The 115,343-nt window shown below is 42.0% G+C and carries 117 protein-coding genes, 1 tRNA gene and 1 rRNA gene (1 of these 119 running past the window's edge); 73 read left to right on the forward strand and 46 right to left on the reverse strand.

Annotation, left to right across the window (positions count from 1 at the left end; genetic code table 11):
• The first annotated feature begins 71 nt into the window (after positions 1 to 71).
• The 6 genes from rrf (at position 72) to F957_RS17660 (ending at position 3,439) form a co-directional block, all read left to right on the forward strand.
• Positions 72 to 186, forward strand: a 5S ribosomal RNA gene (rrf, locus tag F957_RS17685).
• A 91-nt stretch (positions 187 to 277) separates the two neighbouring features.
• Positions 278 to 673, forward strand: a complete 396-nt coding sequence (locus F957_RS17680; RefSeq protein ID WP_016540755.1) for a putative signal transducing protein — start codon at positions 278 to 280, stop codon at positions 671 to 673.
• Between the two features lie 74 nt (positions 674 to 747).
• Positions 748 to 1,143: a hypothetical protein gene (locus F957_RS17675; protein ID WP_016540754.1), complete on the forward strand. Its 396-nt coding sequence runs from the start codon at positions 748 to 750 to the stop codon at positions 1,141 to 1,143.
• 65 nt (positions 1,144 to 1,208) lie between these two features.
• On the forward strand, positions 1,209 to 1,556 hold the full coding sequence (locus tag F957_RS17670; RefSeq protein ID WP_016540753.1) for a GFA family protein: 348 nt from the start codon (positions 1,209 to 1,211) through the stop codon (positions 1,554 to 1,556).
• A gap of 22 nt (positions 1,557 to 1,578) precedes the next feature.
• Positions 1,579 to 2,142, forward strand: a complete 564-nt coding sequence (locus F957_RS17665; protein WP_016540752.1) for a DUF4256 domain-containing protein — start codon at positions 1,579 to 1,581, stop codon at positions 2,140 to 2,142.
• A 133-nt stretch (positions 2,143 to 2,275) separates the two neighbouring features.
• Positions 2,276 to 3,439 carry an acyl-CoA dehydrogenase family protein gene (locus F957_RS17660; protein WP_016540751.1) on the forward strand — a complete coding sequence of 388 codons (1,164 nt, stop codon included), beginning with the start codon at positions 2,276 to 2,278 and terminating at the stop codon, positions 3,437 to 3,439.
• 60 nt (positions 3,440 to 3,499) lie between these two features.
• On the opposite strand, the gene F957_RS17655 is transcribed toward F957_RS17660, so the two are convergent.
• From F957_RS17655 to F957_RS17640, 4 genes are all read right to left on the reverse strand, one after another.
• Complete coding sequence (locus F957_RS17655) at positions 3,500 to 4,237, reverse strand: hypothetical protein (protein WP_016540750.1); 738 nt, start codon at positions 4,235 to 4,237, stop codon at positions 3,500 to 3,502.
• 17 nt (positions 4,238 to 4,254) lie between these two features.
• Positions 4,255 to 4,872 (reverse strand): DUF6915 family protein, encoded by a 618-nt coding sequence (locus F957_RS17650; RefSeq protein WP_016540749.1) that lies wholly within the window; start codon positions 4,870 to 4,872, stop codon positions 4,255 to 4,257.
• Positions 4,873 to 4,991: 119 nt separating this feature from the next.
• Positions 4,992 to 5,501, reverse strand: a complete 510-nt coding sequence (locus tag F957_RS17645; protein WP_016540748.1) for a GNAT family N-acetyltransferase — start codon at positions 5,499 to 5,501, stop codon at positions 4,992 to 4,994.
• Positions 5,498 to 6,097: a TetR/AcrR family transcriptional regulator gene (locus F957_RS17640; RefSeq protein WP_016540747.1), complete on the reverse strand. Its 600-nt coding sequence runs from the start codon at positions 6,095 to 6,097 to the stop codon at positions 5,498 to 5,500. Before F957_RS17640 ends, F957_RS17645 begins: the two co-directional genes overlap by 4 nt.
• 195 nt (positions 6,098 to 6,292) lie before the next feature.
• On the opposite strand from F957_RS17640, the gene F957_RS17635 reads away from it, so the two are divergent.
• The 6 genes from F957_RS17635 (at position 6,293) to F957_RS17610 (ending at position 14,740) form a co-directional block, all read left to right on the forward strand.
• Entirely contained in the window at positions 6,293 to 8,101 is a 1,809-nt protein-coding gene (locus F957_RS17635; RefSeq protein WP_016540746.1) for an acyclic terpene utilization AtuA family protein, read from the forward strand.
• A 10-nt stretch (positions 8,102 to 8,111) separates the two neighbouring features.
• Complete coding sequence (locus F957_RS17630) at positions 8,112 to 8,987, forward strand: SDR family oxidoreductase (protein WP_016540745.1); 876 nt, start codon at positions 8,112 to 8,114, stop codon at positions 8,985 to 8,987.
• 2 nt (positions 8,988 to 8,989) lie between these two features.
• Positions 8,990 to 10,603: an acyl-CoA carboxylase subunit beta gene (locus F957_RS17625; RefSeq protein WP_016540744.1), complete on the forward strand. Its 1,614-nt coding sequence runs from the start codon at positions 8,990 to 8,992 to the stop codon at positions 10,601 to 10,603.
• Between the two features lie 90 nt (positions 10,604 to 10,693).
• Positions 10,694 to 11,854 (forward strand): acyl-CoA dehydrogenase family protein, encoded by a 1,161-nt coding sequence (locus tag F957_RS17620; RefSeq protein WP_016540743.1) that lies wholly within the window; start codon positions 10,694 to 10,696, stop codon positions 11,852 to 11,854.
• A 10-nt stretch (positions 11,855 to 11,864) separates the two neighbouring features.
• Entirely contained in the window at positions 11,865 to 12,695 is an 831-nt protein-coding gene (locus F957_RS17615) for an enoyl-CoA hydratase/isomerase family protein (RefSeq protein ID WP_016540742.1), read from the forward strand.
• An 86-nt stretch (positions 12,696 to 12,781) separates the two neighbouring features.
• Entirely contained in the window at positions 12,782 to 14,740 is a 1,959-nt protein-coding gene (locus F957_RS17610; protein WP_016540741.1) for an acetyl/propionyl/methylcrotonyl-CoA carboxylase subunit alpha, read from the forward strand.
• Positions 14,741 to 14,774: 34 nt separating this feature from the next.
• Here the strand turns inward: F957_RS17610 and F957_RS17605 are convergent, their stop codons facing one another.
• The 12 genes from F957_RS17605 to F957_RS17550 form a co-directional block, all read right to left on the reverse strand.
• The gene (locus F957_RS17605; RefSeq protein ID WP_016540740.1) at positions 14,775 to 15,248 is read right to left on the reverse strand and encodes a hypothetical protein; all 474 of its coding nucleotides are present in this window, start codon (positions 15,246 to 15,248) and stop codon (positions 14,775 to 14,777) included.
• 26 nt (positions 15,249 to 15,274) lie between these two features.
• Positions 15,275 to 16,123, reverse strand: coding sequence for a sterol desaturase family protein (locus F957_RS17600; protein WP_016540739.1), 849 nt, complete (start codon positions 16,121 to 16,123; stop codon positions 15,275 to 15,277).
• A gap of 74 nt (positions 16,124 to 16,197) precedes the next feature.
• The gene (locus tag F957_RS17595) at positions 16,198 to 16,977 is read right to left on the reverse strand and encodes an AraC family transcriptional regulator (protein ID WP_016540738.1); all 780 of its coding nucleotides are present in this window, start codon (positions 16,975 to 16,977) and stop codon (positions 16,198 to 16,200) included.
• A 194-nt stretch (positions 16,978 to 17,171) separates the two neighbouring features.
• On the reverse strand, positions 17,172 to 18,101 hold the full coding sequence (locus F957_RS17590) for a lipase secretion chaperone (protein WP_016660146.1): 930 nt from the start codon (positions 18,099 to 18,101) through the stop codon (positions 17,172 to 17,174).
• 12 nt (positions 18,102 to 18,113) lie between these two features.
• Complete coding sequence (locus tag F957_RS17585; protein WP_016540736.1) at positions 18,114 to 19,457, reverse strand: sphingomyelin phosphodiesterase; 1,344 nt, start codon at positions 19,455 to 19,457, stop codon at positions 18,114 to 18,116.
• A 360-nt stretch (positions 19,458 to 19,817) separates the two neighbouring features.
• Positions 19,818 to 20,237, reverse strand: a complete 420-nt coding sequence (locus tag F957_RS17580) for a roadblock/LC7 domain-containing protein (RefSeq protein WP_004652554.1) — start codon at positions 20,235 to 20,237, stop codon at positions 19,818 to 19,820.
• A 22-nt stretch (positions 20,238 to 20,259) separates the two neighbouring features.
• Positions 20,260 to 20,802, reverse strand: a complete 543-nt coding sequence (locus tag F957_RS17575) for a GTP-binding protein (RefSeq protein WP_016540735.1) — start codon at positions 20,800 to 20,802, stop codon at positions 20,260 to 20,262.
• An 8-nt stretch (positions 20,803 to 20,810) separates the two neighbouring features.
• Complete coding sequence (locus tag F957_RS17570; protein WP_016540734.1) at positions 20,811 to 21,779, reverse strand: hypothetical protein; 969 nt, start codon at positions 21,777 to 21,779, stop codon at positions 20,811 to 20,813.
• Positions 21,780 to 21,942: 163 nt separating this feature from the next.
• Positions 21,943 to 22,302: a roadblock/LC7 domain-containing protein gene (locus F957_RS17565; RefSeq protein ID WP_004802620.1), complete on the reverse strand. Its 360-nt coding sequence runs from the start codon at positions 22,300 to 22,302 to the stop codon at positions 21,943 to 21,945.
• Between the two features lie 387 nt (positions 22,303 to 22,689).
• On the reverse strand, positions 22,690 to 23,352 hold the full coding sequence (locus F957_RS17560; RefSeq protein WP_016540733.1) for a hypothetical protein: 663 nt from the start codon (positions 23,350 to 23,352) through the stop codon (positions 22,690 to 22,692).
• A 15-nt stretch (positions 23,353 to 23,367) separates the two neighbouring features.
• Entirely contained in the window at positions 23,368 to 23,793 is a 426-nt protein-coding gene (locus tag F957_RS17555) for a ClpXP protease specificity-enhancing factor (RefSeq protein WP_016540732.1), read from the reverse strand.
• A gap of 14 nt (positions 23,794 to 23,807) precedes the next feature.
• Positions 23,808 to 24,467 (reverse strand): glutathione S-transferase N-terminal domain-containing protein, encoded by a 660-nt coding sequence (locus F957_RS17550; RefSeq protein WP_016540731.1) that lies wholly within the window; start codon positions 24,465 to 24,467, stop codon positions 23,808 to 23,810.
• Between the two features lie 127 nt (positions 24,468 to 24,594).
• Between F957_RS17550 and F957_RS17545 the strand changes: the two genes are divergently transcribed.
• On the forward strand, positions 24,595 to 24,987 hold the full coding sequence (locus F957_RS17545; RefSeq protein ID WP_016540730.1) for a hypothetical protein: 393 nt from the start codon (positions 24,595 to 24,597) through the stop codon (positions 24,985 to 24,987).
• Positions 24,988 to 25,051: 64 nt separating this feature from the next.
• On the opposite strand, the gene rpsI is transcribed toward F957_RS17545, so the two are convergent.
• Both rpsI and rplM read right to left on the reverse strand, forming a co-directional pair.
• A complete protein-coding gene (gene rpsI / locus F957_RS17540; protein ID WP_004652544.1) occupies positions 25,052 to 25,438 on the reverse strand; it encodes a 30S ribosomal protein S9 in 387 nt (128 codons plus the stop codon).
• A 12-nt stretch (positions 25,439 to 25,450) separates the two neighbouring features.
• Positions 25,451 to 25,879, reverse strand: a complete 429-nt coding sequence (gene rplM / locus F957_RS17535; RefSeq protein ID WP_004802631.1) for a 50S ribosomal protein L13 — start codon at positions 25,877 to 25,879, stop codon at positions 25,451 to 25,453.
• A 267-nt stretch (positions 25,880 to 26,146) separates the two neighbouring features.
• Here rplM and F957_RS17530 point away from each other — a divergent pair, with 267 nt between their 5' ends.
• The 38 genes from F957_RS17530 to F957_RS17345 all read left to right on the forward strand — a co-directional run bounded on the left by F957_RS17530 (position 26,147) and on the right by F957_RS17345 (position 60,312).
• Positions 26,147 to 26,779: a hypothetical protein gene (locus F957_RS17530; protein WP_016660147.1), complete on the forward strand. Its 633-nt coding sequence runs from the start codon at positions 26,147 to 26,149 to the stop codon at positions 26,777 to 26,779.
• Positions 26,780 to 26,844: 65 nt separating this feature from the next.
• Complete coding sequence (locus F957_RS17525) at positions 26,845 to 27,198, forward strand: hypothetical protein (RefSeq protein ID WP_016660148.1); 354 nt, start codon at positions 26,845 to 26,847, stop codon at positions 27,196 to 27,198.
• Between the two features lie 219 nt (positions 27,199 to 27,417).
• Positions 27,418 to 28,392 (forward strand): 4-hydroxythreonine-4-phosphate dehydrogenase PdxA, encoded by a 975-nt coding sequence (gene pdxA / locus F957_RS17520; protein WP_016540727.1) that lies wholly within the window; start codon positions 27,418 to 27,420, stop codon positions 28,390 to 28,392.
• Between the two features lie 36 nt (positions 28,393 to 28,428).
• Positions 28,429 to 29,298 (forward strand): type IV pilus biogenesis protein PilJ, encoded by an 870-nt coding sequence (locus F957_RS17515; RefSeq protein ID WP_016540726.1) that lies wholly within the window; start codon positions 28,429 to 28,431, stop codon positions 29,296 to 29,298.
• An 18-nt stretch (positions 29,299 to 29,316) separates the two neighbouring features.
• Complete coding sequence (rsmA, locus tag F957_RS17510) at positions 29,317 to 30,129, forward strand: 16S rRNA (adenine(1518)-N(6)/adenine(1519)-N(6))-dimethyltransferase RsmA (RefSeq protein WP_016540725.1); 813 nt, start codon at positions 29,317 to 29,319, stop codon at positions 30,127 to 30,129.
• Complete coding sequence (locus F957_RS17505; RefSeq protein WP_016540724.1) at positions 30,129 to 30,968, forward strand: symmetrical bis(5'-nucleosyl)-tetraphosphatase; 840 nt, start codon at positions 30,129 to 30,131, stop codon at positions 30,966 to 30,968. Before rsmA ends, F957_RS17505 begins: the two co-directional genes overlap by 1 nt.
• 156 nt (positions 30,969 to 31,124) lie before the next feature.
• Complete coding sequence (locus F957_RS17500) at positions 31,125 to 32,396, forward strand: glycosyltransferase family 4 protein (RefSeq protein WP_016660149.1); 1,272 nt, start codon at positions 31,125 to 31,127, stop codon at positions 32,394 to 32,396.
• A 38-nt stretch (positions 32,397 to 32,434) separates the two neighbouring features.
• Positions 32,435 to 32,986 carry a phosphatase PAP2 family protein gene (locus tag F957_RS17495; RefSeq protein WP_016540722.1) on the forward strand — a complete coding sequence of 184 codons (552 nt, stop codon included), beginning with the start codon at positions 32,435 to 32,437 and terminating at the stop codon, positions 32,984 to 32,986.
• Between the two features lie 96 nt (positions 32,987 to 33,082).
• Positions 33,083 to 33,283: a Fe-S cluster assembly protein IscX gene (gene iscX, locus F957_RS17490; RefSeq protein ID WP_004652532.1), complete on the forward strand. Its 201-nt coding sequence runs from the start codon at positions 33,083 to 33,085 to the stop codon at positions 33,281 to 33,283.
• Positions 33,284 to 33,390: 107 nt separating this feature from the next.
• Positions 33,391 to 33,822, forward strand: coding sequence for a nucleoside-diphosphate kinase (gene ndk / locus F957_RS17485; RefSeq protein WP_004652531.1), 432 nt, complete (start codon positions 33,391 to 33,393; stop codon positions 33,820 to 33,822).
• 121 nt (positions 33,823 to 33,943) lie between these two features.
• Positions 33,944 to 35,179: a dual-specificity RNA methyltransferase RlmN gene (gene rlmN, locus F957_RS17480; protein WP_016540721.1), complete on the forward strand. Its 1,236-nt coding sequence runs from the start codon at positions 33,944 to 33,946 to the stop codon at positions 35,177 to 35,179.
• A 16-nt stretch (positions 35,180 to 35,195) separates the two neighbouring features.
• Complete coding sequence (pilW, locus tag F957_RS17475) at positions 35,196 to 36,002, forward strand: type IV pilus biogenesis/stability protein PilW (protein ID WP_016660150.1); 807 nt, start codon at positions 35,196 to 35,198, stop codon at positions 36,000 to 36,002.
• The gene (locus F957_RS17470) at positions 35,993 to 36,787 is read left to right on the forward strand and encodes a helix-turn-helix domain-containing protein (RefSeq protein WP_016540719.1); all 795 of its coding nucleotides are present in this window, start codon (positions 35,993 to 35,995) and stop codon (positions 36,785 to 36,787) included. Before pilW ends, F957_RS17470 begins: the two co-directional genes overlap by 10 nt.
• Positions 36,788 to 36,809: 22 nt before the next feature.
• Positions 36,810 to 37,925 (forward strand): flavodoxin-dependent (E)-4-hydroxy-3-methylbut-2-enyl-diphosphate synthase, encoded by a 1,116-nt coding sequence (ispG, locus tag F957_RS17465; RefSeq protein WP_016540718.1) that lies wholly within the window; start codon positions 36,810 to 36,812, stop codon positions 37,923 to 37,925.
• Positions 37,922 to 39,214 carry a histidine--tRNA ligase gene (gene hisS, locus F957_RS17460; RefSeq protein ID WP_016540717.1) on the forward strand — a complete coding sequence of 431 codons (1,293 nt, stop codon included), beginning with the start codon at positions 37,922 to 37,924 and terminating at the stop codon, positions 39,212 to 39,214. Before ispG ends, hisS begins: the two co-directional genes overlap by 4 nt.
• A 29-nt stretch (positions 39,215 to 39,243) precedes the next feature.
• Positions 39,244 to 39,942, forward strand: a complete 699-nt coding sequence (locus F957_RS17455) for a YfgM family protein (protein ID WP_016540716.1) — start codon at positions 39,244 to 39,246, stop codon at positions 39,940 to 39,942.
• Positions 39,942 to 41,084, forward strand: coding sequence for an outer membrane protein assembly factor BamB (bamB, locus tag F957_RS17450; protein WP_016540715.1), 1,143 nt, complete (start codon positions 39,942 to 39,944; stop codon positions 41,082 to 41,084). Before F957_RS17455 ends, bamB begins: the two co-directional genes overlap by 1 nt.
• 176 nt (positions 41,085 to 41,260) lie before the next feature.
• Positions 41,261 to 42,670, forward strand: a complete 1,410-nt coding sequence (gene der, locus F957_RS17445) for a ribosome biogenesis GTPase Der (protein WP_016540714.1) — start codon at positions 41,261 to 41,263, stop codon at positions 42,668 to 42,670.
• Between the two features lie 250 nt (positions 42,671 to 42,920).
• Positions 42,921 to 43,535 (forward strand): beta-ketoacyl synthase chain length factor, encoded by a 615-nt coding sequence (locus F957_RS17440; RefSeq protein WP_016540713.1) that lies wholly within the window; start codon positions 42,921 to 42,923, stop codon positions 43,533 to 43,535.
• Complete coding sequence (locus tag F957_RS17435) at positions 43,520 to 44,341, forward strand: lysophospholipid acyltransferase family protein (RefSeq protein WP_141669910.1); 822 nt, start codon at positions 43,520 to 43,522, stop codon at positions 44,339 to 44,341. Before F957_RS17440 ends, F957_RS17435 begins: the two co-directional genes overlap by 16 nt.
• The gene (locus F957_RS17430; RefSeq protein WP_005206340.1) at positions 44,325 to 44,585 is read left to right on the forward strand and encodes a phosphopantetheine-binding protein; all 261 of its coding nucleotides are present in this window, start codon (positions 44,325 to 44,327) and stop codon (positions 44,583 to 44,585) included. The genes F957_RS17435 and F957_RS17430 overlap by 17 nt, the downstream gene beginning before the upstream one ends.
• 11 nt (positions 44,586 to 44,596) lie before the next feature.
• On the forward strand, positions 44,597 to 44,845 hold the full coding sequence (locus F957_RS17425; RefSeq protein WP_005193178.1) for an acyl carrier protein: 249 nt from the start codon (positions 44,597 to 44,599) through the stop codon (positions 44,843 to 44,845).
• Positions 44,842 to 45,393 (forward strand): COG4648 family protein, encoded by a 552-nt coding sequence (locus F957_RS17420; protein WP_016540711.1) that lies wholly within the window; start codon positions 44,842 to 44,844, stop codon positions 45,391 to 45,393. The genes F957_RS17425 and F957_RS17420 overlap by 4 nt, the downstream gene beginning before the upstream one ends.
• A gap of 6 nt (positions 45,394 to 45,399) precedes the next feature.
• Entirely contained in the window at positions 45,400 to 47,073 is a 1,674-nt protein-coding gene (locus F957_RS17415) for an AMP-binding protein (protein ID WP_016540710.1), read from the forward strand.
• Between the two features lie 10 nt (positions 47,074 to 47,083).
• The gene (locus tag F957_RS17410) at positions 47,084 to 47,824 is read left to right on the forward strand and encodes a glycosyltransferase family 2 protein (RefSeq protein ID WP_016540709.1); all 741 of its coding nucleotides are present in this window, start codon (positions 47,084 to 47,086) and stop codon (positions 47,822 to 47,824) included.
• Positions 47,824 to 48,756, forward strand: a complete 933-nt coding sequence (locus tag F957_RS17405) for an LpxL/LpxP family acyltransferase (protein WP_016540708.1) — start codon at positions 47,824 to 47,826, stop codon at positions 48,754 to 48,756. The genes F957_RS17410 and F957_RS17405 overlap by 1 nt, the downstream gene beginning before the upstream one ends.
• Positions 48,757 to 48,781: 25 nt before the next feature.
• A complete protein-coding gene (locus F957_RS17400) occupies positions 48,782 to 50,323 on the forward strand; it encodes an HAL/PAL/TAL family ammonia-lyase (RefSeq protein WP_032860573.1) in 1,542 nt (513 codons plus the stop codon).
• Positions 50,324 to 50,332: 9 nt separating this feature from the next.
• Positions 50,333 to 50,761 carry an acyl-CoA thioesterase gene (locus tag F957_RS17395; RefSeq protein WP_016540706.1) on the forward strand — a complete coding sequence of 143 codons (429 nt, stop codon included), beginning with the start codon at positions 50,333 to 50,335 and terminating at the stop codon, positions 50,759 to 50,761.
• Positions 50,754 to 51,434, forward strand: coding sequence for a LolA family protein (locus F957_RS17390; protein WP_016540705.1), 681 nt, complete (start codon positions 50,754 to 50,756; stop codon positions 51,432 to 51,434). Before F957_RS17395 ends, F957_RS17390 begins: the two co-directional genes overlap by 8 nt.
• Positions 51,409 to 53,721, forward strand: a complete 2,313-nt coding sequence (locus tag F957_RS17385; protein ID WP_016540704.1) for an MMPL family transporter — start codon at positions 51,409 to 51,411, stop codon at positions 53,719 to 53,721. Before F957_RS17390 ends, F957_RS17385 begins: the two co-directional genes overlap by 26 nt.
• 25 nt (positions 53,722 to 53,746) lie before the next feature.
• The gene (locus tag F957_RS17380) at positions 53,747 to 55,042 is read left to right on the forward strand and encodes an NAD(P)/FAD-dependent oxidoreductase (RefSeq protein ID WP_016660151.1); all 1,296 of its coding nucleotides are present in this window, start codon (positions 53,747 to 53,749) and stop codon (positions 55,040 to 55,042) included.
• A gap of 1 nt (position 55,043) precedes the next feature.
• The gene (locus F957_RS17375) at positions 55,044 to 55,598 is read left to right on the forward strand and encodes a DUF3261 domain-containing protein (protein WP_016540702.1); all 555 of its coding nucleotides are present in this window, start codon (positions 55,044 to 55,046) and stop codon (positions 55,596 to 55,598) included.
• Positions 55,595 to 56,788 carry a beta-ketoacyl-[acyl-carrier-protein] synthase family protein gene (locus F957_RS17370; RefSeq protein WP_016540701.1) on the forward strand — a complete coding sequence of 398 codons (1,194 nt, stop codon included), beginning with the start codon at positions 55,595 to 55,597 and terminating at the stop codon, positions 56,786 to 56,788. The genes F957_RS17375 and F957_RS17370 overlap by 4 nt, the downstream gene beginning before the upstream one ends.
• On the forward strand, positions 56,789 to 57,220 hold the full coding sequence (locus tag F957_RS17365; protein ID WP_016540700.1) for an ApeP family dehydratase: 432 nt from the start codon (positions 56,789 to 56,791) through the stop codon (positions 57,218 to 57,220). It begins immediately after the preceding gene.
• Between the two features lie 14 nt (positions 57,221 to 57,234).
• On the forward strand, positions 57,235 to 57,960 hold the full coding sequence (locus F957_RS17360) for a 3-ketoacyl-ACP reductase FabG2 (protein ID WP_016540699.1): 726 nt from the start codon (positions 57,235 to 57,237) through the stop codon (positions 57,958 to 57,960).
• Positions 57,960 to 59,183 (forward strand): beta-ketoacyl-ACP synthase, encoded by a 1,224-nt coding sequence (locus F957_RS17355; protein ID WP_016540698.1) that lies wholly within the window; start codon positions 57,960 to 57,962, stop codon positions 59,181 to 59,183. The genes F957_RS17360 and F957_RS17355 overlap by 1 nt, the downstream gene beginning before the upstream one ends.
• Positions 59,184 to 59,201: 18 nt before the next feature.
• The gene (locus F957_RS17350) at positions 59,202 to 59,636 is read left to right on the forward strand and encodes a hypothetical protein (protein ID WP_004652495.1); all 435 of its coding nucleotides are present in this window, start codon (positions 59,202 to 59,204) and stop codon (positions 59,634 to 59,636) included.
• A 22-nt stretch (positions 59,637 to 59,658) separates the two neighbouring features.
• On the forward strand, positions 59,659 to 60,312 hold the full coding sequence (locus F957_RS17345; RefSeq protein ID WP_016540697.1) for a 4'-phosphopantetheinyl transferase family protein: 654 nt from the start codon (positions 59,659 to 59,661) through the stop codon (positions 60,310 to 60,312).
• Positions 60,313 to 60,334: 22 nt separating this feature from the next.
• Here the strand turns inward: F957_RS17345 and F957_RS17340 are convergent, their stop codons facing one another.
• Positions 60,335 to 61,801: an NCS1 family nucleobase:cation symporter-1 gene (locus F957_RS17340; protein WP_016540696.1), complete on the reverse strand. Its 1,467-nt coding sequence runs from the start codon at positions 61,799 to 61,801 to the stop codon at positions 60,335 to 60,337.
• 192 nt (positions 61,802 to 61,993) lie between these two features.
• Here F957_RS17340 and F957_RS17335 point away from each other — a divergent pair, with 192 nt between their 5' ends.
• Positions 61,994 to 62,707, forward strand: coding sequence for an aspartate/glutamate racemase family protein (locus F957_RS17335; protein ID WP_016660152.1), 714 nt, complete (start codon positions 61,994 to 61,996; stop codon positions 62,705 to 62,707).
• Between the two features lie 122 nt (positions 62,708 to 62,829).
• Here the strand turns inward: F957_RS17335 and secF are convergent, their stop codons facing one another.
• The 7 genes from secF to queA form a co-directional block, all read right to left on the reverse strand.
• Positions 62,830 to 63,798 carry a protein translocase subunit SecF gene (secF, locus tag F957_RS17330; protein WP_016540694.1) on the reverse strand — a complete coding sequence of 323 codons (969 nt, stop codon included), beginning with the start codon at positions 63,796 to 63,798 and terminating at the stop codon, positions 62,830 to 62,832.
• Positions 63,799 to 63,808: 10 nt separating this feature from the next.
• A complete protein-coding gene (secD, locus tag F957_RS17325; protein ID WP_016540693.1) occupies positions 63,809 to 65,710 on the reverse strand; it encodes a protein translocase subunit SecD in 1,902 nt (633 codons plus the stop codon).
• Between the two features lie 51 nt (positions 65,711 to 65,761).
• Positions 65,762 to 66,091 carry a preprotein translocase subunit YajC gene (yajC, locus tag F957_RS17320; RefSeq protein ID WP_005206306.1) on the reverse strand — a complete coding sequence of 110 codons (330 nt, stop codon included), beginning with the start codon at positions 66,089 to 66,091 and terminating at the stop codon, positions 65,762 to 65,764.
• A 108-nt stretch (positions 66,092 to 66,199) separates the two neighbouring features.
• Positions 66,200 to 67,330: a tRNA guanosine(34) transglycosylase Tgt gene (gene tgt, locus F957_RS17315; RefSeq protein ID WP_005206304.1), complete on the reverse strand. Its 1,131-nt coding sequence runs from the start codon at positions 67,328 to 67,330 to the stop codon at positions 66,200 to 66,202.
• 441 nt (positions 67,331 to 67,771) lie between these two features.
• Positions 67,772 to 68,341 (reverse strand): LemA family protein, encoded by a 570-nt coding sequence (locus tag F957_RS17310; RefSeq protein WP_016540692.1) that lies wholly within the window; start codon positions 68,339 to 68,341, stop codon positions 67,772 to 67,774.
• A gap of 31 nt (positions 68,342 to 68,372) precedes the next feature.
• Positions 68,373 to 69,401, reverse strand: coding sequence for a hypothetical protein (locus F957_RS17305; protein ID WP_016540691.1), 1,029 nt, complete (start codon positions 69,399 to 69,401; stop codon positions 68,373 to 68,375).
• A 178-nt stretch (positions 69,402 to 69,579) separates the two neighbouring features.
• Positions 69,580 to 70,617 carry a tRNA preQ1(34) S-adenosylmethionine ribosyltransferase-isomerase QueA gene (gene queA, locus F957_RS17300; RefSeq protein ID WP_016540690.1) on the reverse strand — a complete coding sequence of 346 codons (1,038 nt, stop codon included), beginning with the start codon at positions 70,615 to 70,617 and terminating at the stop codon, positions 69,580 to 69,582.
• A gap of 180 nt (positions 70,618 to 70,797) precedes the next feature.
• Between queA and F957_RS17295 the strand changes: the two genes are divergently transcribed.
• Positions 70,798 to 70,884 (forward strand) — tRNA-Leu (locus tag F957_RS17295).
• 139 nt (positions 70,885 to 71,023) lie between these two features.
• On the opposite strand, the gene F957_RS17290 is transcribed toward F957_RS17295, so the two are convergent.
• Both F957_RS17290 and F957_RS17285 read right to left on the reverse strand, forming a co-directional pair.
• On the reverse strand, positions 71,024 to 71,509 hold the full coding sequence (locus tag F957_RS17290) for an NF045616 family extracytoplasmic (lipo)protein (protein ID WP_016660153.1): 486 nt from the start codon (positions 71,507 to 71,509) through the stop codon (positions 71,024 to 71,026).
• Positions 71,510 to 71,666: 157 nt separating this feature from the next.
• Positions 71,667 to 72,110 (reverse strand): hypothetical protein, encoded by a 444-nt coding sequence (locus F957_RS17285; protein WP_032860571.1) that lies wholly within the window; start codon positions 72,108 to 72,110, stop codon positions 71,667 to 71,669.
• Positions 72,111 to 72,410: 300 nt separating this feature from the next.
• On the opposite strand from F957_RS17285, the gene F957_RS17280 reads away from it, so the two are divergent.
• From F957_RS17280 to F957_RS17265, 4 genes are all read left to right on the forward strand, one after another.
• Positions 72,411 to 73,682, forward strand: a complete 1,272-nt coding sequence (locus F957_RS17280; RefSeq protein WP_016540688.1) for a sensor histidine kinase — start codon at positions 72,411 to 72,413, stop codon at positions 73,680 to 73,682.
• Between the two features lie 72 nt (positions 73,683 to 73,754).
• A complete protein-coding gene (gene glnE / locus F957_RS17275; protein WP_016660155.1) occupies positions 73,755 to 76,502 on the forward strand; it encodes a bifunctional [glutamate--ammonia ligase]-adenylyl-L-tyrosine phosphorylase/[glutamate--ammonia-ligase] adenylyltransferase in 2,748 nt (915 codons plus the stop codon).
• A 30-nt stretch (positions 76,503 to 76,532) separates the two neighbouring features.
• Entirely contained in the window at positions 76,533 to 77,459 is a 927-nt protein-coding gene (locus F957_RS17270) for a branched-chain amino acid transaminase (protein ID WP_004652473.1), read from the forward strand.
• A 175-nt stretch (positions 77,460 to 77,634) separates the two neighbouring features.
• Complete coding sequence (locus F957_RS17265; protein WP_016162601.1) at positions 77,635 to 78,390, forward strand: hypothetical protein; 756 nt, start codon at positions 77,635 to 77,637, stop codon at positions 78,388 to 78,390.
• Positions 78,391 to 78,476: 86 nt separating this feature from the next.
• Here the strand turns inward: F957_RS17265 and F957_RS17260 are convergent, their stop codons facing one another.
• Genes F957_RS17260 through F957_RS17250 form a run of 3 tightly spaced genes read right to left on the reverse strand, consistent with a single transcriptional unit; the run spans position 78,477 to position 81,585 of the window.
• Positions 78,477 to 79,502, reverse strand: a complete 1,026-nt coding sequence (locus F957_RS17260) for an NAD-dependent epimerase (RefSeq protein WP_016540686.1) — start codon at positions 79,500 to 79,502, stop codon at positions 78,477 to 78,479.
• Positions 79,499 to 80,668 (reverse strand): nucleotide sugar dehydrogenase, encoded by a 1,170-nt coding sequence (locus F957_RS17255; RefSeq protein WP_016540685.1) that lies wholly within the window; start codon positions 80,666 to 80,668, stop codon positions 79,499 to 79,501. Before F957_RS17255 ends, F957_RS17260 begins: the two co-directional genes overlap by 4 nt.
• 35 nt (positions 80,669 to 80,703) lie before the next feature.
• On the reverse strand, positions 80,704 to 81,585 hold the full coding sequence (locus F957_RS17250; RefSeq protein ID WP_016660156.1) for an ATP-grasp fold amidoligase family protein: 882 nt from the start codon (positions 81,583 to 81,585) through the stop codon (positions 80,704 to 80,706).
• 373 nt (positions 81,586 to 81,958) lie between these two features.
• Here F957_RS17250 and F957_RS17245 point away from each other — a divergent pair, with 373 nt between their 5' ends.
• The 3 genes from F957_RS17245 to F957_RS17235 all read left to right on the forward strand — a co-directional run bounded on the left by F957_RS17245 (position 81,959) and on the right by F957_RS17235 (position 84,704).
• Positions 81,959 to 82,957 carry a Stealth CR1 domain-containing protein gene (locus F957_RS17245; protein ID WP_016540683.1) on the forward strand — a complete coding sequence of 333 codons (999 nt, stop codon included), beginning with the start codon at positions 81,959 to 81,961 and terminating at the stop codon, positions 82,955 to 82,957.
• 3 nt (positions 82,958 to 82,960) lie between these two features.
• Positions 82,961 to 83,719: a glycosyltransferase family 25 protein gene (locus tag F957_RS17240; RefSeq protein WP_016540682.1), complete on the forward strand. Its 759-nt coding sequence runs from the start codon at positions 82,961 to 82,963 to the stop codon at positions 83,717 to 83,719.
• A 73-nt stretch (positions 83,720 to 83,792) separates the two neighbouring features.
• The gene (locus tag F957_RS17235; protein ID WP_016660157.1) at positions 83,793 to 84,704 is read left to right on the forward strand and encodes a glycosyltransferase family 32 protein; all 912 of its coding nucleotides are present in this window, start codon (positions 83,793 to 83,795) and stop codon (positions 84,702 to 84,704) included.
• A gap of 18 nt (positions 84,705 to 84,722) precedes the next feature.
• On the opposite strand, the gene F957_RS17230 is transcribed toward F957_RS17235, so the two are convergent.
• Both F957_RS17230 and F957_RS17225 read right to left on the reverse strand, forming a co-directional pair.
• On the reverse strand, positions 84,723 to 85,619 hold the full coding sequence (locus F957_RS17230; RefSeq protein WP_016540680.1) for an LPS biosynthesis protein: 897 nt from the start codon (positions 85,617 to 85,619) through the stop codon (positions 84,723 to 84,725).
• Between the two features lie 78 nt (positions 85,620 to 85,697).
• Positions 85,698 to 86,600, reverse strand: coding sequence for a hypothetical protein (locus tag F957_RS17225; protein ID WP_016540679.1), 903 nt, complete (start codon positions 86,598 to 86,600; stop codon positions 85,698 to 85,700).
• Positions 86,601 to 87,280: 680 nt separating this feature from the next.
• Between F957_RS17225 and F957_RS17220 the strand changes: the two genes are divergently transcribed.
• The 4 genes from F957_RS17220 to F957_RS17205 are packed head-to-tail and all read left to right on the forward strand — an operon-like array spanning position 87,281 to position 90,840.
• Positions 87,281 to 88,090: a glycosyltransferase family 25 protein gene (locus tag F957_RS17220; protein ID WP_016540678.1), complete on the forward strand. Its 810-nt coding sequence runs from the start codon at positions 87,281 to 87,283 to the stop codon at positions 88,088 to 88,090.
• Entirely contained in the window at positions 88,087 to 88,851 is a 765-nt protein-coding gene (locus F957_RS17215; RefSeq protein ID WP_016540677.1) for a glycosyltransferase family 25 protein, read from the forward strand. The genes F957_RS17220 and F957_RS17215 overlap by 4 nt, the downstream gene beginning before the upstream one ends.
• A gap of 37 nt (positions 88,852 to 88,888) precedes the next feature.
• Positions 88,889 to 89,668 (forward strand): glycosyltransferase, encoded by a 780-nt coding sequence (locus F957_RS17210; RefSeq protein ID WP_016540676.1) that lies wholly within the window; start codon positions 88,889 to 88,891, stop codon positions 89,666 to 89,668.
• A gap of 20 nt (positions 89,669 to 89,688) precedes the next feature.
• Entirely contained in the window at positions 89,689 to 90,840 is a 1,152-nt protein-coding gene (locus tag F957_RS17205; protein WP_016540675.1) for a glycosyltransferase family 4 protein, read from the forward strand.
• A 22-nt stretch (positions 90,841 to 90,862) separates the two neighbouring features.
• Here F957_RS17205 and F957_RS17200 read toward each other — a convergent pair whose 3' ends face one another.
• The 4 genes from F957_RS17200 to F957_RS17185 all read right to left on the reverse strand — a co-directional run bounded on the left by F957_RS17200 (position 90,863) and on the right by F957_RS17185 (position 94,839).
• A complete protein-coding gene (locus tag F957_RS17200; protein WP_016660158.1) occupies positions 90,863 to 91,726 on the reverse strand; it encodes a lysophospholipid acyltransferase family protein in 864 nt (287 codons plus the stop codon).
• A 4-nt stretch (positions 91,727 to 91,730) separates the two neighbouring features.
• A complete protein-coding gene (locus tag F957_RS17195; RefSeq protein ID WP_005269244.1) occupies positions 91,731 to 91,952 on the reverse strand; it encodes a hypothetical protein in 222 nt (73 codons plus the stop codon).
• Between the two features lie 190 nt (positions 91,953 to 92,142).
• Positions 92,143 to 93,924 (reverse strand): aspartate--tRNA ligase, encoded by a 1,782-nt coding sequence (gene aspS, locus F957_RS17190; RefSeq protein ID WP_004652455.1) that lies wholly within the window; start codon positions 93,922 to 93,924, stop codon positions 92,143 to 92,145.
• A 144-nt stretch (positions 93,925 to 94,068) separates the two neighbouring features.
• A complete protein-coding gene (locus tag F957_RS17185) occupies positions 94,069 to 94,839 on the reverse strand; it encodes a DUF4184 family protein (RefSeq protein ID WP_016540673.1) in 771 nt (256 codons plus the stop codon).
• A 137-nt stretch (positions 94,840 to 94,976) separates the two neighbouring features.
• On the opposite strand from F957_RS17185, the gene znuD reads away from it, so the two are divergent.
• Positions 94,977 to 97,055: a zinc piracy TonB-dependent receptor ZnuD gene (znuD, locus tag F957_RS17180; RefSeq protein WP_016540672.1), complete on the forward strand. Its 2,079-nt coding sequence runs from the start codon at positions 94,977 to 94,979 to the stop codon at positions 97,053 to 97,055.
• A gap of 137 nt (positions 97,056 to 97,192) precedes the next feature.
• On the opposite strand, the gene F957_RS17175 is transcribed toward znuD, so the two are convergent.
• Positions 97,193 to 97,513 carry a winged helix-turn-helix transcriptional regulator gene (locus tag F957_RS17175; RefSeq protein ID WP_016540671.1) on the reverse strand — a complete coding sequence of 107 codons (321 nt, stop codon included), beginning with the start codon at positions 97,511 to 97,513 and terminating at the stop codon, positions 97,193 to 97,195.
• A 108-nt stretch (positions 97,514 to 97,621) separates the two neighbouring features.
• Between F957_RS17175 and F957_RS17170 the strand changes: the two genes are divergently transcribed.
• The 4 genes from F957_RS17170 (at position 97,622) to F957_RS17155 (ending at position 102,066) form a co-directional block, all read left to right on the forward strand.
• The gene (locus F957_RS17170) at positions 97,622 to 98,038 is read left to right on the forward strand and encodes a carboxymuconolactone decarboxylase family protein (protein WP_016660159.1); all 417 of its coding nucleotides are present in this window, start codon (positions 97,622 to 97,624) and stop codon (positions 98,036 to 98,038) included.
• Between the two features lie 182 nt (positions 98,039 to 98,220).
• Positions 98,221 to 99,684, forward strand: a complete 1,464-nt coding sequence (locus F957_RS17165; protein WP_171068254.1) for a phospholipase D family protein — start codon at positions 98,221 to 98,223, stop codon at positions 99,682 to 99,684.
• Positions 99,685 to 99,786: 102 nt separating this feature from the next.
• Complete coding sequence (locus F957_RS17160; RefSeq protein ID WP_016540668.1) at positions 99,787 to 101,151, forward strand: SEL1-like repeat protein; 1,365 nt, start codon at positions 99,787 to 99,789, stop codon at positions 101,149 to 101,151.
• 105 nt (positions 101,152 to 101,256) lie between these two features.
• The gene (locus tag F957_RS17155) at positions 101,257 to 102,066 is read left to right on the forward strand and encodes a hypothetical protein (RefSeq protein ID WP_016540667.1); all 810 of its coding nucleotides are present in this window, start codon (positions 101,257 to 101,259) and stop codon (positions 102,064 to 102,066) included.
• Between the two features lie 84 nt (positions 102,067 to 102,150).
• Here the strand turns inward: F957_RS17155 and F957_RS17150 are convergent, their stop codons facing one another.
• Entirely contained in the window at positions 102,151 to 102,588 is a 438-nt protein-coding gene (locus F957_RS17150) for a hypothetical protein (protein WP_016660160.1), read from the reverse strand.
• Between the two features lie 179 nt (positions 102,589 to 102,767).
• Between F957_RS17150 and F957_RS17145 the strand changes: the two genes are divergently transcribed.
• Together F957_RS17145 and F957_RS17140 are read left to right on the forward strand one after the other, a co-directional pair.
• Positions 102,768 to 103,259, forward strand: coding sequence for an RcnB family protein (locus F957_RS17145; protein ID WP_016540665.1), 492 nt, complete (start codon positions 102,768 to 102,770; stop codon positions 103,257 to 103,259).
• A gap of 153 nt (positions 103,260 to 103,412) precedes the next feature.
• Complete coding sequence (locus F957_RS17140) at positions 103,413 to 103,784, forward strand: RcnB family protein (protein WP_016660161.1); 372 nt, start codon at positions 103,413 to 103,415, stop codon at positions 103,782 to 103,784.
• A gap of 41 nt (positions 103,785 to 103,825) precedes the next feature.
• Here the strand turns inward: F957_RS17140 and F957_RS17135 are convergent, their stop codons facing one another.
• The 4 genes from F957_RS17135 to F957_RS17120 all read right to left on the reverse strand — a co-directional run bounded on the left by F957_RS17135 (position 103,826) and on the right by F957_RS17120 (position 108,878).
• Complete coding sequence (locus tag F957_RS17135; RefSeq protein WP_016540663.1) at positions 103,826 to 104,323, reverse strand: phosphate-starvation-inducible protein PsiE; 498 nt, start codon at positions 104,321 to 104,323, stop codon at positions 103,826 to 103,828.
• Between the two features lie 122 nt (positions 104,324 to 104,445).
• Complete coding sequence (locus F957_RS17130) at positions 104,446 to 106,227, reverse strand: acyl-CoA dehydrogenase C-terminal domain-containing protein (RefSeq protein ID WP_016540662.1); 1,782 nt, start codon at positions 106,225 to 106,227, stop codon at positions 104,446 to 104,448.
• A gap of 162 nt (positions 106,228 to 106,389) precedes the next feature.
• Positions 106,390 to 108,192 (reverse strand): acyl-CoA dehydrogenase C-terminal domain-containing protein, encoded by a 1,803-nt coding sequence (locus F957_RS17125; RefSeq protein ID WP_016540661.1) that lies wholly within the window; start codon positions 108,190 to 108,192, stop codon positions 106,390 to 106,392.
• A gap of 311 nt (positions 108,193 to 108,503) precedes the next feature.
• The gene (locus F957_RS17120) at positions 108,504 to 108,878 is read right to left on the reverse strand and encodes a hypothetical protein (RefSeq protein ID WP_016540659.1); all 375 of its coding nucleotides are present in this window, start codon (positions 108,876 to 108,878) and stop codon (positions 108,504 to 108,506) included.
• 131 nt (positions 108,879 to 109,009) lie between these two features.
• On the opposite strand from F957_RS17120, the gene baeS reads away from it, so the two are divergent.
• Both baeS and F957_RS17110 read left to right on the forward strand, forming a co-directional pair.
• Positions 109,010 to 110,683: a sensor histidine kinase efflux regulator BaeS gene (gene baeS, locus F957_RS17115; protein ID WP_016540658.1), complete on the forward strand. Its 1,674-nt coding sequence runs from the start codon at positions 109,010 to 109,012 to the stop codon at positions 110,681 to 110,683.
• Between the two features lie 46 nt (positions 110,684 to 110,729).
• Positions 110,730 to 111,416 (forward strand): response regulator, encoded by a 687-nt coding sequence (locus F957_RS17110; RefSeq protein ID WP_004652437.1) that lies wholly within the window; start codon positions 110,730 to 110,732, stop codon positions 111,414 to 111,416.
• A 586-nt stretch (positions 111,417 to 112,002) separates the two neighbouring features.
• Here the strand turns inward: F957_RS17110 and F957_RS17105 are convergent.
• From F957_RS17105 to F957_RS17095, 3 genes are all read right to left on the reverse strand, one after another.
• Positions 112,003 to 112,584: a L,D-transpeptidase family protein gene (locus tag F957_RS17105; protein ID WP_016540657.1), complete on the reverse strand. Its 582-nt coding sequence runs from the start codon at positions 112,582 to 112,584 to the stop codon at positions 112,003 to 112,005.
• A gap of 12 nt (positions 112,585 to 112,596) precedes the next feature.
• Positions 112,597 to 114,039: a protein adenylyltransferase SelO gene (locus tag F957_RS17100; protein ID WP_016540656.1), complete on the reverse strand. Its 1,443-nt coding sequence runs from the start codon at positions 114,037 to 114,039 to the stop codon at positions 112,597 to 112,599.
• 138 nt (positions 114,040 to 114,177) lie between these two features.
• Positions 114,178 to 115,343, reverse strand: the 3' portion of a protein-coding gene (locus F957_RS17095; RefSeq protein WP_016540655.1) for an acyl-CoA desaturase. The gene runs 4 nt beyond the window's last position; 1,166 of the gene's 1,170 nt are visible here — the last part of the coding sequence; the start codon falls outside the window, past its right edge; the stop codon is at positions 114,178 to 114,180.

Genomic DNA, 115,343 nt, shown 5'->3' on the forward strand with positions numbered 1-115,343 from the left:
ATCCGTTAATTACTCATTTGGAAAAAGCCTTGGCAATCAATAAGACCAAAGCAAGTATCCATAAACAGTTTGCTGGCGACAATAGCAAGAGTGAACCACCTGATCCCTTCCCGAACTCAGAAGTGAAACCTCTTAGCGCTGATGGTAGTGTGGCACTTGCCATGTGAGAGTAAGTCATCGCCAGCTTTTAAATCTAAACACCCCCTCCGCTTACGCTGAGGGGGTGTTTTTTATTGCATAAAATTTTATATACTGATTGTTTTAAGGGCTTTCTGATATGACTTGGATCGTTGTACAAAGCTTTTCATTTCCTTACGAGGCTCAAATTGCCAAAACGCAATTAGAAGCAGCTGAAATTCCAGCACGTATTGAAAATGAACATACGATTAATATGGATTGGCTTTACTCCAATGCTTTAGGTGGTGTGCGACTATTAGTTCCTGAAAGCTATGCTGAAGAGGCTAAAGCATTACTTGCTCAAGATTTTAGCCAAGAAGTAGAACAACAGTTTGGAGCAGCAAGTGAAAGCTGTCCTCATTGTGGCAGTACCGATATACAACCGTATACAGAAGGTAAACGTCCCGCTTATGTGGTTTTTCTACTGCTAGGCTTTCCACTCTTTTCTTATAAAAATGGAATGAAGTGCCGACAGTGCCAATATTTTTGGAGCTAGTGCTGTATTGCAAAAGCGGCAAGATGTTTTAAATATGATTGACTTAAACTTAAAATAAAAAGAGCATTCAAAAAATGAAGATTGCCAAGCAAATTTTATGGGTAGATTGTACTGCGGCTGCATCCGCAGGCTTGATTGTGTTGTTCGCTGGCGAATGGTTCAGTCAGCTTTATCATTTACCTAAGCATGTCGTTATTTTCATTGGTTGCATTAATCTCTTATATGCATGCTATTCATTTGCACTAGCCAATTATAAAAAACGCTCACTGTTGCTCATCAATATCTTGGCGATCGCAAATAGCATCTGGGTCGTGGTTTGTTTGTTTATGCTTTGGCGATTTTGGCAAGAAATGACAATCTTTGCAGTGATCCATCTTGCTGGAGAGGCGGTCTTTGTTGGTGCTTTAGCTCGATTGGAATATCAATGGCGGCATCAACTGATATGTTCTTATCACCAAAGAAATAACTAAATTATGTGGACATCATTTAAACAGCTTTGTTTAATACAGTAGAACATTATAAAAAGGAAAATAAGATGGAATATAAAGGAAGCTGTCATTGTGGAAAAATTACCTTGGTTGCACAAGGTGATTTGATTGAAGCATTGTCATGTAACTGCTCGATTTGCCAACGAAAAGGTTCGTTGTTATGGTTTTTACCTAAGGATCAGGTTGATATTTCAATTCAAGAAAATGCTTTAGCGAGCTATCAATTTAATAAACATGTGATCGATCATCATTTCTGTAAGATCTGTGGGATTCATCCTTATGCAACAGGTATCGATCCGCAAGGGAATCAGATGTATGCCATTAATGTTCGATGTATTGAAGATTTAAATTTGGAAAGCCTCAAAATCAATCCTTTTGATGGACGCTCAGTGTAATCATAAAATCTAGAGTATAAAAATGACTAAGAATAAGAAGTTAGAGTCTGAACAAGCGACAGAGTTACTGGACATATTGAAAAAACGTTTTGAAAAGAATATGCATCGTCACAAAGGCTTGAATTGGGTTGATATCGAGGAGCGATTACAGCAGCAAGCAGAAAAGTTATGGTCGCTCAGTCAAATGGAAGAGACTGGAGGAGAGCCAGATGTGGTTTCGTTTGATGGGAAAGTATCCGAAATTGTGTTTTATGATTTTGCTGTAGAAACACCAAAAGGGCGTAGAAGCCTTTGTTATGATCGTGCTGCTTTAGATGCACGTAAAGAACATAAGCCCGAAAACAATGCTATTGAGCTTGCTGAGGCAATGGGTATTGAATTGCTCACAGAAGAGCAATATAGGCAGTTACAGTCAGTTGAACATTTTGATTTAAAAACCTCAAGTTGGTTCAAAACCCCAGAAGATGTACGTAAATTGGGTGGTGCAATTTTCTGTGATAGCCGTTATGGTCGAGTCTTTACTTATCATAATGGTGCTCAATCTTATTATGCGACCCGTGGATTCCGTGGTCGATTAAAAATATAGTTTTATGATTAGACCTCCACTTTTGCATATTTTTTAATTTTTAATTGAGCCAAGCGCTTGCTTGGTTTTTCTGGTTTTGTTACTTTAGTGCTCATTCAATAAACAATGATCAATAATTGCTAGGAAGCAGAATATGCACCTTAATCCTTTGTACTACAACGAGCAGCATTTTGAATTTGCCAAGAGTATTCGACGTTTTGTTGAAAAAGAAATTTCGCCTTTTATCAATGAATGGGATGAAAGTGAAACCTTTCCGCGAGAGCTCTATAAGAAAGCTGCAGATATTGGTCTATTGGGATTAGGATTTGAAGAGCAGTATGGTGGGATTGCGGGGACAGATGCATTTTATACCTTGTTATCTTCGATTGAGTTAGCAAAATGTGCTTCAGGTGGCTTAGCAGCCTCTTTACTGTCACATACCATTGGTGCGCCACCCATCCAGCACTTTGCCAATGAAGATGTTAAAGCTGAGGTACTCCCTCAAATTCTATCGGGTGAAAAAATTTCGGCACTGGCGATTACTGAGCCAGGCGGTGGATCAGATGTCGCTTCTCTTAAAACCAAGGCAGTGCGTGAAGGTGATTATTTTCTGGTGAGTGGTGAAAAGACCTTTATCACTTCAGGGATGCGAGCGGATTATTACTCAGTGGCTGTACGTACCGATCCGAATGCGAAAGGCGCAAATGGTATATCTATGCTGTTGATTGATGCACATAGTGCAGGGATCAGTAAAACTAAACTGGATAAGATGGGATGGTGGGCATCCGATACGGCACATTTGCATTTTGACAATGTCAAAGTGCCTGCTAGTCATTTATTGGGCCCTGAAAATATGGGCTTTCTGGTGATTATGAATAACTTCAATATGGAGCGTTTTTTCCTTGCAGCCAGTAGTTATGGCTTTGCCTTGACTTGTTATGAGGAAGCATTGGATTGGGCACAACAACGCCAAACTTTTGGTAAGCGTTTGGTTGATCATCAGGTGATGCGTCATAAGCTGGTGGATATGGCCACTCGTCTGACTGCAACCCGTGCTTTACTTGAGGATACCGCTTATCGTTTAGGTAAGCCAGAATTGCAAGGCAGTGAACTGATTGCCCAGATTTGTATGCTGAAGAATGTTGCGACTCAAACCATGCAATTCTGTGCCGATGCTGCGGTACAAACACTCGGAGGCATGGGCTTTATGCGCGGTACTAAATCTGAACGTATTTATCGTGAAGTGAAGGTGAATATGATTGGTGGAGGTGCAGAAGAAATTATGAAGGATTTAATTAGCAAGCAATTGGGTTATTAAACTTATTCCATTGCTCATTAAAAGTGCGGTTAGAACACCGCACTTTTTTCATTTTGAGATTTATTCGAGTTCAGCCAATTCTTCTAAAGAAATCTGACGGATTTCAAAGATGGGTTGTTTTAGAAATGAATTTAGTGCTTTGATATCAATAAATTTTATGTTGTCGAGTGCAATACCTTCGATGCTATCTTTTTCAGCATCATAGCGAATATCCGCAGTTTGCTCGATAAACTGTTTCAATAACAATGGGCTATCGCTCAGCTCTGCAAGGGGTTTATCCATCAAGGCTTCGAACTCATAGTCCATCGCATAAATATTGGATTCCCACGAAACATCACTAAAGTTCTCATCTTGGCTAGAAATAATACTGCCAGTTTCATAGCCAGAAAAATAGTCTTCTTCTGAGTTGATCCAGAGGACATAGCAAGGCTGTGACGCATCGACTTCTAAAAGTTGATACCAGACAATACCTGAAATTTGGGCAAATTCGAAAGCATCATCTTCATTCAGTTTCGGAATTTCACCATCTTCGATATCAAATTTTTTGCCTGTTTTTTCTAATACCAAAGCTTCAAGTTTTTCGTAGACCTCATCATCTACTTCACCATTGCCGATGTCATAGTTACAAAGCTCATCATAATATAAGCCCTCAACAACTAAGGTTTTATAGGCCTTTTCTGCTTCAACTTTATCTGTATAAATTTGTTTGATTGCCCCAGTTGAAACGCAGTTGGTCAGATGCCATTCGTCATTATAAGCAAAGTCATTTTGACGAATCACGTATTGGATATTGCTCATTTTTATTTCCCCTTAAGTTAAGCAATTTTAGTTTTTAATTCTTGCAGTTTGGCTGCACTCGGTGGCACAGCCATGCCATTGTCCATCCAGAGTTCAAAACGCATTGGATTGAAAAAGAAATCAGGACGAATATCAAAATCAATAAATTTGGCTTCACCTTTTCCCATCATCGGAAGAATGCTATTGATAAACCAACTATTATGGGTAATCAGCAAAGACTTTAATTGTCCCGTCACCGATAATGGCGAGAGCAGGGTTGCTGACAGCTTTGGATCATTAATCACATCAGCATGGAATTTCTCTAGGCGTTTTGCTAACCCATCTGTAGGGATATCCTGCATCGCTGCAACAAAATCACCTAAAGTTGGAATAAAACGGTGATGGAAATCAACCAATAGGTGGTCTTTTTCACACAGGTCTTTCACCTCGATGCTTTTGCCTGCACTATTTTCGAAATGATGCCCAAAGATTGGAATAATCACTTCTTGAACACCCCAAAAGGTATGCAAGATACGATGGCGATTGTCTGTACACAACATTTTGGTGCTGTCGATTAGAGCATGAATATCAATATAATCTTCAAGCTCGCCCCCACGACGTTTCACCGATATATTGGCATGTTGTACTGGATTCATTGTTACTAATTCTTATAATCGTTTGATGTTTAACAACAATAGCAGCTTTCTAATACAACGAATATAGATAAATAGACGTGAGCGATAAGCTGTGTCGTGCTTAAATTGGAATCAATTTTTTAGAATGCCTGATATTTTTTATCGGTCCAATCCGAATTTAAAATTGCCCAACGTTCATGATCTTTCCATTCTTTTCCGCCCACTCGTAGATACTGGCGAGAAAAGCCTTCTTTTATAAAACCTGCCTGTGCCACAAGGCGAATAGAGGGCAGATTGTCTGGTTGGATATTGGCTTCTAGTCGATGCAGGTTCAGTGTTTGAAATACTTCGTGTAAAACCAGTTGCAACCCTTGTCGCATATAGCCATGTCCTGCATAAGGATGAAAGGCTTCATAACCTAAATAGGCAGAATGGAAGTAAGCACGAATAATATTTGAGATATTAAAGGTGCCAACAATGGCGTGATTTTCTGTTAAACAGACAAAATAACGATGTTCTTGCGCTAGATATTGCTGAAAGTCCGTTGGTGGATAGGTCCACGGTTGATGCAGGTGAATACTATTTTGGTAGGCATGTTTAATTTCAGCTAGATCACTGTGTTGAGGCTTACGTAAATAGATAGCACTCATTTCACCGCCATTTCCCAAACCATGTCCGTCAATTCATCAATTTTGACTTTGCCTTCGGGTTTGTACCAAGTCACTGTCCAAGAAATCGAACCACCGAGCAAACGACGCCAAATAAAAGCATCATGTTTGACTTTACCTTGGGCGCGTAGTTTTTCAATCACATCCAGCCAAACTTGCTCGTATTCATTACGCATTTTTAAAAGGTAATCTTGTTTTTCTTTTGATAGCGCAAACCATTCGTGTACTAAAACCGCCATCGCAGCGCCTGTATCACCTGCAATCGAGAGTAACTCCGCTTTAATGAGATGGCGTAATTGCTGTTCCGGGTCGTCTGAACGTTCAGACGCTTCTTTTAAGCGGGCAAAGTTATAAACGATGGTTTGTTCCATCACTGTCGCCAGAATCTCATCCTTGCTTTTAAAATGATGAAACAGGCTGCCCGATTGAATGCCAATAAACTCACCGAGCTGACGAACCGTGGTTTTATCATAACCTTGCTTATAAAATAGATAGGCAGCACCTTGCAGTAAACGTCCACGTGGACTGTCATCAAAACAAACAATCTTGGGTATTTGCTCAATTGAGGTTGCGATCATGCCTATTCGTCTATCCCGTTTAATCTAAAGTCTATTGTAACAAAATTCATTTGATGCATTGTCTTATCTTTTTATAACAAGCATTTGCTTGAGTTTGTCTATTTTTGCCAATACAGCATAGCATTATGCACTTTACAAACCAAGCACTTGCTTGGTAATGTTAAGGCGTTTTTAGCAATAACAATGAGAAAGCGCATGACAACTGTCAAACAGGATGACCAGAGGGTAGTCAAGATTGGGTGTGCATCAGGGTTTTGGGGCGATACCAATACTGCCGCCTTTCAGCTGGTGCATCTGAGTGATATTGATTATTTGGTCTTTGACTATCTGTCAGAAATCACCATGTCGATTATGGCCAAGGCGATGATGATGGATCCAAGTCATGGTTATGCACTGGATTTTGTTAGCCGAGTGATGTCACCACTGATCAATAAAATTGCTGAGAAAAAAATAAAAGTGATCAGCAATGCAGGTGGGGTGAATCCACTGGCTTGCCGTGATGCCTTACAGAAAATCATTGATGAAAAAGGCTTAGATTTAAAAGTCGCAGTGGTACTGGGTGATGATGTATTACCCAAACATGCTGAATTACTCACCCAAAATGTTCAGGAAATGTTTAATGGCGATGCCTTGCCTGCGCATGTTGCTAGTAGCAATGCCTATCTAGGCGCTGTTGCGATTCGCGATGCTTTAGATTTAGGTGCAGATATTGTGATTACAGGCCGTGTGGTCGATTCAGCAGTTGTGCTTGCCCCATTATTACATGAATACAAATGGTCACTGGATGATTATGACAAGCTGGCACAAGGTTCATTGGCAGGGCATGTGATCGAATGCGGTGCTCAATGTACTGGTGGTAATTTTACCGATTGGCGTCTCGTTCAAGGCTTTGACAATATGGGCTTTCCAATCGTAGAGGTCAGTGCTGATGCTTCATTTATCGTGACCAAGCCGAAAGGGACAGATGGCCTCGTTTCAACTGCGACGGTAGCAGAGCAGATTGTCTATGAAATTGGCAATCCGCAAGCCTATCTTTTACCAGATGTAAGCGCTGATTTTAGCCAAGTGCATTTAGAACAGGTGGGAGAGCATCGAGTCAAAGTCACAGGAGCAACAGGTCGTGCGCCAACTCAGCAATATAAAGTGAGTGCCACCTATGCCGATGGTTATCGTGTCTTGGTCAGTTTCTTGATTGCAGGTCGTGAAGCACCAGAAAAAGCACAAGTGATTGCGGATGCCATTATCAACAAATGTGAACGGGTTTTGGCACTGCGTTCAGTTCCTCCGTTTAGTGAAAAATCTGTTGAAATTCTTGGCATTGAAAGCACCTATGGTACACATGCGAAAGTGAAAGACAGTCGTGAAGTGGTGGTTAAGATCGCGGTAAAGCATCAATTTAAAGAAGCTTGTATGTTCTTTGCGTCTGAAATTGCCCAAGCCTCAACAGGCATGGCACCTGCATTGGCGGGAATCGTCGGCGGTCGACCTAAGGCATCCGCTGTGGTGAAGCTGTTCTCGTTTTTAATTGATAAAAATCAATTAAAAGTCGAAGTCGATTTTTCAGGACAACGTTATCCCGTTCAGATCCCTGTTGGACAATCTTCACAGGATTATGCGCAGCATCTCGTTGGTGACGTAGCCGCGTATCAAGGCGATGAGATTGAAGTTCCTTTAATTGAGGTAGCACATGCACGCAGTGGCGATAAGGGCAATCATAGCAATATTGGGGTGATCGCGCGCAAGGCTGAATATTTACCTTGGATTCGCGCGGCACTGACAGAAGCCAATGTCGCCGCGTATATGCAGCATGTTCTTGACCCAGAGAAATCGAAGGTGATTCGTTACGAATTGCCTGCAATGCATGCGCTGAATTTCATGTTGGAAAATGCATTGGGTGGTGGAGGGATTGCCAGTTTGCGGATTGATCCGCAGGGCAAAGCCTTTGCACAGCAATTATTGGATATGCCAGTGAAAGTGCCTGCACAACTGTTAGAAAAATATTAAGGATGTAAACATGGGTTATCAATCAATTTTCAGGACAGATGCATTTGCTGACAAAGTCATTATCGTAACAGGTGGTGGTTCTGGCATTGGCCGTTGTACTGCACATGAGTTGGCTTCTTTGGGGGCGCAAGTTGTCATCACAGGACGTAAAGTTGAAAAACTGGAAAAGGTTAGCCAAGAAATTCTGGAGGATGGGGGCAAAGTCCATTTTATTGTCTGTGACAATCGTGATGAAGAGCAAGTCAAAAACATGATTGCTGAGGTGCTGGAAAAATTTGGCCAGCTCGATGGATTAGTCAATAACGCGGGTGGACAATTTCCTTCTGCATTAGAGAATATTTCTGCCAATGGTTTTGATGCTGTGGTCCGTAATAACTTACATTCAACCTTCTACTTGATGCGTGAGGCTTATAACCAGTGGATGGCAAAACATGGTGGCAGTATTGTCAATATGACTGCAGACATGTGGGGTGGTATGCCTGGTATGGGGCATTCGGGTGCAGCACGTTCAGGGGTTGATAATCTCACTAAAACAGCTTCGGTTGAATGGGGCAAGTCGGGTGTACGTGTCAATGCAGTTGCACCAGGTTGGATTATTTCTTCGGGCATGGACAACTATAGTGGTGATTTTGCCAAAGTGATCATTCCAAGTTTGGCGAGTAATGTTCCGTTAAAACGTATGGGTACTGAGTCAGAAATCTCTTCCGCGATTTGTTATTTACTCTCCGATGCTGCGGCTTTTGTTTCGGGTGTCACCCTTCGCATTGATGGGGCGGCATCACAAGGCACACGGATGTATCCATTAGCTGATGCGACCAATAATGACGCTTTTAATGGTTTCCATCGTGCTTTTATCCCTGACATATTCAAAACGGATGGAGACTAAACATGAGCATTCTCCAATCTGAAATTGCAGCGGGTGGTGAGCAATATGAGCAAAATCGAGAGGCATTATTAGCGCAGTTGGCTGAAGTTCGTGCTGTGCAGCAAAAAAGCATTGATAAGTCTTATGCAGCAAAACCCAAGTTCGACAAGAAAGGCAAAATCTTGCCGCATGAGCGTATTCGTTTACTGTTAGATGCCGATTCACCTTTTGTCGAGTTGTGTGGCTTGGTTGGCTACAACATGCATGACGATAAAGATGGTTCTGAAGCCGGCGGCGGGGTGATTGCTGGCATTGGTTTTGTCAGTGGTGTACGTACCTTGGTCTCTGCCAGTAACAGTGCAATCAAGGGTGGCACCATGTCACCGATGGGGGTACATAAAACCCTGCGCCTGCAAAAGATTGCATTAGAACAAAAGTTGCCAATGGTGACATTGACGGAAAGTGGCGGGGCAAACCTGAACTATGCGGCTGAAGTCTTTACTTATGGCGGTATGACCTTTGCCAATCAGGCACGATTGTCTGCGGCAGGGATTCCCCAAGTCGCTGTGGTGCATGGCAACGCAACTGCGGGTGGTGCTTATCAACCAGGTTTGTCTGACTATGTGATTGCAGTCCGCAAGCAAACAGAAATGTTATTGGCGGGCCCACCATTATTATTGGCAGCAACAGGCGAAGTGGCGACTGCGGAAGAACTGGGTGGTGCAGAAATGCATACCCAAGTTTCAGGCGTGGCGGAATATCTTGCGGAGAATGATGCCGATGGTATTCGTTTAGCGCGTGAAATTTTTGAACATCTAAACTGGAAAGAACAAATCGCACAATCCAATCAGCATTATAAAGAGCCGCGTTATGCGGCTGAAGAGCTGTTAGGGATTGTTCCGCAAGATCCAAAGCAACCTTTTGATATGAAAGAAATCATTGCACGGATTATCGATGATTCGGATTTTCTCGAATTTAAACAGGAATATGATGCTTTAACAGTCTGTGGCTGGGCCAAAATAGGAGGGCTGCATATCGGCATTATTACCAATAATGGCCCGATCACACCACAGGGGGCAGCTAAAGCAGCGCAATTTATTCATCTCTGTGAACAGACCCAACGTCCACTCTTATTCTTGCATAACACTACTGGTTTTATGGTCGGAACCGATGCGGAGCAGAACGGTATTATCAAGCATGGTTCTAAGCTGATTCAGGCTGTAGCCAATGCAACTGTGCCAAAAATCTCGATTGTGGTGGCAGGCTCTTACGGCGCAGGCAACTATGCGATGTGTGGGCGCAGTCTGTCACCGCAATTTATTTTTGCATGGCCCAATTCGCATGTGGCGGTGATGGGCGCAGCACAAGCAGGCAAAGTCTTGCGTATCGTGGCTGAGGGCAAGCAAAAAGCCTCAGGGATGGAACCGAATCCGCAGATGCTGGATTTCTTGGAACAAAGTACGGCAATGAAATTGGAACAACAGTCGACTGCTTTATTCAATACTGCAATGCTGCATGACGATGGCATCATCGACCCAAGAGATACCCGTAAAGTACTGATCTTTTTATTGCAAACCATTTATGAAGCACAACAACGTGAGTTAAACCCAACGCGATTTGGTGTGTCGAGATTTTAATAATCCCTCCCAACCTCCCTTTAAAAAGGGAGGAGTTCCCCTCTTTAATTAAAGAGGGGTTCGGGGAGATTAAATTTAAGGAAAAAAACAATGAAATTTACCGCAGAACATGATGCTTTACGCCGTACCACACGCCAGTTTGTTGAAAATGAGCTAAATCCTTTTATTCCTGAGTGGGAAGAGGCGGGCCGTTTTCCAATTCATGACGTGTTTAAGAAAATGGGGGATTTGGGCTTATTGGGAATTTGTAAGCCTGAGGAGAATGGTGGTTTAGGACTCGATTATTCATACAACCTTGTGGTGGCAGAAGAATTAGGTCGTGCCGCCTGTGGCGGTGTACCCCTAGCGATTGGCGTGCAAACCGATATGGCGACGCCTGCACTGGCTCGTTTTGGTAGCAAAGAACTACGAGATGAGTTTTTAAATCCTGCGATTCGTGGTGAATATGTCGCGTCGATTGCAGTCTCGGAGGTGCATGCAGGTTCTGATGTGGCAGCCATCAAAACCACAGCAAAAAAAGATGGTGATGACTATGTGATTAATGGCAGCAAGATGTGGATCACCAACTCATTGCAAGCCGATTTCTTCTGTCTATTGGCCAATACTTCTGATGACAAACCACACGTCAATAAATCCATGATTATTGTTCCTGCAAAAACGGCAGGGATCAGCTTTTCAGAACCCTTAAATAAACTGGGCATGCGTTCAACCACCACGGCACAAGTTTACTTTGACAATGTTCGTGTACCACAACGTAACCTTGTCGGTGCAGAAGGTATGGGTTTCATGATGCAAATGATGCAGTTCCAAGAGGAACGCATGTGGGCCTGTGCCAATGCGGTGGGAGGTATGGAAAAGGTCATTCAGCAAACCATTGATTATGCCAAAGAACGTACTACCTTTGGTCAGCCTTTGATTCATAACCAATATGTACATTTCCGTTTTGCAGAACTGATGACTGAAGTCGCAGCCCTGAAAGCTCTAACCTATCAAGCCTGTGAACAGCATATTGCTGGTGAGGATGCGACCTTGATGGCATCGATGGCGAAATTGAAAGCAGGACGCTTAAGCCGTGAAGTGGCAGATAGCTGCCTACAATATTGGGGCGGTAATGGCTTTATGTGGGACAACCCCGCATCACAATTGTTCCGTGATGGTCGCTTAGGTTCGATTGGCGGCGGTGCAGATGAAATTATGTTGGGAATCATTTGTAAGCTCACTGATATTTTGCCGAAGAAACAGAAAAAATAGGAGCGGAAGCATGACAGTTGCAACTTCTCTTGCAAGCTTGGCGTTAGATGACAGCATTCAGCTAGAACAACAGGGCAGCATTTTAACGTTATGGCTAAATCGTCCTGAGAGCCGTAATGCCATGAGTTTGAATATGGTCACTGCCATTCAACAGGTGTTTAGCCAGATTGCCGATGATTCATCCATTCGTGCTGTGGTTTTACGTGGTCGAGGTGGGCATTTCTGTGCTGGCGGTGATATCAAAGATATGGCGAGCTTACGTGTTGAAGCTGCGAATACAGGCAGTTTGCAACCTTATGTTGATTTTAACCGTCGTTTTGGGGCCATGATCGAACAGGTTGATCAAGCACCGCAAACCGTTGTTGCTGTGCTGGAAGGGGCAGTGCTTGGTGGAGGCTTTGGCTTGGCCTGTATTTCAGATATTGCCATCAGCCGTGAGAGTGCTCAGTTTGGTCTGCCAGAAACAGGCTTGGGCATTTTACCTGCACAGATTGCGCCTTTTGTGGTGAAGCGAATTGGTTTGACCCAAGCCCGTCGTTTGGCCTTATTGGGTTTACGTTTTGATGGCAAGACGGCTTTGGACTTAGGTGTGGTTCATCAAGTTGCACAAGATGATGTTGAATTAGAGCAACAACTTATGGATACCATTCAGCAGATTAAACGTGCTGCGCCTTTGGCCTCACGTGCCACCAAAGCCTTATTACATCGAACTTTGAATGAACCTTTAGCACAGCTTTTGGATGATGCCGCACAACAGTTTGCTCAAGCAGTGGGTGGTGCAGAAGGTCAAGAAGGAACCATGGCCTTTATTCAAAAACGTAATCCGAGTTGGTTTGACTGAAATCTCCCCTGATCCCTCTTTGTTAAAGGAGGGACTTCACCTTTTAAAAGGTGGATTGAGAGGGATTTAATAATAGAGATGAAACAATGAGTTTTTCAAAAGTCTTAGTGGCAAACCGTGGTGAGATTGCTGTTCGCGTGATGCAAACAGCTAAAGCAATGGGCTATCAAACGGTTGCGGTGTATTCAGATGCAGATGCCAATGCCCGTCATGTACAGCTGGCAGATGAAGCGGTTTATATCGGTGCATCTAAAGTGGCCGAATCTTATTTATCCATTGCTAATATTATAGCAGCCTGTCAGAAAACAGGAGCTAATGCGGTCCATCCTGGTTATGGTTTTTTATCTGAAAATACCGATTTTGCTCAGGCTTGTCTCGATCATGGCATCACCTTTATTGGGCCAACGGCTGCGGCGATTGAGCTGATGGGGAGTAAACGTCTTTCTAAAATTGCCATGATTCAAGCAGGGGTGCCGTGTGTGCCTGGTTATGAAGGTGATCAGCAAGACCTTGATTACCTAGCACAACAAGCTGAGAAGATTGGCTATCCTTTAATGGTCAAAGCTTCTGCGGGCGGTGGTGGGCGTGGCATGCGTCTGGTCCAACACGCTGCTGATATATTAGAGGCATTGAAAACAGCACGTTCCGAAGCAGAGAATGCCTTTGGTTCGGGTGAGTTGATTTTAGAAAAAGCGGTGATTGCCCCACGTCATGTCGAGATTCAGGTCTTCGGCGATACGCATGGCAATTATGTGTATTTATTTGAACGGGACTGTTCGATTCAACGCCGTCATCAAAAGGTGGTTGAAGAGGCGCCTTGTCCAGTGATGACACCTGAACTACGTCAGAAAATGGGTCAGGCTGCTGTTGCTGCAGCTCAAGCGTGTGATTATGTCGGGGCTGGCACGGTCGAGTTTCTGCTGGATCAATCGGGTGAATTCTATTTCTTGGAAATGAATACCCGTTTACAAGTCGAACATCCAGTGACAGAAATGGTCACAGGCTTGGATTTGGTGGAATGGCAATTGCGTGTTGCCAATGGTGAAACCCTGCCTTTACAACAACATCAGTTGGTCTTAAATGGACATGCGATTGAAGTCCGTTTATATGCGGAAGATCCACGTCAGGACTTTCTGCCACAAACAGGTAAAGTGCTGCGTTGGCAAGCAGCAGGTGCGGATGGCAGTTTACCCAATGTTCGTGTTGATCATGGTATGCTGGAACACGGTGAAATTAGTCCCTTCTATGATCCGATGGTGGCCAAAGTGATTGCCTACGGCAAGACCCGTCAGGATGCGATTCGTCTGCTTGCCAAAGCGGTTGATGATTGTGTATTGCTTGGGGTGAATAGCAATAAGCAGTTTCTTGTCAATTTATTGCGCCATCCGATTATTGTGGCTGGGGATACCAACACTGCATTTATTCAGCAACATTTCCAAGAAGATGTCAGCCTGCACCAACAAACGTTGACACTCGAAAGCTTAGCCGTCGCAGCCGCATTGTTTAGCCAGCAAAATCAGCAGCAAGTCGCTTGGCAAACCGGTGTTAGTATGCCGTTTCCACTGAAATTGAAATATGCCGATCAGCAGATATTGCTGCATGTGCAAAATGATCAGCAGCAGGTCAAAGTTGCGTTATGTGATCAACACGCGACAATCAAGATTATAAGCATCAGTGATGAACAGGTTGTTTATAGCTGTGAAGGTGTTCGACGCAAGCTCGCCTATGTCTTCGATCAAAATCAGCTGTATTTAGATAGAGGCAATGGTAATAGCGTGCTTGAAAATATTACTTATGCAGCCCCAGAGGCAGCAGAAGTGGTGGGTGATGGCAAAATCCGTGCGCCAATGGACGGTGCGATTGTGAATCTACTGGTCAATGTCGGAGATTCGGTAACAAAAGGGCAGACCTTATTGGTGCTTGAGGCGATGAAGATTCAGCAACAAATCAAATCCGATGTCGATGGCGTTGTCGAGGAGTTGATTGGTCAAGTCGGGCAACAGGTGAAAAAACGTCAATTGTTGTTAAACCTCAGCACGACTTGAGGGTGGCAATAGAATAGAACAAAAAAGCGAGGTGTTATGCCTCGCTTTTTAATAGGTGCAGCACCGCATCTAAAGAATGCTTTGAATTCCCTTGCAATTCTTGTGTTGCAAATTCAGCTAATGCTCGTTCATGCGCCAATAAATACTGGAGAAAGTCTTGTGTGTTGGCATCGGCGTGTTGCTGCATCCGCTCAAAAGTGACCATAAATGGTTGTGTACCTTGCTTAAGTAAATGCATGGCTAGTTTCCATGGCAGTTTAGCCATCGCAACGCCTGATGCTTTGGCCTGTAACTTAATATGCAAACGAATTGTGGCTGTTTGACCTTGTTGAATTAAGTACTGCTGTAACTTGCGTAGGGTTTGGGTTTCCAGTTTGGCCAAAGTTTGCCATTTTTGTTGTTGCTCAATTGAGCGTGCATATTTGGCGGCATTTAAAAAGATCAGTTCACCCAGTATTTCTGATTCAAGTGCTGTGTTGAGGTCGTGTTGATATTGTGGGTAATACATCGCTGATTTCCTTTAATTTATGTGTCTTATTGGTTTTTTCTAGCGAATGGCCACAGTATTTGTTTGAGATAAGTCTTTGGTAGCGCAGTCTTTAACCCGACTTGTCCAGCTTTTACGGGTTTGCTTTCAAAGTAATATGTCCCAAACAGATGATCCCAGATCATCCAGAATTCACCAAAGTTTTTACGACCAAAACCATGTTTATGATGCCAGCGATGGACTTCGGCAACCCCGAGCAAATGCCTAAAAGCACCTAAAGAATAATCCAGATTGGCATGCTGGAAAGCCAAATGAATGGCAGTTAATCCCATCCATGTACCAATTAGATTGGCTGGCGCTCCCACGAGTGTGACACAGATAATGCTCGGTGCTGCGAGCAGAATAGCGCTTAAGGGATGCCGACGTTCACCATTCAGCCAATATAATCGTTCAGAACTATGATGAAGAGCGTGCAGTTTCCATAGAAATCGTTTTTTATGACTGAAGTAATGCATCAGCCATAAGCCAAAATCGATGATGAGACCGACAATAAGTAATTGTAGCCAGATCGGTAGAGAGGCTGGCCAAAAGCTCGGAATATGGATCAGCTGCCGAAATAAAGTAATGCATTCTGCGGTAATAAAAATCATGATGATACTCAAGCTGGCATGCAGAATATCAACACCTGTATCTTCGTGATCGTTTAACCAGGTTTGCTCATAGGGCTGAATCTGCTCAAGCAGAGCAACCAGCCCAATCGCAACGGCTGCGATTAAGGGTACATAAGGCCAATAAGAAAGCGTGCCAGTTGCAATGGGGAATAAAAAAAACAGACTCAGCCCCATAATCAAGGGATAACTGCTATAGCGAATGAGGTACTGGATTAACTTCGGCATGGTGTATTGTTCCAAAACAATGAACAGTCACTATGCCTGTGCGATTGCAGGACTGAATTGAACAAAACAGCTATTTATTCAATAAAGAAAATTTTCCCCTGCATATCACTCAGTTCCGATGGGCGCACTCCCAATAACTCGATACAAGTTCGTGTGAAATGCGCTTGATCAGCAAAATTAGCTTGGTGAGCTGTATCCGTTAAGGCGAGTCCTTCTTGCATTTGGGCTAATCCACAGATGAGACGTAACCATTTGCGATAACTGCGTAAAGGTAGTCCTGCCTGTTCACGAAACCAGTGCGAAAAGCGACTTTCAGATAAACCTGCAATTTGTGCTAAATATTGACGATCAGGAATGTTGGATTGCAAGACACCTTGATAAAGCAACTCTAGTATGTGTTCAAGCTTCCGTGGATTGCTCTGGGAGGCATGGTTGTTCAGTGGTGTCGTTTTTAAGAAATGGGCTAAGCCATGATTGAGGGGAGTCTTTAGACAAAAGCTTTGTCGTAATTGTTGTTGTAGATCTGTGGATACCTCATATACCTGTGTTGCTCGATGCAGATCTAGATTGAATCGGGTGGTGAGTGCATGATGGGTATCAAGATAGATTGACAGATAGTCGCCTGTTATAAGTTGATGCTTTAGCTTGGCAGGAATGAGTAAAGTCGGTGCTTGATAACGTTGGCCATCAGCAATCACTTGTACAGCTTGATCTGGGTTCAAGGACATGGTGATTTGATGCGCATAGTGGTGGTGAGGGTGATTGTTTCCTGATTGTCCAAGAAAAGCGCCAACTCCCAAAGCAATTGCTGCTTGACCAGTCCAACCAGAATTCACATGTTTAACGCTGCTCATGCCACATCATGATCTTGAAGTGATTGAATGGCTTATTTAGCGGGAATACATGTTGTTTGTCAAATGAGCGAATGGCGGGACTTTTAAAAGTCACATTTTTGTTTAACGCCGACGCATTGTTTATCTAAATGGTCGGCTGATTTTTATCAGAAATGAGAAATAAATTTAAGCTGCTATCCGTTGAGTTCAATGTGTTAAGAGAACATTTTTAGACGCAGACTTTCTAAACGGCTTTGATATTGCTTTTGCCATTCCTCATTTGAGAGTTGTGCTTTTAACGGCTCCATCTCTTGTTGTAGCTGTTGTACAGCCTGCTGATATTGGTCGACTTGTTGCTGTTGTTGAGCTTCACGTTGTTCTCTTTGCTGTACCTCTTGGCGTTGCTGCTCAGTCAGATAACGTTGTTGCAACATCTGCTTTAAGCGTTGCGTTTCAGCAGGGCTATGTTGCCCTTGATTGATTAAACCGAGCGCTTGTTCATAAAGTCCGATTTTATTTTCTTGTTGAGTTGCATCAGGGTACTGTTTTTGTAGCTGCTCAAATGCTTTTAAACGTTGTTCAGCACTCAGTTTTTGATTCTGTGCCAAATCATTGTAGGTAAACCGATAATCTGCATAGCCTCGTTCTTGCCCAAAACCCAGCATCGCTTCGGCTTGTCCCAAGGTTTGTTCTCTGAGCTTCCATAAGGCATCAAAGCGTTCTTTTGGTGATAACGACGTTGATAACACGGTACTTTGCATGCGTTGTTCATATTGCGGCAGACGTTTTATTAGATTTTCCACCAAATGTGCAAAGTTTTGATCGGGATAATTAGCTAAAGCTTTTGCTAAAGCTGCATTACAGTCGGATACAGGGCAGTTGGCTTTAAAATCATTGAGAAACTCGGTGATATTGCCAGGTTGCTGTTGTAGTATTTTTAATTGTTTTAAAAGTGACTCTTGAAAAACTTCGTCCTTGGTTTTGTTTGGCATGCCTTCATTACTCACCTGTGTTGATGAATCTTGAGATGATGCGGTGGATTTGGTTTGCTGAATTGCAGCGGAAGAGGCAGTGCTCTTCCAAACTACAATCCCAACCAAGACCACGACAACAATAAGCATTGTCAGCAATAGTCTTTTATTCATACCGAATTCCGTTTATGGGCCGTAATTAAATTGCCCCATCACAGGGAAGTGATCTGAAAGATCCCATGTCATATACAGTGGGTCCGCTGTGGTACGTAAGATACGCACATCATTACGCGACTGAGTCGGTTGACGGTGGTTATTTGATGCTACCACATAGTCTAGATATTCGACTGTTGCACCCCCTGAACCCGCTGCTCCAGCCAACTTATTCACGCGTGGGTCAAAAGTCGATGCAGTATAACCTGTGCTTGGTGCTGCGGTGGCATTCAGATTGGTCAACATGTCTTGATAATCTTGCGGCCATAACAGTTTATTCACATTGAAATCACCGCCCATGAGTACTGCATCAAAACTTGGAATATTTTGTTGATTGACCAATTGGCGAATTTGTTTGAACTGAACCTGACGCAATGCGCGTGCTGCATCGGTATCAAAAGAAGCGGTATGCGTAGAGGTCACATGATAGGCCTTACCATTCTTAATGATTTCTGCATACAACACACCTTTATCTGCAAAACAATCAGTTCCGGTACAGTCTGGATAAATCAATTGTGCCGTTTTGACGATTGGATAACGGCTCACAATCACCAAGCCACTATCAAACAAGTTATAGCCAGAACCGACTGGAATATGAGTTTGATATGGGTACTGTTGCGCCAGTTGATTCAGCATGCCAGTACGCGATGAAGCAAAGGCTTCTTGCATCATAATCACATCGTAACCGTTTAAATGATTTGGTAATTCAGCCAAGCGTTCGCTGATTTTACTCGCCACCATCGGGAGGGCATAAATATTATAAGTCAGTACTTTGAGCTCATCGGCACTGGCCGAAACAGGCTCTTGAAGTGTGTTTTGATGAATAGTGTAGTGGAAATCATCATAGCCCCCCGTGTACTCAGCTTTTACCGCTGCTTGTGCAGATAAACCAGCATAAGTTGTGCTAATACGATGTACATCACGATCTGAATACCAAGGTGATGTTGTGGTCGCCGTTTGAATCCCATGTTTAATATTGCTGCCCGACCAAGTCCCCGTCATGGTTTGTTTTAAAGTGACTTGTGAATTGCCACTGCTGAGAACGGTATCAAAGTTATAGGTTTTACCAGATTTGATCCCAGTATAACGGTTGATACGTAACACCCGTTTGGTCTCGTAGGGTGCAAGTTGAGTCGCTTCCTGCGCCCATTGATTGCCTTGTTCTAAGCTTGCCCCAGTTTGATTGACTTGTATTGATACGGTTTGTGGCGTGGTATTGGTCACAAACACGTAGGAATCAGCCAAGGTCTGTTGGGTAGAAAAACCACTGATTAAGAGCGCGACCCCTGCGCCTAGTTTTAAGCTCTTCAGCTTCATCTTTATCTCTCCATAGTGCTTAATAATGTTTGAACAAATACATATTTCATTGTTGAAATTATTCATTTGTGAAAATTTTATGATTGTTATTTGTTCGAAAGTCATAATAATGAAAAAATATTGCTAAATCATTTAAATTTCTAACCATTCATCTGATGTTTTTAAAAACAATGTTTTATTTCATAATTCTGACTTTTATTGGGCTTTATTCGTGCATTTTGACAGTTTTTTAGTGAAATTTAGAAAATGATATGATTCAAAAATGAAAATTGAAAAGTAATCTATTTATTATAGGGGCTATAAATGAACAAAATCTGACAAACTCGTTATGCTTGTCAGATTTTTTGAGATAAAACGGTTTTAAGCTTGGTCAGCGTCGACGATTGCGCTACTGGTTTGTTTTAGACTATAGAGCAGTTGTCCCAGCAATACATCTTTATTGCTTAAAGTCACCATCACCATGGGATGATGCGGAGCAGGGATGGAGGTGAGAATCGCTTTACCATTTTCAGCGTCCAAGGTAATACTTTGACATCCAGTCAGCTGAATTTCATTGAGAAACGCCGTCACCATGGCCAAGATTGAACTACTGACAGCGGCAAGTTTGGTGCTGTTATAAGGGTTCTTCTTGTAAATGGAGGCCAGCTCAAATCCATCTGTTGAGCAGAGCATAATATAATCGACCCCTCGGATATTGGTTAAAATATCATTGGCCTGCGCTTTAGCAAACTGAATCAGCTCTTTCGGCGCTGTACGTTGCTGACTGGGAATACTGAACATAATTCTTCTCTTTATAAAGTAATTAATTTGTTGCTTTTAAATTGACTTCTAATGCTGCTATGAGAGATTCAATCATCAGCAAAATATGTTCTTGTTTGCGAGCATCAATGAAAAATAAAGGGTATTGGTAGTCATTTTGAATTAACCATTCACGATAGATCGTTGTTGGCTGTCCTTTATTTTCATCCACATGGGTAATGCCAATTGAAATGTTTTTAGTATAGTCTTTAAAGGTATCTAGATAGCCCTCTAGTTCTTCGATGGGTACTTTACTGTTGTGATCAACCAGTAAAATAACCCCCAAAGCGCCTTGGCAAATCACAGGCCAAATAAAGTCAAAGCGTGATTGTCCAGGGGTACCATATAAGCCCACTTTGACACCGTCATCTAAAGTAATCTCACCATAATCAATACCTACCGTAGTTTGCATTTTATTATGGGCCTGACTGTCTGTATTGAATGCTTCGGTTGCGAGGACAGGAATTTCTGAAAGCGATTTGATCGCTTCGGTTTTACCTGCGCCCATGCTTCCTGCAAAGACAATTTTATATTGTTGGAGAATCATATCAATCCTTAAAGCCCAAAGCGGCGTCTGATTTTGCCGAAAAATTTATTTAAAAAACCTTGTTGTTCAATTGTTTGTTCAGTCGTTTCGATTCGTAGGTAATGACTTTCTGAAGCAGGGATAATACCGCCATTGTCAGAAATAATGCAGGCAGCGATAAATTGTTGAACCGTTTGAATAGGAAGTTTTAATTGTGTTGCAACTTGATAGAGTTGGGCTCCTTGTATAAAGCAAGCAGAAAGCAATAAAGTGGTTTTACGGTCAGTGCCTTGAGCTGGCTGTGGCCAATATTCAATTTTGTAGTATTCATTTTCATTTGGGGCTAAACGCTGAAACTCGAGTGAATGCCAAAACAGGTTCCATAACCAATCTTGCAAGTTATATTCAACTTTGCGAGAAACTTTGGTGAAGTTTGAGGTGGTCGCAAATTCATATTTAAAACTATGGTTGGTTTGTGTGTGGGTACGGGTTGGTTCTAGCCATGCAATTTGACTTCGCGTATCAATAATGGCCAAAGTACCGTGGTCATCAAACAAATGCAGACGGGCATTTTCAGGATTTAACATGTCCGTTAAATATTTTTCATTGATGGCATTATGTGTCGAGGTCGATTCGATCTTGGGTTGTTGCGCTTGTTGATGGGTGATATAGCTTAAAAGGCGAAGATGAATCCAGTTTTTTAATGCATCCGTATGCTGAAAAGGTAAGTAAAGGGTATTGTGTTCTTCAATATGCTGTGAGCCTTCTCCTTTTGCAATTTTTAAGCAGGGAAGTTGTTTTTTTTCTAAAATGCGTTGAATACCTTCGGTTTCAAAGAAATTTTCATTTATTAATAATAAATCGATATTCGGATCGGCAATATTGATCCAGTTAATGCCAAATTCATGAGGTATTGTTTTTCTAAGCTCTATTTTTAACTCATCTGAAACTTTTAAACTTATACCTGAAATTGCGATATTGATGCAATGTCCATTCATAGTATCACTTTAATATTTTATAAAATATTGGACTGCATAAAATTAGTCTAATACTAAAGACTAATAATAGACCGCTTGCATATTTATATTTTCTTATTGTGAATAATAAGAAGATAATAAATATACAAGAAGCCTAATATATTAAGTAATTTGAAACTTAGAATTAAGCAAAATCTAATTCTTTTTCAAATGTTTTTAATTCGTGGCGAGCCATCGCAAGGTTAGATTTACTGCGATCGAGTACGAGATAGAGGAACAGGTTGCCATTGCTTTCTAGAGGGCGGATTAAGTGATATGCCTTACCCAGTGTGATCAGAATATCTTCAATGTCATCGTTAAGTTTCAGCGAGTTAGCTACACGGCGTTTTGCTCGAATAACTTCGGTATTACCCGCAGCCGCCAGTTCTAAGTCGATTGAGCCCCCACCTTGGGTCGCTAGCGCCAAGCCACTTTCTGTATCTACTAATGCTGCTGCAACGAACCCATCAATATTTGTTAAGCTTTCTAATGAAATTTTAGCCATGATTTTATCTCTACTAATACATCTTTGTTTATGAATTTATATTCGCCACTTCTGTTTTTGATTAGTTTTCAAAAGTAGTTAATCTCATTATAGGAAACTCTTTTATTAAATCAATCATACTTTAAAATAATTGAATTGACTGATTTGCTAGTAATTGACAATTTTTGTCAAACAAACAAATAAAAATACTAATTAAGGATTGAATTTTATTTTTAATGTGATTTTATTCACATTAATATTGGGTTTTAATAGTTAGCTTTGATTGTAAATAAATGTAAATTATTTTTTATTAATATAGGTAAATTCATATTTTAAATAAAATTAAGGCAATAATAAGTCTATGATAAAGAAAGTAATCATACCTTCTTTATCATTTAAACAATGAGATTAAACCGAAACTAATTGGCAATATGAACAATACAAAAAGATCAGAATGACCAATGCCACGATTGGTGAAACGATATAGGCCCATGCAGGAGTTTCTGGCGTTTCTACCTCAGCAACAGGTGTATGGTCAGGCGTAATCGGTTGTGCTTGATGGACCATTTGATTGAATTCTTGCATGGTTGCTTCGAGTGATACTTCTTGTTGAATAACTGGCTTTGAACCGAGTAACTCGGGCAACTGATTGGTCGACCAGACCCAGTCTTCCGCCTGTCCAGACAAATGTTCGATTTGGCCCAATAACAGTTCTGTCAGTCCGGTTTGACCAAAACTACCTGTTTGGTCAAGCTGCTTAAGCTCGGTCAGTTGCAAAGTAAGGACATCTGAAAGGTTGTTCTCCAATTCAGCGCTTTTAAGGGCTGACTGATTATGAGCTGAAGTGGTAAGATGGCGAGCAATTTCTTGAATATATAGCGGATCAGCTGTTTGAACTTCTTGATACAGTTTCTGTGGATTCTGCTTCCATAGACTAATCAGTTGCCCAAGGGCCAATACGTTGACTTCATTTATAAACGCTTGTTTTTCTTTAGGAGAATATTGACCAAAAAGTTGTGGTTTTTGAATTTTAATTTGTTCAGCAAAATATTGAACTAAGTCAAATGCCATCGTGCCTATCCTCGCTTAATCTAAAATTCTTAGTGAAGGTTTCTTTTTCGTTGTCTCAGTTTCTTGCTTTGTTTCTTCAACCGATGTTACAGCCGTTTCTTCAATTTCGGCATATTCAGAAGGATCGAAAAATAGGCCTTGACCATTTTCTCTGGCATAAATCCCCAGTACGGCACGAATCGGCACATAAATTTCTTTTGCGACACCACCAAAGCGTGCAGAGAAGGTAATGGCTTCATTACTCATGTGCAGTTGATGAATGGCATGTGGAGCAAGGTTTAAAACAATTTGACCATCTTTCACAAATTGTAGTGGTACATCAGTATGCGGTTGTGTCGCATCCACTAATAAATAAGGGGTGAGCTGGTTATCGCAAATCCATTCATAAATGGCACGAGCAAGATATGGGCGTGTAGGCGTAAAAGTTATTTGCTCAGACATAATTGAAAAACTTATTAAATCGTAGAAATCAAATCATTGTAGCTGTTTTTTTCTTGAGCTGTCATTGATTTAATGAACGATGGTCGGCTAAAGATACGATGACAATACAAGAATATAGGTCGACAGTGCTGTGCAGGGAGTTCAACCCCCATACTTTTGAGCCGTATAAAGAGCGGGGCTAGCATACAATCAAGAATTGAAAATGTTTCCGACATAAAATAAGGGAAATGTTGAAACAGCGGGGTGAGTGAAATCAAAGTATCTCTCAGTTCTTTCTGTGCTTTCTGTTTTTGTTTTGGGTCTAAACTATCGACATGTTTCAGCATATGGTCAGCAAGTTGGAACCAGTCTTGTTCAAAGCGCCAGATATATTGACGTTGTTCTGCACGCGCCATCGGAGCATCAGCATAGAGTTTATTCTGGCGATAGCGGTCATCTAAATATTCAGCAATGACATTGGCAGAAAACAGTTTTAGATTCTGCTCAATTAACATCGGAAGTTGATTATAGGGATTAAGATCAGCCAAATCCTCATCCTCATGATCAGTAATAATCAGTTGGTATTTGATTTGTTTTTCAGCGAGTAAAAAACGAATCCAATGGGAACGGAAATCATCTGCATGGCTATAAAGCGTAATGCCTTGGACGGGGGTTGGGGGATTTTCTAGAGACATAAGTCCAAAAAATTATGGTTGACTGTTTAGAATACTAAAATTAACGTTGGAAATCACTTAAAGCTGAACAATATGCTTGTTACAGAATAGATTTATGATTCAATTAGTTCAAAGAGAGAAGAAGGGAATGGAACGATATTACTTTACTGTGCTGTGTAGCGCGTTATTGCTCGGTGGTTGTGCAAGCTCAGTGCCCAAGCCAGCAAGTGTTGTATCATCAGAAGAAAGTGGAGCAGCTACAGATGTCGCGATTGCTGCGGCTGTTGATCAGGATGACTCACAATATGGTGGAATAAAACAACAGTATGTGGTCAAAGGTTGTAAAGTGACGATTTATAACGATGGACCAATCCAAATGGTGAATGAAAAAACTGACCAACCCTGTAATGCACCGATTCCTAAAGATCATCAGTTTTCGAAAAGCACTAAAACCTATCAGCAGAATGGCTGTACGATCACGGAATTTGCTGCAGCCGATGGGATGGGTGATGCCATGATGGATTGTTCTAAAAAGAAATAACGAAAAGTAGGCTATAAAAAAACCTCGGATAAATCCGAGGTTTTTTGTCCAATTCGTAAAACGATTAACGTTTAGAGAATTGAGGACGTTTACGAGCTTTACGTAAACCAAGTTTCTTACGTTCAACTTCACGAGCATCACGTGTAACGAAACCAGCTTGACGAAGAGCAGGTTTTAAAGTTTCGTCAGAAGCGATCAATGCACGAGTAATACCGTGACGGATAGCGCCTGCTTGACCACCAATACCACCACCTTTAACAGTGATGTAAAGGTCAAATTTTTCAGTAACTTCTAAAAGCTCTAAAGGCTGACGCACAACCATACGAGCAGTTTCACGACCGAAATATTGCTCAAGCGTACGGTTGTTAATTACGAGTTTACCTGTACCAGCTGATAAGAAAACACGTGCAGTTGCGGTCTTACGGCGACCTGTACCATAATTAGTAGCCATGTGCTGTATCCCTTAGATGTCCAAAACTTGTGGCTGTTGAGCAGTATGAGGATGCTCAGTACCAGCGTACACTTTCATTTTTTTGATCATTGCATAACCAAGAGGACCTTTTGGTAACATACCTTTAACAGCTTTTTCTAAAACTGCTTCAGGTTTGTGAGCAATTAACTTCTCGAAGTTAGTCTCACGGATACCACCAGGGAAACCAGTATGGCGATAATATTTCTTATCAAGCGCTTTTTTACCAGTCACTTGAACGTGTTCAGCATTGATCACAACGATGTAGTCACCAGTGTCAACGTGAGGAGTATAAGAAGTCTTGTGCTTACCGCGTAAACGACGAGCGATTTCAGTCGCAAGGCGACCTAAAGTTTTGCCAGAAGCATCAACAACATACCAGTCGTGTTGAACTTCAGCTGGCTTAGCGCTGAGAGTTTTCATTTAAACCACTACCTATTATAGTTGGTTTGGACGGTGAAATCTGTCCAAACAAAAGGAGACCGAATTCTACACGGTTTTATAAAAGCACACAAGAAAAATTAGCCTGAGACGCCAGAATTTGCTGCAATGTGACCGATTTGGGAACTAAGGCGCCCTTTATTGATGGCAACATTATTTGCCTTGTGAGAGCGTTTGATTTGTCCTATTATTTTTCTAGCAAATGTTTGAAATAAATAGAAGTATTAAGCTTTTCTGCTGGGGAATTTGATGCGGTTGTCGTTTTCTACAAAAATTGTTGTCGTCACCTTATTGATCGGCGTTTGTTCAACACAAACTAATGCACGACGACTTTACAAATGGGTAGATCAGACCAGTGTGACCAACTATTCTGAATTTCAACCCAAAGAGGGAACCAGTCGTAAACTTGAGGTGCTGGAAAGTCGAGGCAATGACCATGTAGACCCAGCGATGGCTGTCACTACAGAAATGAAAGCGATTGAAATTCCTGTTGACCAAATGAATCTGCAAGGACAAAGCTCAAATACAGCGGCGCAAGTGGTTCAACCTGCAACCGCACAGACCGTGGTCAAGCAAGGGTCAATCGCAGCGCCATATATACGCCCAGTCAATACAGTGGTTGCGCCAACGACTGTAGAGAAGAAAGAACCTCAACAGTCACAAGCAGCGACCACCGTTGAAAAGAAAGAAGTTGTTAATAATCCATTGGCAGATAAAGCTGCCAGTGCTGTTGTGGTTACTGAGAAAAAAGAAGAAGCAGTGGTGGTACAGGCTGAGAAAAAAGTACAGCCCAAGATCAATCCATGGACACGTAAGGTTGAGTTCGTACCTTCTAATCTTGTTCCGCAAAACCTGTCTAAAGCACCGCCAACTGAGCGCTGAGGTATCTGCTTGATTGAGCGGGTAAAATAATGTTTTATGAGCGTGAATCCAAATAAAGAAGAGTCATGATATTGCGCGTTAAACAGTTTTTTTGGGGCTGTCTATTCGGTTTTGTAGCAACCTATGTGGTGCTGGTGACCTCGTTCTGTAGTTATTACGGTTTCAGTGGTATGGTTGGTGTGGCTTTAGTGAGTATGTTCATGCATTTCACTCCTTTTCCATATCTGCTTTATTTCGCAGGTGGACTGATTTTTTTATTCATCCCGGCACAGCGTTTTCCCCATATTCATCGTCAGCTGTGGAAATGGCTTTTTATTGCCATTGTTGTGGCGGTGCTTTTAATTTTCTTTTCAGAAATTGCCCATCAGCTCGGCTGGTTAAATGCCGAGTTTCATCTGCCACGAAAAGCTGAAGACTAGATTTCTGACCGGAAACATTGCGAAGTTTATATAACCTTAAGTTAGGCACTTTTTCGACAGGATTTTACGAATTTACAATGCGGTGCGATGACATTTTCTTTTGCATTGGTTCGAGAGCATAGACAGGGATGGCGTTTAAACTATATTTATAAAAATGTAGGCTATACTGTATTTCGATTTTGGTTACACTAGAGCGAATCAAAAAGATTGGCGATACCTATGCTCCCTTTATATGTCACTTCAGGTGAACCTGCAGGAATTGGCCCAGACATCTGCCTGAGTTTGGCAGCGCGTATCGATGAACGCCCTGTGGTTGTGCTTGCCGATATGCAGATGTTGCAGCAACGCGCCAATCTTTTAGGTATTGATGTTGAACTGATTGCTTATCAAGGACAGACTGAATCTAGTTTGCAGGGACAACTTTTTGTTGAGCATGTGCCTTTATCCAACACAGTTTTTTTAGGGCAGCTAGATTCAGCCAATGCCGCTTATGTGTTGGAACAATTACGTCGTTCAGCCGATTATGCGATGTCAGGTCAGAGTGTGGGTGTGGCTACAGCGCCTGTACAGAAATCAATTATCAATGACGCAGGTATCGCATTTAGCGGACATACCGAATATTACCAAGAGTCCGCAGGTGTGGATCGTGTGGTAATGATGCTGGCAACGAAAACATTAAGGGTTGCCTTAGCGACGACACACTTACCCTTGCGGGATGTGCCTGATGCCATTACTAAAGATCGTTTGCAGCAAGTGATTGATATCCTCATTCACGACTTGAAAAGCAAATTTAAAATCACTGCCCCTCGTATTTTAGTCTGTGGTCTGAATCCGCATGCAGGTGAGGATGGTTATTTAGGTCGAGAAGAAATCGAAATCATTAATCCTGTGCTGGAAAGTTATCGCGCACAGGGGATTAACATGAGTCTCAGTTTACCTGCGGATACCTTGTTTACCCCAGAAAATCTAAAAGATGCCGATGCTGTTTTAGCGATGTATCACGATCAAGGTCTACCTGTGTTAAAATCACAAGGCTTTGGTGAAGCAGTTAACATTACATTAGGCTTGCCCTTTATTCGAACTTCGGTCGATCATGGTACAGCACTTTCTCTTGCAGGCACTGGACAGGCAAAAGCATCAAGCTTGCATGTCGCAGTGGATTTAGCCTTATCTATGGCCTATACATCGATATAACTGATGAATTAAAAAAGAACATAATTGAGTGTTGATATGAGTTTTGCTTTGGAGCAGATGAAACACATCCGCTTTGCTGGTGTGCAATGGCTTTGCATGAGTCGGATCACTAAATTTGCTATGATGCTGGCGGCATTTATGTTGTCAGCCTGTTCTTCTACTCGGGTTGAACATAGTCTTTACGACTTAAAGATTCTATCATTGCAAATTCCACGACAATCGGCAGATGTTGTCGTCTATGCTAGCCCAACAGGCGTAGAGAGCCTAAAACGGAGTCAGGAGAAATTTAATCTGGCTTTGGATGCTATGAACGCAAAATATCCGAATCATAACGGTATGAATAAAATTCTCAAGGATGCGAGTACAATCAATGCTAATATTGATTTGCTTGTGAAGCATCAAGACCAGATTGAAGCCTTACAAAATTTCGATTTATACCTACAGGAAAATATTCCTGAAATTCAGGCTGAATATAATCTGCTGACCGATCATCTAACGCGATTAAACTATCCGTCATCTCAAGTCATTATCGCAAAAAACCAAGTTTTTGTAGCTGAGCGTATTCTTCGCTCAATGCATAAAGTAACTCTGGGGGATAAGCATCTTGTTGAGAATATAGATGATTTTTTTGCTGATCTGGAAACATTTAATCTTTACCTAGAAGCACAGCTCAAAGGGAATCCTGAATTAGGTGTGACGCGTGTTAAAGATGTGGAAGGGCGTGAGAGTTTGTTGTCAATTCAAGAGAGTACTCAGGAAATCTTGGCATCTAGAGAGCTTAATCTACTGAGTAAACGAGAATTTCTTTCCATGGTCTATAAAGCTGCTAGAGAAAATTTGACCAAGTCAGATGAACTTTTTAATGGTCTGAATGAATTAATGCTTAATACGCAATCAGGGCAATAAATTTATGTGGAGAATTTTATGTATCAAATTAATGCCCTAAACCCTAAAGATGAAGGGCATCAGGCTCGAAAACGTTTTGGTCAAAACTTCTTACATGATCAACGTGTGATTGCTAAAATTGTACGCTCAGTGAATCCGCGTGCGGGCGAAAATATTGTCGAAATCGGACCAGGTTTGGCGGCATTGACTTCACCTTTGATTGGCGAGTGTGATGCGTTGACCGTGGTTGAGCTAGATCGCGATTTGGCTGCTGGTTTACCGGGTCGTGTGCCGCATCCTGAACGTTTGACCATTATTGAAGCTGATGCTTTAAAATACGACTTCACTCAGTTGTTCCAAGAAGGTCGCCCACTTCGTGTGGTGGGGAACTTACCCTATAATATTTCAACGCCTTTGTTATTCCATCTCTTGGAGTTTGGTGACAAAGTGAAAGACATGCACTTCATGTTGCAAAAGGAAGTGGTTGATCGTATTACGGCAACACCAAACACCAAAGAATATGGCCGTTTATCGGTGATGATCCAGTATTACTGTAAGCCTACTTTCTTGTTTGAAGTGCCACCAGGCTCATTTAATCCGCCACCAAAAGTGACGTCAGCGGTTTTCCGTTTAGAACCCTATGACACTAAACCGATTGTGGCAAAAAATGAGAAAGCATTGGCGCGTTTAGTGGGGCATGTGTTTACCCAACGTCGTAAGACCTTACGTAATAGCTTAAAAGGCATGTTGGTTGAAGATGGCTTTGAGAAAGCGGGTGTAGATCCAATGGCACGTCCAGAAACGCTGAGCTTGGCTGATTTTGTTGCGCTTTCTGATCAGATGGTGGCTTGATGTCTAAGCGCTATAACTACGTTATTGGTGATGTACAAGGCTGTTTCGAAGCACTGAAAGCATTGCTCAAAGAAATCCGTTTTGATCCAGACCAAGACTTTTTATGGTTTGCGGGTGATCTGGTTGCACGTGGTGAAAACTCGGTGGGCGCATTACGCTTTATTAAAAAGCTGGCTGATCGTGGCGCTGCAGCAACCGTACTGGGTAATCATGACCTGACCTTGATTGCTTGTGCACGCGGGTTTAAAAAGGCCAAAGACAAAGATCATACCCAAGAAGTAATTGATGCGATTGATGGTGATGAGCTGATTGATTGGTTGCGTAAACAGCCATTGAGCTTATCTCCGAATGCACAGACCTTGATTACTCATGCAGGTGTACCTTGTATCTGGAATACCGAAAAAACGGTGACATTGGCACAAGAAGTCCAGCAGGTAGTGGGTCATGATGATCTCTCGGTTTTGGATGGTTTTCTTGCCGAGATGTATGGTTCACAACCTGATCTATGGTCAGATGAGCTGACGGGTATGGCTCGCTTACGCTGTATTACCAATTATCTGACCCGTATGCGTTTAACTGACGCAGCAGGCCGTTTAGAATTTGATTTTAAAGATGCTTTAGATGCACCGATGCCAGTAGGTTTTCAGCCATGGTTTGAGTTTGAAAGTCAGGCAGCACAAAGTCATCAATTGATTTTCGGACATTGGGCAGCTTTGCAGGGCAAGACCATTAGCGCTCAAATTCAAAATGTTGATGGTGGCTGTGTTTGGGGGCAGCAATTGATGGCATTTCGTTTGGAAGATCAACACATGTTTGCGGTGGATAATCCTTTGGCTTGATCAGCCTGTAATCTCTTTTAAATGCCCATTTTCATATTGAAATCGGGCATTTTTTATTTTCTGACTGTCAAAAAACTGTCATAGACTGATCATTAAAGTGTCAAATAATGTTTTTAAGCTGAAAGCATGAAAATAACGACACAAATGGATGGCGATATGCAAAGTACATACGCGACATCTCTATTCAAGCAAGAGTTTCCTGAAAATTTTAAATTTTACTTTAAAAGGAAACAACTCAAAAATAAACAAGATGAATTGTCTGAGCTTCGTGATCTGGTTCGTCCCCGTCTCCGAATCGCCATTGTAACCGAAACATGGCCACCAGAAATCAATGGCGTGGCGCTGTCGATGATGCAGTTGTGCCAAGGTTTGCAACGACTTGGACATAAGATTCTATTGGTACGACCAACCCAAAAAGCAGTCTGTACCGAATTTCACCCCGAACAAGAATGTTTGGTCATGTCACAGCCGATTCCGAAATACCCAAGTATTCAGTTCGGTTGGCCGCAATATATTAAAGTGTCTAAAGCCTTTGAAAAATTTGCGCCAGATGTGGTGCATATTGTGACTGAAGGGCCTTTGGGTTTAACCGCCTTACAAGCAGCGAAATCAAGGAAAATCGCAGTTTCCAGTGGTTTTCATTCTGCCTTTCATGACTTTAGCCGCTTCTTTGACTTAGCTTTCTTGGTTAAGCCGATTCAGCGCTATTTAACGTGGTTTCATAACAGTACTGATGTGACCTGTGTGCCAAGTCAATATACCGAACAAGCTTTACGTGGCTTCGGTGTGACTTGCCCATTGGTGGTGGTTGGACGCGGTGTAGATACCGAAAAATTTTCACCTAAGCATCGTTCACAACAGCTCCGCCAACAATGGGGTGTCGATGCTGATACCCGAGTGATGCTGTATGTCGGGCGCTTATCACCTGAAAAAGAAGTCGACGTGCTGATCAAGAGCTTTCACGCATTACAGGCCCAACAAGGCAAAAATAGCAAATTTGTGATTGTCGGTGATGGCCCAGATCGTGTCCGTCTGGGCAAGATGGCACAATCAGATGACATTATTTTCATGGGCAGTCTGAGTGGTCGTGAACTCTCAGCCGCGTATGCCAGTGCTGATGTATTTGCCTTTGCCAGCCAAGCCGATACGTTTGGAAATGTGGTCTTAGAAGCAATTGCCAGCGGCTTAGCGGTGGTGGCTTATGATTATGTCTGCGCCCATCAGCATGTACAACCGAATGTCACTGGTTGGTTGAGCCCATTGGGACAAACAGATCATCTCATTCAATCGATTTGCCAATTACCTGCCTTGCCGCAATTACGACAAATGGGCTTATTGGCCAGTGACAGTGTGCAGCAAAGTAGCTGGCAGTTTCCCGTACAACAATTAGAACAAGCATTGTATCAAGTCGTGAGGAGTCTCCCATGACCGCGACTTAAGCTACTCTCAAAAAGAGGAGAAATCGTATGAATTTTCAAAATGCAAAAATAAAAATACTCGATTTAGATTTAAAGGGCTGTGTTTACCTCAATCATCTGTCTCAGTCACAACGAATCGCTTTATTTTTTAAAACGATCAGTCGTTTGGGGGATGGGCCATTTTGGTATGTGATGTTGTTGTCTGTATGGGCAATGCAAGGTCTGGCATACGGGCTGCAAATATTGTATGTGATTGCGGCAGGCTCTGTCGGAACCTTGATCTATAAGTTTTTGAAAAACAAAACCACACGACCGAGACCGTATCAAGTACATCAGGTGATTGTCTTGGGCGAGCGACCGTTGGATCACTTTAGCTTTCCATCAGGTCATACTTTACATGCGGTCATGGTGACGATCACATTGGGCTATATTCAACCCTTATTATTGTTATTGATGCTGCCATTTACGATTTTGGTTGCCTTATCTCGAATGGTACTCGGCTTGCATTATCCAAGTGATGTGATTGTGGGGGCGATGATAGGTGCATCGGTTGCCAGTGGCATTATCTTATTGGCTCCAACGGCCAATATCGCTTTATAAGGTGTTTTATCTTGAATTTAGTGACAGAACACTATCTCTTAATTTGTATGATTTGTTAAAGTACGCTCAATTACACTCATTTATTTAGGTTGTCATATGGGCTTACGTTGGACAGATACGATTGATATTGCGATTGAACTCACCGAAGCGCACCCAGATGTAGATCCACAATGGATTCGTTTTACCGATTTACATGCATGGGTATGTGCTTTGCCTGACTTTAGTGATGACCCAAATAAGTCAACTGAAGGTTTGCTTGAAGCCATTCAAATGGCATGGCTAGATGAAGTTCGTTAAAAATTCGTCAGAAAACGCTTAAGTTTTGCATATTCAAGCTGATTATTAGCGATGACATCGGTATAATGCGGCAAATTTTTTAGTTTAAACCATAATAGGAGTCAATCATGGCGATTGAACGTACTTTATCTATCGTAAAACCAGATGCAGTTTCTAAAAACCACATCGGCGACATCTTTGCTCGTTTCGAAAAATCAGGTTTGAAAATTGTTGCAACTAAAATGAAACACCTTTCTCAAGCTGATGCTGAAGGTTTCTATGCTGAGCACAAAGAACGTGGTTTCTTTGCTGACTTAGTTGCATTCATGACTTCTGGTCCAGTGGTTGTTTCAGTTCTTGAAGGCGAAAATGCAGTTCTTGCTCACCGCGAAATTTTAGGCGCTACAAACCCTAAAGAAGCTGCTCCAGGCACAATCCGCGCTGACTTCGCTGTAAGCATCGACGAAAACGCTGCTCACGGTTCTGACTCAGTTGCTTCTGCTGAGCGTGAAATCGCTTACTTCTTTGCTGATAACGAGATTTGCCCACGCACTCGTTAATCCAAAGTATTCAAGCCAGATAAGTGGTATACTACTTATCTGGTTTTTTATTTTTTATAGATTGAGTTGTGCAAATAATGCACGGCTATTTTTAGCGCTGATATTGTTTAGGTAAATGTACATGAGTTCTGCAGTGGTCGTTTCATCAGAAAATTTAGATGAAAAACAACAGTCTGTTTCTACGCCTGTCGTTCATGCTGCCGAGAAAAAAGTAAATTTACTTGGCATGTCTCGAGCTGAACTAGAAAAATTCTTTGAAGATTTGGGCGAAAAAAAGTTTCGCGCAGGTCAGGTCATGAAATGGGTGCACCAATATTTTGTGACTGATTTTGCTGAGATGAGTAATATCTCTGGCAAATTACGTGAAAAACTTGAAAAGATTTGTGAAATTAAAGCGCCTGAAGTGGTGCATCGTAACTACTCGAAAGATGGTACCCGTAAATGGGTATTCCGCGTAGGAGATGGCGAAGGTTCTCTGGTCGAAACCGTCCTGATTCCTGCCGAAGATAAAACAGGTGCACGTAAAACCTTGTGTATTTCATCACAAGTGGGTTGTGCGCTGGATTGTTCATTCTGTTCGACAGGTAAACAGGGTTTCCAACGTGACCTGACACCTGCAGAAATCATTGGTCAGTTGTGGATGGCGAATTATTCCTATATGGAAGATGTGCCAGTCGCTGAACGCGAACGTACTGTGACCAATGTGGTGATGATGGGGATGGGTGAGCCTTTACTCAACTATGATGCTGTACTCAGTTCCATGCAATTGATGCTGGACGACTTTGCTTATGGCATGTCAAAGCGCCGTGTGACCTTATCGACATCGGGTGTCGTACCGAAAATTGATCAGCTGGCACAGGACATTGATGTCGCTTTGGCGATTTCATTACACGCGCCAAATGATGAACTTCGTAATGAATTGGTGCCGATTAATAAAAAATATCCATTACAGCAATTAATCGCGGCTTGCCAACGTTATCTCGCTAAAGATGGTAATGAAAGCTCACGTCGTCACGTGACCATCGAATATGTGATGCTCGATGGTGTGAATGACAAACCTGAGCATGCACAGCAGTTATTAAAACTGTTAAAAAATCTACCGAGTAAGATCAATCTTATTCCATTTAACCCGTTCCCGCATGCGCCTTATGGTCGTTCGAGCCGTAACCGAATTATTGCCTTCCAAAAAACTTTGTCGGATGCAGGATTTGTGTGTACGATTCGTCAGACACGTGGCGATGATATTGATGCTGCGTGTGGACAATTGGTAGGACAGGTCGCTGACCGTACTCGTCGTGCCGAACAATGGAAAAAGAAAGTGGCGCAACGACAAGAAATTTTGCGCACACAAGGATAATACTTGGGGAAAGGCGTTGAAGATCACTCGAACAAAAACGATTATAAGCACGGCTGTTGGGTTTATTTTATTGAGCTTAACCGCGTGTCAATCGACATCGACAGCATTAAAAAAAGATCCAGAAAAAGCTGTGCAAGTGCGTACTCAACTTGCTGCCGAATATATTCGTAATCGTGATCTGGATTCAGCCAAGCGTTCGCTTGACGAAGCCCTAAAAGTTGATTCTCGTGATGCCAATGCCAATATGATGATGGGCATTTTGCTGCAACAAGAGGGCAGCGCCAGTAATATGGAAAAAGCAGAGACTTATTTTAAGCGGGCAATTTCTGCAGAACCAGACAATGCGCAAGCGCGTAATAATTACGGTACATATTTGTATCAACAGCAACGCTATAATGAAGCGATTGAGCAATTTACCCGTGCGGGTGCAACTTTAGGCTATGAACAACGGTTTCAGTCGTTGGAAAACCTAGGGCGAATCTATTTAAGATTGGGCGATGTTGCGAATGCTGAAAAATCATTCAAACAGGCGCTACAAGCGAATCGAAACGCAACCATTTCAATGTTAGAGTTGGCGGAAATTTTCTATTTGCAACAAAATAATAGAGATGCATCGCAACTATACGAACAATATGTTCGTAATGTAGGACAGAAAAACCAAGGTGCTCGGGCACTTTGGATTGGTTTACGCATTGCTCGAGCGAATGCGGATCAATTAGGAATGCAAGTGTTAGTCAATCAACTGCGCGCACTCTTTCCTGATAGTCCAGAATATCAACGTTATTTGCAATTACAGTACAGTACTGAGGCCGTATGGAAATAAATCCAAATTCACATCAGCCAACTGGCACAACCTCGCCATCGTCAACCTTAGGAAATATTCAACGACCTGGTGAGTATTTGCGTCAAATTCGTATTGCACAAAAGAAAGAAATTGAAGAGATTGCAAACGTATTGAATATGCCTGTCAAAACCTTGACAGCATTGGAGCAAGATGATTATAAATCATTGCCAGAAGCGACCTTTATCAAAGGCTATTATCGTGCTTATGCAAAGCATTTAAATGCAGATGCCAGTGCGATTATTCAGCGTTTTGATGAAATTTATGTTAATGATACTGGACTGAAAGCCAGCCATGCCTTGAATAATTCTCCAATTAAAATTATGGGGAAATTATCAGGCTCGAAAAGCGTGCGTAACCGGATCTGGTTAAAACGCATTGCAATCGTGGCGGCTGTTGCAGTTTTAGCGTGGTTGGCAGTTATGGCGGTGCAGAATTGGACATCAGGCCATAAAGATGAAGATGATGTGCCAAAGATCAAAAACTCGGATGTTCAGATTTTGCCGATGGGGAATACCACTACGGCAACATCTGGTGACCAATTGGTCTTGAATTTTAATCGACCAACTTCTGTGCATATTGTCGATGCAACAGGTAAAGTATTGGCAACAGGTCGTCAAGCATCGACGTTGACTTTAAGTGGCGAATCGCCATTTCAAATTCGTTTAGATGATGCGACCGCAGTAGCATTGACTTTAAATCAGGAGCAAATTTCGTTGTCTCCATATACGGTCAATGGAAAAGCAGAATTCCGTTTGTCTCGTTAATGCCAAAGAGTAGAGCTATACGATGATTGTGAATCCAATTAAACGCCGTCCAACACGAAAAATCCGTGTCGGTTCGGTGTATGTCGGTGGTGATGCCCCGATCAGTGTTCAAAGTATGACCAATACTGAAACCTGTGATGTGGATGCAACTGTGGCGCAAATCCAGCGCTGTGCAGATGCAGGTGCGGATATCATGCGTGTTTCAGTACCGTCAATGGAAGCCGCAGAGGCGTTTGGCGCGATTCGTAAACGCGTTTCTGTGCCATTGGTGGCCGATATTCATTTTGATCATCGTATTGCTTTAGCGGTTGCGGACTACGGCGCAGACTGTTTACGGATAAACCCAGGCAATATCGGTTCGGATCAGAAAGTGCGTGAAGTGGTTGCTGCGGCAAAACATCATGGTATTTCGATTCGTATTGGGGTGAATGCGGGGTCTCTGGAAAAAGACTTGCAAGTGAAATATGGCGAGCCAACAGGGCAGGCCTTACTTGAATCGGCAATGCGTCATATCGACATTCTCGACCGTTTAGACTTCCATGAGTTTAAAGTGAGTGTTAAAGCATCGAATGTGTTTCTGACCATGGATGCTTATCGCTTATTGTCTCAACAAATTGATAATCCACTGCATTTGGGTGTAACTGAGGCAGGGATTTACCGTACGGGTACAGTCAAATCAGCAATTGCTTTGGGTGGACTGTTGATGGAGGGTGTTGGCGATACCATGCGTATTTCGCTAGCGGCTGAACCAGAAGACGAAATTAAAATCGGTTTTGATATTTTAAAATCCTTGGGCTTACGCTCAAACGGGATTAACTTTATTGCTTGTCCAAGCTGTTCACGTCAGGAATTCAATGTAATTCAAGTGATGCAGGCTTTGGAAGAGCGTTTAGAAGATATCCGTACCCCGATGGACTTGTCTGTGATCGGATGTAAAGTGAATGGTCCAGGTGAAGCGAAAGAAGCTGATATCGGGATTGTCGGTGCGTCACCGCGTTCACTGGTCTATCGAAATGGTGAGAAGAGCCATTTAATTGATACAAATCAGCTGGTTGATGAAATTGAAACAATGGTTCGTCAACGTGTTCAAGAGCTTGAAGAAGCAAAATCTAAAGTTATTATTCGTAGTTCATCATGAGTTCAATTGTCGCTATCAAAGGTTTTAATGACACCCTTCCAACGCAAACTGCGGCTTGGAGAAGTCTGGAACAGCAACTTGCATCGTTAATGGATGCATATGGTTATCAACAAATCCGTTTGCCAATCGTTGAGCAAACCGGTCTATTCAAGCGTGCCATTGGCGATGCGACCGATATTGTTGAAAAAGAAATGTATACCTTTTTCGACAAAGGTACACCGCCAGAATCACTGACCTTGCGTCCTGAAGGAACCGCAGGTTGTGTACGTGCGATGTTGGAGCATAACTTGCTGCGTGGTGCGACACCACGAGTCTGGTACCTCGGGCCAATGTTCCGCTATGAAAAACCGCAAAAAGGTCGTTATCGCCAATTCCACCAATTTGGTGTGGAAACTTTTGGTGTTGCAACGCCGGATATCGATGCTGAAATCATTTTAATGACCGCACGTTTATGGAAACGTATGGGTGTGGCAGAACATGTGCGCTTAGAGTTAAATACTTTAGGTGAAATCGATGAACGTGCAGCCTATCGTGCAGCCTTGGTTGAGTTTTTAAGCCAGCACAAAGATGCCTTGGATGAAGATTCACAACGCCGTTTAAGCACCAATCCATTGCGTATTCTGGATTCTAAAGTTGAATCAACGCAAAAGATTTTGGAAAATGCGCCGAAGTTGCATGATTTCTTAAAAGAAGATTCCATCAATCACTTCCAACAACTGCAACAATATCTGACGGATGCAGGAATTGAGTTTGTGATTAACCAGAAACTGGTACGTGGTTTGGACTATTACAACAAGACTGTATTTGAGTGGACCACCACCATGTTGGGTTCACAGGGTACCGTATGTGCTGGTGGTCGCTACGATGGTCTGGTTGGACAGCTTAAAGGTAAAGCGGATCAATCAGTGCCTGCAGTCGGTTTTGCCATGGGGATGGAGCGTTTACTGTTATTGGTTGAACAGGTTACGCAAGTCAAAGATGCCCGTGATTGTGAAATCTTTTTATTGGCTGAACCTGCATATCAAGCCAAAGCCTTGGTCTTGGCTGAACAAATCCGTGATCAGTTAGAAGCTGCAAACAGTTCGCTTCGTTTAAAAACGGGATCTCAAGGCAGTATGAAAAGCCAGATGAAGAAGGCTGATCAATCAGGTGCAACCTATGCGGTAATCTTGGGCGAGCGTGAGTGGGAATCTCAACAGCTATTGGTGAAAGCGCTTGCGACAGCTGAGCAATCACAAGTTGCGCTCACTGAATTGACGCCATTTTTTATCGAAAAATTTAAACAATAAATTGCAAAATTTAGGAAAAGGACAATCACATGAGTTTAAGTGATGATGAACAACTCGACCATTTAAAGTCGTTTGCCAAAAAATATGGTTCTGCAATGATTAGCGGAATTCTCATTGCCTTGATTGCCTTTTTCGGATGGGAATATTGGCACAAGAAAAACCTTGCCGAAGCCCAGAACCAAACGGCGAAGGTACAAAAGTTGATGGATGAGGCGAAAGCGGCATCAGGTCAACCGAATGCCTTTGCCAGCTTATCTGAAACAGCAGATAAAATTGTGAAAGATGATGCAGACTCTGCTCAGGCGATTCAAACACAATTTATCATGGCGAAACTTGCCTATGACAAGCAAGACTATGCTGCTGCTGAAAAAGCTTTGAAGAAAGTTGAAACTTCAAAAGTTAAAGATGCAGGTTTATTGCAAATTGTTAAATTACGTTTGGCTGATGCACAATTAGCGCAAAGCAAATATGACGAAGCGTTAAAAACTTTAACGAGCGTGACTGATCCTGCGTTCAAGGCGAGTGCTGAAGAGCTTCGCGGTGATATTTTCGTTGCGAAAAAAGACAACGCGTCTGCGCGTAAAGCGTATCAAAGTGCATGGGATAACCTGCTCGAGCGTAAACAAGAGCGTCAGCTTTTACAAATTAAACTCGAAAGTGTTGGCGTTTTAGTAGATGATCCTGAGTTTGAGCGCCCGATCTTAGATACCAAAGTGGATGAGTCTTAATGCAGAATAAACTAAAACTACCTTTGGCAATTGCAATTGCTTCAGCTTTACTCGTTGGTTGTTCAAGCAATAAAGTAAAAGAAGCAAAACCGAATCCATTGCCAAAGATCACACAAGAACAAAATTTAAGCCTTGTGTTTTCACAAAGTGTTTCGTCTACCGATGCTGCTGAAGCGTTACGCTTGCAGTTAGATACAGACAATGGTGTGATTTTTGCGATTGACCCAGATGGTCAGGTTTCTGCATACAAAGGTAAACAGCGTCTTTGGAAAAGTAAAATCACCAAACAAGAACTTACCGCAGGTGTTGAGGCGGGTGAAGGGATTGTAGTGAGCGGCAATCGTAAAGGACAGTTATTTGCTTTAGACCAAGCGACAGGTGAGCAAAAATGGACTGCGAAATTGTCGGGTGCCATTCTATCTCCATCGCTGATCCAGTCGGGTCGTGTGATTACCATTGCTAATGATGGTACGGTATTTGCGCATGATGCAGCGACAGGACAACAGGTTTGGGCGTATAAACTACCGAATGTTCAGTTTAGTTTACGTGGTCAACCTGCACCTGTCAGCTTGGATGAGCGTACCGTGCTGATTGGTTCTGCCAATGCCTATGTTTATGCACTGGATATCATCAGTGGTGTGCCGCGTTTCCAACGTCGTGTAGCGATCAGTGAAGGTCGTTCTGATATCCAGCGTTTAGTCGATGTGGTGGGTGATCCTGTGGTATCAGGACAATATCTGGTAACCACCAGTTTCCAAGGTCAAGTCACCGTGACCGATCTTGCGACACAGCGTGTGGTGTGGAGCGAAGATGCCAGCAGTACCAATAGTGCTGAAGTCGCAGATGATAAAGTCTTCGTTGCGACGACAGATGGCAAGTTGAATGCGTATAACTTAGCAACAGGTGAGTTGGTTTGGCAAAATGAAGAATTGCTGAATCGTAAACTCAGTAATCCTGTCATGTTAGGACAAAATCTGGTCGTGGGTGATTTGGATGGCGTGCTTCATCTCATCAATCCTGCTTCAGGTAAGTTGATTGGCCGTGCCAAAACCAGCGGTGAAGTGCGCTCATTGCGTGTGATTGACAATCAGCTCTATGTTGCGACACGAAAAGGTGCATTAACCATTTGGCAGAATCGTTAATTTTGTCTTAGCTTGTGGTAAAATGCACAATTAGCTATGGCTAATAAAACAATGATCGGGGGTTTTGTTTAAACAAATCCCCGAATTTTTATTGTGATTACTTGATCACCAAAATCTTCCATACTGTTTCTGATACGATGTCATCAACGATGGCTCGTCTGAATTAAGGTTAATTTATGAAACCCGTTATTGCGCTTATTGGTCGTCCAAACGTCGGAAAATCAACGCTATTTAACCAAATCACCAAAAGTCGTGATGCTTTGGTTGCTGACTTCGCTGGTTTAACTCGTGACCGCAAATATGGCGATGCGGTTTTTCAAAATAAGTCGTTCATTGTTGTCGATACCGGTGGTATTGGTGAGAATGAAGGCGGCATTGATTCATACATGGCAGAGCAGTCAAAAACCGCCATCCATGAAGCAGACATCATTGTGTTTGTTGTGGATGCACGTGCTGGCTTATTGGCATCAGACGAACAAATTGCCCGTGAACTACGTACTCTCGGTAAGAAAGTATATCTAGTCGCCAATAAAGTTGATGGTGTTCATGCTGAGGCTGCATTGGTTGAGTTCTACAAGCTCGGTATGGGTGAGCCCTTACAAGTTGCTGCGAGCCACGGACGTGGTGTTCAGCAAATGCTTGAAGATGTGTTGGCTGAAGTCCCAGAAGATGAAAATCCAGAAGAACATGATAAAGCAACAGGTTTACGTTTAGCGATTATTGGTCGTCCAAACGTGGGTAAATCAACTTTGGTTAACCGTCTGTTGGGTGAAGAGCGTGTCGTTGCATTTGACCAACCGGGTACAACACGCGATTCAATTTATATTCCATATGAGCGTGATGGCCGTCAATATACTTTGATCGATACAGCGGGTGTACGTCGTAAAGGTAAAGTCGATGAGATGATTGAGAAATTCTCGATCGTGAAGACGCTACAAGCAATTAAAGATGCACATGTGATTGTGGTGGTATTGGATGCCCGTGAAGGTGTGGTTGAACAAGATTTACATTTGATTGGTTATGCACTTGAAGCTGGTCGTGCCATGGTGATTGCGATCAACAAATGGGACAACATGACCGAGTATGATCGTAAGCAATGTAAGTTGGATGTTGACCGCCGTTTTGACTTTATTCCTTGGGCCAAGGTGCATTTAATCTCAGCGTTGCATGGCACTGGCGTAGGCGATATGTACCCAACCATCCATCGTGCTTATGATTCATCACATTTAAAAGTTTCGCCTGCGAAACTCACTCAAATCTTGAATGATGCAACTGAAGCGCACCAACCGCCAATGATTGGTGGTAAACGTATTAAAATGCGTTATGCGCATATGGGTGGACAAAACCCACCAACCATCGTGATCCACGGTAACAAGGTGGATAAGACACCTGCGGACTATCGTCGTTATTTAGAAAACGTATTCCGTAAAGTGTATAAACTGGAAGGGACACCTGTTCGTGTTGATTTCAAAACATCGGATAACCCATTTGAAGGACGTAAATCTCAAGTTGATGAGCGTGTAGCGGCACGTAAACGTCGTTATGTTCAGAAGTTTAAGAAAGCGGAAAAGAAATTCAAACGTTAAGCCAGTATAAATGATGAAAGGCCCAAAGATTGCTTTGGGCTTTTTTGATTGAATTGTTTTATTAATTAATTTAAATAATAATGAAAATTGTTTAGATGTTTTGAATAAAAGTGCATTTAAATTTATTTTATTTAAGTTATTGAAATATAATAAAAATTATTTTTTGTTAAATGTCGTGCTAGTGCTATAATGCCACCGCAAAATTTCCATTATTTGTATATTTTTTAAACTAAACTGGATCGTGCATTGCATGCTAAAACTCCATCTCACGCAGCCACAGCTTACTTCTGTACAGCAAAATTATGCTGCGCTGGAGGCTATTCCCGCAATGCAACGTCGCCGTTTATCATCTTTGGCTAAAATGGCGCTGCATAGTGCATTGACTGCTTTGGATGGGCAACAAGTCGATTATATTGTTTGGGTTTCAAAATATGGCGATGAGCAGAAAACTTTAGATATTCTAAAAGATGTATTACAACAACAAACGCCATCTCCAACACAATTTTCAACTTCAGTTCATAATGCAATTGCAGGCTTGTATTCGATTCTATGTCAGGATGCAACGCCCTCGACAAGTTTAAGCTGTGAATGGACAGAGGCATTGATCGAGGCTTATGCAATTTTAAAATCAACAGCTACCGCACAACGTGTGCTGGTGGTGGCATATGATCAAGCCTTGCCGAATGTTTATGCCGATGCGCTTGAGTTCCCAGCATTTGCGTTGGCGACTATCGTCAGCTTAGAACATCCTAATGTGGAAGTTTTACAGCTCAGTGGCTCGGAATCATTGGAAAGTCTGGCTTTTTACCAGTTCTGGCAGGCTACAGAAGTGGGTCAATCTGGGTTGAGATGGAAAAAATGTTAAAGCTGAATCAGATTAAACAGAAAGCCAATTATGCTTGGCGTGTTGCAGCAACAGGTTTCAGCTTTGCCAGTTTCGGTGCGGGTGGGGTTGGGATTGCAACCATTGTGGCCCCCTTGGTTCATTTAAGCAGCCGCAATCCAGTTGTACGTCAGCAACGTGCACAGCACGTCATTCATTACAGCTTTAAGGGCTTTACTGAAATGATGGTCAAACTTGGGGTCATGACCTACTCAGTAGAGGGACTGGAAAAACTGCAACATAGCCGCCAAGAGTTGGTGATTGCCAATCATCCAACCTTGATTGATGTGGTGGTGATGATTGGATTGATGCAGCAGGCCAATTGTGTGGTGAAGCAATCACTGTGGTCAAATCCGTTTACTCGTGGTCCAGTGCGGAGTGCGGGTTATATTTTAAATGCGGGTTCGCAGCAGTTTATTGAAGACTGTGTACTTCGATTAAAACAGCAAGGTGCAGCTTCATTACTGATCTTTCCAGAAGGCACGCGAACTGAAAAAGGCGAGTGCTTGAATGAATTTCAACGTGGAGCGGCCAATATTGCGATTCGTGCCAATGTACCAGTACGTCCAGTTTTGATTCGATGTACCCCATCGACCTTAACCAAAAATGAAAAATGGTATCATGTGCCCGCACAGCCTTTTCATATCGAGATTAAGGTGTTGGATGCAATAGAAGTCCAAGATATCTTGGCAGATTCAGAAGTTTCACCGAAACAGGTGCGTCAGTTGAATCAGGGTTTTTATCAAATTTTTAATAATGAGTTATCGAAAAATGAGCAATCTTGCTGATGAATTAAAGCAAATGATTATTGATGTTCTCGCGCTTGAGGATATTGGCATCAGTGATATTGAAACTGAAGCACCACTTTTTGGTGAGGGTTTAGGCTTGGACTCAATTGATGCGCTCGAGTTAGGCTTGGCATTGAAAAAACGCTATAACATTCATTTGAATGCAGAATCAGATGAAACCAAACAACATTTTAAATCCGTTCAAAGCTTAGTGGCTTTGGTTGAAGCACAGCAAGCAGGTTAAGGAGTAGATCGATGTTAACTCAAGAGCAGGTGCTGGCAAAGTTAAGAGAATGGATGCAGGATTTATTCGAAATTGAACCTGATGATATCCAACTTGATTCCAATTTATATGAAGATCTCGATGTAGACAGCATTGATGCTGTCGATCTGGTGGTTAAAATTAAAGAACTGACTGGCAAGCAAGTCAAGCCTGAAGATTTTAAAGCGGTCAGAACCGTGCAGGATGTTGTTGTGGTCATTCAGAATATGACTGCTGAATGAGACATCTCATTAGAGGGGCATTGATCACATTTTTTGTGTTATACCCCTTTATTGTTGGATGGAGTCTGTCACATGGACAGTTCATCTGGGTCAGTGTTTTATTGATTATTTTGGGTATTAGTCGCTTGCTGAGCGCCAAAAAAGATTTGCTATTACCGCTGACAGGCTTAGCTATTGTTTGTGGTGGATTGAGTCTGATTTTAAAAGATCATGCTTGGCTCAAGCTTTATCCTGTGGGGATGAGTCTCGGTGCGTTGATCATTTTTGCACTGACACTATATCGACCACCGTCCATGATTGAGCGCTTTGCACGTCTGGTTGAACCTGATCTGCCAGCCTCTGGCGTGGTGTGGACACGGAAAGTCACGGTAGTGTGGTGCTTTTTCTTTGCGATGAATGCCGTAATTGCACTGACAACGGTATTTGCACCTATGAAATATTGGATCATTTATAATGGTTTTGTGTCTTACCTATTGATGGGAATATTATTCCTTGGTGAGTACATTTTACGAAAAAGACATCAACGTTTAAATCAAACGACACCTTAAAATATTATGCCTATTTCTTTTTATCATGATGCTGATTCAACGAATGCGTTGTGTATTACTTCTGAATTAAAAACAATTTCTTATGCCGATTTTTGGCAAGACGTCGCCGAGCAAACGGCTGCAATCAAAGTGCTGAGCCAAGAAACGTGGGCATTGTGGGAACAAGACAGCTATCAGTTTCTACTGTTATTATTTGCAGGCGTATTGGCCAATAAAAAAATCATTTTACCTCCCAATCGTGTTCGAGATTTAGAACAACAATTTGCCCAGCAACAGATTTATTTTCTGAGCCGTCAGCCTGTTCCTGCGACTGTGAAAGTAGAACAAAGCTTTTCGCAACTGATTCGTATACAACAGGATGATTTTTTAAATCAGGCTGAGATCGTGTTCTTTACCTCGGGCTCAACCGGCGAACCGAAAAAGATTGAACGTACTTTGAAGCAATTGCTCAATGAAGTGATCGGCCTAGTTGGCAGCTTTCATTTCAAAGAAAAAAGCGTTGCCATTGCCACAGTCAGCCACCAGCATATTTATGGATTACTGTTCAAACTACTTTTACCGTTGGCAACAGGACGTCATTTTTTTAATCCGCAATTGGCTTTTCCTGAAGATGTTATTCAAGCGCAACAGCGCTTAGCCCAACAAGGGTGGGATAACTACTTGATTTCCAGTCCAGCTTTATTAAAACGCTGGACGCAGGATTTAATCTTGCAGCAGTGCGAAATGGTGTTTAGTTCGGGTGGAAAATTGGATGCGGGTGTTCGACCACATTTGAATGTGCCGATTGTTGAAGTGCTAGGAAGCTCAGAGACAGGCGGGATTGCACATCGTCAATATGATGATGCAGCATGGACGGCATTCAATAATGTTGAGATTCAGATTTCTGCAAACACCCAACTTATGGTGCAAAGCAACCATGCGGGGGAGTCTGGCTGGATCATCACTGGTGATGCTGCTGAGTGGATCAATATCGACAATAAACAATTCAAACTTTTAGGTCGCTTGGACCGCATTATCAAGTTGGAAGAAAAGCGCTTGAGTCTGGATGCGATTGAACACAGTCTGAATAGCTTGCTGGAAGTAGCGCAAAGCCATACACTCCTCCTTGAACATCAGCATCGGCAAATTCTAGCCGCGATTGTGGTACTTAGTGTCGAGGCTCAACAGCAATTAATGACGATAGGTAAAGCCGCTTTTGTCAAACAGTTGAAGCAGCAGTTACAGCATCAGCTGGAAAGTATTGCCATTCCGCGACAGTGGCGCTTTTTAAGTCAGATTCCACAAAATACCCAGTCAAAACGCGATAAAAAATATTTAAAAGCATTATTTAGCCCAATGTTACAGCCTGTCGTGTTATCGCAATGGCAACAACAGGATGAGCAGTATTTCAGCCTCGAGTTTCCTGCCGAACTTGAATGTTTTAAGGGGCATTTTCCAACTCAACCGATTTATCCGGGTGTTGGACAGATTGGCTTTATTCAGCAGTTTGCCAAGAATAGTTGGTCTGATTTACAGTGGTGTCAGGGCTTTGAGCAATTGAAGTTTCAAAACCTGATTCGTCCTTATGCGGTGGTGCAATTAAAATTAAATCGTAAATTACATAAAATCAGCTTTGAAATCACCTCAGAGCAACAGGTCTTGGCTTCAGGGCGTTTATTGTTTGCGCTTGAACAGGTCTAGGAGTCCGCTGATGTTGAAGTATAGCATTGTTATTCCTGTATATAATCATCCGCATTATCTTGCTGATCTTGTTCAGTATCTGGAACAATTTCAATATCCGATCATCCTTGTCAATGATGGTAGTGATGCCGAATGTACAGCGATTCTACATCGACTGGCAGGGCTGCATGCATTGGTTGATTTAGTGGAGCATCAGACCAACCAAGGCAAGGGACAAGCGGTTATGACTGGGCTGCAATATGCTGCTCAATTAGGTATGACACATGCACTGCAATTAGATGCGGATGGTCAGCATTGCTGGCAGGATGTGGCGAAATTTATTGAACAGTCGCAGCAACATCCCCAAGCAATGGTGATTGGACAGCCAATCTTTGATGACTCGGTGCCAAAAAAACGCCTGTACGGACGTTATGTTACGCATTTTTGGGTGTGGTTAAACAGTTTGTCTTTCGATATTAAAGACAGTATGTGCGGTTTCCGAGTCTATCCATTGGCAAAAACCATCGCGATACTGAATGCGGCTCAATTCCAACCTCGAATGGGTTTTGATAGTGAAATCTTGGTTCGGTTAAAATGGGAAAATACGCCTTTTGTGAATGTGCCTACACAGGTCATTTATCCTGAGCATGGCATCTCACATTTTAATGTCTGGCGTGACAATTTAGGGCTAAGTCAGGCACATGCCCGATTATTCGCAGGGATGTTACTGCGCTTTCCAAAGTTGATTTGGCATAAGTTTAAGGCGGACTGATGAAGACAGCACCCACTTCACAGGATACATGGCATCAGATTAAGGAACGAGGCGGACTGTTGCCACTGATGCTGATGCTTGGATTTTATCGCTGTGGTGGGCGTTGGTTATGCCGTGTGGTACTGTATTTTATTATCATGTGGTATTGGCTGTTTGCACTGACAGCTCGACAGGCTTCTTTACAATATTTACAGCGTTTGCATCAATTTGCAGGGTCTCAGTCACCATTTACAACAATGCCGAACTGGATGAATAGCTATACGCATTTCATGCAATTCGGTGAATGCATTTTAGATAAGATTGAGGGATGGTTAGGGCATATTCCCGAGCAAAAACTGCAATTATTTGGACATGAGCACTTTCAGCAACATTACCAAAAAGGTGCGATTATTGTGGTGTCGCACTTTGGCAATATTGAGTTACTGCGGGCGCTAAAGTCAGAGCATCCACAGAAAATTAATGTACTGGTGTATCAAAAACATGCCTCACAATTTAATCAGTTTTTAAAAAAGATTAATGATAAGGCTGATGTCAATTTAATTGCAGTGGATGAACTTGGTATTGAAACTGCCATGCTGCTACAGGAAAAGATGGAGCAGGGAGAGTGGGTGATCGTAGCTGCGGATCGGATTCCTGTGCAGTCAGATCGAGTGCAAAGTATCCAGTTTTTGGGAAAGGAGGCCGCGTTGCCACAAGGGGCATGGATTTTGGCCAATTTATTGAAAGTTCCTGTGTTGGCGGTGTTTTGTTATCGCGCCGAACAGAAGTTTCAGGTGCATATTCATGCAATTGCCACGCAAGTGGATTTACCGCGCAAAACCCGATTAAGCAGCATGCAACAGATTACCCAATCCTATGTCGCCGTATTAGAACAACATTGCTTACGAGCACCGTATCAATGGTTTAATTTTTATCAGTTTTGGACAAAATAACGTGAATGCAAGTCAAAGTGAAGCAATGCTCAAGCCCGTTCTGATTGTCGGTGAGCAGCCACTCAGTATTGAAGATGTGGTGGCGGTTGCTCGACAACAGCGTCAAGTTGCTTTACCGACAGCAACGGCTTGGCGTGAGTTGATTCAGCGCGGCGCAGATTTTTTGGATCAGCTGTTGCTGGATGAAGGTGTGATCTACGGCGTCACCACTGGCTATGGGGACTCTTGTCTGGTTGAGATTCCGATGCATCAAGTCAATGAGCTCCCTTTGCATCTGTCTCGTTTTCATGGCTGCGGTCTAGGTGAAAATCTAGACCTGATCACTGCCCGTGCCGTGGTGGTAACTCGTCTTTGTTCCCTTGCACGTGGTTATTCAGGTGTGTCTTTGGCCTTGCTGGAACGTCTGGTTTGGATGCTGAATGAAAATATCATTCCTGTGATTCCGTCGGAAGGCTCTGTTGGGGCAAGTGGTGATTTGACGCCGCTGTCTTATATTGCAGGTGCTTTGGTGGGGGAGCGTGATGTCTATGCGCAAGGTAAGATTGTGCCGATTGCGCAAGTCTATGCTGAACAAGGCTTGGATGCCTTGGTGTTACGCCCGAAAGAAGGCTTGGCACTGATGAATGGTACTGCGGTGATGACGGCGATTGCCTGCTTAAATTATAAAAAAGCAGAGCAGGTGGCTTTGGCCAGTACCTTGATTACCGCTTTAAATGTCTTGGCCCTAGAAGGCAATCCAAGTCATTTTGATGAAGTTTTATTTGCCCAAAAACCGCATCAAGGTCAGCAACAGATTGCCCAGCAATTACGTGAATGGCTGAACAGTGAAGTGCAGACGGCACACCAAAGTCCACGCTTACAGGATCGTTATTCTTTACGCTGTGCGCCGCATATTATTGGTGTGTTTGAAGATTCAAAAATCTGGTTACGCCAGTTTATTGAAAATGAATTAAATTCTAGCAATGATAATCCGCTGATTGATCCGGTGAATTTACGGGTGTTACATGGCGGTCATTTCTATGGTGGGCATATTGCCCAAGCCATGGACAGTTTGAAGATTATGATTGCCAATATTGCCGACTTGATGGACCGACAAATTGCCCAGTTGGTCGACCATAAAATGAATCATGGTTTAGCGCGTAATTTAACGGGTGCCAGTGCCGAGCGCTTACCACTGAATCATGGTTTTAAAGCGGTTCAAATTGGGGTTTCGGCTTGGACCGCAGAAGCCTTGAAACATACTTTGGCAGCCTCTATTTTCTCACGTTCGACCGAATGCCATAACCAAGACAAAGTCAGTATGGGCACCATTGCTGCCCGAGATGCGACTCGGGTCATTACTTTGACGCAGCAGGTTTTGGCGGCCTTATGCTGTGCCAGTGTGCAGGCTGTACATTTGAAAGGTGTTGAATCTCAATTAAGCCCGCCTTTAAAGGCCTTTGTTGAGTGGACCTTAGAAAGTTTTGCACTACTGCAAGAAGATCGTCCTTTACAAACTGAACTACAACAGATTATTGATCGTTTCGACAACTTTGAATTGTTTAATCAATTCCAGCAACAGGTCTAGGAGCGACAGATGCAGGCAGATGTAATCATTGAAATCCCATTTCATGATGTCGATACCATGAATGTGGTCTGGCATGGACATTATTTAAAGTATTTCGAAATTGCGCGTTGTAAGTTATTGGAACAGTTTAATTATAACTACAATCAGATGAGAGCATCGGGCTACGCATGGCCTGTGATTGAAAGCCATGTACGTTATGTGCAGGGCATTGAGTTTGAACAGAAAATTAAAGTTCGTGCGATTTTAAAAGAATGGGAAAACCGTTTAAAAATTGAATATCTGATTCTTGATGCGGACACTGGACGACGTTTAACCAAAGGCTATACCACGCAAGTGGCTGTGAATATGGAGACCCGAGAAATGTGTTTCCAGTCTCCGCAAATTTTACTGGATTGTTTAAATGCATGGGATGCGTTTAAGGAGCACCCGCATGGTTAATTCTGGTTTTCTGAATCTCAATCGCCTTGTTGCATTGATGCAACAGCGTGCTTGCTGGTTATTATGCAGCCTTGTTGTTAGTGTATTGTTCAGTTTGAGTATTTCAGCATCGGCACATGCGGATCAGGTCTCGACGATTTTTAATCAGCTTGCTAAAAGTGAGCTCATTCGCGCCGATTTTGAACAGCAAAAGAAGTTGGCGAGTTTAAACAAGACTTTTGTTTCCAATGGCACACTGACCTTTGCCAAATCCAATGGCGTGCTTTGGCAAATTAAACGACCTGTGCAAGCAGATTTGATCGTAACCCAAAAGAAACTCATCCAGAAAACACAACGAACCTATAGCCAGATCCAAATTGACCAATCGCCTTATAGTTCGGTTGCGACCTTATTTTTGCAACTGATGTCGGGTGATGACAAAGCCTTGGCGAAGAATTTTAATGTGTTATCCGCTAATTACAGCCCGACAGGATGGAATATTGCGTTAACGCCTAAATCAGCACTATTTAAAAAGTTGTTCCTGAGAATTGATGCGCAAGGACAACAGTATGTGAATAAGATCGTGATTCAAGAACAGGCCAATAACAGCACCACGATTTTATTCCGTAATCAAACCACTCAACCGAATCAACTGACGGCTGCTGAAGATGCGCTTTTCCAATTGGCAAAATAAATTTACTGCCATCTGGTTAGTTCTTTTAACCATTGTTGGACTTGCGCTGGCAGTGGCATGGGTCAAAAAAGAGATCCATATCCAGACCAATATTTTTGCTTTACTGCCTGAAACGCAAAAAAATCCTGAGCTTGCTAAAACACAGCAATATATGAGTGATCAGCTCAATGAAAAAGTCTTTGTTGTTTTAGAAAGTCAGGATCAACACGCCTTAGCGCAAGCCACTCAGTTGTTTCAACAGAAGTTACAACACAGTGACCTGTGGCAACCGCTTCGACCACAGTTGGATTTAGCACAGTTTTCCAAGCAGCTATATCAACATCGGGCAGGCTTGCTGAGTCAACAAGACCGACAGTTTTTGCAACAGCAGGATTATGAGGCACTGACCGAACAAAGCCTGATGCAGTTAATGAGTGTCGGGATGCCGATTACCGCGACCTCACTACAGCAAGACCCTTTATTGCTATTTCCACGCTATATGTTGAGTGTGGCCAATCAGCTTTCAAGCAATGTCGAGCTGGAAGATGGTTTTGCCACCATTCATGATGAGCAAAAGACCTCACGCTTATTGGTTCTGCAATTAAAACAGAGTCCTTATAACATTGATTATCAGGAACAGGTCAGCGCTTGGATTGAACAGCTACAGCCTGAGCTGAGTAGGTTGCAGGTTCAAGCGCATTGGACGGGGACCATTTTATTTTCTAATTATGGAACTCAGTCGGCCAAACAGGAAATCTCAACCATTGGCCTCGGTTCGACCTTGGGCTTAATTTTGTTGGTTTGGTTTGGCTTTCGTTCATTCCGCCCCCTCATCACTGAATTTATCGCTGTATCGACGGGGAGCTTACTGGCATTTGCGGTGACGCATCTGGTGTTCGGTGAAATTCATCTGATGACCTTGGTCTTTGGCGCAAGCCTGATCGGGGTGTGTGTCGATTTCTCTTTCTATTTTATGGCAATGCAATCGCAGCATCGTAAACTAGATGGATTTAGAATTCTTAGACCGCTGTTGCCGAGCTTATTTATGGGCTTAATGACCACGGTTGTGGCCTATATTTTTCTGAGCTTTACGCCGTTTCCAGCCTTTAGGCAAATTGCGGTGTTTTCAATCGTCGGTTTGGTCGCTGCTTGGATTACCAGTGTATTGCTTCTACCGCGCTTAGCTCCGCTGAATGCACAAGCTGCAATTCGACGCTTAGCTTGGATTGGAATGGCCAGACAATGGTTTCAGCAACATCAAAAACTACGCTATGGCTTTATTTGGGGTATCTTGCTGATTGGAGGAGGCAGCCTATTTGCTTTGCAATCCAATGATGATATTCGAAACTTGCAAAGTATGGATGCCAAGCTGAAACAGGAAGATCAATATATTCGTTCCTTGTTTGCCCAGCAGCAAAGCAGTGATTATTTTGTTGTGCGTGCACACTCCAGTGCTGAGCTTGAGCAGCAGGAAGCACAATTGATTGATCAATTGCAGCAATTGCAAACTCAGGGGCAGATTGACGGTTTTCAAGCTTTGGGACAATGGATTCCGCCTTTGGCCCAGCAGCAACAAAATGTGCAACTACTTCAGCAGATTCCTGCAACCGCATTGAAAAAGTATGCGGAAAGCATGGGTTTAAATTTTGCGGATCTACTGCAATGGCAACAACAATTGCAGCAGCAACCTTTACTCACAGAACAGGTGTTTCAACAACATCCCTTGGCATTTTTACAGCTCAGTCCTACCGAGCGTCTGGTCATGGTTCGTGGGGTGAAGCAGGCGCAGCGATTGCAGCAACTTGAATCTGCACAGATTGATTTCCAACAACCCGTCAGCACTCTCTCTGGTGCGTTTGCACAGCATCGTCAGCAAGCGCAGCATTTACTGATCTATGCCTTATTTGGACTGGCACTGGGTTTGGGCTTGGTCTATGGCAAGCGTTCGATTATGCCGCTGGTTCTGCCTGTGACTTTGGCACTCATCAGTACCTTTGCTGTACAGGCTTGGTTGGGTGTGGAAATTAACTTGTTCAGTATTGTGGGAACCTTCTTGATCATTGGGATAGGCGTGGATTACGCGATTTTCTATCGACATGGACACGATCATCCACAGGTGGTTGGCATGGCGTTGTTTTTGTGTATGATGTCGACCTTATTGGGCTTTGGGCTATTATCATTGAGTCATACTTATGCGATTCATTGTTTTGGTCTAACCGTTTTATTGGGTGTGATCTTTTCATTTGTTTATGCAACGTTGCTTACGCCAGCCGATCAACACCATCTTGTGAATTTAGAACAGCATTAAAAAGATTAAATTTTTAGGGGCAATAATGAAGATGATACAAACAGCCGATGTGGTGATTATTGGTGCTGGACCTTCTGGCAGTTCAGCCGCAGCCTTGCTCCGTCAAAAAGGCTATGCGGTCACGGTGATTGAAAAACAATATTTTCCGCGCTTTTCGATTGGTGAGTCTTTATTGCCGCAGTGTATGGTGTTTCTAGAAGAAGCAGGCTTATTAGAAACTGTACGGGAACATGTTCAATCCCGCGCCTTCCAGTTTAAAAATGGTGCGGCATTTTTGTGTGGTGAAAAACGTAGTCATTACGATTTCACTGAAAAATTTAGTGCGGGACCAGGCACTACTTGGCAAGTTCGCCGTGCTGACTTCGATCACTTACTGGCTCAACAAGCACAGCAATATGGTGCAGATATTCGTTTTGGACATGAAGTTGTTGCGATTGATGTTGAGGTGGAACACCCTGTTTTAACCGTGCTAGATGAGGCACAGCAGCAGTATCAGATTCAAGCCAAGTTTTTATTGGATGCCAGTGGTTTTGGTCGCATCTTACCGAAGTTTTTAGATTTAGAAAGCCCATCCAATTTCCCAGTGCGTCGTGCCTTGTTTACCCATATTGAAGATGGGATTGGCGATCGTGCTGATTTTGACCGTGACAAAATTTTAATTACCGTGCATGAAAAAGACCGTCGTGCTTGGTATTGGCTGATTCCTTTTGCCGATGGTCGTGCTTCCTTTGGTGTGGTGGCAGAGCAGGATTTCTTTGATCATTATCAGGTTGAAGATGCTGCTCAGAATGAACCAGATTTGTTATTGAAACGGATTCTAGCCGACGATCCTGCATTATCTGAGGTCTTGGCACAGGCGAAATTTGATACACCAGTTCGGACTCTGGTTGGTTACTCGGCAAACGTCAAGCATTTGGCCGGTCGGAATTATGCCTTGCTCGGTAATGCCGGTGAGTTTCTCGACCCCGTATTTTCATCGGGTGTGACCATTGCATTAAAATCTGCCAGTCTGGCAATTCCTTTGGTTGATCGAGTGTTGCATGGTGAACAGGTGGATTGGATGCAGGAGTATGAATTGCCGCTGCGTAAAGGGATTAAAGTGTTTCGTGCTTATGTCGAGTCTTGGTACGAAGGCGAGTTTCAGGATGTGGTATTCGCAAGCAATCAAAATGACAACATTCGTCGTATGGTTTCATCATTACTGGCAGGCTATGCATGGGATGATCAAAATCCGATTCATAAAAATGCCAAACGCCGGTTAAGCACCTTGGCCGAATACTGCCGTGAAGGCGTCGCGCAAGAGAAAGCCTTAGAGGTTTAAGATGCAACGGATCTGGATAACGTTATTATGTTGTGGCATGTTGCTGTTGAGTGCTTGTCAACTGGCGCCCCATGCACAGGGGCTGAAAAGCAGCCATTGGCCAGCACAGCAATATCAACGGCAAGACCAAGTTGAAGTGCAATGGAAGGATAAAAGCTTTAGCTTTTTGCTGTATCAGCAACAGCAAGGTCAACAGCTCATTCTGGTTGCTTTGGGTTTAACGGGACAGCCTTTGTTTCAATTACAATTTGATGGGCAGCAGGTCAAAGTACAGCAACGCATTGATCAGATGCGCTTACTGCCTTTTGAGTTTGTGGTTCGGGATTTGTTATTCGCGACCTATCCCCAGTTTGCTCAATTAGGACAACAAGCCGTTCGGGTACAACAATCGGCAACGCAACAGCAAGTTTTTATTGCTGAAAAGGCAGTATTAGTGATTCAAACTCAAGCTAATAGCATTGAACTTGATAATCTGCAGGTACCGTACCGCATGACCTTGAGCCCGATAGAAAATACCCTGAATAGTGATCAATCTGGGCAAGTGGTGCAACCATGAGTCAATCTTTACCTCAGTTGCAAGCGGTTGGGATTCCTGTGAGTGTTGGGCTTTCTGCATTAGGTCAGGATATTCAGCAGATTCGTGAAGGTTTAACGACTCCTGACAATACTCTGACACTGGAAGCAGGGTTTTTAGCGGATCGCGCAGTTTGGGTCGGACGCTATGCAGAGCCATTGATTGAGACTGTACCTGAATCACTCGGTCGATTTGATTCGCGTAATCTACGTTTTGCGTTGACTGCGCTGCAAAAAATCGAGACTAAACTTCAACAGCAAATTGCCAGCATTGATCCAAGCCGCCTAAGTATTGTGATCGGTACTTCGACCTCAGGAATATCCGACACTGAGCTGTTACTGAAACAGTATTTTGATGGTAATGATACTATTGAAGTGATGCATCAACCGCAAGAAATGGGTTGCCTAGCCCAGGCTTTACAAGTTTATCTCGGCTGGCAAGGAGCGGCTTATACCATTTCGACCGCCTGTTCTTCCAGTGCCAAAGCCTTTGCCGCAGGACAGCGTTTAATTCAGGCTGACTTGGCTGATGCGGTATTGGTTGGTGGCGTAGATACCTTATGCCAACTGACCTTAAATGGTTTTAACAGTTTGGAAAGTTTATCGGCAGATGTTTGCCAACCCTGCGGTGTCAATCGTGATGGCATTAATATTGGCGAAGCCGCAGCTTTATTTTTACTGACTAAAGCCTCCGCACCGATCATGTTATATGGTGTGGGTGAATCGATGGATGCATGGCATATTTCTGCACCGCATCCTGAGGGTTTGGGGGCAGCGAAAGCGATGCAGTGTGCCTTGGACAGTGCAGCAATAACAGCACAGCAGGTGGGGTATATCAACTTACATGGAACTGCCACACCGCAAAATGATGCGATGGAAATCAAGGCTGTTCGACAAGTTTTTCAAGAGTTGAAGGTGCCCTTAAGCAGTACCAAGCATAAAACGGGACATTGTTTGGGAGCGGCAGGTGCGATAGAAGCTTTTATCTGTACCCAACTCTTACAAGATCAAAGTGGCTTACCTTTACATCAACAGGTTGAGATTGATGCTGAGCTTGCTGATCAAAACTATGTCACAGATGCTCGGCAGACCGAGAACATTTGCTATGTGCTGAGTAATTCTTTTGCCTTTGGTGGCAGCAATATCAGCTTGTTATTTGGGGTACAGCATTAAATGAAATTAGATGCGATTGAATATATTCCACATCAACAGCCTATGGTCTTTATTGATCATTTGCTCGAAGTCAAACAAGGTTATGCGATTGCCGAATTGACCATTCGGCCTGAATTGATGTTCTGTGAAGCAGCGGGTTTACCGACTTGGGCCAGTATTGAAATTATGGCGCAAACCATTAGCGCCTATTCCGGTTGGATGGGACAACAATTACAGCAAGCACCAAAACTGGGTTTTTTGTTGGGGACACGTAAGCTACATTTACCTTTTGCGTATTTTGCGCTTGGACAGACCTTGAGGATTCGGGTCGAGCAGCAATATCTGCATGAAGGTTTGGGGCAGTTTTCTTGCGAGATTGAAGGGGCTGAGCAGGTGATCAGTGCCTTACTCAGTGTTTATGAACCGACTGATCAATCGACATTGGCATTATAGTTTTAGGAACAACAATGAGTAGAAGAATATTGGTCACGGGTTCAAGTCGTGGCATTGGTAAAGCAATCGCATTGCAATTGGCTCAGGCGGGTTTTGACGTGACCATTCATGCTCGTTCACGTGAGACTGAAGCAGCTCAAGTGGTTGAACAGATTCAAAAGCTTGGGCAAAACAGCCATTATTTATTATTTGATGTGAATGAACGTGAGTATGTCAAAAGCTTATTAGAGCAAGATATCGAACAGCATGGCGCTTTCTATGGGGTGGTTTTAAATGCAGGCCTTACTCATGACGGTGCTTTCCCTGCGTTGACTGATCAGGACTGGGATGAGGTCATTTCGACCTCCTTAGACGGTTTTTATAATGTGCTTAAACCCTTGATCATGCCGATGATCCATTTACGCAAAGGTGGGCGAATCGTGACGCTTTCTTCGGTCTCGGGCATTATGGGCAATCGTGGACAGGTGAATTACAGTGCAGCCAAAGCCGGCTTGATTGGTGCAACCAAGGCATTGGCTTTAGAATTGGCCAAGCGCAAAATCACGGTGAACTGTGTGGCACCTGGTCTGATTGAAACGGAAATGGTCACCGATGAAGTTAAAGAACATGCATTAAAAATGATTCCAATGCAGCGTATGGGGCAGGTGGATGAAGTGGCGGCTGTGGTGAAATTTCTCTGTTCAGATGAAGCCTCTTATATTACCCGTCAGGTGATTTCGGTCAATGGAGGACTGATTTGATGAAGCGTGTTGTGGTTACAGGCATGGCCGGGATTACCTCGCTGGGTGAAAATGCGGATGACATCTTTGCTCAATTCCATGCGGGTAAAAGCGGTATTTGCTATATGTCCGAGTGGGAGCAATATCCAGATTTAAGAACCAAGCTTGCAGGTCCAGTGACAGATTTTCAAGTCGCCAAGCATTTTAATCGCAAAGTGACACGAGGCATGGGGCGTGTCGCGTTAATGTCAGTTATCAGTGCTGAGAATGCCTTGCAAGATGCGGGCTTAATCGGTCATGAGATATTAAATAGCGGTGAAGCCGGCGTGGCCTTTGGCTCATCTGCTGGCAGTGTGGATGCGGTGCGCGAGTTTGGCAATATGCTGATTGATCAAGACATGAGTAAGATCAATGCCACCACTTATATCCGCATGATGTCACACACCAGTGCTGTGAATATGACCGTTTATTTCGGCTTGAAAGGGCTCACCTTGCCAACCTCAAGTGCATGTACCTCAGGTTCAATGGCGATTGGTCAGGCCTATGAAGCGATTAAATACGGTAAACAAACCTTGATGCTTGCGGGTGGGGCGGAAGAGCTGAGTGCCGCAGGTGCCGCCGTTTTTGATGTTTTATTGGCAACCAGTGGGATGAATGATCATCCTGAAAAATCACCAAGACCATTTGATACACGACGAGATGGCTTGGTGATTGGTGAGGGTGCTGGTTGTTTGATTCTTGAAGAATATGAACATGCCAAGCAGCGTGGCGCTACCATTTACGCCGAAATCATTGGTTATGCAAGCAATACCGATGGGCAGCATGTGACTAAGCCTGATAGTGAGCGGATGGGGCAATGCATGCAAATGGCATTGAAAGATGCACAGCTGGATGCCAGTCAGATTGACTATGTCAATGCGCATGGCACTTCAACCGATCAAGGTGATATTGCTGAAAGCCAAGCTACGGCAAGGATTTTAGGGCGTAAACCGATTAGCTCATTAAAGAGTTATTTCGGGCATACCTTGGGGGCGTGTGGGGCAATCGAAGCTTGGTTAGGCATTGAAATGATGCAGCGTGGACAATTGATTCCAACCTTGAATCTGGATGAAATTGATCCACAATGTGGTGATTTAGATTATATTACCCAGCAAGTGAGGGCGAGTGCGATCGAGATCATGATGAGCAATAACTTCGCTTTTGGAGGGATTAATACCTCACTGATTTTTAAACGAACAACATAACAAGCAAGGGGCATAATAATGTCAATCAAACAATTATTCTTAGCAACTGTATTAACGACTGGTTTTGCTGCATCTGTGCAAGCTGCGGATACCGTGCATAATCTGGATTTTAAAGCGGCGGTAGACCGTGCAGTTGCCGATGGAACGCTTGATGGAACAGTAAAGTTTTATCTTAAAGGTACCAAATCAGGTGGAAAAGTATTAGAACAAGATATCGTCACCAATCAGAAAACCAATGGTTTTGGTAAGTCAGCTGAAAAGTCATGTGATTGGGTGCTTCGTTCGGCATTAATCCAGTTAGACAAAGCAGCAAAAGCGCGTGGTGCCAATGCAGTGACCAATATCGTGAGTTATTTTAAAAAGAATGAATCACAAAATTCGACCACTTATCAATGCTATAAAGGCATGGCTGTGGCCAGCGTTGCGCTGAAAGGCGATATTGTGAAGTTCTAAGTGATTTGATCAGGTTAAGCCAATGACGCTACGTGAAATTGAAATCCATGTTCAGGCATTGGCGCAACTGCTTGAAAAGCCTAAAACCGATTTTGCTGATTTAAGTAGCTTTAATCATTATAAAAAACAGCAGATCAGGGACTATCGTAATCATCTGTTGGCAGAGCGGCTGCAAAGTGAAGTTGCAGCACTCAGCTTTTCTAAACATGAACATGGTAAGCCGTTTTTAAGTTCGCATGCATTGCATTTTAACCATACCCATAGCCAGCAATATTATGCCTTGGCGATGAGTGCACAGGTCAAAGATATTGGGATTGATGTCGAAGAACTGGATCGGAAAGTGCGCTTTGATGCCTTGGCCCAACATGCATTTCATGCCGAGGAATACCAAACTTGGCTGCAGCAAGATCAAGATCCTGAATATTGGTTACGGGTTTGGACCACTAAAGAGGCGGTATTAAAAGCATCAGGTCTTGGTATTCGTTTGGACCTGAATAGTTTAAATACCCAAGTGCATCCATCCAATCATGGTGGCATGTGTTCGCATCCATTGATTGGCACTTTTGCTTACCAGAACTTTATCCTGAACCAGAAAATCGTGGTCACCATTGCATGGCGGGCAGAGCAGTCTTGCCGAGGTTTTCAGTTTCCAAAAATTCAGATCATTCAGCATTAGAGAACAACTACCATCAATGCAGTCATTGATGGTTTTGAGGAAGATTTAAGCTTTGCTGATGACGGATACGCTTTGCTTTTATAACGACACTTTCCCGAGAGAGGCGATAGTAAAAACTGCTGCCAAGCATAACGCCAATAAACCAGTTGAAGGGCGCCAAGAACTGAAAACTCGGAATAAGAACCAACAGCAGGCCGATACTGACTGCTGCCACTAAGCTCATCACGGCTTTTTTATTGATGCCTTTTTGATAGTAATAGGCTGCTGTGGGTTGATCGCTAAATAAGTCATCGACCCGCACTTTCTGTTTGTTAATCAGATAAAAGTCAGCAAGTAAAATACCAAACAGTGGACCGATAAAAGCCGCTAAAGTATCAAGGGTATAGTGAATCAGTTCTGGGGAATTAAATAAATTCCATGGGGTGATAAAGATGGAACCGATCGCTGCAATCATGCCTGCTCTGCGAAAATTAAGAAAACGAGGCGCGAGATTAGAAAAATCAAAACCTGCTGAAACGAAATTCGCCACAATATTAATGCCAATGGTCGCGGTTAACACCGTCAATAAACCGAGCACCACCACAAATCCGTTATCGATCATGGCAACCGTTTCGAGTGGATCATGCACCATTTTTCCAAAAACACTAAAGGTACCTGAAACAATCATCACCACAATGATGGCAAAGAACATAAAGTTAAACGGTAGTCCCCAAAAGTTCCCCTTTTTGACCTGTTGCATATTTTTGCCATAACGGGAGAAATCCCCAAAGTTGAGTAATGGGCCGGAGAAATAAGACACCACTAATGCAATGGCCACAATGGTTTGCATGATCTGCTGATTGACGCTGAGGTGTTTATCACTGAGATTAAAGGAAATATGATGCCAACCTGATTTCCACACCAGCCATAAGGCCAGTGCTAACATGACCACATAGACCATTGGACCGGCCCAATCGATAAACACCTTGATGGTGTCCATGCCTTTCCAGAAAACCAATGCTTGTATCGCCCAGATAAAACCAAAACAGATCCAGCCAATCGTACTTAGACCTGCAAACTCCGTCAGTGTAAGCGGGTGTAAGGCAGGATAGAACTTAAGAAGAATCATCATCAAGGCATTGGATGCTAGCCAGGTTTGAATGCCATACCATGAAACCGCAATCAGGCCGCGAATTAAGGCTGGAATATAGGCCCCATAAATCCCGAAGGCTTGGCGAGAGATGACCGCATAGGGAACCCCAGAAATTTGACTGGGTTTTGCGACCAAGTTTGCCGCAACTTGAACAATCACGATACCAATGAGTAAGGCAAGCAGAACTTGCCAGCTGGCCAGACCGAGTGAAAATAAGCTCGCTGCGACCACATAGCCGCCCATACTATGTACATCAGACATCCAAAAGGAAAAGATGTTATACCACGTCCAATTTTGTTGCGCAGGGATGAGATCTTCATTGGAGAGTTTAGAACTATAGTTCGGGTTATCGCTCATGACGGGTCTGCAAGATAAACAACTGTTCAGACCAGTTATGCAGAAATTAAGCCAACTTCTTCTTATTGTTTTAAACTTATCATTAATTTATTGATTATATTTATTTAAATATTTAATTTTAGATTTTAACTGTTCAGACCAGTTGGATTGAAATATGATCAAGCTTATTTTTTGAATTAAAAAAGTGCAGAAATGAGAAACGCGACTCGAATTCAAATCATTAATCCAAATACCTGTATCCAAATGACCACATCGATTGCTGAGGCTGCACGTCAGGTAGCCGAAGCGGATACCGAAATTATGGCGCAGTCTCCCGAAAAAGGCGTGTTATCGATTGAGGGGCATTATGATGAGGCAATGTCTGCTATTGGGGTACTTGAGTTAATTCAACAAGGCAAAGCACAGCAGGTCGATGGGCATATTATTGCTTGCTTTGGTGATCCTGCTTTGCATGCGGCGAGGGAATTGGCTCAGGCACCTGTGGTTGGCATTGCCGAAGCTGCATTTCATATGGCCAGTCTGGTGGCAACAAAATTTTCGATTGTGACCACCTTAGCCCGAACCAAAATTATTGCTGAACATTTATTACATCAATATGGCTTTGAGCGAAAATGTGCACAGATTCGATGCATTGATCTTCCAGTATTGGCATTGGAACATGATAAGCAAGCGGCCTATGAAAAATTATTGGCAAGCTGCCAGCAAGCCAAAATGGAGGATGGGATTGGTGCAATTGTATTGGGCTGTGGCGGCATGGCCGAGATGGCGGATCAGGTCAGTCTAGAGTTGGGAATTCCGATTATTGATGGGGTTCGGGCTGCGGTAAAGCTGATTGAAGGTTTACATGGTTTAGGCATTCAAACCAGTAAGTGGGGAGATTATGATTATCCCTTAATAAAAGGATAATGAAGCACGCCTGCTGGTGAAAAAGAGATCATGAGCGTCTGTTTAAGTTCAGCTTTTCCTTAAAGCGCATACAATAATGCCAGCATTTCGCTGGCATTATTGTTCAATCCAAAGAAAGGAGATTAAGGAATCTCTTCTTCTTCAAATTCAGGTTTAACTTGAACAATAAAGTCCTGACGATTCAGACCACGCCATAAGGCGAATGCTGTACCGATATAGATCGATGAGTAGGTTCCCACAAATACACCGACAAACATTGCCACAGAGAACCAATGTAGACCATCGCCACCCAAGAACATCATGGCAAGGACCACGAGTAATAAGGTCATCGAGGTATGAATAGTACGACGAAGAGTCTCTGTTAGCGCAATATCCACGATTTCACGGGGTGTAGCACCGCGAATCTTACGGAAGTTTTCACGGATACGGTCCGATACCACGATGTTATCGTTGAGTGAGAAACCGATCACCGCAAGTACAGCCGCAAGTACGGTTAAGTCGAATGGCCATTGGAACAATGCAAATGCACCGATAATGATGATGATATCGTGGAATAACGACATTACCGCACCCATCGCCAGTTTAAACTCGAAGCGAATGGTGACGTAGATCAACATCAAAATGAGTGCAAGCGCAACTGCACCCGCAGAACGGACATAGAGTTCATTACCGACTGCACCACCGACGGCATCGACCTTATGGACTTCTACGGTGTTATTCGGTAATTGCACTGCTTTGGTGATGCTATTGCTGAGGTCTTCAACATTCAGGTCTTCTTGCACGGGCATACGCACAATCAGGTCTGTATTACTTCCCAAAGTCTGCACTACAGCATCTTTGAATCCCGCACGATCTAAGGCCTGAACCACTTGCGCAGGCTGAACCCCTTGCTTGTAGTTAAGCTCAGCAGAAATACCGCCTGTAAAGTCTAGACCTAGGTTCAGCCCTTTGGTGACGATAAAGAAGATACTGGCAATGGTAATCAGGATCGAGAAGATGGCCGCAGGTTTGGCAATCTTCATGAATGGGATGATTTTTAGATCATCTGGGCGACCGTATTGCTTTGAGTCTGGTTGAGTCAGATCAGTCATGTGAATCTCCTTAAATACTCAACTTTTTCAAATTACGGCGTTTGCCATAAATGAGCTGTACGATGGCACGGGTAACGGTAATTGCAGTAAACATTGAACAAACAATACCAATCATCAAGGTCACCGCAAAGCCTTTGATCGGACCTGTACCAATCGCGAACAAGATGAACGCAACCAGTAATGTGGTTAAGTTCGAGTCGAGAATGGTGTTATAGGCACGATCATAACCAGCGACAATTGCTTGTTTGGGCGAGGCACCCCAGAGCATTTCTTCTCGGATACGTTCACAGATCAGGACGTTGGAGTCGACTGCCATACCAATGGTAATCACGATACCTGCAATACCTGGTAGGGTAAGAGAGGCACCAAGCCAAGACATCACGGTTAAGATCATGGCAAGGTTAAACACCAAGGCAAAGTTGGCGATCAAACCGAATAAACGGAAGAACACCACCATCCAGATCGCAACCAACAAGAAACCGATTTGGGTCGATAATACACCCTTATCAATGTTTTCTTGCCCCAAGCTTGGACCTACAACACGCTCTTCAACGAAGTACATTGGCGCAGCCAAAGCACCCGCACGCAGCATCAAGGCAAGTTCTGCCGCTTCTTGTGGAGAATCTAGACCAGTAATGCGGAATTGTGAGCCCAATACGGCTTGAATGGTTGCAGCGTTGATCACCACAGATTCAGTATATGGAGTACGAACTTCAGTCTGGACACCCGTGTTTGGATCAGCCACGTAAGAGATTTTTTGTTTATTTTCGATAAACAAAACCGCCATACGTTTGCCGACAGCACCACGAGTGGCATCTGCCATCAACTTACCACCTGAAGAATCCAGCGTGATGTTTACTTCAGCACCACCAGAGTCTTGGCTAAAGCCAGAACTTGCGTTTTGAACACGTTCACCAGTCAAAATACGGTTACGTTGTAACAGCAATTGACGACCACTGTCTAAAGACTGATAAGCAAAGACTTCAGTCCCTGGAGGAAGCGGCTGACCATTATATTTCCCTGTATATGGGTCAATATATTGATCATTACTATCTGCGACCAAACGGAACTCTAAGTTTGCCGTACGACCCAAGACACGTTTTGCTTCTGCGGTATCTTGTACACCCGGTAATTCAACCACAATACGGTTGCTACCTTGGGTTTGTACCAATGCTTCAGCCACACCGAGTTCGTTAATACGGTTACGTAAAGTAGTTAAGTTTTGGTTGACTGCATAAGATTGAATTTCCTGACGACGCGCATCGGTATAATTCAGTCTTAAAGTCGCACCAGATGATGTTGCAACCGCTTGTTGGGTAAACTCATTGCCATTACGACGTAAAAAATCAGTCGCTGCATCACGGTCTGCATTGCTGGCAAACTGGACAGTAATGGTATTGTTATTTAAAGCAAGGTTGTTAAATTTGATTTTGTTATCACGGAACTGACGACGCAAATCAGTCGCAGATGTTTCCATACGCTGACTAATCGCTTTATCCATGTCGACTTCGAGCAAGAAGTGTACACCGCCACGTAAGTCCAAACCGAGTTTCATCGGTTTTGCCCCAATCTTTTGCAACCACTCAGGAGTGGTTGGTGCAAGGTTGAGTGCAACTACATAGTCTTCACCTAAATCACGACGTAACACTTCTTTGGCTTTTAACTGTTCTTCAGAAGAGTTTAAGCGTAATAATGCCGCGTTGTTGGTAAAGCTATTGTCGTGACTGCTTATGTTGGCAGTTTTTAAAATCTGCTCAGCTTTTTGCACGATCGTCTGATCAATTTTGGTGCCTGCTTTTGCCCCCGAAATTTGGACAGCAGGTTCATCTGGATACAGACTTGGAAGTGCATATAACGTACTGATCACAAGTACCACAAGGATCAGTAAATATTTCCATGCAGGGTAACGCATTCGCTTTCTTCTTAAATGAAAAAGTCGTGCTGAGGCACGACTATTTTATGATTAAAGGTTATTTAATGTGCCTTCAGGTAATACTGAAATGACACTCGCACGTTGGATTTTTACCTCAACACCACGAGTGAGTTCAACAACTGCAAAGTCACCTTCAAGTTTGGTAATTCTCCCCATTAAACCACCAGCAAACACGATCTCGCTGCCTACACCCAAGCTTTCGATTAAAGAACGATGTTCTTTAGCACGTTTTGCCTGAGGTCTCCAGATCAAGAAATAGAAGATTGCGATGAATACCGCGATCATCAATAAGTTTGCCATAAGGCTTGGACCTTGTGCCGCAGCAGGTGCAGCGTGAGCAGTAGAGATGAAAAAACTCATTTCGATTTCCTAAAATTAAAAGGCAAAAAATTAACAATAAATTCCAATTCGTTTTGCAATGTACCTTGTCTTGCGATCAGGCGCAAATCTTGATGCAAATCGTTCTGCTTAGTCTTCTGGACATGCTGGAACTTCTAATCCACGACGGGCATAAAAGTCCTGAACGTATTCATCAAATGTGCCATTATCCAATGCATCACGCATACCTTGCGTCAGGCGTTGGTAGTAACGCAAGTTGTGGATGGTGCCAAGCATTGATGCCAGCATCTCACCACACTTCTCTAAATGATATAAATAGGCACGAGTAAAGTTTTTACAAGTGTAGCAATCACAATGTGGGTCTAAAGGCCCTTTATCATGGCGATATTTACTATTACGGATTCTGACCAAACCATCAGTAACAAAATAATGACCATTACGAGCATTACGGGTTGGCATCACGCAGTCAAACATATCGACACCACGACGAACCGCTTCTACGATGTCTTCTGGTTTACCCACACCCATTAAATAGCGAGGTTTATCCTGTGGCATTTTGTTGGGTAGATAATCAAGCACCTTGATCATTTCTTCTTTCGGTTCACCGACCGATAAGCCACCAATCGCATAACCATCAAAACCAACTTCTAACAAGCCTTTGAGTGACTCGTCACGTAGGTCTTCGTACATCCCACCTTGAATGATGCCGAATAAGGCATTTTTATTGTTAAGCGCATCATGATGATGCGTTTTACAACGTTTGGCCCAGCGTAAAGAAAGTTGCAATGATTTTTGCGCTTCTTCATGGGTGGCAGGGTAAGGGGTACATTCATCAAAAATCATCACGATATCTGAGTTCAGTACATGTTGGATCTCCATTGAAATTTCTGGAGACAAGAACACCTTTGAACCATCAATCGGAGAGCGGAAGGTGACACCTTCTTCTTTGATTTTACGCATTGCGCCCAAGCTAAACACTTGGAAACCGCCTGAGTCAGTCAAAATTGGTTTATCCCATTGGATAAACTCATGCAGACCGCCATGCTCTTTAATCACTTCCAAACCTGGACGTAAGTAAAGGTGGAAGGTATTTCCTAAGATAATCTGTGCTTGAATTTCTTCAATATCACGTGGGAGCATGCCTTTAACCGTACCGTAAGTACCCACAGGCATAAACACAGGGGTTTCCACCACACCATGTTCTAAAGTAAGTCGACCACGACGGGCGCGCCCCGACTGGCCTAATTTTTCAAATTTCATGTAATAACCTGAGCAAGATCGAAGTGCTACTTTGATTGCAGCGCAAGGAGGCGAAAAAACAGTTCGCTGATCGAAAGCGGCTATTTTCCCCGATTATGGCGTGTAGTTCTACTACTAAATGTAGCGAGAGATAAAATAGATTTAGTTTGATAAGTTTTGAGTGATATTTGCTCGAATGTTGATGAGCAAATACTGATTTAAGTGAATAAGGTTTTTGCATTTTGTAATGCGAAATTTGTGAGGGAATTTGCTATCGAGATGGCGGCATGGATGCCGCCGCGTTAGACTACGGTAGCAGGGATGTACCGTCAGTCTATGAACAGCGATTAAAGCTGTGCAAGGGTTTTGGTTACTTTTGCCAAAACAAAAGTAACTGCAACCGAAGGTTTTTGCTGAAATGAGTGAGATAACGGTAAGATGCTAATATGTATAACTACCGCACTAAAAATTCGGTTTATAGTCAAAATTTTCAGTCGCCAGATTATCCTTAAATGGGCGAATCGCTTTCTTGGATAAAGTCAGGGTATTGATCAAGTTGTTTGGAAACACCTCGATCTGGTTATTAAACAATTCTACATTGCGGTTAAAAATGGTAATTGCAGCACCGATATTTTCGTTTTGCTCCTGAATATCATCCATCATCTTGCTATACAGTGCATCTGCTTTCAGTTCAGGATGATTTTCGACCACCACATTCAGACTACGAATCAGCTCCTTACTCATTTTCTCAATTTGTTGTAACTGAGAAATATCCGTGTCATTCACATTCAGATTGAGAATCTGTTGGCGCAATTCGGTGACTTTTTCTAAAGTCGATTTCTCGAACTGGGTGTATTGATCCAACGTTGCTTCCAAGGCTTCTAAGGTCTTTACTTTTTGACGTTCGAAGTTGGCCACTTCTGACCATGCCCGTTTGGTGGCATTAAAATAACGCACGATATTATTACGGATAGAAATGCCCCACACGATCAGTGCGACAAAAATTCCCAAGAAGATCAGTAAACCTGTCATCGCCATTCCCCTTATTGTTATTGCTCAATGATTAGCGAATTAAATTCAGCATGAGTTGTTGAAACTTATGATATTGCGGCATGGTCATGGTTCTTAAGTGTCCACGTAATGCGGGAATATCCTGAATGTCACTGCGTTTACTGGCGGTTTGGAAAAGATTTTGTTCGCCCACGTAACACATGATTTGCTCTTCATGATGATAAATTAAATCACCTGTAAAATGTTGAAAAAAATCATGTAGTTTTAAGGTGAGGCTCGGGCTGATTGCTTTGGCAAGTTGGTGTTGATCAAGACCACAGATATTCAATTCTTGATTAATCAAAATGTCACTGCTTTGCCATGAGCTGGTGTAGGGCGCAAAGAAACGAGCGCGTTGATTGCTGACGGCAATTCCTAAGGCTGGCATTTGAAAAATAAAGGCACCCCACAAATCTTTATGGATTTTTTTGACAATTTTTTTATCACGACTCTGATCCTGTAGGATCGGCATTTCGCTGACATAGTGATATTGAAACAGTAGAACCTGATGTTCTGTGTTGCCATCATGCCATGTGGTCGATGCGTATTGGGTAATCTCGTTGGCTTCATTACCCCGATTAAATAGGGGGAAATGTTGCTTTAACTTACTGATCACCAAAAGGGGCTGCGCTTGAATCGGTAAATAAGCTGGGAGTTGCTGGAACTGTAAACCATAGCGTAATACGGTCATGCGTTCTTCTAGATAATGAATGACGCGTGTTAATGGTTGTTGTGGTTCATAGAGCAAATAGGCCAGAAAACCAGTAAGGAATGCACCCAGTAGGCTCCAGATATATTGAATATGTGGATGTAGAAAATAACCAAAGATTAATGTGCCTACGCTGATCAATGCGAATAAATAGGGCAGTACATTAAAAAAACGCAGGCTGTGATCGTCACGCCAAGGATGCAGTGCATCTAGTAGGGCTTGATCGCTATGTGCTTTCTGCCCAACCTCCCAAAGCCGAGCAATATTGCGAAAAACCTGCGCATTTTTTTTACGTCTGATATGCAGTGCTTGTTGTACAGTGTCGATTGGCATGGAAATAATCGTTTCATTATAATGGGGTGCTCTTGTCTAAATTATGCGTTAAATTTCAGAAACTAAGAAGTCTATAATCTGAATCTAGCTGTGTTTTATTATTTTGAATGAACGGCTTTTACCAAAGCATTTTTATAGGAAAAATCGACTAAACCGTAATTTAGTCGATTGATCAGTATTAAGCGTCGAGCTTATCCACCAACATCGCATCGCCATAACTAAAGAAGCGATAACGTTGTTCTACTGCATGGGTATAAGCCGCCAAGATATTGTCACGATTGGATAGCGCTGAAACCAACATTAATAAGGTCGATTCTGGTAAATGGAAGTTGGTGATCAAACGATCCACGATGCAGAACTGATAACCTGGATAGATAAAGATTTGCGTATCACCTGTCCAAGCTGCAATTTGACCTTGATTGGCTTGTGCTGCGCTTTCTAGGGCACGGGTCGCCGTAGTGCCTACCGCAATGACTTTATTGCCGCGTGCTTTGGTGGCCAAAATCAGGTCAATGGTCGCTTGTGGTACGTCACACCATTCACTGTGCATAATGTGATTAGTAATGTCAGTGGTACGCACAGGCATAAACGTTCCTGCACCGACATGTAGTGTGACAAAGGTTTTTTGCACGCCTTTCGCGGCTAATTTTTCTAATAAGCCTTGGTCGAAATGCAGACTGGCAGTTGGTGCTGCAACGCTGGCAATTTTTTCAGGGTCGTGGAACACGGTTTGATAACGTTCAGTATCAATCTCTTCCGCTTCACGGTTGAAATAAGGTGGAATCGGCAGTTGGCCGTATTGATCCAGCACCGACAAAATCGGTTGTGAAAACTTCACCACAAACAGATTTTCATGGCGACCTTGTACGGTGACAGGCACCGCATCTTCACCGATATACAGTTCTGCGCCAGCTTTCGGTGAGTTGCTTGATTTGATGTGGCAATGGGCAGTGTGGGGATCCAACATGCGCTCAACCAGAACTTCGATAGCTCCGCCTGTAGCACGTTTGCCTTTTAAGCGTGCTTTCATGACTTTGGTGTCATTCAATACCAGCAAATCACCGTCTTCGAGCAGGTCGAGAATATCGGTAAAGGCGTGGTCGTGATACTGACCTTGCGCATCGATATGCAGTAGGCGAGATGCGCTACGGCTGTCTAATGGATAGCGAGCAATAAGTTCATCGGGGAGATCAAACGAAAAGTCGGAGAGTTGCATACATCTAAAACATTGCAAAAATTGGGCGTAGTATAGTCTTTTTTGCGTTTTCTCGCTGAGTTCGCGTGTTTATTGATAGAAAAATATCTGAATGATTTAAAAGTGAGCAATAAGCGTGAGTTAGTGTTTGACAATAAAATCAAACAGGTTATTATACGCAACACAAAGCATCGCACTCTTCCCGAGGTGGTGAAATTGGTAGACGCGGCGGACTCAAAATCCGCTGTCAGAGATGACGTGTCGGTTCGAGTCCGACCCTCGGGACCAAGATTCAAAGACCCCAAGCTGGTATTAAAGGCTTGGGGTTTTTTAATGTCTATCAAAATGAATTAGATACATATTTCTAACGAAAAGTCTTTGCTTGCTACACTTCGTTGAAGTGTACGTAAGCAACTTTTAAGATAGTTTAATTTAATAAACTGACGAACCAATAATAGATATTTTTTAACATTCTCCAAAGACCATTGCTAGAGTAATCATATTGATTAGTACCACAATATATACCTTTCTCTAGATCTGCTTTAGCTTCTAATAATACAGTTTTTCCTTCAGTAGTCCTATTTACGCAAATTCTTTGCGCATATGATTGGTTTGTTTCCAGGACAACTTCATATGGAAAAGGCTCTTTAAATTCAGAAGATTTAATTTTAATACAGTTTTCTTCGTTTATAGGTATTTTAAGATTCAAATAGGTTTTTGAGTAGGAAGAGTGAAAAGCATTAATTCCATCTACTTTACCTATATAAATTAAGGTCTGATTTTCATATGCTTTGTCATACGCTCTTTTTGTAAATACACAGACATCATTGTCTTTAACTTTGACATATAGGGAGGAATGTGGAGAAGCATTGGCAGTACTACTAATAAGAAGTAATAAATATAATAATTTCATCAGGTTTTATTTGGTTGCTTAGATATATTATTTAGCTTAATGGGATCCACAAGAAATAGTGCTTATCCGTATTTGAAATTTCATGGTAAATACCTTGAATTAAGCTTCAATAGTGCTTGAGCTTAGTTTAAGAATTTGCATAGTTCTATCTGTAGTCTTATAGATTATGGCATTTTTGAATAAATGTGTGAGATTTTTCACTTTGTTGTTTGGTAAGTATTTTGTCTCTATGTAAACAAAAACCAACTGTGGTAAATCCAATACCAGTTCTATTTAATCCTTGCTCACCTAACAATATATAGTAAGCATGATTTTCTAAAATATGATTTGATTTGTAGTTCTTTAAAATAATTTCTTTCATTTCTTTGTTGATTTCTTTAGACACAAATAATTTTTTATAAGTTATACCATCTGATTCAAAGTTTTCATAATCATTAATTTCATAATGATAAACTAAAACTTTTTTATCTGTCGGAAATGAGAAGTGAAGATTGTCTCGGTTGCTAGAAACAACAATATCAGTTTTTACATTGTTCTGACTTGTGCATCCAATAACTAGGAATAGCATAAATGAAATAAGAAATATATTAAATAGTTTCATATCAAAACCCTTGTCATGGAATAACATGTCTAACTTTCTCTCTTCTGGATTGCTATTTCTGAGTGTAGATGCATTGATTGAGATTTATGATGATTTAAAAGTAAAGCATTTACCTGGAGATTAGTTTATCTATTGGGATTTGATCTAAGTTAAAATTTAATGAAATTTCACGTTTTGTTGCGAATTGATTGAATCAACAATTGCCTTTTCTGTTAAAGTTTGTTAATACTAAGTGATAGTTTTCACATTTTTTTTATAAAACGTAAAGAACCGTATAACGAAAATATTCGAGAGGCGGGAATGACGATTCAATTATTAGAACTACAGCAAGCCGAAAAGTTAAGTGCTTGTAAAATCTCTCTTTCTTTGGGGCTAACTTCAGAGCAGAACTTGCTTGAGCAATTTTTACAGTTCAACCGAAAACTGATGCAAGCCAGTACCGCATTGCTGTCATTTCACCAAGAACCTTACCTTTGGCACCGTTGCCCTGAAAAACTCAAAGCGATTGATTCTGCAAAAATTACCAAAAGCTTAAATACGCTATTTGTGAATGGTGATCTAGTCGATAGCGACCATCCGCAATACTCAACTTTACTGGCATTTCTCGCACCCCTAAAAAAGAAAATCCAAACTGCAGTCGCTTTACATCTTAGACACCCAGATCAAACCTCACTCGGTTATATCATCCTGTTTGATGAAGCTGCCCAAGGCTTTAGCGATCTACAAAAACAACTCCTCCAAGAACATTGTGTCAACTTCATGCAACAACTGGAATTGAAGTTTAACCATGACGAGTTGAAAGAACTATACGAACAAGAAGCTGCACTCAATTTTAGTAAAACCAAATTCTTTTCGATTATTTCCCATGACCTACGTGCGCCATTTCATGGGCTACTAGGTTTCTCTGAGATATTAGCGAAAGAACGTGAAACCTTAGACGAATCCAGTATTCAGAATATTGCGGACTATCTTTACGATACTTCTCAATCGACTTATAACTTATTAGAAAGCTTGCTCAATTGGGCGATGGCCGAAGGTGGGCGTTTTGTCTATCACCCCATCAATTTTAAGCTGCGCCAGATCACCAATATCGTGACTGATATTCTCAAAACCTTGGCCATTAAGAAGAATATTCAACTGATTAATGAAGTAGATGAAAATCTAAAAGTCTATGCCGATATGAATATGATCACTTCGGTGATTCAGAACTTAGTCTCCAATGCACTGAAATTTACCGATGTTGATGGAACGGGCAAAGTCTATATCCAAGCACAACACAAAGGCACTTATGTTGAAATCTATGTCAAAGACACTGGCCTCGGCATGACTCAACAACAAATCAACGATCTGTTCCAGCCGCGGATTACTATCAGCTATAAAGGAACCGCAGGAGAGAAAGGCGCAGGTCTGGGCTTAAGCTTGTGTAAGCGCTTTGTAGAAATGAATTTGGGTGAAATCAATGTTAGCTCCAATGAAGGCGAAGGTACTGTGTTTACCGTGTTGCTGCCAATCGAACGTGAACAGGTTGATTTATGTACGGATCAACAAAAAAGCAAAGCGAAATTAGTCTAAAGAGATTTTAAAGATAAGCTTGTAACTGATATAACTAACCTAGATGAGATGACATCAGTCGAGCCTTTTTATATGAATGCGCAACAGCTACAAAAAACCTTAGTTGCAAGCCAATATGCTGAACAAGTTTTAAATTTATACACATTACAATTAGAACAAGACTATTCCGAAGATCAATTTCTGGACTCGCTGTCGACCGAAACCATCCATCAAAAAGTGCAATTGGCTGTGGCTGAAGTCACCGATGAACAATCATGGATGAAAGCTTTACGCGTACTCCGTGCCAAGCTGATGTTTCGCTGGATTTGGCAAGATGCCAATCAACTCACCAATGTGGTGACGTTGACACGTGAGCTATCCGATTTTGCCGATGCCAGTATTTGTGCCGCCAAAGCTTTTGCATTACCGCCTTTATTAGCCAAACACGGTGAACCCATTGGTTATTCAGGTCAGTTACAAGATCTAATTGTGATTGGTATGGGTAAGCTCGGCGCGCAAGAGCTGAATTTATCCAGTGATATTGATCTGATTTTTGCCTTCGATGAACAAGGCGAAACCAATGGGCGTAAATGTATTGATGTACAACAGTTCTGTATTCTATGGGGACAGAAGCTGATTTATTTGCTCGATCATATTACTGCAGATGGTTTTGTATTCCGTGTCGATATGCGTTTGCGTCCGTGGGGTGATGGTTCAGCCTTGGCGATTAGCCATAGTGGATTAGAAAAATATTTAAGCCAGCATGGGCGTGAATGGGAACGTTATGCGTGGATTAAGGCAAGGGTAATTACCGGCGGCAAAGCGGGCGAAGAATTGTTAGACATGTCGCGTCCGTTTGTATTCCGCCGTTATGTCGATTATTCCGCTTTTGCTGCCATGCGTGAAATGAAAGCCATGATCGAACGTGAGGTCATGCGCCGTAATATCGAAGAAGATATTAAGCTCGGTGCAGGTGGGATTCGTGAAATCGAGTTCATCGTGCAGGTCTTTCAGTTGATTTATGGTGGATCGAAGCGCGAACTGCAAGATCGTCAATGTTTAGTCAATTTACATCATTTGGGTGAAGCCGAACTGCTGGATCAGCAAGCAGTGATTGATCTGGAAGATGCTTATCTATTCCTGAGACGAGTCGAACATGCCATTCAAGCCTTGAATGATCAGCAAACCCAATCTTTGCCAACGGAACCTGAGCAGAGACAACGCATGTTGGACACACTTGGCTTTGCCGATTGGCCTACCTTCTTGGAGGTGCTCAATCAGAAACGTGACAAGGTCAAAGTCCAGTTTAAACAATTGATTCAGGAAAAAGAGTTTGCTGAGCCTATCGATGATTTCGTTCAGCTTGAACAAAAACTGAATGCAGTACTAAATGATGATGCCAAGAACTTAATTCAAAACTTCTGGCATGGGCAGGCGTTACGCAAAATCCCTGCCAGTGCTTTAGAGCGTTTAAAGAAATTCTGGCCGCATTTGATCGAAGCGATTTTACAGTCGGATCAACCGCAAACGGCACTGTTACGTTTGATGCCCTTGGTGGAATCGGTGTTACGTCGTACGGTCTATCTGGTGATGTTGATGGAAAGCCGAGGTGCTTTGCAGCGACTGGTCAAGATGGCAACCGTCAGTCCGTGGATTTGTGAAGAACTGGCGCAATATCCTGTGTTGTTGGACGAGTTCTTGTCGATGGATTTTGGTCTGCCACAACGCAAAGATCTGGAAGATTCACTGCGCCAACAATTGTTGCGGATCGAGATTGATCAAGTTGAAGATCAGATGCGGGTATTGCGCTTATTTAAAAAGAGTAATGTGCTGACAGTTGCCGCCAGTGATGTATTGGCAGAAAGTCCGTTGATGAAAGTCTCCGATGCGCTCACGGATATTGCTGAAGTCAGTGTACAGGCGACGCTGAATCTCGCATATGAAGCGGTTGCAGAACGGCACGGCTATCCTATCGGCAATGATGGGCAACGATGCAGTTTGGACAATAAAGGCTTTGCGGTGATTGCTTATGGCAAATTGGGTGGCATTGAGTTGGGCTATGGCTCGGATTTAGATTTAGTGTTTATCCATGCGCTTGAAGAACAAGGTGAAACCGATGGCCGTAAGGGTATTAGTGGGGCCGAGTTTGCGATTCGTGTTGCGCAGAAATTTATGTCCTTGATGACGACGCAAACCTTGGATGGACGTGTCTATGAAATTGATACTCGTCTGCGACCTTCGGGTGAGGCTGGGATGTTGGTCACCAGTTTAAAAGCTTATGAACAATATCAACAGAAAAGTGCTTGGCTCTGGGAGCATCAAGCTCTAGTGCGTGCTCGTTCGATTGCAGGAGATCGTGGATTATGCACGCAATTTGAACAGATTCGCTGTCAAATCCTGACCCAAGTGCGTGATGAAAATGTAGTGCGTGAAGAAGTGCTGAAAATGCGCCAAAAGATGAAAGATCATTTGGGATCATCTTCTGAGCAAAAAAAACATGGGATTTTTCATTTAAAACAGGACTCAGGTGGTATCGTTGATATCGAATTTATGGCACAGTATGTTGTGCTTGCATGGAGTGGGACGAATACAGATCTCGCCCATTTTTCCGACAATGTAAGAATTCTAGAAGATGCTGCTCAAGCAGGCTGCTTATCCAGTGAAGATGCCACAGCATTAATACACGCTTATCTCCGTGAACGAGCTGAGAGCCACCGTCTAGCGCTTGCAAATCAATCTATGCAAGTCAATGCTGCGGATTGGCACGATACCCGCGAGATCGTTTGCAAGTTATGGCAGAGATTAATTGATCCAACTGCGCAAGCATTGGAAAGTGAATAATTGTGTAAAAAAGAAAATGGAGTATGTGCGATGAGTTTGGCTGATCGTGATGGTTTTATTTGGCAAGATGGAAAATTAGTTGATTGGCGTGATGCAAAAATTCACGTCTTAACTCACACACTACACTACAGTATGGGTGTCTTTGAAGGCGTCAGAGCTTATGAAACCCCAAATGGTACAGCAATCTTCCGTTTGCAAGATCACACTAAGCGCTTATTAAATTCAGCAAAAATTTATCAGATGAATGTTCCATTTGATCAAGCGACATTAGAACAAGCACAAATTGATGTGGTTCGTGAAAATAAACTAGCATCTTGCTACCTGCGTCCATTAATTTGGATTGGTTCTGAGAAACTCGGTATTGCTGCAACAGACAACACTATTCATGCTGCAGTCGCTGCATGGGGTTGGGGTGCATACTTGGGTGAAGAAGCAATGGCGCGTGGTATTCGTGTGAAGACTTCTTCATTCACGCATCACCATCCAAACGTGACTATGTGTAAAGCAAAAGCATGTGGTAACTATACGGTGTCGATCTTGGCACATCAGGAAGTGGCACGTTCAGGCTATGACGAAGCAATGTTGCTTGACCCACAAGGCTTTGTTTGCCAAGGTGCAGGTGAGAACGTATTCCTGATTAAAGATGGTGTCTTGCATACCCCTGATTTAGCTGGTGGTGCATTAGAAGGGATTACTCGTCAAACCGTGATTACCATTGCTAAAGACCTTGGTTATGAAGTGGTTGAGCGTCGTATTACTCGTGATGAATTCTACATCGCTGATGAAGCATTCTTTACCGGTACTGCTGCAGAAGTGACGCCAATTCGTGAGTATGATGACCGTGAAATTGGTTGTGGTTCACGTGGTCCGATTACCACTGTAATTCAAAAGACCTTCTTTGATGCAGTACAAGGTCGCAATGATAAATATGCACACTGGTTAACTTATATTAAATAAGCTGTAATCGTGCACAAAGGCGAAGCTTAGGCTTCGCTTTTTTATTGACGAATTAATACTAAAAAAAACAATCCGCTCTATGCTAAGATGAGCGTATATTCAGTGCATATGATTGAACACTTTTGTTTTTTTGGACAAAGTGGAGCCTCGTATCTCAAGCATTTAAGGTTATCAGATGGTAGATATTCAACAAAATTCGGCAACTCATGAAGACAATGTGATCTTGTGCATGAAGTGGGGAACCAAGTATGGTGCTGAGTACGTCAACCGTTTGTATAACATGGTCAAACGTCATTTGACTTTGCCTTTTAAAATGGTGTGCTTGACGGATCGTACCGAAGGTATTGACCCGAATATTCAATGTTTTCCGATTCCATCTCTAGATTTGCCTGCAGGTAGCCCTGAGCGTGGTTGGAATAAACTCTCGACTTTTGAGCCAGATTTGTATGGCTTAAAAGGCAATGCGCTATTTCTCGATCTGGATGTGGTGATCATTGATAATATTGATTGCTTCTTCCAAGCGGAAGGTGAGTTTTTGGTGATTCACGATTGGAAACGTCCTTGGCGAATCACAGGCAATAGTTCGGTTTATCGTTTCAAACTGGGTGCTTTCCCTGACATTTTGCCGTACTTCCGTGCAAACTTTAATGAGATCAGTCAAAAATTCCGTAATGAACAAGAGTATCTATCTTGGTTTGTACATAAAGAAGGCAAACTGAGCTATTGGAATAAAGACTGGTGCAAAAGCTATAAATACCATTGTTTAAGACGAGTGCCATTTGCTTATTTCCAACCGCCTATCAAACCCAAAGGCGCAAAAATTATTATTTTCCATGGTGAAATCAATCCACCTGATGCGATCAGTGGTGGTGGTGGTAAGTGGTATCGTTATGTGTTGCCATCGGATTGGATTAAAGAGTCTTGGCAATAATCCAAGTGTTATTCATCCTGAAATGGAATGGATGAATCGAATAAAAAAATCAGGCAGAATGCCTGATTTTTTTGCTTTAAGGGGTGTTAAATATTGTGGTATTGGCGATACCAATCGACAAAGTTTTTCACGCCATCGACCACCGAAGTGGCTGGTTTATAGTCCACATAGTTTTCTAGCGCAGTGCTATCGGCAAAGGTGTCTGGTACATCGCCTGGTTGGAGAGGAAGCAGATCTAAAATCGCTTCTTTACCCGCTGCTTTTTCAATCGCCTGAATATATTCAATCAGTTTCACCGTACGGTTGTTACCAATATTGAAAATCCTAAATGGGGCATTGCTGGTTGAGGGGTTTGGGTGGTTGCTGTCCCACGTGGCATCAGGCATGGCAATCTTATCGCTGGTTCGGATAATCCCTTCAACAATATCGTCGACATAGGTGAAGTCGCGAGTGTGATTGCCATGATTAAACACAGGAATTGGTTTGCCTTCAAAAATGTTCTTGGTGAACTTAAACAAGGCCATATCTGGGCGTGTCCACGGTCCATAGACGGTAAAGAAACGCAGCCCTGTGGTAGGTAATTTAAATAAATGACTGTAGCTATGTGCCATTAACTCATTGGCGCGTTTGGTTGCGGCATAGAATTGCAGTGGATGATCAACGCCATGCTGTTCACTAAAAGGCATGGTGGTGTTGGCGCCATAGACACTGCTGGTACTGGCATAGGTCAAGTGCGGTGTTGCTGCGTAACGGCAGGCTTCGAGAATATTGGTAAATGCAATCAGGTTGCTCTCCACATAACTATGTGGATTCTCAAGCGAATAACGTACACCTGCCTGTGCTGCCAAATGAATCACGCGATCAAAGTGATGCGCTTGGAAACATTGATCCACCACTGCTTTATTGGCGAGATTGTCACGAATCAGGGTGAAGCTTCCAGTATCGTTGCGTTCAGCCAGTAACTGTAATTGCTGAGCACGCGCCTCTTTTAGGGATGGATCATAATAATCGTTAAAATTATCAAAACCGACTACATCATCACCACGTTCCAGCAGTTTTTTTGCAACACTAAAGCCGATGAATCCAGCAGCACCTGTGACTAGAACTTTCATTCATCGCCTCCAAAAATATCTCGGGTATAAACTTTATCTTGTACATCGAGCAAATCACTGGAGAGGCGATTGGCAATAATCACATCACACGATTGCTTAAACTCATTCAGATCTTGGGTCACTTTGGACTTAAAGAAACTGTCTTCATGGAAGGTGGGTTCATAAATAATGATTTCGATGCCTTTGGCTTTGAGACGTTTCATCACACCTTGAATCGCAGAGGCACGGTAATTGTCTGAGCCACTCTTCATCACCAGACGATAAATACCCACTGTGCTTGGATTTCGTGCAAGCACAGAATCGGCAATAAAATCTTTGCGGGTTCTGTTGGCGTCGACAATCGCTTTAATCAGATTGCTGGGCACATTGTTGTAGTTTGCTAGTAATTGTTTGGTGTCTTTGGGCAGGCAATAGCCGCCGTAACCAAAAGATGGATTGTTATAATGACTACCGATACGTGGGTCAAGACAGACCCCGTCAATCACTTGTTTGGTGTCTAGGCCAAAGCTTTGTGCATAAGTATCCAGCTCATTAAAAAATGCCACACGCATTGCCAAATAGGTATTGGCAAACAGCTTGATCGCTTCGGCTTCAGTTGAATGAGTTAAAAGTACAGGAATATCCTGTTTGATCGCGCCCTCTACCAGTAAATCGGCAAATTGCTGCGCACGTTCAGATTGTTCCCCAACGATGATACGAGACGGATAGAGGTTGTCGTGCAGTGCTTTACCTTCACGTAAAAATTCAGGTGAGAAAATAATGTTTTCAGTCTGGTATTTATTTTTGACTTGTTCGGTGAAACCTACAGGAACGGTAGATTTGACGATCATGGTCGCATTAGGGTTAATTGCGAGAACGTCCTGAATGACACTTTCTACACTTTGTGTATTAAAGTAGTTGCTTTGAGGGTCATAGTCAGTTGGTGTGGCAATAATAATAAAATCAGCATTTTGAAAAGCCAGCTGCTTGTCTGTCGTTGCTGTGAAATTTAACTTTTTTTCTTTTAAAAAAAGTGAAATATCATGATCTTGAATCGGTGATACTTTGTTGTTCAGTAAATCTACTTTAGTTTGTAGGATATCAAGTGCAATGGTTTCATGGTGTTGTGCAAATAGCATTGCATTTGACAACCCGACATATCCTGTTCCAGCAATGGCTATTTTCATAAGTACCTAACAGATTCTAAATACATGATGGACGGCTAATAGGATAGCCACAATGCACCTAATTTTAAATCCCATTCTACAGGGGTAATTACCATTCGTCCTGCATTTGGAGTGAGCGTGATTTCACTAAAATACACATGATCTTGAGAGAGTAAGAAGTCTACCCGACTGTAACCATAGGAAAAACAAAGTTTTTCTGACAGTTGAATGATCTCTTGCAATTGTTTCGGGGCAGCTAGAGCTGAAGGTGAGTTCTCTTTAAGATCGACCCGAAATGGCTGTAACGCCCATTGTGTATCATACATGTTTGAGTAGTCATTGCCTTGAGCATCTTGCACATCAATTTCGAGATATTCGGGACGGCCTTCAAAACAGTGCACACGACATGTGGTAATGGTGGATTGACTGGCAGGATCGACATAGAGCTCGACATATTCTTCCACCAGTACTTTAGGGCAAATATCTTTGTAGTGCCATTCACGCTTTCTAAAATACATGTTCATTTTGAGATGATTTTTGATTTTAGCTGTTGCTGCTTCGACACTAAATTTGCTTTTATCGCGACAGACCATGGCGCTGCCACTGTCATGGGTACATTTTAAAACAAATTGATTGGGTAACTGGTTAAAATCAATCTCATCAATACATTTATAAATGCCAATCAATGGGACAAAATAGGCATCACCCACTTTGGCTGAAACCAGCTGTCTAACAGCGCATTTATCCGCTAATTTTGTGAATAGGGGACTTCGCTCGAAAATCATGCGGGCAGTGACTTTTTCATTGAAGCTTTTTGGTGAGCAAAAATTAGGGGTATAACCTAATTTGCAGATAAACCGTTTAGTCAGATACGCTTTATCTGAAACAAATTTAGTTCTAATTATTTTTGCTTGATACTCAAAGTAATTATAAATCATCAGTCAAAAGATTAAATCCCATCAAAGTAACCTGTAATTATAATAAAAATACCTAAATTCGTCTAATAAAAATGTCGTAAATATTGATGGAAAATGATTCCAAAAGGTTTGATTTTGTTAGGGATTGCAAGGTTTAAGTAAGGATTAATAAAGTTGCTAAATTGGCTGAATTGAATGTTGTAGAAGCCCCTTATAGATATGAAAATTTAAACAATTATAATAGATTGATTTATATGGAATGATTAGATCATCAAGATGCTAGTCATTACGAAAAGAGACTGCCTGTGAACAGATCAGTGGTGTTATCATATTCACCTAGATTAAGCATGTTTGGCCGTATTTTCGGGCTTTCGGATCGTTTAAGAGTGAATTGATGAGTGAAATGATGCAACCGGTTGATGTGGTGATTGCTTGGGTGGATGGCAATGATCCGAAGTTAAAACAGAAGCGCATGCAGTATCAGGGCAAAACACAAGCTTCTGATGCCGTCAGTGATACCCGTTTTGCCAGCAACCATGAAATTTATTATAACGTTGCATCTATTTTAAAATATGTGCCATTTTGTCGACATATCTATATTGTGACAGATGGTCAGCAACCGCAATGGATTGATGACTTTGTGACGGATGGGATTTGTGAAGCAGGCAAGATTCGCATTGTTGATCATCGTGAAATCTTTGCGGGTTATGAGCAATATCTTCCAACTTTCAATACCCGTTCGATTGAAACCATGCTCTGGAATATTCAGGGCGTATCTGACTACTTTTTCTATTTGAATGATGATTTCTTTTTTAACGCGCCAGCGCAATTAGAAGATATTCTTATTGATCAGAAAATGGTGATTTACGGGCATTGGGAATGCAGTTTTGTGCTCAAGGCCAAGCTTTGGTACCGTCAGCTTTTAAATCAATATTTTGCCAAACCCATTCAACCCAAACATATGATTGCACAAATGTTAGGTGCAGATATGCTGGGATTTAAAAAGTTCTTTGAAATTCATCATTATCCACATATGGTCGATCGCAAGATTTTGCGTGATTATTTACTCGCGCACCCAGCATTTCTGCAAAAACAGATTCAGTATAAGTTCCGCAGTGTAGAACAAATCAATCCGATTTCATTGATGAATCATTTAAAAATTCAGCAGAATCAAGCTGTGTTGAAACCTGATCTTGATCTTGCTTATTTGAAAAATGAAAGCAGTTTAAGCAGTTTCTTACAAAACTTGGGCAACGAACAGATTAAATATGGGTGTATGCAAAGTCTGGATCAATTGAGTGACACTGCAGCAAAGCAAATTTATGCAGCTTTAAATCATAAGTTGGCAGGTTATATACCCAAAGTTTTATTGGCTGAAACAGCCAAAGGATAAATGATGAAAGTTGAAACGTATCTGATCAACCTTGATGGGAGTGATCAACGCTTAGCCAGTGCAACAGCGCAATTACAGCAAGAAGGTTGGCCATTTACCCGTTTTTCAGCCTACGATGGTCGTGGTAAAGCGCTATCTGAGTTTAAACAGTACGATGATGCTGAGGCACAGCGAATTTTAGGGCGTAGCCTGATTAATTCAGAGCTGGGATGCTATTTGAGTCATTATGGTTGTGCTGAAAAATTTCTGCAAACCGATGCCGATTATTTGGTGGTTTTAGAAGATGATATTCAGGTTCTACCCAATTTTAAGCAAAATCTTGATTCACTTCTCAAGTATCTAGATCAGCATAAAGAGCTAGATTGGTACGTGGTGAATATGGCGGCTAAAAAGAAAAAGCTCGCTAAAGATATTGTGCAGATGGATGGTTTTAACCTGTGGCATGCCTACTATTTTCCGATTCGTGGGGTGGGGTTGCTGTGGTCTCGTAAAGGGGCTGAAGAATTTGTAAAACTTGGCAAACAAATACATGTGCCTGTTGATCTCTTTTTCCAAGGTTGGCTGAGTAAAAATGGGAAAGGCTTAGGCGTTTGGCAGCCTTTTGTGAAACCTGCAGGCTTGGATAGTGATATTTTAGGTACGGTTGCGACACAGGGCATTCAGCGTAAAGATTTAGAAAAACGCGATTCCTCTCATGGATTAAAGAAGCAGAAAAGGATGTGGCGTGATCGCTATTATGCTTTTAAGCATCTTTTCTTCTAATACGAATAGTTTATGCAAATGCCTGTCGTGAAATGAAATGCACACGTGTTTTGGTTTTTAGCTGAGTTTCCTTATGAAGATATTTAAAAAAATATTCTATCTCTTAAAGTTTTATACGATGTATTCGAATAAACAGAGAGGGTTAAACGACGCGATGGATAACGAGGCGGATTTGATTGTGCTCAATCCGATTGTGCAGGATGCCGTAATTCCTAAAAAAATCTGGATGTATTGGGAAGGTTCACTTTCAGGCTTTGTCGAAAAATGTGTTGAGCAAGTAAAAAAGACCAATCCGGATTATGAGGTTTATTTTCTCACGCCAGATACAGTGAAAAACTTTAGTGATATTGATTTTGATCGTTTCCCAAAAGCAACACCACAACAAAAGGCCGATTTGCTCCGTTTTGAGTTGATTTATCAGCATGGAGGAATTTGGTTGGATGCAAGCATCCTGGTTTATGAAAGCTTAGACTGGATTCAGGAACTGATTGCGAAGAATCATACCAACAGCTTTGCCTATTACCGTGCCAAGAATACAACACTCAAAAAATTTCCCGTCTTAGAGAATTGGTTACTGGCCAGTGTAGAGAAAAATATCTTCTTTAAATATTGGTTTGATGAATTGGCCCAAGCGATTGAAATGACGCCTAAAGCGTATTTACAGCAGCTTAAGGAAACCGAGCCAGACTATCAAGATTTGTTTCAACAGATTGGTCGATTAGAATATTTAGTCGCTTACGTGGCTTGTCAGAAGGTGATGCGTCGTCATTTGCCAAGTATGAGCTTAATTAACTGTGACAAAAATGCCCTGTTTTTCCAAGTGAAACATCAATGGGTGAAAGAAAAAGTGCTAATTGATATGGCAATCAATTACCCGCCTCAGCAAATGCCAAAGCTAATTAAGCTTGCAGGAAAGGAAAGGAAAACCCTGAGTCATTATTATGAAAAAGGCATGTATCTAGAAGGTTCATTACTCGATATCTAAAACAAGAGCTTTCAGGGTTTAAAGCAAGGTGCTCGGGTCAATCTTCTCAAATGCTTGTACAGCACTGCTTGGAGACAGGTTAAAAACTTTAATCTCTTTTTCTTTAAATAGCGTTGCCGCGACATCAAAGGCTTGAAATACGTCATCGACATGATGATTTAAGGTGGTCGGTTGCTGTCCGCCAATACTTTCATAAAAACGTGGTTGAGAAAAATTATTCATGTCTAAACCCGCGATATAAATTTCTTTATACCCCAGTGTATAGAGAATCTGAAGGGCTACATAAGCCACGGTAAAGTAGTCAAAAGTCCCTTTATAGATATCAAGTGAAAAACCCATGCCTTTGTGAATAAAGAAGTCAGTTTCATTTTGATCAAAGTGTCTAGCATGGTCTAAAAAGGTTTCGACTTGACCGTCAGTAATCGTTTCAATAGTTTTGATTTGGCAATGAAGATCTTCAATCCGAACATGTCTTAAAATCAGGTCTAGGCAACGAGGTGTGGTGTAAAACGTGCAATCGCTATTCAAGACTTTTTGAACTAGGTCGAAACGATTATTCACAAAGTTATGGTCAATAATGACATAACTGGAAAATGGAATTGAATCAAATGCGATAGCACCATTTACACCGATATAATCTTGATCGCTTTGATGCAGAATTTCAGGATTTAGTTGTTGAATCGAAGGGCCTGTTGCGACCAGCGTGCATTTTTTATGCGAAACTTGTGGGGGAATGAGATTATTAGAAACCAGTTTTTTCTTAAAATAAATTTTCTCAATACGATTCTGTGAGTCGCGTTCAACACTATAAAGTGGCCAATAGCGACGGTTGTGTTTTGCTACTTTAGGGAAGAAAAGTTTATAAATCAATTTATAAATACTTCTAGAAATACGACCTGAAAAGAAGTGAACCATTTAAAAACTCATTTATAAAATCATCAAGAGTAATGAAACTAGATAGCGGATTAGAGCTGATCTAGTTTCAATTATATTTTAGTCATCTAAAGAAAAACTTTTCTTTTTCAACTTGGTTTTTAGGTTGTGAAGGGAGCGTGCAAACCAATTTTTATCTTCTGGGCGTGTCACTTTATTGCCACGATAATGTATTTGGGATGCTTTAGAGAAATCACCAAATGGCTCAATACGATAGTTCTCTGGATGATAACCGGCGGCAATCGCCTCTTGATAATATTGATCAAATAGTTCCGTCAAATCCTCACGTGGATGCGGCATAATTTTACCATCAAACCAATGTTTCTGACCTGCAGCCTCTAGGCGTGGTAATGAATACTTGTGGCTAAACTGGGTACCCATATCTGAATAATGCAGGATTTTGATTTGATCAACAGCTAAATCTTCACCATCAATATTATTGTAGGAGTCTTGATAAGATTGAACTAATTTGGGTTTGTCTTTTAAAAGCCGCATCAGCTTTTTATGGCTTTCAGGATCAGCTTGAATCTCTTTTAATGGGGGAAGATATGCTTTGGCTTTCTCACAATCCCAAACACAAGTACAGAGTCTGGCTGAGTTCTTTCCGCCTTTGGCAATCACCATTGCATCATCTTTTTTAGGGTGCGCCCACAATTCTGCAATATCGCAGAGTACGACGACATCAGCATCCATATAAATGGCACGACCTTCAAAATTACATGATTCTGGAATTGCCCATCTAAAACCTGAAAAAGGGGTTGCCCAGTGTGCTGTATGCCAACCTTCACCAGTTTGCTGATTGGTATACCATGGACTATTCGGATCGTGACTAAGCTGCATCCATATAATTTCAACTGGATGATTGGTATGCTTGCGGACACTATAGTCCAGAACCATCATTTGTTCTAAGTCACAGTTGTTCGGATCGCAACCAACAAAAATTTTAATTGTGGAGTTAGACATTCCTAGCTTCCATTTTTTAAGGCTTTGCCTTCGATTATAACTAAAAAGCGCGGTTATTTTTGAAATATTTCTCTAATTTTTGATTGTGTTATAAAGTTTTTGTGTGAGCTAATGTAATGATAATAAATATATTTTATATGGGAGTTAAAGTGCTATTTAGATGTTGTCCCTATAGTTTATAGATTTTGATTTATAACGGCCATTTTGTTGTCATTCTATTTTTAAAGAGGAAAAAACTTTAAAATATTAAAAATAATTAATGATTTGAGCTGGATAGATATTTTATTTGAATAAAGGCGATGTTTATCAATGGTTTTTAATCTAACTTGATGGGGTTTTGATAAAAGTTTGAGCCTGTGTTTTTAGTTGCAAGATTATGTTTTGCTGTGTATGAATTGTAAAAGGGATATATTTAAAAAATGCAAATTAATCAATTGCTGTAAAAGCAGAAGTATTTGATTTAAATTAATATTGGTCTTTAGAAAAACACATCTAACTTACCATAACAAACTGATGCAAAGGCACGCTTGTTGCAAGTCATATTGAATGAATATGTCCTCAATTAATGTTCTATTTGAAGCGTAGATCACTCATTTCATTGGCTTATAAAGATCGTAAGCTTAGGTAATCGAAATAATGTACATCATTATGAAAAAACAGTATCCTTATGGCCTGTAGGCATGTCGCCTAATTTTTATGAATTTTCCATCAGTATGAAAAAGTTTGTTATAAGCCTTTCAAGCGCTACAGAGCGCCGTAGTCATATTTCATCTCAATTTGAGGGGCAGGGAATAGCGTTTAATTTTTTTGATGCAGTGACCCCTGATATTGCAGCTCGTGATGCTCAGGTGATGAAATTAAGTATACATGAGAGTTATATTGCAAAAGGCGAGCTCGCATGTTTTATGAGTCATGTTCATCTATGGCAAAAAATCGTAGATGAAAATATTCCTCATATGGCAATTTTTGAAGATGACATTCATCTAGGGGAAAAAGCAGATCTTTTTTTGAATCATTCTGATTGGATTGAAAACGATTGGCATTTGGTCAAATTAGAGGCTTTTACACCCAAAGTGATCTTAGGCTCTAAATGTAAAGACTTTCCTGATGTTGGCAGAGCAATTTATAAATTACCTGGCAAAAACTTGGGTACAGCGGGTTATATTTTGTCTTTACAAGGGGCAAAATTTTTACTAAATGAAATTAAAAAAATTGATTACATTATTCCCTTAGATAATTTCATGTTTGAATATGTTGTTAAAAATCATGGGTTTGAAATGTATCAAATGCAACCTGCATTGTGTATTCAAGATACGATTCTTCATTACCGTTCAAGTAGCGTACAGCTTAGAAGTCAGTTAACGTCTGAACGAAAGAAAAGAATGAGAGCCAATAAAGTTGGTGGTTTGCAAAAAGCATTGGTTGAAATAGCTCGAATTGCAGCACAGTTAAAAATTATCTTTTTTGCGTGTCGAGTAACTTATAAGTGAGAAGTTTTGTTATTAGTCTAAAATCTGCAGTTGATCGTAGATTACATATACAGGAACAATTTGCTTGTAAGGATATCCCTTTTCAATTTTTTGATGCGATTGAACCGCAAGAGATTGATGAGCTTGCTCAAAAGTATTCAATTTCTATTCTTGACAGTGGTCTAAGTAAAGGCGAGTTAGGATGTCTATTTAGTCATGTATTGCTTTGGAAGAAAGCAATTGATGAACAGATGGACTATATTGCAGTGTTTGAAGATGATATCTATTTGGGTGAGCGTGCCAATGACTTTCTAGTGAATAGTCAATGGATTAAGGGTAGATGGGAAATTTTAAAACTCGAAAAAAATTCTAAATTTAATTATCTATCAATTAATAATAAAGTGACAGTAGAGCATGGTCGGGTAATCTCAAAATTATTAAATGCTAATTTTGGTACGGCCGGATATATTCTTTCCAATAAAGCAGCTAAAAGTTTATTTAACTATGTAAAAGCATTAGCGTCAGTTGATCATATTGACCAAATAATGTTTAAAAAATATTTACAGGATGGAGAATATTCTGTTTATCAAATGAACCCCGCTCTCTGTATTCAGGAATACTTGTTATATCCAGAAACTAAAAAGTTCAAATCGAGTTTATCGTGGCGAAATACAGAGAAAGTCAAAGAAAAAAATCTGCTGCAGAAGGTGAAGAGAGAGCTTATACGAGCATTCTTGCAACTTTATCGACTTCCATTCAAAGTTAAAATAAAATTTAAATAGTCTTAAATGTTTTATGCATTTGACTGATGAGGTACCAATGGAACTTCCAACGATTCATGCGCTGTGGATTGGCAAAACCTTAGGCCAGATTTCTAGTTGTTGCCTGAGATCATTTGTGATGCGTGGGCATAAGGTTTTGTTACATGCTTATGACACAATTACTGATGTACCAGAAGGTGTAGAGTGTGTTGATGCAAATCTAATTATTCCAGCAGACAAAATTTTTAAACATAATCAAACAGGAAGTTATGCACTTTTTTCTGATGTGTTTAGATATGAGTTATTAAAAAAAGTTTCTGGAATATATGTTGATTGTGATGTTTATTGTTTAAAGCCTATTGAGATTCCTGAGTCTCAATATTTATTGGGCTTTGAAAGTGATCATAAGATCAATGGTGCAGTATTAGCAATGCCTCAGGATAGTAACTTGTTAGCCGCTTTATTGGATGCTGCTTATAACCCATTTTTTGTACCTCCATGGTATAAAAAATCTCGTCAAAAACGCTTAAAACTCAAAAAAATGTTAGGTATAGGTCAGCATATCGCAGATATGCCATGGGGCGTTATAGGCCCTGATGCGATTACTCATTTTGTAAAGACACAAAACTTAGTTGAATTTATCCAGCCTATAGATGTGTTCTATCCCGTACATTATCAATGTATTGGTCAATTGACTGATTCAGGCTTAAGTATTGAAGATATTACGAGTACGAGAACGCTTGGTATACATTTGTATAATGAGATGCTGAGAAATTTAGATTTGGATAAAATTGCTCCAAACAGTATTTTGGCCAAAATGTTTAGAAATGAAATTTAAATGCAGAGTAAAAATTTAACATGAGTGTCGAAAAGAAAAAAATCAAAATTGGCCTAATTATTGATGAGTTTTTTGGTGCAGTTGGTACTGCTTATGGCGGATATGGTTTTTTAGCTAGACGGCATATTGCAAAATATCTTCCGAATGAGGATTTTCAGGTAGATGTTTTGCTTGGACGAGGAAAGCGCAGGTTTTTTGCTGAGTCGTATCCAGTAGATGATGTGAATGTTTACCGTTTACCTCGCAGCAAGTGGTTTGCAAAACAATGGTTAAAAAAACAAGATTACGATCTCTATTTAAGCATTGAACTCACATATGGTTATGTTTTAAAACATGAACCAAATCCGAACAAGAAGTTAATTCTATGGGTTCAAGACCCAAGACCTCACTATGAGTGGGATGAAATTAATACCGTAAAGCTATTCCCAGAAACCTCATATTATAATCAAAAAATATATGACTTGGTCCATGAATGGTATAAACAAGACCGAGTTAAGTTTATATCTCAAGGATATTTTTTAAATCAAAAAGCGAAAGATTTATATCAATTGAATGATGATGTTGATATCCAGTATCTACCAAATCCAATTGATATCGATGAAAGTTTTCATTTTGATACGCACCAGAAAAAAAATATGATTATTTTTTTAGGTCGAATTGAGTCGGTAAAACGAGGTTGGTTGTTTTGTGAAATTGCTAAAAAAATGCCCGAGTATGAGTTTTTTGTATTAGGTCAAACTTTTAGAGAAGATGAAAAAAACTCTGAAATCATGAAGGATTATTATGCAATTGAGAATTTGCATTTTGCTGGTCATGTTGATGGGGCAGAAAAAGAGCAATATTTGAAAGATGCTAAAATATTGGTGAATACTTCCATTCATGAGGCACTTCCGATCTCATTTCTAGAGGCCTTGTCTTTCGGTACATTGCTTGTAAGTAATCGTAATCCAGAAGCGTTGACTGAGAAGTTTGGTATTCATGTTGGGGATGTTCTTGGAGATGGTTTTGATAAAGTTGACCTTTTTGTCAATGCAATTAGAAGCCTAATGCTTGATGATGAAAAGTGTCAGAAATTAGGCCAACAAGCGATTCAATATATTAAAGATAGACATAGTGTTGAAGACTTTCAGGAAAATATGCGGACCACAGTGCTACGTACCTTAAACAAGTGATTAGAGCGCGTCTGTGCGTGGTTTAGGCGTAGTGGTTGGTTTTGCTACCCCTAAACCGTTTATAGCCCCACATATACTCAGCAGGAAAACGGTTAATCATCTGTTCAACCGCTTGGTTGAGTGCAGTTGTAGCAACCTCAATATCTCGATCATATAACTGCGGATCATTCAAATCATCACAGTACACATCAAAGCCTTCTCCATCTTCACGACGGAAGCAACTTAATCCGACTAGACGACATTGGGTTTTCTGTGCCATTTTACTGGCGAGTGTGCTGGTGAGGCAGGGAATTCCGAAAAAAGGAACCACGACACCGCCAGAGGGATCAGGAACATGATCGGGTAGAATCACGCTGAAACCGCCTTGTTTTAGATTCTTAAACAGGGCCTTTACACCAGATGCATCGGTAGGAACCAAAGTTGCATTGAGGCGTTGGCGGGCATGCAAGGCAAAAGCATTAAATCCTGAATCTTTCATGGGTTTATACATGATAGTTGGAATACCGTATTGGTGTACCCATGCATTCATCATTTCCCATGTACCCAGATGCGGTGTAATAATCAGTGCACCTCTTGGGTCACTGAGCGCATCGGTTAATACATCCAAATGATGCACCGTATGAATCTGTTGAATGCTCCATTCAGGTGGCATTGCCCAGCATTTTCCAGATTCAATATAACTGAGACATTGCTTGGTAACGCTTTCTCTCGCAAGCTGCTCTTTTTGTTCTAGACTCAGTTGTGGGTAAGCTAGCCCTAAATTGACTCTGGTTTTCCACAGCATACTTTTATTGGGGTTTTGATTGATAAAGTAGGCCGCCACTTTTGCGATACTACGCAAAAATGCTAAAGGGAGAATACGGAGTAGGGTAGTGTAAAACGACATGATCTTAGTCTTGCTTATCGACGTTGCCCTTAAGCACCATATAGATTAATGCGACAAAAATCAGTAAAGCACCCGCCAAGCTACTTACACAGAAGTATAAAATGCGCTGGTTGGTATCCATATTGAAGAGTTCATTGGCCAAGATGTAACGCATGAAAAACCATTGAGCAAGTGAAAATACAATAATTACAATTGCATGTCGACGTACATCAGGACGCATTGCCATAAGACGGATCTCTCAATAAAAAAGCAATCTATTATGCCACTAGTGGACATGTTCGCAAAGTATAAATCCTTATTTTACCTTTTCCTTGCGGCGCTATAATTGTTCCTCATCTCTTAAAAGCAAAGGGATGGTATAGATATAAAAAACCCTGCATGGAGCAGGGTCTTTTATTGAATCATAAACGCAGGGTTTATTTTTCTTCAGCTTTTGGTTTTTCGCGTAAACGAATACCTAAGTCACGTAATTGATTTGCTTCAACTGGCGCTGGTGCTTGCGTCAAAGGACATTCAGCTGTCTTGGTTTTCGGGAATGCAATTACATCACGAATCGAAGAAGCACCTGTCATTAACATGATTAAGCGGTCAAGACCAAATGCCAAACCACCGTGCGGAGGCGCACCGTAACGTAATGCATTCAATAAGAAGCTGAATTTCTCTTCTGCTTCTTCTTCACCAATACCTAAAGCTTCAAAAATTGCTTTTTGCATTTCTAAAGTATAGATACGAAGTGAGCCACCACCGATTTCAGTACCGTTCAGTACCATATCGTAGGCAACAGAAAGGGCTTCGCCTGGATTGCTCTTCACTTCTTCAACACTTGATTTTGGCAACGTGAATGGGTGGTGAACAGAAGTCCACTTGCCATCATCAGTTTCTTCAAACATTGGGAAGTCAACCACCCAAAGCGGTGCCCATTCGCAAGTCGTTAGCTTCAAGTCATGACCGATTTTCACACGAAGTGCGCCCATCGCATCATTTACAACTTTAGCTTTATCTGCACCAAAGAACACGATGTCGCCATTTTCAGCGCCAACACGTTTTAATAGATCAAGCACGATTGGCTCGATAAATTTAACGATTGGAGATTGAAGACCTTCGATACCTTTTTCAAGTTCGTTGACTTTGATGTAAGCCAAGCCTTTAGCGCCGTAGATGCCTACGAATTTAGTGTATTCGTCAATCGCACTACGTGGCAATGAACCTGCACCTGGCACACGTAAAGCGACAATACGGCCTTTAGGGTCTTTTGCAGGGCCTGCGAAGACTTTGAACTCAACGTCTTGCATCAAGTCTGCAACGTCAACCAGTTTCAATGGAATACGCATATCTGGTTTGTCAGATGCATAGTCACGCATCGCGTCGGCATACGTCATACGTTCAAATTTATCGAATTTTACATTCAATAATTCATTGAACATTTTAACGGTTAAGCCTTCCATTAGATCCATGATGTCATCGTCACTCATGAACGATGTTTCAACGTCGATTTGGGTAAATTCAGGCTGACGATCCGCACGTAAATCTTCGTCACGGAAACATTTCGCAATTTGGTAATAACGGTCAATACCACCTACCATCAGCAACTGTTTAAACAATTGTGGTGATTGTGGAAGTGCGTAGAAGCTACCATTTGAAACACGGCTTGGCACTAAATAGTCGCGTGCGCCTTCTGGTGTAGCACGTGTCAAAATTGGTGTTTCAACGTCTAAGAAACCATGATCTTCGAAATAGTTACGGATCAAGTTGGTCACTTTAGAGCGGAAACGTAAGCGCTCTAACATTTCAGGACGACGGATGTCCAAGAAACGGTATTTCAAACGAATTTCTTCTGAAATATTGGTGTTTTCGTCATTCAATGGGAATGGCGGAGTATCAGAAGCTGCAAGAACTTCAATCTCTTTACCTAAAACTTCAATTTGACCACTCACCATGTTGGCATTTTCAGTACCTTCATAGCGACGACGAACACGACCTGTAATTTTTAATACAAATTCTGAACGTGCTTTATCTGCTGTTGCGAATGCTTCAGGAGTATCTGGATCGATCACGACTTGTACAAGACCATCACGGTCACGCATATCAAGGAAAATCACACCGCCATGGTCACGGCGACGGTGAACCCATCCGCATAAAGTCACAGTTTGATCGATTTGGGCTTCTGTTAAAGAGCCACAGTAATGAGTGCGCATCATATTGAATTATATATCCAAACTATATTGGCTGTAGAAGGTGAATGCGTAAACAGCGCAGCACCAATGAAGGGGAGATTATGCCTTGTTGAACGTATAGTCTCAAGTCTTAATCTTTTCAAGCGAATTTTAAACAGACGCTTTTTGTTAAAATGATTTTAGACGGTTGGTCCGATCTAAAAACAAGAACACTAGACAAGCCATGGTAAAGACAGTTAATCCCGCTTGTGTAAACTCATTGATCGATTTACCAATAAAAAAATAGCGCTCACTGTTCCAAAGTTCAGCACTGATATGACGGCTATAGTCTAAAACTGAAAACAGTCCATATAAGATGGACAGGATGACGCTGAGTAGAGCAAATCCTTTGAGTTTAGCTGAGACAGGATGCTGATGTTTATGACGCTTATAATAATGCCAGCACATTCTCACTAGGAACGGCAAAGCAATAATGGATGACCCGATCTGTAAGATAAAATGTAATGGATAACGAAAACCCAGCAGTGAGATGTTCTGAGCCAGCAGTTCTTTGAAAGCAAAGCTTCGAAAATCGAGATGGGTGAGTCCATCCCAGATCAAATGCGTGCTGATCCCCAGTATCAGCGCAAGGCAGCTGAGAAAGCTGAAAGAAATAAAATCATCCAGTGAGTGAATATTTAAAGGATCTTTGATTTCAAGACAGCGATAGGTCACAGGGCGATAGATGAAATACCACAATAAGCAAAAGAATAAGCCAATCGGTAGATTCGGAAATAAGATACCTGACCATTGGTGGGTCAAAGTGATATTTTCTTGGGTAAATAATCGATAAAGATCAGGTGTCATACAGCCAATCGCCAAGGCTGCGACAGGCAAATGACCCTGACTTAATTTAGATAAGGGTGGGGCAAGGACTGCATGTGAAAGTGTAAAAGGCATATCGTTGAAAAACGACCATTCATTGAATCATGGAGAAGCAGTGTAGCAAATGTTCTTTGTTGCACTGTTTTTTATTGCAAAATAAATGAAATGTTATAATATAACAAAAATAACGATCGACTGATTCGAGACACGATATGTCATTTCCACAGAATATTTTGACCTTATCTATTTTAGCTGTTGTATCTGTATCTACGTTTGCAGCAGAAAATGAGCAAGTGACAAGCTTAGAGACAATACGAATTAAAGCGCATCCACTAGAGCAAACATCGAAAGATTTTGCTGTCGCCGATACCGTAGTGGATCAAAAACGTTTACAACAGGGGGCTGTCACCATTGGTGAGGCATTGAGCAGTGAACCAGGGATTTATTCCAATCAATTTGGTGCGGGTTCAAGCCGGCCCGTGATTCGTGGGCAAGATGGGCCACGCGTAAAGGTCTTGCAAAACTCTTCTGAAAACATTGATGTATCGACGCTATCTCCTGATCATGCGGTCACTGTAGACCCTGCACTGGCTCAACAGGTTGAAGTGATTCGCGGACCATCGACTTTGTTATTTGGCGCTGGAACCGTGGGTGGTTTGGTGAATGTGACCGATAGTAAGATTCCAACCAAAATGCCTGAAAATGGTTATGAAGGTAATGTGGGTCTACGTTACAACACGGGTAGTGATGAAAAGCTGGCAACTGCTGGGGTCACCGTTGCTCTGGGTGATCAAGTGGCTTTACGTGTGGAAGGTTTAAATCGTGAAGCCAATGACTATATCGCGCCGAACTATGTGCATGAAGGTGAACGTGAACGCCGTGTCGGCAATACTTTTGCCAAAGGCGAAACAGTGAATGTTGGCCTATCTTGGATTTATGACCGTGGCTTTACCGGAATTTCATATAGCAATCGTCAAGATAAATATGGTCTGCCTGGACATAGCCATGAATATGAGAGCTGTAGTGCCCATCTCTCTGGGCGTCCTCATTTACACTGTGGTGACCATGATCACGAAGACGGAGATGATCACGATCATGGGCATGACGATCACGACCATGATCATGCACATGAGGCAGGGCCTTGGATTGATCTGAAATCTGAGCGTTATGATGTACGTACTGAACTGAATGATCCATTTACGGGCTTTAAAAAGTTACGCGCTCAGGCCAGCTATACTGATTATAAACATGATGAAATTGAAGAAGATACCATTGCGACTCGCTTTAAAAACAAAGGTTATGATGGTCGTTTAGAGTTGGTGCATAATCCAATTGGGCCATGGGAAGGGGTGATTGGAACCCAGTATGGTCAACAAAAATTAGAACTCACTGGTGAAGAAGCGTTCTTGGCACCAAATACGACGAAAAAGTGGAGCATTTTTGCTTTAGAGCATGCACAGTTCAATGATGTCCATGTTGAAGTGGCAGCACGTGCAGACCAACAAAAAATTGATATTGAAGATTCGAGCAAAAAAGATTTCGACGGTTCAGCCTTTTCTGTTTCAGGCGCTGCAAATTGGGAGTTTGCGCCCAATTACAAACTCTCTTTAGTGGCTTCACATCAAGAACGTTTACCTTTAGCGCAAGAGCTATATGCCAATGGTGGACATTTTGCGACCAATACCTATGAACTAGGTAATGATCAATTGAAGAAAGAAAAATCCAATAATGTGGAACTCGGTTTCCATTATGACAATAACAAGTTTGATTACCATGTACATGTCTATCACAACTGGTTTGATGACTATATCTATGCCCAAACCTTAGATCGTTATAAAGATTTCCGTTTGGTGCAGTACACTCAAGATCAGGCTCGTTTCTACGGTGCTGAAGCTGAGGCAGGTTATCAGATCACAGACATGTATAAAGTCGGTGTATTTGGTGACTATGTGCGTGGAAAAATCGACAATGAAAATGCACCGCGAGTACCAGCAGGCCGTCTAGGGACTAAAGTGAATGCTGATTTTGGCGATGGCTTTAGTGGCTCAGCAGAATACTATCATGTGTTCCAGCAAGACAAGATTGCGGCTTATGAGACCGATACTCAAAGCTATAACATGTTGAATTTAGGTGTGGCATATACAGGTAAATATAGTAAGGCTACAGATTATCGTGTATTCCTGAATGCCAATAACTTGCTGGATGATCAGGTTTATCAACATGCGTCATTCTTATCGACCATTCCACAAGTCGGGCGTAATTTCACAGTTGGGGTGAATTTTAACTTCTAAGCGAAGTTAAAATCGAATTGTAAAAAAGCCATTCGCCAGCAGCATGAGATGTTGCTTCGGCGAATGGCTTTTTTATTGAGGAGGTGAATTGTATAGCAGCACTTTATGAATGAAGCTAACTCGATCGCAAGCATTTTTTAGGATGTTCGCGATTTTAACCATATCCCCACTTCTTGTAATACATCGACCAGTTTCTTTAGGTGTTGACCTTCAGCCGTGATGGAATATTCAACTTTGACAGGAACCTGTGCATACACTTCTCTTAAAACAAAACCTTCTTCTTCTAAAAATCGTAGCTCTAAGGTCAGCATCCTTTGCGATATATTCGGAATTACTCGGCGTAGTTCATTGAAACGCATTGGTTTCTCTAACAGAAACGAAATAATAAGCATGCGCCAACGACCACCTAATACCGTCATTGCTTCTTCAACTGAACATCCTGAAATATTATCTTTCATGATACATCTAAGTATATAAAAGTTACCTATATAACAAAATAATGCCTAATTTACAATTTATACCACATCCTGAATAATGATTTTTCCTTCGATATGAGTGATGTGATGATGGACTATAAAGACATTGCAAAAAAAACCATTCAGCATTTGTACGCCGCACATGCTTCGATCAGATCCTCAGGGATAGATCCCAGTTTGATTGCTTTAGCTGAGTTATATGTTTCCCAAATCAATGGCTGTGCCTATTGCTGTGCCTATCATGCACAAGAGTTGAGAGACATGGGCGTTGCACCCGCGCTAATTGATAAAATTCCAGGTTATAAACATTCAAATGCCTTTTCAGAGAAACAAAGTTTGGTCTTGGCGTGGGCAGAAGCAATGACCCATTTATCTGATCAGCTTGAGTCGATTAAAAGCCAGTTGCCTATGCATTTTAATGACAGGGAAATTGTTGAGTTGACCAGTAGTATTGCCTTGATGGGTGGCTTAAATCGATTAAGAATCGCCTTGGGGGAGAAAGTTTAGCTCTTTTTAATATGTCACGCTGGAGTGATGTTGCACGATTAGTTGGAGTAATAGCTTTGTTAGAGCCTATCTGGATACACTTAATTGAATTTTAATTCTGTAAACAATCACTAAATTAGCATTGAAAAATCAAAGCATAAGCTCTAGCCTTAAACCATTAGGCTAGGGCTTTTTTTGTTTATATGCGCATCTTCCAACGAATTCATCGGAAATTAAACTGGTCAGGTCGACGTTACATGGCAGTCATATTGTGTATTTTTGCGATTGGATACATTGCTTCGGCAATTTATCACAGCGTAAAACCACTCCCAAAAGGATTGGATTTTACCGGTCAGTTGCGTCATGCCAATGTGAAATTCTTGGCCGATCAGACCTATATCGATGCACAGGGCCAACAACACGTTGACCAGCATATCTTCAAAGAAGTGTTTCAGTTGATTGATCAGGCACAGAGTACCATTGTGCTGGATATGTTCTTGTTTAATCAGGAAGTAGGGAAATCCAAGGTCAAACAATTTCCTTTGATGCAGGAGCTCACTGATGCCTTAATCGTAAAGCGTCGTTTGCATCCAAATGTCGAAGTTGTGGTGATTACCGATCCGATTAATTCGGTCTATGGTGGGCTAACACCAAAGCATTATCTGCAGTTGCGTCAAGCGGGCGTAGATGTGATTGAGACAAATTTAAAGCCTTTACGTGCTTCAAATCCGCTTTGGTCTGGTTTTTGGTATATCTGCTGTCAAAACTTAGGTAATAATCCTGAGGGCGGTTGGTTAAGCAGTCCGTTTGGCAATGATAAAATTACCTTACGGAGTTATTTAGAGCTTTTTAATTTCAAAGCCAATCACCGTAAAACCTTGGTGGTTGATACTGTGGATGGCTGGAAAAGCTTGGTGACTTCTGCCAATCCACATGACGGTAGTTCGCATCATAGCAATGTGGCCTTGGTGGTGGATGGTCCAACAGCGATTGATGTGTTGCAAACTGAACAAGCAGTGGCCAATATGTCTGATGGTTCTAGCCCATTTGTGATTATGGGCGGACTTGCCGAAGATAAAACATTACCGCAAGTGCAAGTCCTAACCGAAAAAGCCATTTATGATGCCGTTGTGAAAATGATTGAAACCGCCAAGAGCAAAGAGCATCTAGATATGGCGATGTTCTATTTATCGGAACGCAATATCATTGATGCACTCAAGCAGGCGCAGCAACGTGGTGTCAACATTCGTATTATGCTTGACCCCAATAAAGATGCGTTTGGTCGTCAAAAGAATGGCATTCCCAATCGTCAAGTGGCTTCGGAGCTGAATGCAGTTGGTATACCAGTTCGCTGGTGTGATACCCGTGGCGAACAATGCCACAGTAAAATGCTACTCAAATATAATGCTCAGCAAGCGGAGATTATCCTCGGCTCTGCCAACTTAACCGCACGCAACTTAAAAAATTATAATCTTGAAACCGATATGCGCGTGATTGGTGCAGCACAAGCGCCAGTTTTTAAAGATGCAGGGCTGTATTTTGATGCAGCATGGACAAATGCCAATGGCCGTCAAATCACCGTGGATTATGCAAAATATGCCGATGAGTCAAAAGCGAAATACTGGCTGTATCGTTTTATGGAATGGTCGGGTTTATCGACCTTCTAGTTGGCTCTCGGACATAAGCGGATAGAAGGCATTCTAAATACATTAATATATTGAATATTAATGTATTTAGAAGCTAGACAATATAAAAATGGACAATAATAAATGGTTGAGACTTTACAACAAGCTTTGGCATTCAGTTATGGCAACAACGATACTTTAATTGATTCCGTCAAGGCGGTTGAACTTTTCAAAATACTGGTAGAGCAAGAAGATCCACAAGCATTATTTGAACTGGCTTTGTTTTATGATCATGAGAGAGGGGACTGTATGTTGCCTCCGAATATGTATTATCGTGATCAATATTGGCTTCGAGCAGCACGTTTGGGTCATACCCAAGCCATCACTATGCTGTTTGATTTATTCAAAAGAAAAAATACGATTTTCGATACAGTTGGCTATGACAACCACCTTAGCGAGCAACTTTATGAAGAATTACATCAGATTACAGATCAATTAAGCACACAGGGCAATACCCAAGCGCTCCTCATTAAAGGTCGACATGGTGTTTCTTATACGGACATTGAGACAATTCCCTATCTCTATCAAGCTTGGAATCAGGGTGAAAAACTGAGTGCCAGTTTGTATCTGTCACACTGTGATGATGAAGAGTTGAAGCAACTTGGCTTATGTGATACCGAGACATGGACGACCCATTTTGAACATGCACAGCAAGAGCTCATGCATGATTTGGAGCATGCTTTTCAACAAGGACAGATCCAGAAAATCATTGAATTCCTTCGCAGTGATGAGTCCAGCTATATTTCAGAACAAAACCGAGAGCAATTGTGGCAGTGGCGGCAAAAATTTTATCAACAACAGGCCGATTTAGGTGCAGCTGAGGCGTGGCTTCAACTACCAAGATTGGCAGAGACCTCACTCAGCCATTTAAAAATGGCGGCAGAGCTGAAGCAGCCAGTCGCACAATATGCTTACGCTTATGAATTAGATCGAAAAGCGGATCTCAGTGACGATGAATGTGATGAAATTGAACACTATTTTACCCTTGCGGCAGAACAGCAACATGCGCAAGCCTTGTATGAAAAAGGGCGTTATTACACTCAGGATGATCCTGAGCGTGCCAAGCAATATTTTCAGCAAGCCGGCGAGTTAGGTTGTCTAGATGCGATTGAATGGATGGTAACGTTAACGGAACAACAGGAACAAGCGCAATGGGCTGAACTGGCACTTAAATATGGCAGCATTGATAACAAAGTAAAAACGGTTTTAGTTGTGGCTTTAAGAGGTGGTTTGGGGATTCAAGAAAACCATCAACTAGCAGACCAACTGAAATTCGACCTTGAGACGACCAGCCATTGGGATCAAATTTTTTCGCTGGCTTTATCTGCTGCAACACAACGCTATGAGGAGCAGGTACAGCCGAAAATTGAGGCTCTTTTTGATGAAAGCGCTGAACCGTCTGGTTTAAGTCACAGGCTGGTCTCACGGATAAAAAGCTGGTTTAAATGAGTCGGCTGCTTTTTAGCTTTTAATAAGGTTAAATAGGGTGTTTATATTTTGGGGAAGGGTCGGGTTTATCGACGTTTTAATTGAGCATAACGAGGGTTTTACACAATGGCGAAAATTAAACTGACTATTAGACGGGATGAGCAGATTGATTTAGATGTACATCAACTCAATCATTATGCCGATATTGTTGAAATTCAGAGTTGGGCAGAACTCTTGGAATGCTATCTTGCTCTAAAACAGGATGTTTATCCTAAAAAAGTGTTTTTGGTTTTGGATGATGCCGCACAGGCAAAATATACCTCGATGCATGCGGTCGAGGATGACCGTTTGTATGTGGACTTTAGTGATGATCTGAACGGGATTGAGGTTGGTGATCCAAGCTGGGAGCAAAGCTATCAAAATGTCTGTGTTCCAAAGCAATTGCAGCATTATCTTCAACAGTTGAATGATCCTGCACAGCAGCAGCGCTTTGAAAGCCTGGCTGAAAAAATGCAGCATTATGATGAAAATGATTTAGAAGCATTGCTTTATTTCAATCAACATTTATTGATTTCTCTGGACAGTGTCATTGAAGTTAAAGTCGCGGATATTGAAACCGAAGCATTGAAACTAGCGATGCTGCCGAATGGTTATTTTTCCTGTGATTTTGATCCCTTTGAGAACTATGCACTGATTCAAAAAATCCAGCACTATGGTTTTGAGTTTATCGGACTCGGAGCCGCGTTATTAGGATGGATTAAAACAGCAGATTTTAATGCCGAAAAGATTGAAGATTTAATGCAGGATATTGCTTTGATTTATCCTTTAGATTCCGCTCATCAAAAGGCAATGAAAGACCTGATTTTAAAAAATAATCATCTGCTTTTACCTTATTCGGAATCGCCACAAGAATATTTGGGTTATGACTTATCCTGATTTAGAAGGTGAGCTCAACAAGCTGAATGTGAACCTTTGTTTGCTATTCAGCTTGTTGAAAGACCTACATCATCAATAAAAAAATTAAGGGCTTGGCGGGATTAATTGATCTAAATCTTTATCGGCCATCTGATCGAGTTCACTTAAATCTGTTTTGATTTTCCACTGAGCTTCATCATCGACTGGGCTTGGCAGTCGTGCCTCCAGCCAGTCACAGACCACATCAGGCGTGAATTCTGGATGGTTACATTGGATCACCCAAGCCAAGAAATCTTTGGCTTCACCGTTCATATAGGGCGGTGGAGACACTGGGAAGAACTGGGTCGGTAAACGTTCATTGGTGGATAAATAATTGAGTACATGCCCAAGTTCTTGAACGGTTTGCCATGCCAACGGATGCTCAACATCAATATTAAATTTAAACCACCATGCATGCTGACCATCTGCACCATGCGCAACAATACGCGCTTCTTGTACACTTGGCACTTTACAGAAGAATTGATAGAGACGATCAAAATTCATTTCAGCCACAGATGTTGCCTTAAAACCAAAAAATTGATTTTAGCATATCTCGGCAGAGCTGGAGCTCGCTGCTGTTTATCTGTGTAATTCAGCAGTTGATCTGAAAAAATATTATTACAACAGTTGTGCTTATTTTTTATTCTAAAATAGACAGATACGCTGCTTTTAGGGAGATCACGATGAAGCAATTTCAACCTTATATTTATGGCTTGGCGGCTGTATTGAGCTATCTCCCAGTGATGAGCTATGCGGACAATGCTTGGAGCGGCTATAGTGGGGTAGAACGTCGTTCTTATCATCAGACTTCACCTTCCTATCAGCAACCTACACAAGATCCATTCGCTTTTTCGAATCAGCGTTATACACCGACAGCGCCACCGAAAGGTTACTACTATCAACCCAATCAAAATAATTACTATCCTCATCCGAATCATCGACCGGGTGTTCGTGTCGAATATTATCCAGACACACAATATGACAGTAGCTATCGCCGTGAGTCTTTTGTGATTGGCAATGAATTACCTGGTGAGTTTCGGAGCGAGCGCTATGTGATTCGAGACTGGGACTATTATTCCTTACGTGAACCACCGCAGGGTCGGCACTGGGTGGTCGTGGATGGACGTTATCTTTTGGTGACCGATGATAATTTTACCATTGAGATTATTCGCTGATTTTTGATGGTTTTTTAAAATTTAATCTCTCGAGGATTCTCCATAATTTCTCGCTATTCATTACAAAGCTTTGCAATGTCGTGGGTTTTATTCATGCTTTCTCCTTGAGTTTTTCTTAATCTGATTTCAGATCGAAAAACAGAGGATCAAACAATGAAAAAGACCGTAGTATTATTGGTATCAACGCTTATGTTGGGTGTTTCTGCTTCAGCTATGGCGGATTCAAACCGTTGGAATCATGATCATAAAGATCGCTACGACAACCGCTATGATCGTTATGACCACCGTTACGATCATCGTGAGCAGCCGCGTTGGTCAAATGGTGATCGTGGTAATCATTATGGTCAGCGCATTAATTTTAAACGTGGCGAGCGCTTACCTTCAGAATTTCGTAGTAACCGTTATGTAGTTTCGAACTATCGTACCCATCGTTTATATGAACCACCTCGCGGTTATAACTGGATGCAGGTACAAGGCAAATATGTGTTGGTGGACTCGAAATATCGTGTCTTCCGAGTTGCATAACAGATGCATGAACACAGCAGGCGATCCGCCTGCTTTTTTATTTATGCCAGTTCGTCATCTTGTGGTCGAGGGGTTTTATTGGAAGGCAATTGTTGTTCTTGATCTTTACCTCGAATCACAGACGGGTAGTTCCACGAAGCAAAACGCACCACCAAAATTGCCACCGCTAAAATTAGGATCGAACCTGTGGTAATCACCAAATCCATAGAGGCTTTATGATTATGCTGAATATCAGCAATCAATAGACGGGTGAGTGCGGTAATTGCGACATAAATCAAAAAGCGTACGGGCATGTGATTGGTCTTGAAATAAATCCCGACCATGGCACCTAATTCTAAATAGATAAATAACAGTAAGATGTCATCAATGGTGGCGTACTGTTTTACCGTTAGGATTTCAATCACGGTATGCACGGCTGACCATGCAATCATACAGCCGATAATAAATAGGGCTAAATAATGAAAGGCTTCAACCGCGTAGTGCCCGAAACGGTCAAATAGGCGGGGTAAGCCTTCAAGTTTCTCTTTAGAGTTCGACATAGAGATTTATATTCTCAACATGATCATTAGAATGTTATGCAAGTTTTATGCTGACTTTATTATAGCGATAAAAAAACTGCCTCAACCAAATGATTGAGGCAGTTTTTAACATCACGCCAAAATTAAGCTTGGTTTGTGAAGTAATCTTCGCTGAAGTTCATGATCAAGTCAGAACCTGCTTTGATTTTCGCTAAACGCGCATCTAATTCAGGCAAAATACGGTCTACAAAGTATTGTGCTAATGCAACTTTGTTTTGGTAGAAATCACCAGACTTGTCTTTTGCAGCAGCCGCGATTTTTGCAAACATATAGGCGAAGCTGAGTAAGCCGACTGCATGCAAGTAATCAACCGCAGCAGCATTTGGGAAATCTACGTTTTCAGCCGCTTGCTCAATAATGAACTGCGTGATGGCTTCGATTTCAGTTGCAGCGTCTAACGTTGCATCTTTAATGAAGTTTAAGTCTGTATCTAGATCATTGGCAAAGTCACGGATTTCAGTGATGTACTCAGCAATGAATGCGCCACCACATTTAATGGTTTTACGACCAATTAAATCTTGAGACTGAACGCCATTGGTTCCTTCGTAAATTTGAGCAATACGAAGGTCACGGATACATTGTTCCATACCCCATTCACGGATATAACCGTGACCACCAAACACCATTTGTGCATCTAAGGTTGCTTGGAAAGCCGTATCAGTGAGATAAGCTTTTGCGATAGGCGTTAACAGCGCAACACGGTCATTGGCTTTCTTCACTGCTTCTGCATCAGTCGAGAACTTGGTGATATCCAGTTGTTGACCTACGTAAACTGCAAATGCACGAGAAGCTTCGTTATTGGCACGTACATTGAGCAACATACGACGTACATCACCATGCACTAAAATACTGTCTGCTGGTTTGTTTGGTGATTGAACACCTGCTGCGCTACGGCCTTGTAAACGGTCAGTCGCGTATTGTGCTGCATTTTGGTACGCAAATTCAGAAGCACCGAGACCTTGGATACCCATTGATAAACGTTCGTAGTTCATCATTACGAACATTGCAGCAAGGCCTTCGTTTTCTTTACCCACGAGGTAACCTTTGGCACCATCAAAGTTCATCACGCAAGTTGCAGAAGCTTTAATCCCCATCTTGTGTTCGATAGAACCTGGGCCAACTGGATTGCGCTCACCTAAAGAACCGTCTTCATTTAACAGGAACTTTGGAACGATGAATAACGAAATACCACGTGAACCCGCAGGCGCATCAGGTGTCTTGGCAAGCACAAGATGAATGATGTTTTCAGCAAGATCATTATCACCACCCGTGATGAAGATTTTAGTACCCGTAATGTTATACGTACCATCTTCATTAGGTTCAGCTTTAGTTTTGATAATGCCTAAATCTGTACCTGCATGGGGTTCAGTTAAGCACATGGTGCCTGACCATTCGCCAGAGTAGATTTTAGGTAAATAAGTTTCTTTTTGCTCTTGTGATGCATAGCTGTTTAAGGCCATACCAGCACCCACAGAAAGCAGTGGGTAGAGCATGAATGATGGATTGGTCGCGAATAACATTTCATCAGACAATACAGTCAGCATTTTTGGCATTGCCTGACCGCCCCATTCTTCATCAGCACCTAAGCCGATCCAACCACCATCAGCGTATTGACGGAATGCTTCTTTAAAACCTGCTGGGGTGAAAACTTCACCATTTTCCCAACGTGCGCCTTCTTCATCACCCGTACGGTTTAACGGATGTGTCACGTTTTGGGCAAACTTCGCCATTTCTTCTAAAATTGCTTCAGCTGTTGCGGCATCTACATGAGCAAGTTTCTCATTAGACTGCCAAAATTGTTCTGCTTTAAATACATCATTTAAGATGAATTTCATGTCTGCTAAAGGCGCATTGTAAATTGGCATAATCGTTCCCTTCTACGCACAGCTTGATGTGCAAAGTGATCAAATAAAACGAACAAATAAATTGAATCGTATAAATTTAGCATTGATTAAACAAAAAAAGGACGGTCAAAACTGACCAGTCCTTTTTCTGTGATGAACGTTGCATCTCATTCTAAACTATGTTTAGAAAGCGAAGTGTTCCGCATCAAGTTCAAACAATGGCGCAACGCCAGTTGAAAGTACGTCTACATGTGAGCGAACACGTGGCAAGATTTTCTTGAAGTAGAAGCGAGCAGTGGTCACTTTTGCATTGTAGAAGTCAACTTCAGTTGAACCTTCAGCCAATTTCTCTTGCGCAACAAGTGCCATACGTGCCCATAAGTAAGCAAGCGTGACATAACCAGAGAAGTATAGGTAGTCAACCGCAGCTGCGCCCACTTCATCCGGGTTTTGCATTGCACGCATACCGATTTGCATGGTGATGTCGCCCCATTCTTTGTTGGCAGCAGCCAATGGCGCAATGAACTCTTGCATAGCAGCATTGTCTTTGTTTGCTTCAACAAATTTATGGATGATCTTGGTGAAGTCTTTCAACATTGCACCTTGAGTTTGCAAGACTTTACGACCTAACAAGTCAAGTGCTTGAATCTCAGTAGTACCTTCGTATAAGCAAGCAATACGTGTATCACGTACGATTTGCTCCATACCGTGTTCAGAAATGAAACCGTGACCGCCAAATACCTGTACACCGTGCTTCGCAGATTCAGAACCCGTCTCAGTTAAGAATGCTTTTGCGATTGGCGTTAACAAAGACAAAATGTTGTCAGCAAACTTACGCTCTTCTTCAGTTTCGCCTTTTTCAACGATATCTGCATATTGAGCCAATAAGTAAACCAACGCACGACCGCCTTCAGCAAATGATTTTTGCGTTAAAAGCATGTTACGGACAGCTGGGTGAACGATGATTGGATCAGCTTCTTTTTCAGGTGCTTTAGGACCAGAAAGAGAGCGCATTGCCAAACGATCTTTCGCATACGCTAGAGCGCCTTGGAAAGAAGATTCAGATGCAGATAAACCTTGAACCGCTGTACCGATACGTGCTGTGTTCATGAAGGTGAACATACAGTTTAAACCACGGTTTTCAGGTCCGATCAAATAACCTTTTGCTTGGTCAAAGTTAATGACACACGTTGCGTTACCATGGATCCCCATTTTGTGTTCGATTGAACCACAACGAACCGCATTACGCTCGCCGATAGAACCGTCAGCATTCACATGGAACTTAGGCACGATGAATAAAGAGATCCCTTTCGTACCTTTTGGCGCACCTGGTAAACGTGCAAGTACGATATGGATGATATTGTCAGCCATGTCGTGTTCACCGGCAGAGATAAAGATTTTCTCGCCAGAGATTGCATAGCTGCCATCAGCATTTGGTTCAGCTTTAGAACGGATAATACCAAGGTCAGAACCAGCATGAGATTCAGTTAAGCACATGGTCCCTGTCCAAACACCTGAAACAAGGTTTGGCAAGTAAGTGTTCTTTTGCTCATCAGAACCGTGATGTTCTAAAGTACGAACAGCACCGTGAGAAAGACCAGGGTACATACCCCATGACCAGTTTGCAGTACCCACCATTTCAGAGATAGAGATCCCTAAAGAGTTTGGTAATGCTTGACCGCCAAATTCTTCATCAGCAGAAAGAGATGGGAAGCCAAGTTCGATATATTTTTGATACGCTTCTTTAAAGCCTGTAGGTGTTGTTACAACACCGTCATTCCAAATACAACCTTCACGGTCGCCGACTTGGTTTAAAGGAGAAAGTTCATTTTCGCAGAAATCAGCCGCTGCTTCTAAATATTGATCAACCAATTCACGGCTTACAGTGTCTTGAAATGCAGGAAGTTTCGCGTAATGTGCTTCAGCATTTAATAATTCGTGCAATACGAACTGCATATCACGTAAGGGTGCTTTGTATTGTGGCATAGCGGGTTCCTCAATACTGGTTAAACCAGAGTTATAATCTTAGTCAATGATAAATGTGCCCAACAGCACCATTTTGTACTGCTAATCGTGCAACAAGTTATAGTTCGGTACAAGCTTTTACAGGTCATTTCTTAGTGACTGTGAAGTCAAAGTTTATGGTTCAACCTGTTTAAGCGTTTAGATTGTAGGTGCTTTTTAGGCTTTTGAGTGAAACTGCCGAGGCAAAATCGTAAGCAGCTGTGTACTTAAAAATCAATATGCTTTGGTCATAAAAAAAGGCGCTTTAAAAGCGCCGATGAGGAACAGGGAAATTAAGTGCTTGCGTTAGCTTGGCGTTTGAACTGTGATTTGTCTGGGGTAAAACGAACTTCACAGGTGCCTTCAATTACACGCTTATTCCATTGAACATTCACGCGTTCTCCAATCCGCTTTCCTTGACAGGCTTGCTCAATCTGGGCACGTTGTGCTTGATGTTCTTGGCGCATTTGTTCGCGTTGCTCTAAACGCTGTTCACGTTTGGCTTGCCATTCAGCACGTTGTTCTGGTGTAAGTGGCGCACGTTGCATATTATGGCGGTGATGGTCACGATCCATTGACTGTTCCGCTGGTGTGGTTGACTGGCAGGCAGCCAAACCTAAAACAGAACCGAATAGGGTGGTCATCAATACGATTTTTGTCTTGTTCATTGTTTTATCCAGCGTGATCAGTTGTGATTTGATGGTTAAAGATTAGATAATAAAGATGAAGAAACAATGGAGAGTTTTTTTCGACCATGTTGGTTACAATCCACAAATAGAACACTATTGAGAGTCTGCTTTTGAATGTTCGCCGCGTGCCCTTAGCCTTACGCCTGTTTTTAACGGTATTACTGACCACCTTGTTGATCGCAACGATTAGCTTGGGGATTTTGCATTGGACTATGCAAAAGAACTTTGCACGTTATGTTGCCGATGTAGAAATGCAGAAGCTAGACCGTTTGATTGCCAATTTAGGCAACGTCTATACGGTTTATCATGACTGGGGCAATGCCATTCAGGCGCAGATTCTGCAAATTGAAGGGACCGCAGCACCAGATGACTATGACCGTTTGTCCCAGTGGTGGTTGCGCCGTCAGTATGATATTGCCTTACAACAACGTTATTTTAATGACCATACCTTACTCAGTCTGTCTCCAACGCTGGCACAAAATAATGTCGAGATCAAAAATCGGCAGATTTTTAATGATGAAGAATTAAAAATCCTCAAACAAAATTTACCATCGGAATATCAACCCTTTGAAGGCTTACGTTTTCCTTTGAGTCCACGTCAGTTTCGTTTAAAGACAGATAGCAAAGAAGATAAACAAGACAGCAAACTCAATACTGCACCTGTTGAACAGGGCAAAAAGCGCTTTGTCTCGATTCCTGATCGTTTAGGTTTAAGCTCACGACTGTCTTTATACGATGAAAATCAGCAGTTTATTGTGGGGGAACCTGCGACTGATCAAATTTCGTTCCGACCAATTGTCGTTGACGAGAAGGTGGTCGGTTATCTCGGATTAAAGCCAGTACTGGATCAAGATGATGCCTCCAGTATCAATTTTTTTAGTAATCAAAAGCGTTATTTGCTATTAGTCTATGCCTTAACGGTACTTTCCAGTTTGGTTGCGGCATTACTGATGGCGACCTATTTTAAGAAGCCGATTCAACGTTTATTAAAAGCCACCTTGGAATTAACTCGTGGCAATTATCAACATCAAGTGATGATTAAGCGCAATGATGAGCTGGGTGATTTGTCTAATCAATTGAACCATTTGGCTGATATTTTACATCAACATGAAGAATCTCGCCGTCAATGGGTATCCGATACCTCACATGAATTGAAGACCCCATTGGCTGTGTTGCAGGCACAGATCGAAGCGATGCAGGATGGGATTCGTAAAGCCACACCAGAGCATCTCAATGCCATGATGCGTCAGGTCAGTACTTTGAAGAAGTTAACCCAAGATCTCGCTGACCTCGCACAAGCCGATGCCCAACAGTTGAAATGCTATTTTGCTGAAGTTAATCCGTGGGATGTGGTGCTACAAGAAGTTGAAAATTTCAAATCGACATTTGAACAAAACCAGCTTGAAGTGACCTTGTCCGGAGAAGGGGCAATCCTATCTTTAGATCGGGATCGCTTTAAACAGATTATCGTCAATCTATTAGGTAACTGTGTTCGTTACACCGAACAAGGTGGAAAAATACAGATTCACACTCAACAAGATGAGCAACAATGGATAATGTATGTAGATGATAGTCCATTGGGCGTAAATGATGAGCAATTGGCACGTTTAGGCGAGCGCTTCTATCGTGTCGATGATTCGCGTACCCGTAGCACAGGGGGCACAGGTCTAGGTTTGGCCTTGTCATGTAAGTTGGCACAAGCTTTAGGTGGTTCACTGACTTTTGAGCACTCACCATTAGGCGGATTACGTTGTGTCCTAACTTTCCCAAAATCAATTCAATAACTTTTTAGATCCTCTTGTGTTGAGGATGATGGATAGGATGAAAACCATGAAACATATTATGTTGGTTGAAGATGAGGTTGAACTCGCGCAGTTGGTTCGTGACTATTTAGAAGCTGCTGGTTTTGAAGTCAGCATGTTTCATGATGGTCAGGATGCGTATACCCAGTTTCAGCAACGTAAACCGAGTTTGATGATTTTGGACTTGATGGTGCCACGCATGGATGGCTTGACCATTTGCCGAAAAGTCCGTGAACAGTCTGATTTACCGATTATTATGGTCACGGCTCGTACTGAAGAAATTGATCGTGTTTTAGGTTTGAATATGGGAGCAGATGACTATATCTGTAAGCCATTCAGTCCCAAAGAATTGGTCGCCCGTGTACAAGCGGTATTACGTCGTTTAGAGCGTAAAGCAGAGCCTGAACAAAATGATTTATTCCGTATTGATAAAGCGCAGCAACGAATTTGGTATCAACAAAAGGCATTGACCTTAACCCCAACCGAGTTTCGTTTATTAGAGTTATTCTTGGAGCACTTAGGTCAGGTTTACTCTCGTGCGCAGCTACTTGACCATATTAATCCAGACAGTTTTGATGTGGCGGATCGTGTAATCGACAGCCATATTAAAAACCTACGCCGTAAGATTTCAGAGGCAGCGGATACAGGTAATCGCCATGAATGGATTCAGGCAGTGTATGGCGTCGGGTATCGTTTTGAATATCCAGATGAATAACTGCGTTATCTTATTCGATCTTGCGCTGCTTTAGCTTTAACTGATCTCTATATGGAATGAGTTTTACTTAAAGAGCGCATCGTTTTTCTGCGGATAGAGAAACTGAAATAAGATGGAACTTAGTGAGGACAATGAGCGAAGCACTGCAAAAAGTTTTATCCTGTGAATAGCCCTTGCGCTGCTACAACGCCTTGCACTGCTATAGTCGCAGTTCATATCCAAGAAAATGTGGATAGTTTCTACATCTCTTTTCCTTCGTATAGAGAGGCTGACATGAGGTGAGTTTTGATGATGGTAAGGGATGAAGTGTTGGAAAAAGTTTTATCCTGTGGATAACCACAGCGTTATCCACAGAAAATGTGGATAGTTTCGCAAAGCTTTTGTTGAAATTATCTTCTTTTCTGGTGATAACTTCGGTATCCGCTTTTTATAAGCAAAATATTTTTACATTACTTTACAATTGCTTGTGAGGAGTTGTGACGGTGAACTGTGACTGATTTCAGATGATAAACTTATCCTCTGCATAAGCCTTGTGCAGTTTGATCATCGCCTTTATCCGCAAAAGTTGTCCTGAATACGAGTCCCTTTATGGATGAATGATAATAGGGGTGTGATCCTTGACCAATTGCCATATTTCATCCATATCAGAATTGGTTACCGCGATACAACCCAATGTCCAGTCTTTACGAGGCAGATAAGTTGCACTTGTAGGAACGGAGGTGGCTCGTGTTGGCACAGTACCGTGAATCATTACATTACCGCCAGCAGATTGGCCTTGCTGTTGGGCATAAGCGCTATCTTGTTTATTCGGATAGGAAATGTGCAAAGATTTATAATAAGCGCTTTGAGGATTTCGCCAATCGATAGAATAAGTCCCTTCAGGTGTTTTGCCATCGCCTTCAAACTGTTTGTGTCCGATCGGATCAAAGCCTAGACGCATTGGATAACTGCGAATGACTTCCTGTTGATGTTTCAATTGTAAAATGCGCTGGCTTTTAAACACTTCAATTGAGGTCACGGGTTTGTTTTGTTGAAGCTGTTGTATTTCATGGGCTGAAAGAGGCTGATGTGCTGCTCCCACGGTTGGGATGAACTTGCCATACTGGAAATAAGCCAGTCCCAATAACAGGATTAAAATTGCACATCCAATCATTCGCCCAATTTTCATAGATTTTTTCTTCTAAGATGAACAACTGACAGAAATTTCAGGCACATCGCTTGGCAATGGTGCAGTATCTGCTTCTGTTTCTAAATCAGCTTGTTTTTGATAAGGTTGATTCAGCAGCTTAAACAAACGATCAACCTCACTAAAGTCACCACGCTCCGCGAGTTCAATGGCTTTCTGTGCCATGTGATTGCGTAGAATATACTGTGGATTAACCTGTTGCATGGTTTGATTCAATTGATCTATATCTTGATGCTGTCGAATATTTTGATAGCGTATCAGGAAGTCATCAAACTGTTGTATATGGATGCAGTCATCTCTTAATGCTTTGTAATCCTGTTGCTGTAAACGAAGAAAACTTTGGGTGTAATCTAGCTGCTCGGTTTGCATGATACCAAGAAAGGCAAAACTACAATCTAGGCTGTCTTTATGAAATTCTGGCAGCCCCATTTTTTGGCATAGGCCTTGACCATAATATTGTAAGAAGGTCGGCTCAAACCGTTCTAAGCATGCTGCTAGATCGAGTTTGAATTGTTCTTTGTTTTCTGTGCTCGCCAACGGAATTAAATTATTCAGCCATGTCCACAGATTCCAATGACCGATACTCGGTTGGTTTTGATAGGTATAACGACCTTGGTAATCGGAATGGTTGTTAATCCAATTGGGGCGGAAACGTTCCATAAAACCATATGGGCCAAAATCCAGAGTTGAACCTGTAATATTGAGATTGTCGGTATTCATCACCCCATGAGCAAAACCAACCAATTGCCATTTGGCAATCATGATGGCGGTTCGCTCAATCACTGCTTGGGCAAATGCAAGAATTGGATTTTCAGCTTTCAGGCATTCTGGATAGTGCCATTCAATACATTTCTGCGTGAATTCAGCTAATAGCTCAGGAGCATATTGATTGATCCATTCAAAATGCCCTAAACGAATATGGCATTCTGAGGTCCGTAATAGCATCGCACCCAGCTCTAGAGTTTCGCGCTGTACACCTTGTGTCGAGGTGGTAAAACCCACAGCATGGCTGGATGCAACCCCAAGCGCATTTAATGCATGTCCCGCTAAATATTCACGAATCACTGAACGCAGCACCGCACGACCATCACCCATACGCGAGTAGGGGGTTGAACCTGCACCTTTGAGATGTAGATCAATCGTTTCGCCTTGCTGATTTAGGATTTGTGCAATCAATAAGCCACGACCATCTCCTAACTGTCCAGCCCATTGTCCAAACTGATGGCCAGCATAAACCATGGCGAGTGGGGGAAATTCAGCAAAGGTTTTTTGTCCGCTACAGATTTCTACCCAGTTGGCTTTATCTTCTTCGCTCCATTGCAATTCATCAGCCAATGCTTCATTAAAATGACCTGCTTTGGCACCGCGCAATGGACTTGGCTGCTGTTGGTGATAGAGCTTTGGATTGAGGGAAGCATAGCGGGGATTGAATTGCATAACTGAAACATCAGAGAGAGCTGAATCATGACTATAGCAAATATCAACGTGAAATGGGGAATCGTTAGGGGAAAGGAATGCTAGATAAACAGGCATAAAAAATGGCCTCTCTTGAGACCATTTTTAGTTATCAATCTTTTATTCAGAAACTGGCGCTTTTTTGATATTACGCATCAAGGTCTCTAAACATTCACGATGATGGCTTAAGCGATGTTCAAGCAATTGGAAATCAACTTTAAGTTTGTGATCCATTTGATGGATCTTCTCAGCCATCGCTGCTTTCTTTGCTTGAAGCTCTTGCTCTTTCAGCTTCGCCCAATCATTTAAGGTATGGGTAAAGGCTTCATATTCTTGTGCAATACGCTGTTTCATTTGCACGATGTCAGTATTGACATCATGACCATAAATCGCCAAGTCGCGTTCAGCATATTTAAACTTCATCGCAAGCTCTGCTTTTTTGATATTAAAGCTTGGAATACGACGTAAGTTTTTCGCTAAACCAAGTTTAGAACTGGTCCAGATTAACCATTTTGTTGGGTCATATTGCCACCATTTCACCCCATTACGGTAATCGTATTGGAAGATGTGATGGTAATTGTGATAACCCTCACCCCAAGTGAAAATAGCCAACACAAAGTTGTCACGTGCCGTGTTTTCATCGGTATAAGGACGTTTACCCCACATGTGACACAGTGAGTTGATAAAGAAGGTTACGTGATGGCTAATGATCAAACGCAATAAACCGCCAAGTAAAATTACGCCCCAGATATCACCCGTTGCCCAACCAATACCACCCAATACACCAACATGAACTGCAATCACCATCGGTACATAGTATTTGTGTTGGAACATCACTAATTTGTCATTCATCAAATCAGGTGCATTTTTAAAATCTGGTTTAGATGGAGAATGATCGCGGATCATCCAGCCAAGATGGGCATACCAAAAGCCACGTTTGATTGAATACGGGTCTTCATCCACATCATCAACATGACGGTGATGGGTACGGTGGCCTGAAGCCCAGAACAAAATACTGTTTTGAACTGCGAATGTACCGCCAATCATCAATAAAATTTTAAGTGGTAAGGCTGCCTCATAAGCACGATGTGCCCAAAGACGGTGATAACCTGCGGTAATTCCTAGACTACTCAGTGCTAATAGGAAGAATAAACTGACCCATGCACTTACACTAAAATCATAATAATAGGCGTATAAAGGAATTAAAATGGCAGCAACAATTGGTGTTCCAATTAAGGTAATGCTAGCAGTCCAGTTAATGGGTGCTTTTTTGAGTGGGGCGGAAG

The sequence above is a fragment of the Acinetobacter gyllenbergii CIP 110306 = MTCC 11365 genome (assembly GCF_000413855.1).
GTDB lineage: Bacteria > Pseudomonadota > Gammaproteobacteria > Pseudomonadales > Moraxellaceae > Acinetobacter > Acinetobacter gyllenbergii.

Coding starts and splice junctions, on each gene's coding strand:
- pdxA (WP_016540727.1), top strand. CDS start 27,418: ATGCTCCCTTTATATGTCACTTCAGGTGAACCTGCAGGAATTGGCCCA.
- F957_RS17335 (WP_016660152.1), top strand. CDS start 61,994: ATGAGAAACGCGACTCGAATTCAAATCATTAATCCAAATACCTGTATC.
- F957_RS17500 (WP_016660149.1), top strand. CDS start 31,125: ATGCAAAGTACATACGCGACATCTCTATTCAAGCAAGAGTTTCCTGAA.
- F957_RS17270 (WP_004652473.1), top strand. CDS start 76,533: ATGAGTTTGGCTGATCGTGATGGTTTTATTTGGCAAGATGGAAAATTA.
- F957_RS17365 (WP_016540700.1), top strand. CDS start 56,789: ATGAAATTAGATGCGATTGAATATATTCCACATCAACAGCCTATGGTC.
- queA (WP_016540690.1), bottom strand. CDS start 70,617: ATGCAACTCTCCGACTTTTCGTTTGATCTCCCCGATGAACTTATTGCT.
- F957_RS17280 (WP_016540688.1), top strand. CDS start 72,411: ATGACGATTCAATTATTAGAACTACAGCAAGCCGAAAAGTTAAGTGCT.
- F957_RS17655 (WP_016540750.1), bottom strand. CDS start 4,237: ATGAGCAATATCCAATACGTGATTCGTCAAAATGACTTTGCTTATAAT.
- F957_RS17405 (WP_016540708.1), top strand. CDS start 47,824: ATGAAGACAGCACCCACTTCACAGGATACATGGCATCAGATTAAGGAA.
- F957_RS17205 (WP_016540675.1), top strand. CDS start 89,689: ATGAGTGTCGAAAAGAAAAAAATCAAAATTGGCCTAATTATTGATGAG.
- ndk (WP_004652531.1), top strand. CDS start 33,391: ATGGCGATTGAACGTACTTTATCTATCGTAAAACCAGATGCAGTTTCT.
- F957_RS17590 (WP_016660146.1), bottom strand. CDS start 18,101: ATGAATAAAAGACTATTGCTGACAATGCTTATTGTTGTCGTGGTCTTG.
- F957_RS17340 (WP_016540696.1), bottom strand. CDS start 61,801: ATGAGCGATAACCCGAACTATAGTTCTAAACTCTCCAATGAAGATCTC.
- F957_RS17680 (WP_016540755.1), top strand. CDS start 278: ATGACTTGGATCGTTGTACAAAGCTTTTCATTTCCTTACGAGGCTCAA.
- F957_RS17400 (WP_032860573.1), top strand. CDS start 48,782: ATGCTCAAGCCCGTTCTGATTGTCGGTGAGCAGCCACTCAGTATTGAA.
- F957_RS17505 (WP_016540724.1), top strand. CDS start 30,129: ATGTCTAAGCGCTATAACTACGTTATTGGTGATGTACAAGGCTGTTTC.
- hisS (WP_016540717.1), top strand. CDS start 37,922: ATGAGTTCAATTGTCGCTATCAAAGGTTTTAATGACACCCTTCCAACG.
- F957_RS17645 (WP_016540748.1), bottom strand. CDS start 5,501: ATGAGTGCTATCTATTTACGTAAGCCTCAACACAGTGATCTAGCTGAA.
- bamB (WP_016540715.1), top strand. CDS start 39,942: ATGCAGAATAAACTAAAACTACCTTTGGCAATTGCAATTGCTTCAGCT.
- F957_RS17455 (WP_016540716.1), top strand. CDS start 39,244: ATGAGTTTAAGTGATGATGAACAACTCGACCATTTAAAGTCGTTTGCC.
- F957_RS17525 (WP_016660148.1), top strand. CDS start 26,845: ATGATATTGCGCGTTAAACAGTTTTTTTGGGGCTGTCTATTCGGTTTT.
- aspS (WP_004652455.1), bottom strand. CDS start 93,924: ATGATGCGCACTCATTACTGTGGCTCTTTAACAGAAGCCCAAATCGAT.
- F957_RS17605 (WP_016540740.1), bottom strand. CDS start 15,248: ATGTATTACCCACAATATCAACACGACCTCAACACAGCACTTGAATCA.
- F957_RS17580 (WP_004652554.1), bottom strand. CDS start 20,237: ATGTTCAGTATTCCCAGTCAGCAACGTACAGCGCCGAAAGAGCTGATT.
- F957_RS17575 (WP_016540735.1), bottom strand. CDS start 20,802: ATGATTCTCCAACAATATAAAATTGTCTTTGCAGGAAGCATGGGCGCA.
- F957_RS17600 (WP_016540739.1), bottom strand. CDS start 16,123: ATGCCGAAGTTAATCCAGTACCTCATTCGCTATAGCAGTTATCCCTTG.
- F957_RS17305 (WP_016540691.1), bottom strand. CDS start 69,401: ATGCCAATCGACACTGTACAACAAGCACTGCATATCAGACGTAAAAAA.
- F957_RS17385 (WP_016540704.1), top strand. CDS start 51,409: ATGCGCTTTTCCAATTGGCAAAATAAATTTACTGCCATCTGGTTAGTT.
- F957_RS17265 (WP_016162601.1), top strand. CDS start 77,635: ATGGTAGATATTCAACAAAATTCGGCAACTCATGAAGACAATGTGATC.
- F957_RS17135 (WP_016540663.1), bottom strand. CDS start 104,323: ATGTCGAACTCTAAAGAGAAACTTGAAGGCTTACCCCGCCTATTTGAC.
- secF (WP_016540694.1), bottom strand. CDS start 63,798: ATGACTGATCTGACTCAACCAGACTCAAAGCAATACGGTCGCCCAGAT.
- F957_RS17100 (WP_016540656.1), bottom strand. CDS start 114,039: ATGCAATTCAATCCCCGCTATGCTTCCCTCAATCCAAAGCTCTATCAC.
- F957_RS17630 (WP_016540745.1), top strand. CDS start 8,112: ATGGGTTATCAATCAATTTTCAGGACAGATGCATTTGCTGACAAAGTC.
- F957_RS17200 (WP_016660158.1), bottom strand. CDS start 91,726: ATGTCGTTTTACACTACCCTACTCCGTATTCTCCCTTTAGCATTTTTG.
- F957_RS17670 (WP_016540753.1), top strand. CDS start 1,209: ATGGAATATAAAGGAAGCTGTCATTGTGGAAAAATTACCTTGGTTGCA.
- F957_RS17415 (WP_016540710.1), top strand. CDS start 45,400: ATGCCTATTTCTTTTTATCATGATGCTGATTCAACGAATGCGTTGTGT.
- F957_RS17285 (WP_032860571.1), bottom strand. CDS start 72,110: ATGAAACTATTTAATATATTTCTTATTTCATTTATGCTATTCCTAGTT.
- F957_RS17595 (WP_016540738.1), bottom strand. CDS start 16,977: ATGAGCAGCGTTAAACATGTGAATTCTGGTTGGACTGGTCAAGCAGCA.
- F957_RS17230 (WP_016540680.1), bottom strand. CDS start 85,619: ATGGTTCACTTCTTTTCAGGTCGTATTTCTAGAAGTATTTATAAATTG.
- F957_RS17150 (WP_016660160.1), bottom strand. CDS start 102,588: ATGAATTTTGATCGTCTCTATCAATTCTTCTGTAAAGTGCCAAGTGTA.
- F957_RS17440 (WP_016540713.1), top strand. CDS start 42,921: ATGCTAAAACTCCATCTCACGCAGCCACAGCTTACTTCTGTACAGCAA.
- F957_RS17185 (WP_016540673.1), bottom strand. CDS start 94,839: ATGCCTTTTACACTTTCACATGCAGTCCTTGCCCCACCCTTATCTAAA.
- F957_RS17375 (WP_016540702.1), top strand. CDS start 55,044: ATGCAACGGATCTGGATAACGTTATTATGTTGTGGCATGTTGCTGTTG.
- F957_RS17515 (WP_016540726.1), top strand. CDS start 28,429: ATGAGTTTTGCTTTGGAGCAGATGAAACACATCCGCTTTGCTGGTGTG.
- F957_RS17170 (WP_016660159.1), top strand. CDS start 97,622: ATGGACTATAAAGACATTGCAAAAAAAACCATTCAGCATTTGTACGCC.
- F957_RS17120 (WP_016540659.1), bottom strand. CDS start 108,878: ATGAACAAGACAAAAATCGTATTGATGACCACCCTATTCGGTTCTGTT.
- secD (WP_016540693.1), bottom strand. CDS start 65,710: ATGCGTTACCCTGCATGGAAATATTTACTGATCCTTGTGGTACTTGTG.
- rpsI (WP_004652544.1), bottom strand. CDS start 25,438: ATGGCTACTAATTATGGTACAGGTCGCCGTAAGACCGCAACTGCACGT.
- F957_RS17395 (WP_016540706.1), top strand. CDS start 50,333: ATGCAGGCAGATGTAATCATTGAAATCCCATTTCATGATGTCGATACC.
- F957_RS17255 (WP_016540685.1), bottom strand. CDS start 80,668: ATGAAAATAGCCATTGCTGGAACAGGATATGTCGGGTTGTCAAATGCA.
- F957_RS17390 (WP_016540705.1), top strand. CDS start 50,754: ATGGTTAATTCTGGTTTTCTGAATCTCAATCGCCTTGTTGCATTGATG.
- F957_RS17225 (WP_016540679.1), bottom strand. CDS start 86,600: ATGTCTAACTCCACAATTAAAATTTTTGTTGGTTGCGATCCGAACAAC.
- F957_RS17495 (WP_016540722.1), top strand. CDS start 32,435: ATGAATTTTCAAAATGCAAAAATAAAAATACTCGATTTAGATTTAAAG.
- F957_RS17530 (WP_016660147.1), top strand. CDS start 26,147: ATGCGGTTGTCGTTTTCTACAAAAATTGTTGTCGTCACCTTATTGATC.
- F957_RS17260 (WP_016540686.1), bottom strand. CDS start 79,502: ATGAAAGTTCTAGTCACAGGTGCTGCTGGATTCATCGGCTTTAGTGTT.
- F957_RS17570 (WP_016540734.1), bottom strand. CDS start 21,779: ATGAATGGACATTGCATCAATATCGCAATTTCAGGTATAAGTTTAAAA.
- F957_RS17140 (WP_016660161.1), top strand. CDS start 103,413: ATGAAAAAGACCGTAGTATTATTGGTATCAACGCTTATGTTGGGTGTT.
- F957_RS17240 (WP_016540682.1), top strand. CDS start 82,961: ATGAAAGTTGAAACGTATCTGATCAACCTTGATGGGAGTGATCAACGC.
- F957_RS17310 (WP_016540692.1), bottom strand. CDS start 68,341: ATGACAGGTTTACTGATCTTCTTGGGAATTTTTGTCGCACTGATCGTG.
- F957_RS17545 (WP_016540730.1), top strand. CDS start 24,595: ATGGAACGATATTACTTTACTGTGCTGTGTAGCGCGTTATTGCTCGGT.
- F957_RS17665 (WP_016540752.1), top strand. CDS start 1,579: ATGACTAAGAATAAGAAGTTAGAGTCTGAACAAGCGACAGAGTTACTG.
- F957_RS17635 (WP_016540746.1), top strand. CDS start 6,293: ATGACAACTGTCAAACAGGATGACCAGAGGGTAGTCAAGATTGGGTGT.
- F957_RS17175 (WP_016540671.1), bottom strand. CDS start 97,513: ATGAAAGATAATATTTCAGGATGTTCAGTTGAAGAAGCAATGACGGTA.
- F957_RS17565 (WP_004802620.1), bottom strand. CDS start 22,302: ATGGCTAAAATTTCATTAGAAAGCTTAACAAATATTGATGGGTTCGTT.
- rsmA (WP_016540725.1), top strand. CDS start 29,317: ATGTATCAAATTAATGCCCTAAACCCTAAAGATGAAGGGCATCAGGCT.
- F957_RS17650 (WP_016540749.1), bottom strand. CDS start 4,872: ATGAATCCAGTACAACATGCCAATATATCGGTGAAACGTCGTGGGGGC.
- F957_RS17360 (WP_016540699.1), top strand. CDS start 57,235: ATGAGTAGAAGAATATTGGTCACGGGTTCAAGTCGTGGCATTGGTAAA.
- F957_RS17585 (WP_016540736.1), bottom strand. CDS start 19,457: ATGAAGCTGAAGAGCTTAAAACTAGGCGCAGGGGTCGCGCTCTTAATC.
- F957_RS17160 (WP_016540668.1), top strand. CDS start 99,787: ATGGTTGAGACTTTACAACAAGCTTTGGCATTCAGTTATGGCAACAAC.
- F957_RS17620 (WP_016540743.1), top strand. CDS start 10,694: ATGAAATTTACCGCAGAACATGATGCTTTACGCCGTACCACACGCCAG.
- F957_RS17165 (WP_171068254.1), top strand. CDS start 98,221: ATGCGCATCTTCCAACGAATTCATCGGAAATTAAACTGGTCAGGTCGA.
- F957_RS17235 (WP_016660157.1), top strand. CDS start 83,793: ATGAAGATATTTAAAAAAATATTCTATCTCTTAAAGTTTTATACGATG.
- der (WP_016540714.1), top strand. CDS start 41,261: ATGAAACCCGTTATTGCGCTTATTGGTCGTCCAAACGTCGGAAAATCA.
- F957_RS17130 (WP_016540662.1), bottom strand. CDS start 106,227: ATGCCAATTTACAATGCGCCTTTAGCAGACATGAAATTCATCTTAAAT.
- tgt (WP_005206304.1), bottom strand. CDS start 67,330: ATGAAATTTGAAAAATTAGGCCAGTCGGGGCGCGCCCGTCGTGGTCGA.
- F957_RS17290 (WP_016660153.1), bottom strand. CDS start 71,509: ATGAAATTATTATATTTATTACTTCTTATTAGTAGTACTGCCAATGCT.
- F957_RS17470 (WP_016540719.1), top strand. CDS start 35,993: ATGGAAATAAATCCAAATTCACATCAGCCAACTGGCACAACCTCGCCA.
- F957_RS17410 (WP_016540709.1), top strand. CDS start 47,084: ATGTTGAAGTATAGCATTGTTATTCCTGTATATAATCATCCGCATTAT.
- F957_RS17435 (WP_141669910.1), top strand. CDS start 43,520: ATGGAAAAAATGTTAAAGCTGAATCAGATTAAACAGAAAGCCAATTAT.
- F957_RS17610 (WP_016540741.1), top strand. CDS start 12,782: ATGAGTTTTTCAAAAGTCTTAGTGGCAAACCGTGGTGAGATTGCTGTT.
- F957_RS17155 (WP_016540667.1), top strand. CDS start 101,257: ATGGCGAAAATTAAACTGACTATTAGACGGGATGAGCAGATTGATTTA.
- yajC (WP_005206306.1), bottom strand. CDS start 66,091: ATGAGTTTTTTCATCTCTACTGCTCACGCTGCACCTGCTGCGGCACAA.
- F957_RS17615 (WP_016540742.1), top strand. CDS start 11,865: ATGACAGTTGCAACTTCTCTTGCAAGCTTGGCGTTAGATGACAGCATT.
- F957_RS17380 (WP_016660151.1), top strand. CDS start 53,747: ATGAAGATGATACAAACAGCCGATGTGGTGATTATTGGTGCTGGACCT.
- F957_RS17660 (WP_016540751.1), top strand. CDS start 2,276: ATGCACCTTAATCCTTTGTACTACAACGAGCAGCATTTTGAATTTGCC.
- znuD (WP_016540672.1), top strand. CDS start 94,977: ATGTCATTTCCACAGAATATTTTGACCTTATCTATTTTAGCTGTTGTA.
- F957_RS17210 (WP_016540676.1), top strand. CDS start 88,889: ATGGAACTTCCAACGATTCATGCGCTGTGGATTGGCAAAACCTTAGGC.
- F957_RS17675 (WP_016540754.1), top strand. CDS start 748: ATGAAGATTGCCAAGCAAATTTTATGGGTAGATTGTACTGCGGCTGCA.
- F957_RS17245 (WP_016540683.1), top strand. CDS start 81,959: ATGAGTGAAATGATGCAACCGGTTGATGTGGTGATTGCTTGGGTGGAT.
- F957_RS17425 (WP_005193178.1), top strand. CDS start 44,597: ATGTTAACTCAAGAGCAGGTGCTGGCAAAGTTAAGAGAATGGATGCAG.
- F957_RS17420 (WP_016540711.1), top strand. CDS start 44,842: ATGAGACATCTCATTAGAGGGGCATTGATCACATTTTTTGTGTTATAC.
- rplM (WP_004802631.1), bottom strand. CDS start 25,879: ATGAAAACTCTCAGCGCTAAGCCAGCTGAAGTTCAACACGACTGGTAT.
- F957_RS17195 (WP_005269244.1), bottom strand. CDS start 91,952: ATGGCAATGCGTCCTGATGTACGTCGACATGCAATTGTAATTATTGTA.
- F957_RS17250 (WP_016660156.1), bottom strand. CDS start 81,585: ATGATTTATAATTACTTTGAGTATCAAGCAAAAATAATTAGAACTAAA.
- F957_RS17555 (WP_016540732.1), bottom strand. CDS start 23,793: ATGTCTGAGCAAATAACTTTTACGCCTACACGCCCATATCTTGCTCGT.
- F957_RS17105 (WP_016540657.1), bottom strand. CDS start 112,584: ATGAAAATTGGGCGAATGATTGGATGTGCAATTTTAATCCTGTTATTG.
- F957_RS17145 (WP_016540665.1), top strand. CDS start 102,768: ATGAAGCAATTTCAACCTTATATTTATGGCTTGGCGGCTGTATTGAGC.
- iscX (WP_004652532.1), top strand. CDS start 33,083: ATGGGCTTACGTTGGACAGATACGATTGATATTGCGATTGAACTCACC.
- F957_RS17560 (WP_016540733.1), bottom strand. CDS start 23,352: ATGGCATTTGACTTAGTTCAATATTTTGCTGAACAAATTAAAATTCAA.
- F957_RS17220 (WP_016540678.1), top strand. CDS start 87,281: ATGTCGCCTAATTTTTATGAATTTTCCATCAGTATGAAAAAGTTTGTT.
- F957_RS17370 (WP_016540701.1), top strand. CDS start 55,595: ATGAGTCAATCTTTACCTCAGTTGCAAGCGGTTGGGATTCCTGTGAGT.
- F957_RS17345 (WP_016540697.1), top strand. CDS start 59,659: ATGACGCTACGTGAAATTGAAATCCATGTTCAGGCATTGGCGCAACTG.
- glnE (WP_016660155.1), top strand. CDS start 73,755: ATGAATGCGCAACAGCTACAAAAAACCTTAGTTGCAAGCCAATATGCT.
- F957_RS17125 (WP_016540661.1), bottom strand. CDS start 108,192: ATGCCACAATACAAAGCACCCTTACGTGATATGCAGTTCGTATTGCAC.
- F957_RS17350 (WP_004652495.1), top strand. CDS start 59,202: ATGTCAATCAAACAATTATTCTTAGCAACTGTATTAACGACTGGTTTT.
- F957_RS17640 (WP_016540747.1), bottom strand. CDS start 6,097: ATGATCGCAACCTCAATTGAGCAAATACCCAAGATTGTTTGTTTTGAT.
- rlmN (WP_016540721.1), top strand. CDS start 33,944: ATGAGTTCTGCAGTGGTCGTTTCATCAGAAAATTTAGATGAAAAACAA.
- ispG (WP_016540718.1), top strand. CDS start 36,810: ATGATTGTGAATCCAATTAAACGCCGTCCAACACGAAAAATCCGTGTC.
- F957_RS17625 (WP_016540744.1), top strand. CDS start 8,990: ATGAGCATTCTCCAATCTGAAATTGCAGCGGGTGGTGAGCAATATGAG.
- F957_RS17355 (WP_016540698.1), top strand. CDS start 57,960: ATGAAGCGTGTTGTGGTTACAGGCATGGCCGGGATTACCTCGCTGGGT.
- F957_RS17110 (WP_004652437.1), top strand. CDS start 110,730: ATGAAACATATTATGTTGGTTGAAGATGAGGTTGAACTCGCGCAGTTG.
- F957_RS17430 (WP_005206340.1), top strand. CDS start 44,325: ATGAGCAATCTTGCTGATGAATTAAAGCAAATGATTATTGATGTTCTC.
- F957_RS17550 (WP_016540731.1), bottom strand. CDS start 24,467: ATGTCTCTAGAAAATCCCCCAACCCCCGTCCAAGGCATTACGCTTTAT.